This window comes from Duganella sp. sic0402 (assembly GCF_019219065.1).
Classification (GTDB): domain Bacteria; phylum Pseudomonadota; class Gammaproteobacteria; order Burkholderiales; family Burkholderiaceae_D; genus Rugamonas.
The window spans coordinates 115,343-228,527 of record NZ_JAHUWK010000009.1 but is presented as its reverse complement, the minus strand read 5'-3'; the positions used below and the strand labels follow the sequence as shown (position 1 = coordinate 228,527).

Here is a 113,185-nt window from a genome sequence, read left to right as displayed (position 1 = left end):
CAGGCTTTTGGCCAGGCCGCGCGAGATCGCCAGGTTGCCGGTCTTGGTGAAGCCGTAATGAATCATGTCGGCCGGAATATTCAGCCCGGACTCCGAGGAAATGAACACGATGCGGCCCCAGTTTTTCTGCTGCATGCCGGGCAGATAGGCGCGGCTGGCGCGCACGCCGGACATGATGTTGATTTCAAAGAAGCGGGTCCACTCTTCGTCCGGAATCTCGGCAAACGGCTGAAGGTTGAAAATGCCGAGATTGTTGACCAGGATGTCCGCCACCGGCTCCGCCTGTTGCAGCTGGGTGAAGCCTTCCGCATTGGCGAGATCCACCGCCACGCCGCGTGCTTGCGCGCCCGGCACGCTGTCGCGCAGTTTGCTCAGTGCCTGGTCGACGTCGGCCTGTTTGCGGCCGGTGATGACAACGGTGGCGCCGGCGCCAGCCAGGCCCGCCGCAATGGCGTAGCCGATGCCGCGTGTGGAGCCGGTGATGATGGCGGTTTTACCTTGCAGATCGATCTTCATGACGTTTCCTTTCGGGGGGATGGTTGATGGTTACATCCTAGCCCAAAAGCGCCATCGGATAATCCTCCTTACGGGCTATACACCTTTCGACGCAGCGCAAAGCCGGGCCGGGTTTTCCTCGGGGCGCAGCGTCAGCACTTGCACGCCGTCGCGGGTCACCGCCACCGTGTGTTCGAACTGCGCCGACAGCTGGCCGTCGCTGGTGACCACGGTCCAGCCGTCGTCCTCGGTATGCACCATGTGGCGGCCCTGGTTGAGCATAGGTTCGATGGTGAACACCATGCCTTCGCGCAGGATCAGCCCGGTTTTCGGCCGGCCCCAGTGCAGCACCTGCGGCGGTTCGTGCATCTCGCGGCCGATACCGTGGCCGCAGTATTCGCGCACCACCGAATAACCATGCCGCTGAGCATGACGCTGGATGGCATAGCCGACATCGCCCAGCTGGGCGCCCGGACGCACCGCGCTGATGCCTTTCCACATCGCTTCATAAGTCACTTGCACCAGCCGCGCCGCTTCCGGTGACACGGCGCCGACCAGATAGGTTTTGCTGGAATCGGCCAGGTAGCCGTTTTTTTCCAGCGTGATGTCGAAGTTGACGATGTCGCCGTCGCGCAGCAGTTCGTCCTCGGCCGGTACGCCGTGGCAGACCACGTTGTTGCGCGAGGAATTTAATGCGTAGCCGTAGCCGTATTGGCCCTTGCTGGCCGGCCGCGCGCGCAGTTCGTCGACGATGAAACTGTCGACCAGGTCATTGACCTGCATGGTCGACATGCCGACCAGATTCAACTGGTCCAGGCGGCCGAATACGCTGGCCAGCAAGCGGCCGGATTCCGCCATCAGCGCGATTTCCGCCGGCTTCTTGGTCATGCCGCAACCGCCTTCAAATTCCGCGCATCGACGCCGGCCTCCTTCAGCTGCTGCGCAACGATCTCATTGAAGCTCAGCGTCGGGTTGGTTTCGGCCAGCATGCCGATCTTCACCCAGAACGCCGCCTGCGCGTTGATTGACCGGCACGATACCGCGCTGGCTTTGCGGATCTGGTCATGCAGATCCTCGTCGATGTTCACAATACCCATGCTGACCTCTATATACGAAACGTATACGAAGTATATATTCAGCGCGAGTATGCAAGCAAGTTATTCCGGTATCGGCTTGGTCACCAGGAATAGGTAGGACATTGCACCCAGGAAGGCGATGCCGGCGCCGGCCAGCAACGCCGGCACGAACGACCAGCTCTGGGCGATATAGCCGGTCAGGATGGGCGCCAGCGCGCCGCCCAGGAAGCCGCCAAAGTTTTGCAGCGCGCCCAGCGAGGCCACGCGGCTGGGGGGCGCCGCCACTGTCGCCAGCGACCAGGCGCAGGCCGACGAGGCGTTGGCCAGGAAGATGACGATCGAGATACAGGCCACTGCCACCAGGTTGCTGTCCACCAGCGCTGCCGGAATGGTGAACGCCACCATGCCCAGCGTCGCCACCACCACCGCATTGCGGCGGCCGGTCACTGGCGAGGCGGCTGCGCGCGCAACCCGGTCGGAGGCCCAGCCGGCGATCAGTGCACCGGCAAAGCCGCACATGAACGGCACCGAGGCGGCGATGCCAGCGTAGGCCAGGTCCATATGCCGCTCGGTGCGCAGATAGCCTGGCAGCCAGGTCAGGTAGACCCAGTTCAGATACACCGAGCCAAAGAAGCCGAGCATCATGCCCCAGGTGACGCGGTAGCGGAACAGCGCCAGCCACGAGGCAAAGCTGGTCTTCGGCGGGTTGGCGGTGGTGGCGTCCAGTTCCAGATAGGCGCGCTCCTCTGCGGTCAGTTCGGCACGCACCGGATCGCGGTACAGGCTGACCCACACCAGCGCCGCCACGATACCCATCGCACCGGTGACGAAGAAGGCCCAGTGCCAGCTGGTCGCAGCGATCAATGGCGCCAGCAGCAGCGGCGCCAGTGCGACGCCCAGCGGCGATGCCGAGTTGTAGACGCCGGTTGGCGTGCCGCGCGCGCGTGCAGGGAACCAGTTGCTGACCACGCGCGCCGCCGCCGGGAACTGCGGCGCCTCGCCGATGCCCAGCGCGATGCGGGCGATCACGAAATAGCCAAAGGTGGCGGCAAAGCCGCCGGCCGCCTGCGCCAGCGACCACAGTACCAGGCCGATGCCGAGCAGCCAGCGCGGACCGATCTTGTCGACCAGCGCACCCACCGGCAGCTGGCACAGGGCGTAGCTCCAGGAAAAGGCCGACAGCAGCAGCCCCATCTGCCCCAGCGTCAGGCCGAGGTCGGCGCGGATGTATTCATTGGCCACCGCCAGCGTGGCGCGGTCCAGGTAGTTGATGACGCCGCAGACCACCAGCAGTACCAGCGCCAGGGTCTGGTTGCGGCGGATGCGGGAAGGAATCGTGTTGTGCTTATTTTTCATGGTGAGCGAGTATAGCCGCACTGCTCAGCCATACCGCAATTGCCGGCTATTTCATGGGCTGATGGCGCGCGCCACGCCCGACAGCCGCACTGCCCGGCGCGGCTTGCCATCAAACTCCACCTGGCCCATAAACGCCACCCGGCGCTGCACGCCATCAGCGCCATTGACACGGACTTCGTCGCGGAAGGCGCCGTTGCCAGCGGGATCGAGCGCCTGCCGCAACAAGGTGTCGTAGCGTTCGCGGTCGTCGCAATGGAGCATGGCATTCATCGCGCTGGCGTCGGCCAGTTGCGCGCCGGCGGGCAGACCGAACAGCGCCAGCAGCCGCGTGTCGGCATCGATGCGGCCGCTAGCCGCATACCATGCATAGGACCCCATGCCGGCCGCGTCCAGCGTCAGCCGCAGCCGGCTTTCGCTGGCGCGCAGCGCGTCGAGGGTATGCCGGCGTTCGGTGATGGCGTTGAACAGCACGCCAGCCTGGCATAGCTGCGGTGCACCCACCGGGAACGCGTAGACATCGTAGACGCGGCCCAGTGCGCGTGCCTCATGCTCAAAGCGCACCGGCTCGCGGGTCTGCACCACGCGGCCATAGATGTTGAACCAGGTATCTTCGTGCTGCGGGGCGATTTCGCGCATCCAGCGTCCCACCGCCTCCTTGATGCCGGTCAGCTGCTCGAACGGCTGATTGACTTGCAGGAAGCGATAATCCAGCGCCGCGCCAAGCTCGCCGAACCGCACTTCGATCACGCAGAAGCCTTCGTCGATGGAGTTGAACAGGGTGCGGTAGTGTGCTTCCGACTCGTGCAGGCTGACCTCGTAGCGCTTTCTTTCGGTGATATCGCTGGCAGCGCCAAACCATTTGCTGATGGCGCCCTTCTCGTCCAGCAGCGGAATCGCGCGCGAGAACACCCAGCCGGTACTGCTGTCCATCCGCACCACCCGGTGTTCCAGCTCAAAGTGGCTGCGGGTGCGGATGGCCTGCTGTATCGTCTCCCACACGCGTGGCTTGTCCACTTCCGGAATGTATTCCTCGCTCCAGTCGACGCGCGGAATCTCGGTGTTGCTGAGGAAGTTCTTGCCGGCCAGCGAGCGCATCTCCAGCCAGTCGGCGCTCATCTCGTAGACGATTTCTGAAGTGGCGCTGATGAAGGTGCGCAGCTTTTCTTCCGAGGCCTTCAGCGCCGCTTCCGACTGGCGCCGCTCGGTAATGTCGAAGAAGGTCAGCACCACGCCGCCGATCTGGTTTTGCAGCGCGTAATACGGCAGCACGCGGGCGAAAAACCATTTGCCGGACTGCTCGCGCACCTCGCGCTCGATGGTGTCCGCGCCACCCAGCACGCGCAGCGCGTCATCCATCAGTTCCGGATAGGCGAGGTTGTTGCGCAGGTCGCTGAGCTGGCGGCCCAGGTCGGACGGAATCAGCCGGAACAGGTCCAGCGCGCGCGGCGTGTAGCGCATGATGCGCAGCTCGCGGTTGAGGAAGACCATCGGGATCGCGGCCGCGTTCATCAGGTTGTTGAGGTCGCTATTGGTCTGCTCCAGCTCATCGAGCTTGCCGCTCAGTTGCAAGTTGACCGCCGACAGCTCGGCGTTCATCGAACGCAGTTCCTGGCGGTTGATTTCCAGCTCTTCCAGCGTTGCATGCAATTCCTGGGTGATCATGGGCAGCAGCTGCTGGTGCCCGGCGCCTGTGCCGTCCTTGCTGGCGCTGCCCTGCAGCCGCTGTTGCAGCAGCGCCAGCTGATGCTGTAACTGGTTCACGCTGGGGCCGGCGCGCAGCCGCGAGGCTTCGCCGTAAGTGGTCTGCTCCATCGCCAGCGAGCGCAGGATGGTGTCGACGCCGGGCTGCTGCTGGATGGCGTCGCTGTCGCGGCGGTACAGGTGATATTTGCGCTCCACCGATACGAAGCAGGTGTGGAGTCCCAGCAAGCCTTCCGCCATGCCGAGCAAGAGCAGGCCATGCGGCGCCAGCGCAAAATCGAAGGCCTTGATCATGCGCCGCTGGCCATCGCGGTTGAGGTAGATGAACAGGTTGCGGCAGCTGACCAGGTCGATGCGGGTAAACGCGGGATCGTGCACCACATCGTGTTCGGCAAACAGCACGATCTGGCGCAGCTCGCGGCATACGCGGTAGCCGTCCTGTTCCTGGTGGAAGAAGCGCGCCAGCCGCATCGGCCCCACGGCTTCCGCCGTTGCGGCGCGGTACAGGCCGGCGCGCGCGCGTTCGATGGCGGTCTTGTCGAGATCGCTGCCAAACACCTGGATGCCGGGTGGATTGGGCAGCGTGTGCGCATGTTCCAGCAGCAGCATGGCGATCGAATACGCCTCCTCGCCGCTGGCGCAGGCCGGCACCCAGACGCGCACAAAATCCGACGCATCCTTGTCCTTGAACAGCTGCGGCAGCTGGCGCGCCAGCGCGCCGAAGGCGTCCGGGTCGCGGAAGAAGCTGGTGACCGACACCAGCAATTCGCGGATCAGCGCTTCCGGCTCGGCGGGATCGGACGCCAGCCGCGCCAGGTAGTCGGTCAGCTGGTCCATGCCGGCCAGGTCCATGCGGCGGCGCAGATGGCGCAGCACCACGTTCTGGCGAAAACAGGAAAAGTCGTGGCCGGTACGGCGCCGCAGCGATAGCACGGCGCTACTTACCAGCTCGGCCTCGTGATGGGTCAGCTTGTGCGCCAGCTTGGGTTCCGGCGACTGCGGCGGCGGCTGGCGCAGGACGGCGTCGATACCGAAGCAGCCCAGCAGCCAGGCCGGCATCTGCGCCACGCACAGCACGTCATCGGCGCAACCGCTGGCCATGGCCGCGCGCGGCATGGTTTCATGTGGCGCTTCGGCCGGGTCCTGTACCAGCACCAGTCCGCCGGCCTGGCTGATCCGCAGCAGGCCGGCCGTGCCATCGCTATCGGCGCCTGACAGCAGAATGCCGGCGCAGCCACCGCCAAGGTCGTCCGCTACCGAGCTGAACAGTACATCGATCACCGCCACCCGGCCTAGCAATGGGTCCGGCATGGTGATACTCAGCCGCCGCTGCTGCTGGCGCAGCACGCGGCCAGGCGGTATCACATACACATGGTTGGGCTGGATGGCTTGCGCATCATGCGCATGCAGTACGGTCAGCGCGCAGCGCCGCTGCAGCAATTCCGGCAGCAGGCTTTCCTCGTTGGCTGCCAGGTGCACCACCACGATAAAGGCCATGCCGCAATCGTCCGGCCAGACCTCAAAGAATTGAATCAGCGCCTCCAGGCTGCCGGCGGAGCCACCGATTGCTACCAGCGGGCACTGTTGCGTAGGGCCAGGCATCCGGACTCATCCTTTGTTGACAAGGCAATGAATCCGGCCATCATAGCACGCGTCAGACCTCGCTCCATTGACGTAGCAGATTGTGATAGTGGCCGGTGATGCCGACCATTTCCGGGCAGTCACCCAGGCGCGCGCGCAGGCTCTGGATATTCTGGTCCAGCTCCAGCAGCATGCCGCGCCGCATATCGTCGCGCACCATGCTTTGCGACCAGAAGAACGAGCAGACACGGGCGCCGCGCGTCACCGGTTCCACCCGGTGAATGCTGGTCGACGGGTAGATGATGGCATCGCCGGCCGGCAGCTTGACCTCGTGTTCGCCATAGGCGTCGGTGACGATCAGCTCGCCGCCGTCGTATTCTTCCGGATCGCACAAAAACACGGTGGTGGAGACATCGGTGCGCACCCACTGGCCATTGCCGGGAATGCGGCGCATCGAGCCATCGACGTGGGCGCCGTAGTGCTCGCCGCCGGCGTAGCTGTTGAACAGCGGCGGAATGGTGCGCAGCGGCAGCACCGCCGAGAAGTACAGCGGATGGTTGTTCAGCGCGGTGAGAATGGTCTGGCCCAGCTCCAGCGCCAGCGGCGAGGTTTCCGGTAGCTGGCGGTTCTGCTTGACCTTGGCGCCCTGGTCGCCGACGGTGGCGCGGCCGTCAATCCATTGCGACTCGTCCAGGCGGCGGCGCATCTCGGCGACCTGGTCACGCGTCAGCACGCCGGGAATATGCAGCATCATGATGAAAACTCCTTGGTATAAATAAAAAACCCCGCCGTTACACGTAACGGCGGGGCCAGCAACACGGAATCGGGTACCGGTGCTTAGAACTTGAAGTTCGCGGTCAGGCTGGCCGAACGTGGCGTGCCTGGGGTGTAACGGTAGCCCGACTTGTTGATCGCCTGCACGTACTCTTTGTCGCCCAGATTGTACACATTCAGGCGCAGGTCGATGTGCTTGTTGATCGAGTAAGCGGCCATGGCGTCGAACACCCAGTACGAATCAGCGTACTGCGGGGTGCCGACGGCGCCGTCGGTGCCGCGCGCCAGCTTGTCGCTGAAGCGTGCGCCGCCGCCGATTTGCAGGCCGAACGGCAGCGTGTACGAGGTCCACGCGCTGAAGGCTTGCTTAGGCGTGTAGGTCAGCTGGTTCTCGCCGCTGGCGGTCACGGTGCGGCCGGTTTCCACGCTGGTCGATTGACGGGTGTAGCCTGCGCTCACCAGCCAGCCACGCGCCACTTCGCCGGTCACGCCCAGTTCTATACCCTGCACGCGCTTTTCGCCGTTCTGGTAGACCAGCGCAGCGTTGGTCGGATCGGTTTCCACTTCGTTCTTGACCACGGTGCGGAAGGCGGCGGCGGTCAGCGACAGTTTGCTGTCCAGCAGATCCCACTTGGTGCCCAGCTCGTAGTTGGTGGTTTCCTGTGGATCAAACTTCGGATTGGCGGCGCTGGTGGCGCTGGTGCTCAGGGTGAAGTTGTTGCCGCCAGGAGGGGCTTTCGAGTTGCCCACCAGGCCGTACACGCTGCTGTACGAGGTTGGCTTGTACAGGGCCGACAGCTTGCCGGTCCACAGATTGTCGCTGGCGGTCAGCGCGGTCGCCACATTGGTGGTGGCGGCGATGGCGTTGAAGTCCAGGTTGTAGTGGTCCAGACGCACGCCACCGTTGATGATCCACTGGTCGCCGATCTTGATGGTGTCGAACACGTACGCGCTCTGCGTGCTGACTTCACCCTGGTTGCGCGCGCCGGTGCGGGCATAGGCGATGTTGGTCACGTCGTTGACGTTCGGGTTGTAGAAGTTAGCCGCTGGCAGCACCGGGCTGGTGGCGGTACGGGCGATGGTGTAGTTGGTCTGCTTCTCGTTGGTCAGCTCCAGGCCGCCCACCACGGTGTGCTTGACGGCGCCGGTGTCGAAGCTGGCGGTCAGCGTGGTCTGGTTGGTCAGGATTTCGTTCAGCTGATCCTTGAAGGTTGGCGAGCTGCGGGCCAGGGTCCAGGTGTTGCGGTCCGGATTGGTGATGTTGGCCAGGTTGGCGGCGGTCATCATGAACGAGGTCAGCAGGTAATCCTGCTTGGTGCGGCCGTAGCGGCTGATGTTCGACAGCTTGGCGCCGCCGGCGAAATCGTGCTCGACCTTGACGGTGGCCATGTCGGCTTTCACATCATCGTGGTCCAGCTTGGTGCCGTAGAAGTTTTTCGGATCAACCATCGGTGCGCTGCCGATGGCAGCCACGTTGTTGGCGGCGGTGCTCGGTGGCGCGGTGTAGCCAGGCAGGCCGGTGGTCGGCACGCCGCCGTCTGGCACATTGTTCTGGTCAACGTGCAGGTAGTTCAGGTAGACGCGGGTCGGGCCGTTCAGACCGAAGCCCAGCGATGGCGCGACGCCCCAGCGCTTGTTCTTGACTTCGTCACGGGCGGCGCTGCCGCTGTCCTGCTCCAGCAGGTTCAGGCGGAAGGCGGTGCCGGATTCGGCGTTGATGACGGTGTTGATGTCGGCGGTGGCGCGGCGCTGTTTGCCGCTGCCCACGGTGGCCGACGCCTGGTAGGCGTTTTCCAGCGATGGCTGTTTGCTGACCAGGTTGATCGAACCGGTAGGCGACGAGCGGCCGTTGTCGGTGCCGGCCGGGCCTTTCAGCACGTCGATCTGCTCGATGTTGAACACGTCGCGCGAGATCGAGCCGACGTCGCGTGCGCCGTCGACGTAGATGCTGGACGAGGCGTCGAAGCCGCGCATGTAGATGGTGTCGCCGGTGTTGGTGGTACCGTTTTCACCCAGGAAGAAGGCGCCAACGCCAGGGGTGTTGCGCAGCGCTTCGGTCAGCGTGGTTGCGCCTTGCTGTTCGATCAGCTCTTTCTTGATAACAGTCAGGGTCTGGGCGGTATCGACCAGTTTTTCGGTGTATTTAGCCGAAGAAGCACGCTCGGCCTTGAAGTCGTTTTCGCGGTTGGCGTTGACTTGCACTTCTTTCAGTGTCTGCGGCTTGGCCTGGTCGGCTTCCGGCGCGGCCGCTTCGGCGGCGTGGGCGGCCACTGGCAGCAGCATCGCAGCCAGCGCTGCGCTCATATGTTGGTTAAAGCGCGTTTGCGCGTGTTTGCGACTCTTGATCATTGCCTTGTCTTCTTTCTGGATTGGAATGGAGATGTGAAGTACATAAGATTGTAGCAATTTCGCGCCTTAGCGTAAATGCGAATTATTATCAATACTATTCAAGAGCATGTTTTAGGCGTGAAAGTGTTGCAAAAACACAGCAAATCTCAGTGGGAAGCAAGGGAAAGCGGAATCAGGAGGGATGGCTGTCCAGCCAGGCGCGAGCCTGCGCCAGCGCCTGTTCCAGCTCGCTGCGCACGTTCTGGTAATGCTGGCCGAGTTCCGCAGTGCGATCGTCGTGGATGGCTTCCTCGGCCGCCAGCGTGGCCTGGATCAGCCGCTTGGCGCCAAGAATGCCGACTGCGCCGCGCAGGGCGTGGAACTGCTTGGCCGCGTCGCGCAGCCGGCCTTCCTGTAGCGCCACGCCGGCCAGGTCGGCAGGTCCCATGCCGGTGTCGAGCACGCCGCGCACCATCTTGACCATGGCAGCCCGGCCCTTGGCATCCTTGCCCATGACCCGCATCAGGCCCTCCATATTGAATACCGTGGCAGCGCCTGCTGGCGCTACCGGGCTGACCAGCTTCGGCGCTGGCACAGGCGCCGGCGGATTGTCGATGGGCGCCGCCAGTGGCACGGCAAATACCGGTGCCGGGGCCGCCGCCATCATGGCGGCCAGCAGATCGTCTTGCGACAGCGAGGCTGCCGCGCCAGCTGGCGCCGGGGCCGCTACCGCTGGCGGCGGCGATGCCGGGGCTGGCGGCGGTGGCAGTGGAGGCGGCGGCGCAGGTGGCGCAGGCTGTGGCAGGTGGCGCCGCAGCACATCCAGCATCTCCTCGACCTCGATCGGCTTGGGAATGAAATCGCTGATGCCGGCTGCGCGGCTGCGCTCGCGTTCGGACTCCAGCACGCCGGCCGTCATCGCGATGATCGGCAGGCTCAGCTTGAGTTCCTGGCGCAGGATGTGAGTGGCGGTAAAGCCGTCCATCACCGGCATCTGCATGTCCATCAGCACGATGTCGTATTCGGCCGCGCGGGTGCGCATGACATCGACCGCCTGGCGGCCGTCGCCGACGATGTCCAGCGTCGCGCCGGCGTGCTCCAGAATGCCGCGCGCCACCGCCTGGTTCAGCAGATTGTCTTCCACCAGCAGGAAATGGCAGTCGGCCAGACTGCCGACGATGTGGGTGTCGGCTGCGGCTTGCTGGTCGGCCTCGCCCTGCCGGGCCAGCGCCTGGTGCAGTGCGTCGAACAGATTGGAACTGGTGATCGGCTTGACCAGCACCACATCCGCTTCCGGCGCATGCGAGATTTCCTCGATGCGGTCGCGCGCAAACGCGTTCAGCATCACCACGATCGGTTGCGGCTTGCCGTTGGCCGCTGCACGGATGCCCTTGGCCGTGGCCAGCCCGTCCATGCCCGGCATATGCCAGTCGGCCAGTACCACGTCGTAGGGCTGCTGGTGATCGATGCTCTGGCGGTAGCGGCGCAGCGCGGCTTCGCCGGAATCGACCTCGTCTGCTTGCCAGCCCCAGGCGCGTATCAGCCGCGCCACCAGTTCGCGGCTGGTGCGGTTGTCGTCCGCCACCAGCAGCCGCAGCTGGCCCAGCGCCGGCTTGCGCCGTTCATCGCTCTGGTCGGCCTGGATCTCGAACGGCAGGCTGAACCAGAAGGTCGAGCCCTGCCCCGGCCGGCTGTTGACGGCGATCTGCCCGCCCATCAGCTCGATCAGGCGGCGGGTGATGGCCAGCCCCAGACCGGTGCCGCCGAAGCGCCGGGTGATGCTTTGGTCGCCCTGCGAGAAGGCGTTGAACAGCTGGCTCATCTGCGGCTCGGTCATGCCCATGCCGGTGTCGCGCACCTCGAAGCGCAGCAAGGCGCTGCCGCTGTCGCGTGCGGTCAGGTGGATGCTGACCACCACCTCGCCCTGTTCGGTGAACTTGATCGCATTGCTGGCCAGGTTGACCAGGATTTGCTGCAAGCGCATCGAATCGCCGCGCAAGCGGTTGGGGATGTTGCCATCCACGCTGATGGCCAGCTCCAGCTCCTTGTCGCTGGCGTTCATGGTCATCATGGTGGCCAGCGAATCCATCACTTCGTTGAGCGCGAAATCGACCGGCGACAGTTCCAGCTTGCGCGCCTCAATCTTGGAGAAGTCCAGTACGTCGTTGAGGATGCCCAGCAGCGACTGGCCGGAGACGCGCACCATGTTCAGGTATTTGCGCTGCTGCGAGGTCAGCTGAGTATTGCCGAGCAAATACACCATGCCCAGCACCGCGTTCATCGGCGTGCGGATTTCGTGGCTCATATTCGCCACGAAATCGCTCTTGGCGCGGTTGGCGGCCTGGGCACGGTCGCGTTCGCGTTCCAGCTCCAGCGCGCGCGTTTCGACCTCCTGTTGCAGGCGCTGGCGCTCGGTGATGTCGGAAATCACCGCCAGCACCTTGGTGCCCTGGTCGGTGCGCACCGCGCTCAGGTTGACTTCGACCGGGAACTCGCTGCCGTCGCGGCGGCGGCCATAGGTGGCCATGCCATTGCCCATGCGTACCGGCTCGGCGCTCAGGCCATCCGCAAAAAAGCGGTTGCGGTGGCCCACGTGCTGCTGGCGCAGCCGTTCCGGCACCAGGATTTCCAGCGGCTGGCCCAGCACCTCGTCGCGCTCGTAGCCGAAGCAGCGCTCGCCTTCGCGGTTAAAGGTTTCGATGCGCCCTTCAACGCCGACCACAACGATGGTGTTGGGGGCGAACTCGACCAGGCTTTGCAGGCGCGCGTCGGCAGCCAGCCGCTCATGCATCAGATCGTTGAAGGCCGAAGTCAGCTGGCCGACCTCGTCGCCGACGTGCACCGGCAGCGGCGTGAAACGGCTGGGATCGGCGCGCAGGGCCACGATGGCGTTGCGCAGCCGGATCAGCGGCGCCATCAGCCTTAAGGTCATCACACTGATCAGCAGCGCGGTCAGCAGCGCCGCCACGCCACTCCAGATCAGCACGCGCCGCAGCACGCCGTCGAACGGCTCGAAGGCTTCGTCGGTCGGCAGCGAGGTAGCCAGCAGCCAGTCGACTGATTTCAGCATCTTGTAGCTGTTCAGCGTTTGCTGGCCGTCGCTATTGGTGCCCAGCACCGTGCCTTCAAAACCTTCTTCCAGCGCGCGGGTGGTGTTGGCGTTGGCGTTGGCGGCGCGCGGCTTGAGCAGGCGGCCGATATCCGGATGCAGCACATACACCGGGTTGTCGCTGCGGGTGAGCGCGAAGTAGTAGCCGGTGCGGCCGACCTTGGCGGTGCGCAAGTGGCCCAGCAGATTGTCCTTGTACAGCCGCAGCACGCCGATCAGCACGCACACCACCTCGCCTTTTTCATTCAGCACCGGCGCTACCATCTGCGCCACCGGCTGCTTGTTGGTGCGGCCGATGACCGGTTCGGTGATCATCGGCTTGCGGGTGCGCATCACGGTCTTGAAATAGGCGCGGTCGGAGACGTCGATACCGGCCCGGCCCGGCACCAGCGGCAGGTCGGAAATCACCTTGCCGGCGGCATCCAGCACCAGCAGGTCGTCGAACAAGGCCAGCACGGCGCGGTTCTGATAGTAGTCGCGCAGCTTGTCGGCGGAGTTGGCCAGCGCTGGCGGCTGATTGCGCGCCGACAGGGCGATGATGTCCAGCAGCATGGTCAGCTTGTCGTCCAGCTCCTGCGCGGTGCGGTTGACCAGCGTGGTCTGCTGCGTGAACAGCACCCGCGTGTAGTCTTCCTGCATGCGCTGGGTTTGCACCAGTGTCACCAGGCCGATCATCAGGACCGAGGTGATGCTGGTGGCAAGCGCGACTTTGGCTTTTATGCCGAGTGGCTTCATCTCATCCTTGATATCAAGAGGGCTGGGACGATTTTCCTATCAAAACTGTAAGTTGGCAAGAAACAAAAAGCCGGTGCGTACACCGGCTTCATGTGGTTTAACAACAGCTGTAACGGCAACTTAGCGCTGTGCGGCGGCGATGATCACTTCCGCCACTTTGGCTGGCTGCGACACCATTGGTACGTGGCCGGTTGGCAAGGTGGTGGTGACGGCGTTGATTTTCTTCGCGAACGCCTGTTCCAGTTCCGGCGCAATCATGCGGTCCTTGCTGGCCACGATGTAGTAGTTGGCCTTGTTTTTCCAGGCTGCTACGGTGGTGGTGTCGCTGAAGGCCTTGGCGGCGATCGGGCCCTGGGTGGCGGCGATCAGGCGCGCGGTGGCGGCCGGCACGTCCTGGGCGAAGTTTTTGGCGACCGAGTCAGCTGGCAGCCACAGGTAGCCGCCGGCGTCAGCCTGCAGCGTGGCGATGCCTGGCGGCACGGCGTAGTCCTTGCCCAGATTGCCGGTGGCTTCGCCTTCCGACGGCGCGAAGGCGGCCACATAGACCAGCGCCTTGATCTTGTCGCTGGTGCCGGCTTCGGTAATCACGGTGCCGCCCCACGAGTGGCCAACCAGCACCACTTTGCCGGTTTGCGCATCGACCACGCGCTGGGTCGCGGCGACGTCGTCGGCCAGCGAGCTCAACGGGTTCTGCACGGCCACCACCTTGTAGCCCTTGGCTTGCAGGATAGGAATCACTTTGTCCCAGCTGGAGCCGTCGGCAAAGGCGCCGTGGACCAGCACGATGGTGGTGTCATTGGCCGGTGCTGCCTGGGCGAAAGCGGTGGCGGCGAACAGGGCGGAGGCGATCAGCGTGCGTTTCATGATGTGTATCCTTTGTGTTGGTTTGTGAGCTATTAAGTCGTGCTCGATGTATGAATAATAGTGCACAAACAAATAGCGCGCAAGATTAATTTGAAAAATTATTGCGTACTTGAATACCTGATTGGATGACTGCGGAATAGGCGCCTAAATTGATGCCGATGGGCTACACTAGCCGCATGATACGAGAACTTCCCTCGCTGGTTATCCCCGGCGCAACGATTGAGGTCCTGAAGGCGAGCTGCGCATCGTGCAGCATGCACCAACTGTGCCTGCCGATGGGGCTGGATAATAACGATATGGACCGTCTGGACCAGATCATCGGCCGTCGCCGCAAGGTGGCGCGCGGCGCGACGCTGTTCCGCATTGGCGATCCATTCCAGAATTTGTACGCGATCCGCCTGGGTCACTTCAAGACCTACCAGGTCAACCGTGAAGGCGCGGAACAGATCACCGGTTTTCAGATGGCTGGCGAGCTGTTGGGCATGGACGCGATCAGCGCCGACCAGCACCATTGCACCGCCATCGCGCTGGAAGATAGCGAGGTTTGCGAAATTCCGTTTGGCACGCTGCAATCGCTGCTGGCGGAAATGCCGACGCTGCTGCGCCATTTCCATCGCATGATGAGCCAGGAAATCACGCGCGAGCAGAGCGTGATGCTATTGCTGGGCAATATGCAGGCGACCCAGCGCTTTGCCGCATTCCTGGTGAATTTGTCTTCGCGCTATGAGGCGCGCGGTTATTCGCCGAATACCTTCCAGCTGCGCATGTCGCGCGAGGAGATTGGCAATTACCTGGGACTGACGATCGAGAGCATCTCGCGCTTGCTGTCCAAGTTCAAGAAAGAAGGCCTGCTGCGTGTTAGCAACCGGGAAATCGAGTTGCTCGATCCGCGCATGCTGAAAGCCATTACCGCAGGTACGGAAACCTGCGGCTGATCCGTCGTTCCCGCGTGGGCGGGAACCCATGGATCAGTCTGGCAGCAGCGCGATTTCGCGCTGCTTCGGCCAGATCCAGGCGCCGGCCAGGCGCCATTCGCGTTTTTCCCCTTCCACCAGCACCACCCAGCGGCTGCGCTCCAGCATCGGCAGGCGCGCGTGGAAACTGCCATCCGCTTCCGGCACCACGATCAGCTTGATGTCTTTATCCGGCTGGGTCGCATGCGACAGGCTCAGCATCAGCGGGCCGCTGTCGTGGCGGTTGATTTTCCCGGTCAACATGCCGTCAGCCGCGTCATAGCCCAGGTTCACCGTCAGGCCCATTTGCGCCGCCACATGGTCGCGCCGCAAGTCCTGGTTGATCGCCTTGCCCTGCTTGTAGTAGTCGCCGACCACCACCGCGTCCGGCGTCTGCACCGCCAGATAGGTGGCGTAGCCGGTGGCCGCCATGATGATGGCCGGGCCGGCCATCAGGAACCAGGGCCAGCGGTGTTTCCACCAGGGGGCGACAGGGGCGGCAAGTGTGCTCATGATTTCTCCTTAGCGCGGCACGATGAAGACCGCGGTTTCCTTCACATGCAGCGACGGATCGTCGACTGCGGTCAGTGTCACTTCTATCTTGTTCGAGCCCGGCTGGCCGGCGCCGTGTTCAGCGCGCAGACGGATCGGATGGGCGCGGGTCTCGGTGGCCTCCACCCGCACCAGGTCGGCGGCAGCCACGGCCAGCGTTGGAATGCCGCTGACGGTAATTTTGTACACGTGCTCCTGCTCGGAGGTATTCATGATTTGCAGGCGGTAGACGTTCTCGATTTTGCCGTCCTCGACTTCGCGGCCCATCGAGCCACGGTCGCGGATCACGTCCAGCTTCAGCGGCGTGCGCAGGTATAGCGAGGTACAGGCGGCGATGATGATCAGGCCCAGCACGGCGGTATAGATGCGCACGCGCGGCCGCATGGCGCGGCGGCGGATCTCGGTCGGCGTCAGATGCTCGTCCATGGCGCGTTCGGTGCTGTAGCGGATCAGGCCACGTGGCTGGGCGGTCTTGTCCATCACGATGTTGCAGGCGTCGATACATGCGGCACAGCCGATGCACTCGTATTGCAGGCCGTTGCGGATGTCGATGCCGGTCGGGCAGACTTGCACGCACAGCGAGCAGTCGATGCACGAGCCGCCGTTGCCGTTCTTGTTTTTCGACAGCGGACCGCGCGGTTCGCCGCGTTCGGTGTCGTAGGTGATGATCAGGGTGTCGCGGTCAAACATCGAGCTCTGGAAGCGGGCATACGGGCACATGTATTTGCATACTTGCTCGCGCAGCCAGCCGGCGTTGCCGTAGGTGGCGAAACTGTAGAACAGCACCCAGAACCATTCCCATGGACCGAAGTTGAAGGTCCACACTTCGCTCATCAGGTGTTTGATCGGCGTGAAGTAGCCGACGAAGGTGAAGCCGGTCCACAAGGCCACGGCCAGCCAGGCGAGGTGCTTGGCGGTTTTCTTGCCGGCCTTTTTGGCCGTCAAGGGCTGGCGGTCGAGCGCGATACGCGCGCTGCGCGAGCCTTCAATCTTGCGTTCGATCCACAGGAAAATTTCAGTGTAGACCGTTTGCGGGCAGGTGAAGCCACACCACACCCGCCCTGCTATCGCTGTCGCCAGGAATAGCAGGTAGGCGCTGATGATCAGCAGAACTGCCAGGTAAATGAAATCTTGCGGCCACAGGACCAGGCCAAAGATGTAGAACTTGCGCGTGCCCAGGTCAAACAGCAGGGCCTGGCGGTCGTTCCATTGCAACCACGGCGTACAGTAGAAGGCGATCTGCGTCAGCCAGACAAACAACCAGCGCAGACGGGCGTATTTACCGTCAACCTCGCGAGGATAAATCTCCTCGCGCTTTGCATACATCTTGATGACTTGTTCCTGTGGGGTGTTCATTTTGTTTCTGCTATCGGTGGATCAGTAGGAGTAGCAGCGGTGGCTGCAGGCGTAACTTCTGGAACCGCCTTTGTATCATTCGACAAACTCCATACATATGCAGCCAGCACATGCACCTTGGCGTCACCGAGGAAATCAGCAAACGCCGGCATGGTGGCGGTACGGCCTTTGTTGATGGTTTCCTTGATGGTGTCGATACTGCCGCCGAACAGCCAGATCTTGTCGGTCAGGTTGGGTGCGCCCAGCATCTGGTTGCCCTTGGCATCCGCGCCGTGGCAGGCCATGCAGGCGGCAAACTTCTCTTTGCCGAACACCGCCTTGATCGGGTCGTGGGTCGATTTCGACAGGCTCAGCACATAGTGCGCCACCGCTTCCACTTCCTTGTCGCCACCGACTGCGGCGCCCATCGGCGGCATCATGCCGGCACGGCCGTGCAAGATGGTTTCCTTGATGGTTTCCGGTGCGCCGCCAAACAGCCAGTCCTTGTCGGTCAGGTTGGGGAAGCCCTTGTTGCCGCGTGCGTCAGAGCCGTGGCACTGTGCGCAGTAGGTCAGGAACAGGCGTTCGCCGATGGCGTGCGCCTGTGGATCGGCCGCCACCGCTTTCAGGTCCTGCTTCTGGAACTGGGCGAACAGCGGGCCGTATTCGGCGTCGGCTTTTTTCAGCTCTTCCTCGTACTGGCCGCTGGATTTCCAGCCGAACTTGCCGGCGTAGGAACCCAGGCCCGGATACAGGACCAGATAGGCCAGCGAGAACACGATGGTGATGTAGAACAGCCACATCCACCAGCGCGGCATCGGCGTATTCAGCTCGGTCAGGTCTTCGTCCCAGACGTGGCCGGTGGTGTCGGTGTTGCCTTCGGCGGTCTTGGCGACTTTGACCTTGGACTGCGAATACAGCAGGATGCCGCAGCCGATGATGCCCAGCAGGGTCAGCGCGGCGATGTAGATGTCCCAGAAGCCATTGGTGAAATCAGCCATGGTGGATCTCCTCGTCGTCGGCGAACGGCAGCTCGGCTGCCGTGGCGAAGTCGGCTTCCTTGTGGTGGCCGTAGGCCCACCACAGGATGCCGGCGAAAGTGATGAACGAAACCACCGTCATCACACTGCTGGCGTTGTCAAACAGGGTATCGATAACCATGCTAGTTCCTCGTTTTGATCAGGGTGCCCATGCCTTGCAGGTAGGCGATCAGGGCGTCTTCTTCAGTCTTGTCCTTGAGCTCTTCCGGTGCGGCGGCGATCTCGGCGTCGGTGTACGGCACGCCGATGCGGCGCAGCGCGCGCATCTTCGGCTGTACCTCTGCCGGGACCAGCGCGGTCTTGGCCAGCCACGGGTAGTTCGGCATATTCGATTCCGGCACCACGTCACGCGGATTGTTCAGGTGGGTGCGGTGCCATTCGTCGGAGTAGCGGCCGCCCACGCGCGCCAGGTCGGGACCGGTACGCTTGGAACCCCACTGGAACGGGTGGTCGTAGACGAACTCGCCGGCCACCGAGTAGTGGCCATAGCGCTCGGTCTCGGCGCGCAGCGGACGCACCATCTGCGAGTGGCAGTTGTAGCAGCCCTCACGGATGTAGATGTCGCGGCCGGTCAGGCGCAGCGGCGAGTAAGGCTTCAGGCCCGCCACCGGTTCCGTGGTCGACTTCTGGAAGAACAGCGGCACGATCTCGACGGCGCCGCCGACGCTGACCACCAGCGTCACCAGCGCGATCAGCAGCCAGGGATTTTTCTCGATCCATTCATGTGAAAATTTCATACTGTGCTCCGATTTCAGGCGTGGGCCGGGTTGACAGCCGGGATAGGCGCTACCGCGGTCTTGGTGTTACGCAAGGTCATCCAGGTGTTGTAAGCCATTACGCACATGCCGGTCAGGTACAGCGCGCCGCCGGCGACCCGTACCACGTAGTACGGATAGGTGGCTTTGACGCTTTCCGCGAAGGTGAAGGTCAGCGTGCCGTCCGGATTCACTGCGCGCCACATCAGGCCCTGCATCACGCCGGCTATCCACATCGCGGCTATGTACAGCACCACGCCGATGGTGGCGACCCAGAAGTGCAGGTCGATCAGCTTGGTCGAATGCATTTTTTGCTGGCCAGCCAGGCGCGGGATGATGTAGTAGATCGAACCCATGGTGATGAAGCCCACCCAGCCCAGTGCGCCGCCGTGAACGTGTGCCACGGTCCAGTCGGTGTAGTGCGACAGCGAGTTGATGGTTTTGATCGACATCATCGGACCTTCGAAGGTGGCGATGCCGTAGAACGACAGCGAAACGATCATGAATTTCAGGATCGGGTCGGTGCGCAGCTTGTGCCATGCGCCCGACAGGGTCATCATGCCGTTGATCATGCCGCCCCAGCTTGGCGCCAGCAGCACCAGCGAGAACACCATGCCGACCGATTGCGTCCAGTCTGGCAGTGCGGTGTAGTGCAGATGGTGCGGACCGGCCCACATATAGGTGAAGATCAGCGCCCAGAAGTGCACGATCGACAGGCGATACGAGTACACCGGACGTTCGGCCTGCTTAGGAATGAAGTAGTAGACCATGCCCAGGTAGCCGGCGGTCAGGATGAAGCCCACCGCATTGTGGCCATACCACCACTGGATCATCGCATCCTGTACGCCCGAGTAGAACGAGTAGGATTTGAACAGCGAAGCCGGCATCGACATGCCCTGCACCACGTGCAGGATGGTGACGGCGATGATGTAGGCGCCGAAGAACCAGTTAGCCACGTAGATGTGCTTGACCTTGCGCTTGATCAGCGTGCCGAAGAACACCACCGCGTAGGACACCCACACCAGCGCGATCAGGATGGCGATTGGCCATTCCAGCTCGGCATACTCCTTGCCGCGGGTGAAGCCCATCGGCAGCGTGATGACAGCACTCAGTATCACTGCTTGCCAGCCCCAGAAGGTGAAGGCGGCCAGCTTGTCGGAAAACAGCCGCACCTGGCAGGTGCGTTGCACAACGTAGTAAGAAGTTGCAAACAAACCGCAGATACCGAACGCAAAAATCACCGCGTTGGTATGTAGAGGACGCAAACGGCCATAAGTCAGCCATGGAATGTCCAGATTAAGCGCCGGCCAGGCTAGCTGAGCAGCAATGATGACGCCGACCAGCATGCCGATGACGCCCCAGACTACGGTCGCAATCGTGAACTGCTTAACGACCTTGTAGTTGTAGTGTTGATCCAATTTTGTTCTCCCCAGAACACTTTGATGATGTACGTCAAAGGTTACTTAGGAGAAGCTTAAAAATCCTTGATATAAGTCAAAATCTGCCGAATGACGGCGCTTAGTTTGCCGGTGGCGGCGGACGGTCGTCGTCTTGCAGAATGCGCAGCGCCGGGCCGACCAGGTCGTCGAACTGGCCGGCGTCGGAGGCGCGGAAGAACAGCCACAGCGCGGCAAACACCAGCCCGACGCTGAGCGGAATGAGCAGATACAGGGCTTCCATCAAGGTTTCCTGCGCAGCCGCAGTGCGTTCAGCACCACCACCGCAGAACTGGCTGCCATGCCGATGCCGGACAACCATGGATTAAGCAGGCCGATCGCGGCTGCCGGAATCGCTGTCACGTTGTACAGCATCGCCCAGCCCAGATTCTGGCGGATGATGCGCATGCCGCGTTCGGCGGTGCGCGCGCTGTCCGCCACCGCGCCCAGGCGGCCGTTGAGCAGCACCGCGTCGGCATGGGCCTGCGCCAGCGCGGCGCCGCCGCCCATGGCGAACGAGACATCGGCCGCACCCAGCACGGCGGCGTCGTTGATGCCGTCGCCGATCATCGCCACCACGCAGCCACGGCGCTGCAATTGCTGGACGAAATTCAGCTTGTCGGCCGGCAGATAGCCGCCGACGGTGGTTTCGATGCCAAGCTGGTCGCCCACGCGGCGTGCCAGCACATCGTCGTCGCCGCTGACCAGCACCACGGTCTTGCCGGCCTTGCGGAAATAATCGACCGTGTCCTGTGCATCCGGGCGCAGGCCGTCGTGCAGCTGGAAGCAGGCCAGCCACTGGCCTTCCACGCCGAGGTAGACCGGGGTTACGCCATCGCTCACTTCGCGTGCCGGCGCCAGTCCGGCGATACCGGCGACAAACTGCGCACTGCCCAGGCGGTAGCGGCGGTTATGCACCGCCCCTTCCAGACCGCAGCCGGCGGTTTCACTCAGCGCGGTGGCGTTCCATTGTTCGCGCCCCGCGTCATTGGCGGCGTTGACGATGGCGCGCGCCAGCGGGTGGGCACTCCCGGCTTCCAGCGCGGCCGCCACCTGCAGGCAGAAATCGGTGCGCATCGCACCGAGCTGCTGTATGCCTTGCAGCACTGGCCGGCCCCAGGTCAGCGTGCCGGTTTTATCCAGCACGATGTGGGTGGTGCGGTGCAGGGTTTCCAATGTTTGCGGGCCGGTCACCAGCACGCCCTGGCGCAGCAGCTGGTCGGTGGCGGCGGCCAGCGCGGTGGGCGTCGCCAGCGACAGCGCGCATGGGCAAGACACCACCAGCACAGCAATCGCGATCGGCCAGGCGCGCGCCGCGTTCCCATCCAGCCAGAACCAGAAGCAGAAGGCCGACAATGCAAACACCAGCAGTCCGGCGACAAAGCAAGCGGCCACGCGGTCGGCCCACAGCGAGATGCGCGGCTTTTCGCCGCCGGCGCGGTTGATCAGTTTGATCAGGTCGGACAAGGTGCTGTCTTGTGCCTTGCGGGTGACGCGCGCCAGGATCACGCTGCCGGCGTTGATGGCGCCGCCCTGGACGGCGTCGCCGACATTCCTCGGCACCGGCGCGCTTTCGCCGCTCAGCAGCGACAGGTCGAGCGAGGTGCGGCCTTCGATGATGACGCTGTCGGCGGCCACCGCTTCGCCGGGCTTGATAACGATGATGTTATCCACAGCCAGCGCCGCTGCGCGCACCACGGTGGCGGCGCGGCTGGCTGGATAGTTTTCCAGCAGCGAAGCCGATGCCGGCAGCGCGTGCTGCAAGCGTTCCAGCGCGGCCCCGGCTTTGCGGCGCGCGCGCAGCTCCAGGTAGCGGCTGCACAGCAGCAGGAAGATGAACATGGTCACCGAGTCGAACCACACTTCGCCCTTGCCGGTGAAGGTGGCGATCACGCTGGCGCCGAAGGCGGCGGCGATGCCCAGCGCCACCGGCACGTCCATGCCCAGCGTGCGCGCGCGCAGGCCGGCCCAGGCGCCGCGCCAGAATGGCAGTGCCGAATACAGAATCGCCGGCAGTGTCAGCAGCAGGCTGGCCCAGCGCAGCAGCGAGGCCATGTCGCCGTCCAGCGTGCCGTCGCCGGCGGACATATAAGATGGGGCGACATACATCATCACCTGCATCATCGACAGCCCGGCGACAAACAGCTGGCGGCCCAGGGTTTTCGCGGCGCGGTGCTGCTGCTCGGCGTGGCGGTCGGTATCGTAGGGATAGGCGGTGTAGCCAATGGTGTGCAGCGCGCCGAGAATGTCGCCGGGCTGGCAGCGGTCTTTTTGCCAGCGCACGTACAGCCGTTCGGTGGCGACGTTCAACTGGGCGCTGTCGACACCGGGCAGGCGCGCCAGCCGCTGTTCGATCAGCCATACGCAGGCGGCGCAGCGGATGCCTTCCACCGTGAAGGTGGATTCGCGGCTGTCTTCGTCGAGCGCGAAACGTGGATCGGCGTTGTCGTACAGTTGCAGTTCCGGCGGCAGCTGCTGCGCGCCTTCGGCACTGGCGGCGTAGGCGGTGCGGTCGCGGTAATAGCTTTCCTGGCCCAGATCGACGATGGTTTGCGCGACGGCCGCACAGCCGGGGCAGCACATGGTGTGCGCGGCGCCCGCGATGTTGACGGTCCACGCGGCGTGGTCGACCACGGCCGGCAGCGGCTGGCCGCAGTGGTAGCACGGCGCGGCTTGCGCGACGTTGTCGGCGTGGTTCAGTGGTTTGGTGTGAGGCATAGCATGTCCATCCATTCGGGCGTGACGCCACCCGCTGCGCGGGCAAGCCCGATCACGCCGAACGCCAGCACCAGCAGGCCGCAGACGATGCGCACGGAGCGGCGCTGCATGGCCTGCTGCATGCGCGCGCCCAGCAGGCCAAGGCTGGTCAGCATCGGCAGTGTGCCCAGGCCGAAGGCCAGCATCACGGCGGCGCCGCTGGCGGCCGAGCTGCTCAGCATGGCGGTGGTCAGCGCGCTGTAGACCATGCCGCAAGGGAGCCAGCCCCACAGCGCGCCGAGGGCGAAGGATTTGGGGGCGGTGTCGGCTGGCATCAGGTTTTTCATGGCGGGGCCGATGACGGGCTGGGCGCGTTGCCATAGCACGCGGCCGCCCTGCTCCAGCACGGCCAGGCCGCGCCAGGCGTTCATCAGGTACAGGCCGAGGGCGACCAGCATCAGGTTGGCCAGCCAGTAGAAGCCGATTTGCACGCCAGCCACGGTGGCCATATTGCGGGCGCCGCCAGCCAGGCCGCCAGCCAAAGCGCCGGCCATCATGTAGCTAGAGATGCGGCCGGCGTTATACGCCAGCACGTGTGGCAGCGCGCTGGCTTGCGTGCGCGCCGCAGCGATGGGAATGACCGCACGCGGCGGCTCGGGACGCGGGCGCGCAGCGGTCGACATCGCCGTCACAATCCCGCCGCACATGCCGGCGCAGTGGATGCTGCCGGCCAGGCCGACCACAAACACTGGCAGTAGTTGTGCGGCGTTCATCGCATCCTCAGATCGTCTTCGAGTAGCGCAGCGGCTGCGGCGCGATATCGTGGGTCATGCCGAGATAGCGGTCGAACACCATGCAGATATTGCGGATCAGCAGGCGGCCTTTCGGCGTCACCGAAATCCATTCATCATCAATGGTCAGCAGGCCGTCGTCCTCAAAGATTTTCAGCTTGCCCAGCTCCGCCTCAAAATACTGGCGGAACTTGATCGGAAAGCCTTGCTCGATCGACGACATCGACAATTCGAAATTGCACATCAGCTTGGAAATCACGATACGCCGCAGCAGGTCATCGTTATCCAGCTTGATGCCGCGCGTGATCGGCAGCACGCCGCCGTCGAGCTTTTCGTAATACGCGTCCAGTGTCTTTTCGTTCTGGCTGTAGGTCGCGCCCACCGCGCTGATGGCCGACACGCCGCAGGAGATCAGCTCCGATTCCGCGCGCGTCGAATAGCCCTGGAAGTTGCGCTGCAAGCGGCCCTGGCGCTGCGCCACCGCCAGCTCGTCGTCCGGCTTGGCGAAATGGTCCATGCCGATGTAGATGTAGCCGGCGTCGCACAAACGCTTGATGCTCATCGCCAGCAGCTCCAGCTTGACCGCCGGCGACGGCATGTCGGCGTCGGCGATGCGGCGCTGCGGCTTGAAGATGTGAGGGAGGTGCGCATAGTTGTACAGCGCGATGCGGTCCGGCGAAGCGTCGATCACCTTGTCCAGCGTGCGCGTCATGCTCTCGATGGTCTGCTTGGGCAGGCCGTAAATCAGGTCGATGCTGATCGAGCGGTAGCCGGCGCTGCGCGCGGCGTCCATCACGGCGCGGGTTTCGGCTTCCGGCTGGATGCGGTTGACCGCCTTCTGCACGTCCGGATCGAAGTCCTGCACGCCCAGGCTGATGCGGTTGAAGCCCTGCTTGCGCAAGCTGTGTACGCGCTCCACGCTGACCGTGCGCGGATCGATCTCGATCGAATACTCGCCATGCGCGTCGTCGGCGAAATCGAAGTTGGCGTGCAGGTGGGCCATCAGATCGCCCATCTGCTTGTCGCTCAGGTAGGTCGGCGTGCCGCCGCCAAAGTGCAGCTGCTCGATCTGTCCCATGCCGTCGAACAAACGCCCCTGCATATCGATTTCCTGCTTCAGGTAGCCGAGGTAGACGGCCGCCTTGCTGTGATCCTTGGTGACGATCTTGTTGCAGCCGCAGTAGTAGCAGACCGTGTCGCAGAACGGTATATGGATGTACAGCGACAAGGGCCGGCGGCTGCGGCGCATGCGCAGGCCGGCCACCGCTTCCAGGAACTGGCCGTAGCCAAAGTCGTTCTGGAAGCGGTCCGCAGTCGGATACGAGGTGTAGCGTGGTCCCGATTGACTGAGCTTGCCGATGATCTCGGCGTCGAATTCAACGGGTGGGAAAGGCGTAATCATAGTTATGCTGCGAGGCGTTTCACTGAGGTTGAAGACTGCTGGGACGCGGCCGCGCGGGATGCGCGCGAGCTGCGGGCCGGGCCAAATTTAAACAGGCTGACTGCTTGCGTCAGGCCGCCTGCTTCCAGCGCCAGGCTGGCGGTTGCTGCTGCTGCTTCTTCGACCAGCTGCGCGTTCTGCTGCGTCACCTGGTCCATATGGGCGATGGCCGAGTTGACCTGGTCAACGCCGATGCTTTGCTCATGCGAGGCCACCGAGATTTCGCGCATGATGGCGGTCACCTGCTGCACCGAGGCCACCACTTCCTTCATGGTGGCGCCGGCGCGATCGACCTGCACCATGCCGGCGCTGACCTTGCCGACCGAAACGTCGATCAGGTTCTTGATGTCCTTGGCGGCGGTGGCGCTGCGTTGCGCCAGGTTGCGCACCTCGCCGGCCACCACCGCGAAGCCGCGGCCCTGTTCACCGGCGCGCGCCGCTTCCACGGCGGCGTTCAGCGCCAGGATGTTGGTCTGGAAGGCGATGCCTTCGATCAGGCCGATGATGTCGACGATCTTGCGCGAGGAGTTGTTGATCTCGTCCATGGTGGCGATCACGTCGGCGACGATCTCGCCGCCCTGCACCGCCACGTCGGAGGCGTTCTGCGCCAGCTTGTTGGCTTGCTCGGAGTTGTCGGCGTTCTGCTTGACGGTGGACGAGAACTGTTCGACGCTGGACGCGGTTTCTTCCAGGCTGGCCGCCTGTGCTTCGGTGCGGCCGGACAGGTCGGCGTTGCCGGCGGCGATCTGGCGGGTGGCCACGGCCATGGTTTCCACGTTGACGCGCACGTCGCGGATGGTGGCGATCAGGTTGCTGTTCATTTGTTCCAGCGCGCGCAGCAGCTGGCCGACTTCGTCGGTGGCTTCGGTTTCAAATTTGCCGGACAGGTCGCCGGCGGCGATCGCGCGGGCCCCATGCAGCGCGCGGTCCAGCGGTTGCAGCACCGAGACGCGCAGCGTGTACCACAGGAACACGTTGATGATCAGGCCCAGGAAGGTGGCGGCGAAGATGCCGTAGTTGTTGGCGCTGGTGCCGTTCAGCAGCGCGGCGGCGCAGACGATCACCTGCAGCACGTTGACCAGGCTGGTGGCGGCCCAGATGCGGAAGCCCAGCGAGGTATGGCTCAGGCGCGACAGCAGCGTGCCGACGCCCGGCTCGATTACCTGGCCGTTCTTGATGCGGATGCCGTGGTTGCTTTCGGTGCGGATGGTGCGGTATACCTGTTCGGCTTTGGCGATCTGGTGGCGGTCAGCCTTGACCCGCACCGACATATAGCCGATGGTCTGGCCGTGTTCGCGGATCGGCGTGATGTTGGCGCGCACCCAGTAGAAATCGCCGTTCTTGCAGCGGTTCTTGACGATGCCGGTCCATGGCGTGCCGCCCTTGATCGAGGTCCACAGGTCGGCAAAGGCTTCGGCTGGCATGTCCGGATGGCGGACGATGTTTTGCGGGGCGCCCAGCAGTTCTTCTTCGCTGAAGCCGCTGACCTGGGTGAAGTACGGGTTCACATAGGTGATGTTGCCGTTCAGGTCAGTCTTCGACACGATCGCCTGGTCGTCCTGGACTTCCACTTCGCGATTGGTGACTGGTTGATTGTTGCGCATTATCGTCTCTCTCCCGGAGGTTTATTGCTTTACCGCAATAGATATGGTCAGTTTACGTAGTCCACCTGCCGAATTTATTGATTTAGATCAAATTTCACCGGAATGGAGGGTGTAGGCCCCCATTCCGGCCAGGACGACAGGTCAGACGTTTTGGTCGGAACGCCGGGCGGGTTTGGTGGCAGTCAGGTCGCGCACATTTTTCTGCACGGTGACGGCCGCGAACAAGCTGAGCAGGAAGGCCATGCCATAAAAACCTTTCTCGCTCAGCGCTAGCTGGGCGTTCCATAGCCCGATTAATAACAGCAAAATTGCTACGAGTACAGACATCCAGCATAGACCGTAGTAGAGAGATGAAACTGGTATATCTTCGCTGCGGTCGCGCACGGATTTCTGTAGCGAAATAGCGGCAAACAGCCCGTACATCAGAATGGTGAAGTAGTAGCCTTTTTCATTGAGCGCCATGCTGGCGTTCCACAGGCCGATGATGAAGGTGAGGGAGCCGGCCAGCAGGGCCAGCCAGGAAGCGCCGACGAAGGCGTTGGAGGGAGTGCTCATTCAGTGCTCCTTGTCTAAATGGAAAGCGAGCGCCGGGATGGCGCTCGTTTTCGTATCAGAACAGAAGACTCAGGCTTGCTTTTTGACCAGGCTCAGCAGTTTGCTGCCAGCGGTGACCACAGCCAGCGCCAGGGCGCCGGCGATCACGCCAGCGACCGCGTCCAGCAGGCTCGGGACGATCACGCCCAGCGCCGGGCCGACCGCTGGCGTGGCGGCCACCGCCTCGGTGGCGTGGTGGATCAGGTCGTGGGCGAACGGCAGGCCGTGGGTCAGGATGCCGCCGCCGACCATGAACATGGCCAGCGTGCCGACCACGCCCAGCAACTTCATCAGCACCGGCGCCGCCGACAGCAGCACCCGGCCCAGCGCCTTGACCGCCGCGCCGCCGCGCTGGCTCAGGTACAGGCCGGCGTCGTCCATCTTGACGATGGCGGCCACCAGGCCGTACACGCCGACCGTCATCACCAGCGCAATCCCGGCCACCACCGTCACCTGCTGCGCAAACGGTGCCGCCGCCACCGTGCCCAGCGCGATTACGATGATCTCGGCCGACAGGATGAAGTCGGTGCGTACCGCGCCCTTGATCTTGTCCTTTTCCAGCGCCACCAGGTCCACCTCGGGATTGGCCAGCGCCGCGTGCAGCTGCTGCTTGTGGCCGTCGTCTTCCTTGGAATGGAACAGGCTGTGGGCAATCTTCTCGAAGCCCTCGAAGCACAGGTACAGGCCGCCGATCATTAGCAGCGGCGTGATCGCCCACGGCGCGAAGGCGCTGATCGCCAGTGCCGCCGGCACCAGGATGGCCTTGTTCTTCAGCGAACCGACCGCCACCGCCCACACCACTGGCAGCTCGCGCTCGGCGCGCACGCCGGACACCTGTTCCGCATTCAGCGCCAGGTCGTCGCCCAGCACGCCGGCGGTCTTCTTGGCGGCGACCTTGCTCATCGCGGCGACGTCGTCGAGGATGGTGGCGATATCGTCGATCAGCATTAACAGGCTGGAACCGGCCATCTTGGTGCACTCCTTGTGTGGTTTGATCAGCAATATTAACCCAAGCGGCGCAGGGCACGATACCGCTACAATGGTGATTGCCTCAAATCAAATGGAATCGTCATGACCTTCGCCACCTGGATCACTTTTTTTGTTGCTGCCTGCATTATTGCCGTCTCGCCGGGGTCGGGCGCGGTGTTGTCGATGTCACATGGGTTGTCGTACGGTGTGCGCCGCGCCAGCGCCACGATTTTCGGCCTGCAAACCGGCTTGCTGCTGGTGTTTTTCATCGCCGGCGCGGGCGTGGGCTCGCTGCTGATGGCGTCCGAGGTGGCGTTCAATATTGTTAAGACGGTGGGCGCGCTGTACCTGATTTATCTGGGCCTGAGCCAGTGGCGCGCCAAGGTCACCATCGGTGCGCAGCAGCAGGCTGCGGTGCAGGTGCCAACCGCGAAGAAACGCTTCCTGACCGGTTTCCTGACCAACGCCACCAATCCCAAGGGCATTATCTTCATGGTGGCGGTGCTGCCGCAGTTTATTACCCACGGCTCGCCGCTGCTGCCGCAGCTGCTGATCCTGGCGGTGACCATGTGCTGCATCGACCTGGTGGTGATGCACAGCTACGCCTTCCTGGCCTCGTCGATGCAGCGCTTCTTCCGCGACGCCGGCGCGGTCAAGAAGCAGAACCGGGTGTTTGGCGGCCTGTTGATGGCGGTCGGCGCGGCGCTGTTCTTCGTCAAGCGCGGTAGTGCCGCTGCGTAAGCGCAACACTTTTTGTAACCCGGTGTAACCGCTGTAGTCGAACGCCAGTGCGCAGCGTTAAATCAGTGATCACCACAGGAGACGCAGCCATGAGCCGCCACATTATTCCCACCGTCGTGCTGGCCGCTCTGGCCAGCTATAGTGCTTGGGCCTATGCCGAAGATCCGCCCGCCATGGTGGGCCGGATTTCCAGTGTCCAGGGCCAGGTGAAATTGGCAGGGGATGGCGAGCCGCTGGGCGCGTCGCTGAACTGGCCGGTGACCGCCAACAACCACATCAGCACCGCTTCCGGCGCGCGCACCGAGTTCCGCGTTGGCTCGACCGCCGTGCGGCTGGATGGCGATTCCGACCTGGAAATCATCGGCATGGACGACGACCTGCTGCGTCTGCGTCTGAACTACGGCAGCGTCAGCATCCGCGTGCGCAGTCCCGAACTGCTGCGCGACTTTGAGCTGAGCACGCCGCAAGCCCGTATCACGCTGCTGGAGCCGGGCATTTTGCGGGTCGATGTGGACCGCCAGCCGGACACCAGCCAGGTCAGCGTGCTGGCCGGTTCGGCGCGGGTGGAAGGCGCTGGTTCGTCGGTGGTGGTCAGCAATGGCCGCCATGTCGATATCAGCGCCGAGGATGTGCGCACCAGCGCGGCGCGGCGCGATGGCTTCGATGTCTGGGCCGAGGAGCGCGACCGCTACGACAGCAGCAGCGCCACCCGCTTCGTCTCCACTGGCATCACGGGCTACGAGGAACTGGACCGCAACGGCAGCTGGACCGAGAGCGTCGATTACGGCCCGCTGTGGACGCCGCGTAATGTGGCGCTCGATTGGGCGCCGTATCGTGATGGCCGCTGGGTGTGGCTGGCGCCTTGGGGCTGGACCTGGGTCGATAATGCGCCGTGGGGTTACGCGCCATCGCACTACGGCCGCTGGGTATTGGTTGAACGCCGCTGGCGCTGGGCGCCTGGCCGTCCCGCAGGACGGCCGGTGTGGGCGCCGGCGCTGGTCGGCTGGGTCGGTGGCAATGGCGGCCCGCATCATCCAGGGCCGGGCTTGGGCTGGTATCCGCTGTCGCCGCGCGACCGGTTTGTGCCGGGCTACCGCGTGTCTGCCGAGTACGAGCGCCGCGTGACCTGGACGCATAATGGCAAGCCGTTTACGCCGCGTCCGGACTTCAACGGCCGCCGTGATGGCTTGACCGTGCTGCCGCGCGATCAGTTTGAAGGCCGTCGCAATGTCAACGTGGGACGTGGCTCGCAGGTGCTGCCGCCAGCCAATTTCGTCAAGAATGTTACACCGGTCGCCCCGCCGCAGCCGCAGGTGCCGTATCGTCCGCTGAGCACCGACCGTGGTGGCCGGGGCGACCGTGACCATGACGGCATTCCGGACCGGTTTGACCGCGATGGCGGGCGCAATCGCAATGAGCGTCCGACGCCGGGACGCACGATTACCGCGCCATCGCAGCCGCAGCAGGTGCCGGCGCAGCAGCCGCCAGGACGCATCAGCACGCTGGCGCCGAATCAGTTCGGGCAGCCGGATGCGCCGGCGCAGACCATCAATCCGAACGATATGCGGATAGAGTTGCGGCCGCGTTTCAATCCGGGGCAGCAGGGGCAGCCGCGTCCGCAGACGCCAGCGCCGGTGATGCCGCAGCCGGTACTGCAGGTGTCACCGCAGCAGCCACAAGCGCAGCCGCAGCGCGAACGCTTTGACCGTGGCGGCGACGACAGCCGCCGCTTGCGTCAGCGCGACGAGCAGCGCGAACAGCATCAACAACAGCGCGAGCAACGTGAACAACCGCGTGAACAGCGCCCTCAGCCGCAGCCTCAGCAGCAACCGCAGCAGGCGCCACGCCAGTTCACGCCGCCGCCTCAGCAGCAGCAGCCGGCCCAGCGCGAGCAACGCGAGCAGCGGGAAAATCGCGACAACAACCGCAACGAGCACCGCCGCAACGAAAATCAGCGCCCGAACGAGCGCTAAACCCTAAACCGGGGTCAGTTCCGCCAAACGTACACGAGCTCGTGTACGTTTGGCGGACTGACCCCGGTTTAGAACGCCGCTTACTGCTGCGCCTTGAGCCGCAACCGCGCGCGCCACTCCCCCAGCGCCGACAGCGCACCCTGGAATTCCTTCTCGATCAAATCTGCTTCCGCAGTGGTGACCTTGCCGTCCATCAGCGCGCTGGAAACGGCTTCCGCTACCGCACCCACCTGACTCATCACCTTGCAGACGGTCTGTGACAGATCGTCTTCGCTGACGCCGTCCGGCGTCGGCACCACGAAGGCGGCCATGCCGTGCCGCACCAGCAGCGCGTGCAGCGGCAGATGCGCTTCCGCCACGCCCGCCTTGTGGCACAGGTCCACCACCGTGGACACCTCTTCAAACGATGGATAGTGCGAGGCGATGGTCGGCGCCAGCTTGTTGCGCAGAACGTTGACGGAAATCCCCATCGCCTGCGCCAGCGCGTCGATGCCGCCAGGGTAGCCGCGCGCCACCGTGTACAGCGCGTCGTGCTGGTTCATGTCCAGGTATTTACGAGTCATGGTGAAGCGAGCCTTTTATTACCGATGCAAGCGCGAACCCTCGGCGCTATGCTGTTTTTCATTCAACTTCTTTGTGAAAAGACATCATGAAGTCATTCAGTTCCGCGTTGCTGTTGATGGTTTGCCTGGCCGTGGCAGGCAATGTGCCGGCGCAAGCGCGTCCGGCTTCACATTCTGGCACATCGTCGTCGTTTAAAAGTGGATTTTCTTCACAAAAGAGCAACGCGGCCCGGCACAGCAAACCGGCCGCGCCGCCCGCCAACCGCCAGAGCGGCCCCGGCGCGTTTGGCAAGCAGGCCGGCTCGCCGGCCCAGCCGCAACGGAATACCTCGGCGATGTCGCGCGATGTCGATCGCAGCGCCGCCCAGGCCAATGCGCTGAAGACGCTGGACCAGCGCCGCAACGCCGCCAACAACCAGCCGCTGCCGCCGCTGAACGATACCCTGCGCCAGCCGCAAGCGCCGGCGCAGCAACCATCCCCCGTGTACCGTGCGCCGGCTTATCCGGCGCCGGGGCCGGGTTATCAACAGCAGGCGTCCGGCAATGGCAATGGGCTGATGGCCGGCGTGCTGGGCTTCATGCTGGGCCGCGCGATGAGCCAGAGTAACCAGCCTGTGTCCTATCCGACCAGCAATGGCAGCCAGCCGGCCGCGCCGTCCACTGATAGCAGCGCTGTGGTCGGCGGCATGCCGGGCCTGAGCGAACCGGCCCTCGCCAAGGCGCCAGCCGCCATGCCCGCACCGCAGGAGTCGTTCATGACCAGCGTGCTGCGCCTGTTCGCCTGGCTGTCGGTGGTGAGTTTGCTGATGTGGGCGGTGGTGTATTCGGTACGCAAGTTCCGCCGCCTGCGCGCCGCGCCGAATTATTCGTTTGAAAGGAATTGAAGATGGGCTGGAGCGATGCATACAACTACCTGCGCAATGGCGCGGCCAAGCTGATGAATGATGACGCGCCGCGCACCGATACCGGCCTGCCGCTGGGCGCGCGCATCGGCAGCGTGGTCGTCATCCAGCAGTCGCCGCTGTTGCGGGCGGTCGGCGAAGGCGCGCTGATTACGCTGCCGGATGCTGACGACACGCGCATCGTCGCCGTCTCGCAGATCCAGCTGAAGCAATCGGGCGGCCTGTACCGCTATTACCTGGAAACCGGCGACCGCGACGACAAGGAGAAATTCTTGCAGGTTTACCAGAACGCCAGCGGCGACGTCAGCGAAATCATGTACTGCACCCAGCTGGCGCGCGTGATTCCGGAATCAGCAGAGGACCAGGACGCCTACACCGGCCGCGCCGGCGCCGGCCTGGGCGACCGCAGCTACACGCTATGGCGCGAGCAGCTGGGCGATATGGGCCTGGACCTGGAGTTGATCTTTGGCGCCAACGATGGCATCGACTACTGGCGCGACGCCGGCGACCCGGAGGTGGCCTACATGCCGCCGTTCACCGGCAGCGAAGTACGGCTGGACGACGCCAGCGGCGGCACCGGCCTGCGCCAGGAAATGTACTTCATGCCGTATGTGCGCGAACTGCGCAGCGGCACACACGAATATCTGCTGATCACCACGGAAATCATCCACAGCGTGAACGGCGATACCAGCAAACGCGGAATCCATGTCGACTTCGTCATCGGCATTCCGGTGGAGCAGCAACGCATCGTTATCCAATGATGCGCAACCTTTGTAAACCTTGAGGAAACTGAAATGAGCAACTTGAATGGCTGGGGTTTGACCGCGCGACTGATTTCCAAGCACTTTGGCACGCTCGGCAATCGCGTTTCCGAAGCGATCGCCAACTTTGATCCGGAAACCGCCACCGAGGCCGACCGCGACCGCCTGGCCGACAATCTGCGCAGCGCCGCGCAAAAGCTGGCCGCCGCCCGCGCCGCCTTTGACAAGGAAGCGAACGACGTGGTCAAGCTGCGCCAGCTGATCGCCACCGACGAGCAAGCCGCCGGCACGTTGGCTGAGCGCCTGGCCTCCGGCAAAATTTTGGAGTCCACCATCACGCTGTTCTGCGACGAGCTGGAAGGCAACAAGGCGCGCCTGCCGCAGGAATTGCAGGAGGAAGCCGACGCCAGACAGTACATGGACGAGCTGCAAACCATCGTCGATGCGCTGTCCAAGCAGCTGTCCGAGTTCGACGCGCAGGCGAAGAAGGCGATGCAGGCCTTGTCCTCGGCGCGCGCCCAGCAGGACTTGCAGCAATTGCGAGCCGAGCGCCAGGCGCAGCTGGCCGGGCTGCAAGGCATGCGCGGCCAGTCGAGCGCGCTGAGCGCCCTGACCCGCCGCGCCGAAACCATCCGCAACGATGCCGAAGGCTTGCGCATTGTCACGGATATCGGCCAGAAACCGCTGGACCAGGCGGCTGAGCTGGAGGAGATCCGCAAGTCGGTCAGCCAGCCTGCGCTGGGTGGCAACGAGTCGGCGCTGGCGCGTTTGCAGCGCCTGTCCGGCAAGCCGGCGGAGGAGCCGCTGGCGCTTGCAAAGTCCTGATCGGGCTACAATATAGGGTAGTGCTTCCATGTTGGAGGCACTACCTTATTAGATTGGAAAGAATATGCAAGCGATCCCGCCATCAGAGTCCCTCATCGAATACCCGAGCGACTTCCCGATCAAGGTCATGGGGCCGACTCATATCGATTTCGCCCCGACCATCATCGTGGTGGTGCAAAAGCACGACCAGGAATTCCATGAAGGCAGAATGGAAGTCCGCCCATCGGCCAAGGGCAATTACACCGGCCTGACCTGCACCGTGCGCGCCACCAGCCGCGAGCAGCTGGATGCGCTGTACACCGAGCTGTCGGCCCATCCGATGGTCAAGATCGTCATGTAATCAGGCTTGCTGGCGCTGGAAGGCGTTGATTTCTTCCAGCAGCCAGTCACGGAACGCCAGCACTTGCGGCTTGCTTGCCGCATTGGGCGGCGTGACGAAGTAGTACTCATCCGGGCTGGGCGTGGCGATATCGAACAGCCGCAGCAGCTGCCCGGAAGCGATCTCCTGCATCGCCACCACATGCCGCACCAGTGCCACGCCGTTGCCGTCGGCAGCGGAGCGGATCAGCATCGACAAATCCTCGAACATCAAGCCGCCTGACGGTTCCGCCAGGTCGAGTCCGGCCGCGTGCAGCCAGGGCGACCAGCGCTCGGTCGAGCGCAGCAGCGTGTGCCTGGCCAGATCGGCTGGTACGCCAGGCAGCTGCCCGTCGCGATAGTGTGGACTCACTACCGGGTAGTACACATCGCCCATCAAGCGCAACACCACCATGCCCGGATAGTTGCCGCGACCGAAGCGGATGCCAACATCCACCCCTTCCCGCGCCAGATCCTGCATGTGGCCGCTGGATTGCAACACCACCTCGATATCCGGATGCAGCTCGATGAAACGCCCCAGGCGTGGCGCCAGCCAGCGCGCCGCGAACGATGGGATGGAGGTAATCGTCAGCCGCTGGTTGATGCTGGTGGCGCGCATGCCGTCGGTGGCGGCGGCGATATCGGCAAAGGCTTTGCCGAGGAACTGGGCGAACTTCAGCCCGTCGTTAGTTATTTTCACCTGGCGGCCATGGCGCACGAACAGCGGCCGGCCCAACTCCTGTTCCAGTCCCCGCACCTGATGGCTGATCGCGCCGTGGGTCAGGTGCAACTCTTCCGCCGCGCGCGAGAAATTCTCGTGGCGGGCCGCCGCCTCAAAGGCGCGCAAAGCGGAAAAATTGGGCAGGCGACGCGCCATCCTGTGGATAACTATGTGAGTAAAACTAACAAGAATTGCGAAAATATACCGTTATACAGGCACTTACACAAGGTTTACCATGTGAATAAATCTACCTAAGCCGGAGCCGCCATGCCGTTACAACTGTACGTCGATGCCTTGCACACCAGCCCTTATGCGCTTTCCGCCTTCGTGGCGCTGACCGAAAAGCGCCTGCCTTTCGTGGTGAAGACGGTGGACTTGTACAGCGGCGAGCAGAAGCTGGCGGCCTATGCCGGACGTGCCTTGACGGCCCGCGTGCCGGCGCTGGTGGATGGCGATTTCGTGCTGACCGAGTCTTCCGCCATTACCGAATACCTGGACGAGACGTTCCCGCCGCCGGAATACATCGCGCTGTATCCGCAAGAGCGCCGCCAGCGCGCCCAGGCACGCCAGCTTCAGGCCTGGCTGCGCAGCGACCTGGTGCCGGTACGGATCGAGCGCGATACCGAAACCGTGTTCTTCGGCAAGGCCTGCGCGCCGCTGAGCGAGAGCGCGCAAGCCGCCGCCGCCAAGCTGGTGCAGGTGGCCAGCCACTTCGTGCAGGGTCCGCAACACCTGTTTGGCGATTGGTCGATTGCCGATACCGACCTGGCCATGATGCTGAGCCGGCTGGCCTGCAATGGCGATCCGATCCCGGCCAAGGTCAAGGAATACGTGGAATTCCAGTGGCAGCGCCCGTCGGTGCAGCAGTGGCTGGAGCGCCAGCAGCCGGGCTGAAAGCGTCGCCCGGGGGTATAATGCAGGGATGACGTTCCCAACCTTCCCTGAGATCAAGCATCTCGGCAAAGCCGATTACGACAGCACGTTCGCCGCCATGCGGGCCTTTACTGACGCCCGCACGCCGGACACGCGCGACGAACTGTGGATCGTCGAGCATCCGCCGGTCTACACGCTGGGCCTCGGTGCGGATCGCGGCCACCTGCTGGCCGGGGCGTCGGAGATTCCCGTGGTGCAGACCGACCGCGGCGGCGAAGTCACTTACCACGGCCCAGGCCAGGTAGTGATTTACCTGCTGATGGACCTGCGCCGCAACAAGCCGGGCGGCAAGCTGTATGCGCGCCAGTTCGTGCATAAAATCGAGCAGGCGATCATCAATGTCTTGCAGGCGTATAATCTCGTCGGTGAGCGCGTTGAAGGCGCGCCGGGCATCTATATGGCCGGCGGTGACCACAAAGGCGCCAAAATCGCCGCGCTGGGCTTGAAGGTACGCGGCAATGGCTGCACCTACCACGGGCTGTCGCTGAATGTGGCGATGGACCTGGCCCCGTTTTCCTGGATTAACCCATGCGGCTATGCCGGGCTGGAAACAGTCGATATGCGTACTGTCGGTGCGCAGGCAATGCTGTCGGATGTGCAACAGCAGCTGGCCGAGGAATTAGTCCGCGTCCTGGCGGCAAACGAATGAACTGATTATGACCACTGAAACTCCTGTAGCTTACAACCCGAGCGAAAAGCAAAAAGGCGCCAGCAAGACTTCGCGCATCCCGATCAAGATCGTGCCGATCGAACAGGTCGAGCGCCTGAAGAAGCCGGACTGGATACGCGTCAAGGCCGGTTCGCCGAACACCCGTTTCTACGAAATCAAGGAAACGCTGCGCGAGAACAAGCTGGTCACGGTATGCGAAGAAGCCAGCTGCCCGAACATCGGCGAATGCTTCGGCAAGGGCACGGCCACCTTCATGATCATGGGCGACAAGTGCACCCGCCGCTGCCCGTTCTGCGACGTCGGCCACGGCCGTCCTGACCCGCTGGACAAGGATGAGCCGACCAATCTGTCGCACACCATCGCCAAGCTGCGCCTGAGCTATGTGGTGATTACCTCGGTCGACCGCGATGACCTGCGCGACGGTGGCGCTGCCCACTTCGTTGAGTGCATCTCCAACACCCGCGCGCTGTCGCCGAAAACGCAGATCGAAGTGCTGGTGCCGGACTTCCGCGGCCGCCTGGAAAAAGCGCTGGCGATCTTCGCCGACGGCCTGCCGGACGTGATGAACCACAATCTGGAAACCGCGCCGCGCCTGTACAAGGAAGCGCGTCCTGGTTCGGACTATATGCACTCGCTGAAGCTGCTGAAGGACTTCAAGGCGCTGTATCCGCAGGTGAAAACCAAGTCGGGCATCATGGTTGGCCTGGGCGAGACCGACGAGGAAATTCTGCAAGTGATGCGCGACATGCGCGAGCACGACATCGACATGCTGACCATCGGCCAATACCTGGCGCCGTCCAACAGCCACCTGCCGGTGCGCCGCTACGTGCATCCGGACGTGTTCAAGATGTTCGAGGAAGAAGCCTACAAGATGGGCTTCAAGCACGCCGCCGTGGGCGCCATGGTGCGCAGCTCGTACCACGCGGACGAGCAAGCGCACAACGTGCTGGCAGCAGGTTAATTAAAGGGCTCCTTCGGGAGCCCTTTGACTTTTAGCCGTAAAACTATTGACCGACGGTTGCGTTTCATCGGACTATTTCGGTTTATGGAAATAAGCCGGGAACGCAGATGAGTGTACGCATAGAGGAGTCGTGGAAGCAGCGTTTGCAGGGGGAGTTTGAACAGCCCTATTGGGAATCGCTGACCGCCTTTGTGCGTGCCGAATACGCTGCCACGCAATGCTGCCCGGCCGGTAAAAATATCTTCCGCGCTTTTGATCTGACGCCGTTTGATCAGGTGAAGGTCGTCATCCTCGGCCAGGACCCGTATCACACGCCCGGCGCCGCCATGGGTTTCTGCTTCTCGGTCCCGGAAGGAAATCGTCCGCAACCAAGCTTGCAGAACATCTTCCAGGAATTGCATAACGATCTGGGTGTCGACCGCCGCCACACCGACTTGAGCGACTGGGCGCAGCAGGGCGTGTTCCTGCTGAACAGCGTGCTGACCGTACGCGCGCGGGAAGCCGGTTCGCACGCCAACAAGGGCTGGGAGACGTTCACCGACAGCGCCATCAAACTGCTGTCGCAGCAGCGTGAAAACATCGTGTTTATTTTGTGGGGAAGCTATGCGATTGCCAAGCGCGCACTGATCGACAGCCGCAAGCATCTGGTGATTACCTCGCCCCACCCTTCGCCGTTCTCCGCGCACAAAGGCTTCTTCGGCAGCAAACCGTTCTCGCGCGCGAACGATTACTTAACCTCCAACGGCCAAGCGCCGATACAGTGGGCTTAAATGGACGCCAGCAAATTCACTCCGGAATACTTCAACACCTTCGGCAAGGGCACGCTGCCGGATCATCTGGGTATCGTCATCGCCTCGGTCAAGGAAGGTGAGATCGTCGCGGAATTCGATGTCAGCAAAAACCATCTGGCGCCGAATGGCTTTCTGCACGCCGGCAGCGTGGTGACGCTGGCCGATACCGCCTGTGGCTACGCGTGCTTCTCGCACCTGCCGGAAGGCGCGCAGAATTTCACCACCATCGAGCTGAAATCCAACCATCTCGGCACCGCGCGCGAAGGCACGGTGGTGGCGACTGCCAAGGCGGTGCATCTGGGCCGCACCACGCAGGTGTGGGACGCTACGGTGATCGATAAGGCCACTGGCAAAACAATAGCGTTGTTCCGATGCACACAAATGGTTTTGTATCCCAAATAGCTGATAAATTTGCGGGTAGGCATGACCACTCATGAGGATACCCGATGATCAAATTCTCCCGCATGGCCGCCATTGGCCTGCTGCTGGCCTCCTCGCTGGCGATGGCGCAAACGCCGTACACCGACGATGCCACTTATCAGGGACTGGGCGGCAAGGAAGGTATCAAGAAGATCGTCGATACCTTCATTACGCTGGTGCTGGCCGACCCGCGCATCAAGGATAACTTCAACGATTTCGATATTCCGCAGCTGAACGTGCGTCTTCAGGAGCAGTTCTGCGAGTTCGCCGGCGGCCCGTGCAAGTACACCGGCAAATACCGCGACAAGACCATGGACGGCGTCGGTACCGTGCGCGATATGCAGACCGTGCACCAGGATCTGAAAATCACCAACGCCATGTTCAATGCGCTGACCGAGGATTTGCAGATCGCGATGGAACAGCACAATGTGCCAAGCAGCGTTGCGCTCAAGCTGGTCGCCAAGCTGGCGCCGATGCAGCGCGACATTGTGACCAAATAACCGCCAGGAGCCGAGCATGAAAAAACTCATCCCAGCTTTGTTGGTGTGTGCTTGCACCAGCGTGAGCGCGCAGGACATGGGCAAATTGCTTGCCACCGGCGGCGTCTCGCAAGTGGAAGGCGCGGGCGGCGGCGGTATCACGCCGTGGGCGCTGATCACCGGCTATGGCACGCGTGATTCGTGGGGTGCCAACGCGCACTACACCTACATCAAAACGCAGGACTACAAGTTGAACAGCTACGGCGTGGCGATTGGCGTATCCGACCGTCTGGAAGTATCGTTCGCCAATCAGGAATTTCAGGGCAGCCTGGCGCCGCTGGATAAGCTGAACATCAAGCAGGATATCTTCGGCCTTAAGCTGAAGGTAGTGGGCGATGCGGTGTACGAGCAGGATAGCTGGGTGCCGCAAGTCGCCATCGGCATCATGTACAAGAAGAACAAGGGCATCGATGGACTGGGCGCGCTGGGCGTCACCAACGTCAAGCAGCTTGGGGCGAAGGACGATAGCGGCTACGACTACTATGTCTCCGCCACCAAGATCTATCTGGAACAAAGCCTGCTGCTGAACGCCACGCTGCGCGCTACGCGCGCCAACCAGATGGGCATCCTCGGTTTCGGCGGCGACAAGAACGACGATACGCGCCTGATGCCGGAGTTCTCGGCTGCCTACCTGATCAACCGCAAGCTGGCGCTGGGCGCCGAATACCGCCGCAAGCCGCACAATCTCGGCGTGGATAACGAGAAGGCGTATTACGACGCCTTCATCGCCTGGTTCCCGACGCGGAATTTTTCGGTGACGGCGGCGTATGCCAATCTCGGCGACATCACCATCTTCAATCCGAAAAAGCAGAAGGGCCTTTACCTGTCGGTGCAGGCGGGCTTTTAGTAGGATTTATAAGGCAGGAATTTGCCGCTCAGGACTACCTGAACGCGGTCGCCTTTCGGATCGGCTTCGCGCTGGATATCCATCGAGAAGTCGATCGCGCTCATGATGCCGTCGCCGAATTCCTCGTGGATCAATTCCTTGATGGTGGTGCCGTACACGCTGACGATTTCGTACCAGCGGTAGATCAGCGGATCGGTCGGCACGGCGCTTTGCAGCGAACCTTTGTAGGGCACGATCTGCAGCCATGCGGCTTCTTCGTCGGTGAGGCCGAACAATTCCTGTGCCTTGTCGGCTTGCTCGCGGTTGAAGGTCATCTGGCCCAGCAGCGCGGCGGTGGTCCATTCCTTACTTTGGCCGAATTGCTTGGCCAGGTCGCCCCAGCGCAGGCCTTGGGCTACTTTGGCAGAGATGATTTTTTGCGTGACTTGATTGCGGTCCATGAGGTTTCTCCTTTAGTTGGAACGGTGGACCAGGAAGTCCACCAGGTGATTGCGCAAGGGGTAGAACTGAGGATGGTGGTGCATGCCGGCGCGCGTGCGGTCCTTGGGCAGCGGATTGCTGACCACTTCGGCAATGCGCGCGCGCGGGCCGTTCGACATCAGCATGATCTTGTCCGATAGAAGAATCGCTTCGTCCACATCGTGGGTAATCATGAATACGGTTTGATGGGTGGCAGCGCAGATTTTCAGCAGCTCGTCCTGAATCACGCCGCGCGTCAGCGCGTCCAGCGCGCCAAACGGTTCGTCCAGCAGCAGCATCTTCGGCTCGATGGCAAACGCACGGGCGATGCCGACGCGCTGCTTCATGCCGCCCGACAGCTCGGACGGCTTCTTATTCTCTGCATGGGACAGGCCGACCATGGCGATGAAGCGCCTGGCGTGTCCGCTCATCTCCGCCTTGCTCCACGCCGGATAGCGCGACTGCACGGCAAACAGCACGTTTTCCAGTACCGTCAGCCACGGCATCAGCGCGTGGCCCTGGAATACCACGCCGCGTTCCAGACCGGGTCCGCTGATCTCGCGGTTGTTCATAAAGGCGTGGCCCTCGCTGGCCGTCTCCAGTCCCGCCAGCACATTCAGGATGGTTGACTTGCCGCAGCCGGAGTGGCCGATCACGCAGACGAATTCGCCCTGCTCGATATCGAAGGCGACGTTTTCAAATACCGGCGGCGCCGATGCCGCGTAGCGCTTGGCCAGGCCCTGTACGCGCAGGAAAGGGATGTTATTCGACATAGGTCACCATTTTTTGCAGTCGTCCCAACGCCAGGTCCAGCAGCATGCCCACCACGCCGATCAGGACGATGGCGAACAGCACGCTGGTCAGCGACAGGTTGTTCCATTCATTCCACACGAAGTAGCCGATGCCGGTGCCGCCCACCAGCATTTCGGCCGCGACGATCACCAGCCAGGCGATGCCCATCGAGATGCGCATGCCGGTCAGGATGGTGGGCGCGGCGGCCGGCAGGATCACGCGGCGCGCGGTGCGCAGCGGCCCTACTTCCAGCGTGCGCGCGACGTTGAGCCAGTCGCGCCGCACCGAGGCGACGCCGAAGGCGGTGTTCATCAGCATCGGCCACAGTGCGCAGATGAAGATGACGAACATGCCGGACAGCGAAGAATCCTTGATGGTGTACAGCGCCAGCGGCATCCATGCCAGCGGCGAGATGGGCTTGAGGATCTGTACATAGGGATTCAGCGCACGCTGCATCAGCGGCGACATGCCGAGCACAAAGCCGACCGGGATCGCCACCAGCGCGGCCAGCAGGAAGCCGACGCCGACCCGCGCCAGCGAGTAGCCGAGCTGGATGCCAATGCCCTTGTCGTTCGGGCCGTTATCGTAGAACGGGTGGGCGAGATGGCCGGCGGCTGCGCGGGCGAATTCCAGCGGCGTGGGGAAGCCGCCACTGCTTTTCGGCGCCTCGACACTCTTGCCCATCAGCGCAGCGTATTCCGCATCGGCTGCGGAGACAGCACTGGCGGGCGCCGTGGTCGGCAAGGTGGCGAGGTGCCACGCGCCGACCACCAGCAGCAACAGCAGCAGCGACACCAGCGCCGCGCGCAGATTCAGCGAAGCGCGCATCAGCGGCTGCTCCGCTTGATGGCGAAGCTGTCGGCATACGCCGCCGGCTTGGCCGGATCGAATACCTTGCCCATCACGGTAATCGGCTTGTTGACGCCTTGCGGCACTGGCTGGCCCAGCTCCTTCATATGCTTCTTGGCGTCGGTCAGCAGCAGCACTTTTTCGGTGATGGCCTTGTAATCGATATCCTCCTTGATATAGCCCCAGCGCTTCATCTGCGTCAGTATCCACACGCCCATCGAGTGCCATGGCACCGGATCGAAGCCGGCGCGGGTCGGTACGTTGCGCACATTGCCCAGGCCATCAGCGAACTTGCCGGTCAGGACTTGCGTAACCACCGTCTCCGGCTGGTTCAGGTAAGCAGCCGGTGAAATCACCTTGGCCACCAGTGCGCGGTGCTGCGGATCGTTGGCCATGGCGGCGGCGGTCAGCACGGCGCGGAACAGCGCGGCGAAGGTGTTTGGATTCTGGCGCACGAAGTCGTCCGGTGCGCCGAAAGCGCAGCACGGATGGCCGTCCCAGATTTCCTTCGACAGGAGATGGATGAAGCCCACCTCGTCGTACACGGCGCGCTGGTTGAACGGATCGGGGCCGAGGAAGCCGTCGATATTCCCAGCGCGCAGATTGGCCACCATCTCCGGCGGCGGCGTGACGCGTAGCTGCACGTCGCGGTCCGGATCAAGGCCGTGTTCCGCCAGGTAGTAGCGCAGCAGGTAGTTGTGCATCGAGTACTCAAACGGAATGGCCAGCTTGAAGCCCTTCCACTGCTTCGGATCGCGCTTGTCCTTGTGCTTGAGGTGCAGCGTGATGGCCTGGCCGTTGACGTTCTGGATGGTGGCAATGCGCGTTGGCTGCGGCGCAGCGCCGCCCAGTCCCAGCGACATCGCCAGCGGCATCGGCGACAGGAAGTGCGACGCGTCGTGTTCCTTGTTGATGATCTTGTCGCGTATCAGCGCCCAGCCGGCGGTTTTGTTGAGCGTGACGTTGAGGCCCTGCTTGCGGTAGAAACCCAGCGGATCGGCCATGATCAGCGGCGCCGCGCAGGTGATGGCGATGAAGCCGACCTTCAGATCCTTTTTCTCCAGCGCGCCATTGGCGCCGCTGGTTTCCTGGGCCATCGCCTGCATCGCGCTCATCGGCAGCAGGCTGGCGATGGCGGCGCGCGCGGTGTTGGCGCCGACCGCGCGCAGGAAATCACGGCGTTGCTGCGCTTTGGGGAACATGGCGCGCAGCAGCGATTCTTCAACCACGTCGTTACTCAGTTGTTCGACGGAGGCGGTTGCGTCTGCCGCGTGTTCGGCGGCGCTGGCGTGGCGTCCGCAGCCGCAAGCCAGGGCCGGACGGTCGGCGTCATAGGGACGGAAGATCGACATGGACTACTCCTTGAGTGGTGATGTCGATCATGCTCGCAAGCGCCGGGCCACCCGCCTGCGCGCTGTAGTGCTGGCCCTACATCACAACTGAATCAGCTGGTGCTGCACGGCGTACAGGGCGATGCCGACGTCGTTGCTGGCGCCGGTCTTTTCCAGGATGCGCGCACGATAAGTGCTCACTGTGTTGGAGCTGACGCCCAATTCCAGTGCAATCTGCCCCACGCTGCGGCCGGCGGCGATGGCCTCAAAGACTTGATATTCGCGCTGCGACAGCGTTTCGTGCGGCAGCTTGGGCGCGTTGCCCGGCGCGAGCGAACCGCCGTTGGCGATCAGGCGGATGGCCGCCAGCAGCTCGTCGGCATCGACGCTTTTATTCAGGTAGCCGGCCGCACCCAGCTTGTAGCAGCGCAGCGCGTACTGTTTTTCCGGATAGGTGGACAGCATCAGCACCGGCAGGCGCGGTGCGCGGCGCTTCAGTTCCGCCAATACCTCCAGCCCGTCCTGCAAGGGCAGCGCAATATCCAGCAGCACCATGTCGATGGCCTGGATGCCGGCCTGGCGCAGCGCCTCCGGGCCGTCGGCGCACTCGCCGGCCACCTCGATATCGCCGGCATCGGCCAGGATCTGCTTCAGGCCTTCGCGTACCACGCGGTGGTCGTCGCACAGCAGCACGCGGATCATGCGGTGCTCCTCAGCGGCATGGTCAGGCGCACGCGCGTACCCACCCCGTCGTCGCCCCGCGCGATGTCCAGCGCACCGCCGAAATGCAGCGCGCGTTCGCGCATGCCCATCACGCCGTAAGAGTCCTGGTCGCTGAGGCGTGCGGCAGGCGCGCTCGCGTCTACACCAACCCCATTGTCGGCCACCTCCATCTGCAATTCATGCGGCAGCAGGTGGATGCGGATGCGCACCGCCGTCGCCCCGGCATGGCGCGCCACATTGCTCAGCATCTCCTGGAAGATGCGGAACACGGCGGTGGCCTGCTGCGCTTCCGGGGCCGGCGCATCGGGCGCGGCGGCGATGTCGGTGTCGCAGTCGATTTCGGTGGCGTCGGCAAACTCCTGCAACTGCCATTCCAGCGCCGCCAACAGTCCCTGGTGATCGAGGATGCTGGGCCGCAGGTCGGTGATGATGCGGCCGACATCCTCCACCGCGCGTTCGATCAGGCGGTTCATGGTCTGGCACTTGTCAGCCACCGGTTCGCGGTCGGTGACGCGGCGGGCGATCCAGTTGACGTCGAATTTCAGCGCCACCAGCAGGCTGCCCAGTTCATCGTGGATTTCGCGCGCGATGCGCTTGCGTTCCTGCTCGCGCACCGCTTCGGTGTGTGCCGACAGCTGCCGTAGTTGCAGCAGCGCCTGCGACAGCTCGGCGGTGCGCTCGGCCACGCGCTGTTCCAGCTCCAGCCGCGCGCGCGCCAGCGCTTCCTCGGTCTGCTTGCGCTGCGTAATGTCGGTGAAGGTGATGACGGCGCCGCGCACCTCGCCCTGGTCGATCACCGGGTGCGACGAGTATTCGGCGTTGAAGCGGCTGCCGTTGGCACGCCAGAACACTTCCTGGTCGTTGCGGCACGGACGGCCAGTGCGGAAGGCCAGGAAGATCGGACATTGCTGCTCTTCGTAATGGCTGCCGTCGGGATGGGAATGGTGGATCAGGTCATGCATGTTCTGGCCCAGCACCTGCGCGGTGCTGTAGCCGAGAATCTCGGCGCCGGCGCGGTTGATGAAGGTGCAGCGGCCGTCGAGATCGACGCCGAACATGCCGTCGCCGGTGGATTCCAGCAGCAGCGTCAGCTTGTCATGCCATGCCGCCTGCATGGACGCTCAGCCTTTCAGCGATGCGTCCAGCAGTTTGTGCAGCGCCGGGAAGTCCGGCTCGCCCAGGTAGCGCTTGAGGATTTTGCCGTCCTTGCCGATGACGAAGGTGGTCGGCGTCATCGACACATTGCCGTAGGCCTTGGCGGCCGAGCCGTCGACGTCCAGCGCCACTTTAAATGGCAGCTGGCGCGTTTCGGTATAGTTGATCACGTAGTCAGGGCGGTCGTGGCGCATCGCCACGGCAACGAATTCCAGGCCCTGTGGCTTGAACTTGTTGTAGGTGGCGACCATGTCCGGCATCTCCTTGATGCAGGTGGCGCAATCGGTAGCCCAGAAGTTCACCATCACCACCTTGCCCTGCAGGCTCTCCGGCGTGATCTTGTCGCCCTTGATGCTGAGGAAGGTGAGCTGCGGCGCCACCTCGCGCTTGGATACCGTGGCGTAAGCGCCGACGCCGATGGCGGCAACCGCCACAGCGGCGATCACCGGTTTGATCCAGCCGCGCGAGGAGGTACTCATGGATTGCTCGTGCTATTGCCGGTGTTGCCAGCGCCAGCGCCGGCAGGCTGCGGCTGGTACGACTTCCACTCGTCTTCCGAGATGTACTCGAATACCTTGACCACTTTCATCACGCCGCTGACGCCGCGTGCGATGTCGGCGCCGATCTGGCCTTCGCGCTGCGTCACGCGGCCCTGCAGGTAGACCACGCCGCGTTCCGTTACCACCTGGTAGGAGTTGGCCGAAATGTCCTTGGCGTCGACCAGGCTGGCCTTCACTTTGGTGGTGATGATGGTGTCGCTGGAGCGCGAGGTGTAGCTTGCCGGACCGGCGATTTCCAGCTCGTTGATGACGTCGATCACGCCTTCGATGCCGCGGACTTCGCGTTCGATCTGCGCTTTCATGGCTTCATCGCGGACTTCGCCGGTCAGCAGCGCGCGGCGGTTGAAGCTGTTGATGTTGACGTGCGCGGCGTTGCCGCCGACGTTGTTGATCTTGATGCCACCCTTGACTTCAATCGCACGGTCTTCCGTCTGCGCACCAAAGGTGCGGCGGTCGGAGGCCGCCAGCGTACCGGAAATCGCACCGCCCGCGACCAGCGCGACACAGCCCGACAGGGACGCCAGCATGGCGCCGCACAGCACGCTCAGGGCCAGCGGACGTTGTACTTTTTTCCAGATAGCGCTGGATTTACTCATTCACATCTCCTCCGAACAGGGCGACGTCGATGCCGTCGCAAATAGCATGGATGGTGACCAGGTGGACTTCCTGGATACGGGCAGTACGGTCGGCCGGTACGCAGATGTGTACATCGGCGTCGGTCAGCATCTTGCCGATGGCGCCGCCGCCTTTGCCGGTCAGGGCTACCACGCGCATTTCGCGTTCCAGCGCCGCTTCAATTGCCGCCATCACGTTGGCCGAATTGCCCGAGGTCGAAAACGCCATCAGGATGTCGCCGGCCTGGCCGAAAGCCTGCACCTGCTTCGAGAAAATCTCGCGGTAGCTATAGTCGTTGGCCACTGCCGTCAGGATCGACGTGTCAGTGGTCAGCGCCATGGCCGGCAGCGGGAAACGCTCGCGTTCAAAGCGCCCCACCAGCTCGGCAGCAAAGTGCTGCGAGTCGGCGGCCGAACCACCGTTGCCGCAGACCAGAATCTTGTTGCCGTTGGACAAAGCCGCAAACATCATCTCAATCGCTTGCGCAATATGCGGTGCGAGGACGGTGGCGGACTGGATTTTAGTTTCGGCACTTTCGTGGAAGTGCGCCAGGATGCGTTGATTAGTCATAGTGTGATGATTATAGTGCAGTCGTCCGCCAGACCGGACAAGCGCTGTTAAAAATGCTTACATCTCCAGTGCGTTTTGTATCCATGATAACTTTTCCTCGTCGATGGCCACCAGATCGAAGCGGCACGGCGGGGGAATTTTGTGGCGTAAAAGATAATATTGCGCCGCGCGGAACAGGCGCTGCTGCTTGGCCGGGGTGACGCTATACACCGCGCCGCCGAATTTCATGCTGGCGCGGCGGCGCACTTCGACAAACACCAGCACCGGCCCATCTTGCATGATGAGGTCGATTTCTCCCGATTTACACAGGAAATTGCGCTCCAGCAGCGTCAGGCCGTGGGCGAGGAGATGGGCCAGCGCGCGCTCCTCGCCCTGACGGCCCAGCCGCTGCTGTGGGGTGCGCGGCATGGCGTCCTCATTGGGCCAGCGCTTCCGGTGCGCCGTTTTTGTAGACCGCCGACGGCTCCACCCGCTCGAAGCGGGCCGGACCCTGGCCGAAATCGATGCTCAGCTTGCCGGTCACGCCATCCAGCTGGAAGCGGCCGACCGGGTGGCGGCCGATTTCACGCGCCACGCGGAAGGCGTCGATGCCCAGCGCGTACAGGCGCGACATGTCGGCGCCACCGACCCCGGCTTGCAGCGGACGCGGGTAGACCATCACCGCCGGATGGTCGCGCTGCACCTGCCATGGCAGGTCGAGCAGGCGCACGCCTTCCAGGTCCTGGGTCGGAAAACCGGCGCCGGCGCCCGGATTCAGCGCCGAGGTGCCGTACAGCGGCAGGCTGCTGAATTGCTCGCTGGGCGCGGCTGGCGGTGGCGGCGGCATGGCGTCGGCGGTGCTGAAGATCGGATTGGTCGGCTCGGCGCTGACGGCGCTGCCGAGCGCAATGCGCAGCTGGCGCGTCTGGTCGGCGCCCATGGCCGAGAACAGCAGGCCGGGCAGGTTCTGGCGCAGATTGGCGCGCAGCTGTACCAGGTCCGGATCGCTGAGATAGCTGTCCGGCGCGTTCAGTTCGACCACGCGCACCGGCCGGCCCAGCCGTTGCCATTCGGCGGCGAAGGCGCTGGCCACCCGGCGCTGCCAGGACGAATTGGTGGTGAGTACCACCGCGCCGCCGTCCGGCTGCTCGCCCGCTGCCCATTGCGCCACCTGGCGCGCCTCTTCCTCGATCGACAGGCCGATTGCCAGCATGGATGGCGGCAGTGGCGCTGCGCCCGGCTGGCCGTGGCCTTCCGGATAATTCAGCGCGATGGTCGGCTTGCTGAGCAGCGGACTGGCGGCGATGGTGGCCACGGCCGAGCGCGACAGCGGGCCGACCACGATGTCTTGCTCCTGCAAGGCGCGGGCGTAGGCGGACAGAATATCCTGCGGCACGTCGCCGGTTTCCAGCACGGTGACGCTGATGTTGGCGCGGTCGCGTTCCCATGCGGCCATGAAGCCGGCGCGCACCGAATCGGCAGCGGCGCCCAGGGTTTCCGAACGCAGCGGCAGCAGCAGGCCGATGCGCACCGGCGCCGTGGACGGCTGGCTGTCCTGGCCGGCCTGGTCAGCTGAACGGATGATGGCCGGCGGCTCGGCGCGTGGCGGCAGCTGGCTACGGTCTTCCTCGGCTGCGCTCGGCAAGCTGATGGCGAAGGTTTCCGCCGCCGGCTGCGGCGGCTCAGGTGGTGGCTTGGGCAATGGCGGTGGCGGCGGCAGCAGCTTGACCTGCGGCGGCGGACTTGTGTTTGCCGCCTGGGGCGAGCACAATCCCCCCGGCGCGTTGCAAAACGGCGTGCTGCACGCACTCAAAACTGCGGCGCCCATGCACAGCAGCGTCAACCTCACACTTTTCATCCTACCCCCAATGAGCGACCTCGATTCCAGTTCCATAGCCAATTTGCCCGTCATGGGCGAAATGGCGCATCAGACCTATCCTAGCGCAACCTTGTACGTCGTGGCGACCCCCATCGGCAATGTCACTGATATTAGCCTGCGCGCGCTGCATGTTTTGAGCCTGGTCAATGCTGTGGCATGTGAAGACACGCGCAATACGGCGACGCTGATGGGCCGCTTCGGCCTGCACAAGCCCTTGATCGCGGCGCATCAGCACAATGAACGGGAAGCGGCGCAGATGTTGATTTCCCGTCTACAGGCCGGTGAGCGGATCGCGCTGGTGTCGGATGCGGGCACGCCGGCGGTGTCCGATCCGGGCGCGCGCATTGTCGACGCGGTGCGGGCGGCTGGCTTGCGTGTGCTGCCGCTGCCGGGGGCGTCGGCGGCGGTGACGGCGCTGTCGGCCAGCGGGCTGGTGAATGATCAGTTTTATTTTGTCGGCTTCCTGCCGGCCAAGGCCAAGCAGCGCGAGAATTTCCTTGGCACGCTGCGCTCGGTGACGGCGACCATGGTGTTTTACGAAGCGCCGCACCGGATTCTGGACTGCGCCAGCGCCTTGGCGGCGGCGTTCGGGCCGACCCGGCAGGTGGTGTTTGCGCGCGAACTGACCAAGATGTTCGAGGAAATCCACCGCTGCCCGCTGTCCGAGGCAGAAGCGTGGATCAAGGCTGACGGCCATCGCGAGAAAGGCGAATTTGTCGTGCTGCTGGAGGGCGCCGTCCCTGCGGATGATGAAAACGACGCCGAGGCGGACCGTATCCTGCAGATTTTGCTGGCGGAGCTGCCGCTTAAACAGGCAGCCGGCCTGGCCGCGCAAATCACCGGCCGCAAGAAGAATGCGCTGTACGACCGCGCGCTGGTCCTCAAAGGCTGATATTCAGAACTTGCAGCCGCTGTCTTTTTTGTCGATCAGCCAGATCAGCGGTGCGAACAGGCCGCCGCGGCCCTTCAGGCAACTGGGGCGCCGGGCGCCTTCCAGCTTCTGCGCCAGTTCATTGGTGGACTGTTCCGGATACAGCGGATGTTCCTCCAGCTGGGCGGTCAGCGTGCCGGCCTTGGCGGGATCTTTTTCCCTGGTGACTTTGCGGGCGGCTTTTTTGGCGGCCTCGATATCGAAAGTTTTCGGCTGCTGGCCGGCGTACAGCGGATCTTGCTCGCGCGGCGCGGTGATGGGCTGCATTTCGGCTGGCGGCTCCCGCACCGGCTCGACGCCAGGCTGAGGCGCTGCTGCCATCGCTGCCGGCTTGGGCGCTTGCGGGCACGGCCTCGGGCGGGCTGGACAGCCGATAGCCAAACAGCAGCAGCGCGTGCAGCGCCAGCGAGATGGCAATCCCGGCAAGCACACCTGGCCGCTGGCGCTGGACGGGCGCATCGAATGAAATCGTGGCGTTCATGAATGAAGATATTAGCATCGAAGTGTAGGAGGCACTTGACGGTTTCCTGGCCAGCCTGTATTATCTTGCTTCTTCGGAGTGTAGCGCAGCCCGGTAGCGCACCTGGTTTGGGACCAGGGGGTCCAAGGTTCGAATCCTTGTACTCCGACCAAAATCTAAAAACCCTGTTTGATGGCAACGTCAAACAGGGTTTTTTCCTTTTCGCTCCCGATTTCGCCCCTTTCGTCGCACACGCCGTTGCCGCGCTGCGCTGCCGTTAGAATGGCTGTTATGAATACGACACCTTTCTACCGCAAGTCCGCGCCGGTCGAGCACGACCGGCGGCTGATGTGGCGCTACGCCGGGCAATCGCTGCTGCGCCTGTGGTCGGGCATGGCGATCCTGATCCTCTGCTTTATCGTGGTGCTGCTGTCGATGCAGTCCTCGATTGGATTATTTATCGGCATGCACCCCAACCTGGGCGCGACGGTGGCGTTCAACATCCTCTGGTTTGCGCTGATACCCACGGCGGTGGTGGTCAGCAGCGTGCGCCGCCGCCTGATGGAGTTGACCGACGCCGGCACGCCGCTCAGTGCCGAGATGCTGAGCTCACGCCCGCGCCGGGTGCTGCTGTCGCCGCTCGATCCACTGACCACCTACAACGTCTGTGCCGAAACGCTGTCCGGGCTGGCGGTCGGGCAGGCGCTCGGTTATGGCGGGCCGGCGGTGTTCCGGCATTCGCCATTCACCGGCAAGATCGTGCTGGGGCCGTGGCGGCCGCTGTGGCTGGGCCGCAGTACCGAAGTGGTGGTGGAAGGCGAATCTGGCGGGCCGGTGGAGGTGCGCATCCGCCGCCGCTTCGGCATCAACTTCTTTTGCGTGCAGCGCGGTGAGGCGCTGACTGCGGTGCAAACCATCGCCAGCCATTTGCAGGCGCAGTTTGAACAGCGCGACCGCGCGCTGCGGGCCATCAAGCGGGAACAGGAGCTGGAACGCGCGGCCTTGCAGTCGCGGTTGACGGCCTTGCAGGCGCAGGTCGAGCCGCATTTTTTGTTCAACACGCTGGCCAACCTCAAATACCTGATCCGCACCGATGCCGACACCGCGCAGCAAATGCTCGACCACCTGGTCGGCTACCTGCAAAACGCCCTGCCCGACATGCGCTCAGTATCGTCCACGCTGCAACGCGAGCTGGCGCTGGTGCGCGATTATTTGTCCATCATGCAGATCCGCATGGGGCAGCGGCTGCACTTCCGTATCGAGGCTGAAGAGGCGGCGCTTGCCCACGCCTTTCCGCCGGCCATGCTGATCTCGCTGGTGGAAAACGCCATCAAGCATGGCCTGGAGCGCGCCAGCCGGCCGGGCGAGATCGTCATCACCGCCACACTGCGCAATGGCGAATTGCGCGTGCAGGTGTGCGATGATGGCGCCGGCCTCACCGAACACATGGGCCAGGGCTTCGGCCTGGCCAACATCCACCAGCGCTTGCAGCTGCTGTACGGCGAACGTGCAGCGCTGTCGGTGTCGGCGGCGCAAACGGGCGGCGTGCAGGCCATGCTCACCATCAAGGAGTAACGATGCCGATCGCATTGATCGTCGAAGACGAGCCGCTGCTGGCGGCGGAACTGCGCGACCAGCTGGCCGCGCTGTGGCCGGAACTGGAGATTGCTGGCCATGCCGAAAACGGCGTCGAAGCTGTCTCGCTACTGGAATCGCTGAAGCCGGAGGTGGTCTTCCTTGACATTCAGATCCCCGGTCTGACCGGCATGGAAGTCGCGCGGCATGTCGGCGAGCAGACGCAGATCGTTTTTGTCACCGCGTATGCCGAGCATGCGGTGCAGGCTTTCGAGGCCGGTGCGCTGGACTATATCGTCAAGCCGGTGACGGCGGCGCGGCTGCTGCAAACCGTGAAGCGGCTGAAGACGCGTGGCGTGGCGCCGGTGCCGGAGAATGTGTGGCGGCAGCTGGCGCCACCGCCGGTGCAGCATCTGAAGTGGATCAAGGCGTCAGCCGGCAATACGGTGCGGCTGGTGATGGTGCGCGATGTGCAGTTCTTCCAGTCGGACGGCAAGTACACGCGCGTGGTGACGCTGGATGGCGAGGCGCTGATACGCCTGCCGCTGAAAAGTCTGGTCGAGCAGCTGGACCCTGCGCAGTTCACGCAAATCCATCGCGGCGCCATTGTCAACCTGGAAGCGATAGACCGCATCGAGCGCGATGGCACGGCGATGGACATCCGCATCAAAGGACGCGCCGACAAACTCGCCGTCAGCGACGCCTACACACGCCAGTTCCGCCAGATGTGATCAGCCCGCGCGCTTGGCGGCGATGGCGTTGCCGGCACGGCTGGCGCCTTTGCGGTTGAGGAACTGCGAAATAAACTGGCCCGCATCCACCACGATATCGAGATCAATGCCGGTGTCGATGCCCAGCCCCTGCATCATGTACAGCACGTCCTCGGTGGCGACATTGCCGGTCGCACCTTTCGCATACGGGCAGCCGCCCAGCCCCGATACCGACGAATGATAAATCGCGATACCCAGTTCCAGACTGGCATAAATATTGGCCAGCGCCTGGCCGTAAGTATCGTGGAAGTGTCCCGACAGGCCGTCAACGCGGAATGCGCTGATGGCGCGCTCCATCACCGCCTGCGTCTTGCGCGGCGTGGCCACGCCGATGGTGTCGGCGATGTCGATTTCATCGCAACCCAGGTCGCGCATGCGGCCCACCACGTCGGCCACCGCGTCCAGCGGCACCTCGCCCTGATAGGGACAGCCAAAGGCGCAGCTGATGCTGCCGCGCAGACGGATGCCATGCTGCTTGGCTGCCTTGGCCACACCCTCGAAGCGGGCGATCGATTCGGCGATGGAGCAGTTGATATTCTTTTGCGAGAACGCCTCCGAGGCCGAGCCGAAAATCACCACCTCATCCGCGCGCGCAGCCAGCGCCGCCTCAAAGCCCTGCATATTCGGCGTCAGCGCCGAGTAGACCACGCCCGGCTTGCGCGCGATGGCGGCCATCACCTCGGCGCTGGTGGCCATCTGCGGCACCCACTTGGGCGAGACGAATGCCGCCGCCTCGATATTCTGGAAGCCTGCAGCAGTCAGGCGGTTGACCAGTTCGATCTTGATCCCGGCCGGGACGTTTTCCTTCTCGTTCTGCAGGCCGTCACGCGGGCCGACTTCGACGATTTTGACTTGTTTCGGTAAGCTGCTCATTTCAATATCCCAGTGTACGGTCGACCACGCCGGCGATGGCGACGCCTGCTTCGGCCTTGCGGATGTTGGCGGCAATCTGCTGCACGCTCTCGCGGCGCAAGGTCAGCGCGGAGATGTGCGGCGTAATGGTGATGCGCGGCTCCTGCCAGAACGGATGCTGCGCCGGTAAAGGTTCGTTGCGGAACACGTCCAGCGTGGCGGCGGCGATGTGGCCGGACTTGATCAGCGCCACCAGGTCCGGCTCGGCGATGTGCGCGCCGCGCGCCACGTTGATGATGAAAGCGCCCTGCGGCAGCTTGCACATATTGCTGCGGTCCATGATGTTGCCAGTGTCCGGCGTCAGCGGCAGCATGCACACCAGCACGCGGCTGCCGCGCAGGAAGGTGTCCAGGCCGTCGGCGCCAAGGAAGGTCTGCACGCCGGACACGCTTTTCTCGGTACGGCTCCAGGCGCGCAGCGGGAAGCCGAACGGCGCCAGCGCTTCCAGCACACGGCTGCCCAGCACGCCCATGCCCAATACACCGACCGCGAAATCTTCGCGGTGGTATTGCGGCAGCGGCGCCCATTTTCCGGCGCGCGCCTGCGCCTCGTATTCGTCAAAGCGGCGGAAATAGCGCAGCACCGAGTGAGTCACGTACTCCGCCATCTGCAAGCCCATGCCGGCGTCTTCCAGGCGCACGATGGGGATGTCGCGCGGTAGCGCGTCGCCGAACTTGAGCAGCGCGTCCACGCCGGCGCCGGTGACGAAGATGGCTTTGACGGTCGCCAGCTCGGCCAGCATCGCTTCTGGCGGCGACCAGACCACGGCGTAGTCGCAAGCCTGGCACTTCTCGCCGGCATGCCAGATTTCGATCTCGGCTTCCGGCAGGAATTTGGCGAAGTCCTTGATCCACGGCTCGGTCTTGCCGTCGGCGCGGTGTAACAGGATGCGCATGGTGATTCTCCTTACGCCGTCTTGAAGGCCAGTAGTGGCGCGCCATCCGCGACCTGGTCTCCCACGCCGTACAGGATGTCGTCGACCACGCCGTCATGCGGCGCAGCGATGGTGTGCTCCATCTTCATCGCTTCCATGATCACCAGCGCCTCGCCTTTGCGGACTTCCTGGCCTTTGCTGGCGAGGACGGCGACGACCTTGCCCGGCATGGGTGCAGTCAGGCGGCCGCCTTCGGCTTCGGTTTCGCCGGCGTGGGCCATCGGATCGCTCCAGGTGAGCTGGTAGTGCGCGCCGTTGCTGAAGACGTGGAATACGTCGCCATCGCGCAGCACCGTACCGCGCGCGGACTGGCCGCCGAGCTGGATGCTGTAAGCGCTGCCGTCGCGCGCCGTCACGCTGAGCGCTTGCGGTGCTTCGTTGCTGGCACTGAATAGCCAGCCTTCGCGGCGATAGCTGACATAGCTGTCGTAGCTGGCGTGTTCATCGCTGAACGCCAGATGGCGCGCGTAGGACTGGTTCATGCGCCAGCCGCTGGTCTGGCCCCACGGATCAGCCGCGCCACTGTTCTCGCTGCCGAGCAGTGCGGCGGCGGCCAGTGCGAGCGCCGTTGCCGGCGCTGGCTGTGCAGCAGGGAACAGGGTGTCGTGATTGCGTTCGATCAGGCCGGTGTCCAGGTCGGCGCCAGCAAAAGCCTGGCCTTCAATCAGCCGCTTGAGGAAGGCGATGTTGGTGTTCAGGCCGACCACATGGTACTGCTCCAGCGCCTGCGCCATGCGGACCAGCGCCTGCTTGCGGTCCGCGCCGTGGACGATCAGCTTGGCGATCATCGGATCATAAAACGGTGAGATGGCATCGCCTTCGCGCACACCGGAGTCGATGCGCACATCGCCCAGCTCGAACGAGACGGCGGCAGGCGTGCCCAGATGGCGCAGCGTGCCGATCGACGGCAGGAAGCCCTTCTCCGGATTCTCCGCGTAGATGCGTGCTTCGATGGCGTGGCCGTGAATAGCCAGTTGGTGCTGCTGCTTCGGCAGCGGCTCGCCTGCGGCAACGCGCAACTGCCATTCGACCAGGTCGGTCCCGGTAATCATTTCTGTCACTGGATGTTCGACTTGCAGGCGGGTGTTCATCTCCATGAAGTAGAAGCTGCCGTCCTGGTTGGCGATGAATTCCACCGTGCCGGCGCCGACGTAGCCGACAGCGCGCGCGGCGGCCACTGCGGCCTCGCCCATGGCTGCGCGGCGCTCGGCCGGCATGCCTGGCGCTGGCGCTTCTTCCAGCACTTTCTGGTGACGCCGCTGCACCGAGCAGTCGCGCTCAAACAGATAGATGCAATTGCCCAGCGTATCGGCAAACACCTGGATTTCAATGTGACGCGGACGCTGGAGGTATTTCTCCGCCAGTACCTTGTCATCGCCAAAAGAACTGATCGCCTCGCGCTTGCAGGACGCCAGCGCATCCTTGAACTGCGTCGAGCTCTCCACCACGCGCATGCCCTTGCCGCCGCCGCCGGCGGATGCCTTCAGCAGCACCGGGTAGCCGATGCGGTCTGCCTCGCCGTTGAGGAAGTCCGCATCCTGCTGCTCACCGTGATAGCCAGGCACCAGCGGCACATTGGCCTTTTCCATCAACTGCTTGGCTGCCGACTTGGAGCCCATGGCGCGCATTGCGGATGCAGGCGGGCCAATGAATACCAGGCCCGCTTCGGCGCAGGCGTCGGCAAACTCGGCATTCTCCGAGAGGAAGCCGTAGCCGGGATGGATGGCTTGTGCGCCTGTGGCCTTGGCCGCAGCAATGATCTTGTCGCCGCGCAGATAGCTTTCCTTGGCGGCGGCAGGACCGATCAGCACTGCTTCGTCGCACACGGCGACGTGTTTGGCGTTGGCGTCGGCTTCGGAATAGACAGCCACAGTTTTAATGCCCAGGCGGCGCGCGGTAGCGGCCACACGGCAGGCAATTTCACCACGATTGGCGATCAGAATTTTGGTAAACATCGTCTCTCTCTTTGCAGCTTAATTTTGTAAATTCGCTGGAAGTTTTTTTATGGTGATGCTTGAAGTGCAGCTGTCAGGTTAGCAGCCGCACTTCTCTTTTGGTGCCGATTCCAGAACGGCGCCACGGGTTTTCAGGCCCAGTTTCGCCAGCAGCGCACGGTCGTCGTTGGCTTCCGGGTTATCGGTGGTCAGCAGCTTGTCGCCGTAGAAGATCGAATTGGCGCCGGCCAGGAAGCACATTGCCTGCACCGCTTCGCCCAGCTGGCGGCGGCCTGCCGACAGACGCACGCGTGCTTTCGGCATGGTGATGCGCGCGATGGCGATGGTGCGCACGAACTCCAGCGGGTCCAGCGGGTCGATGCCATACAGCGGCGTGCCTTCCACCTGCACCAGGTGGTTGATCGGCACCGATTCCGGGTAAGGATTCAGGTTGGCCAGCTGCGCGATCAGGCCGGCACGCTGCTCGCGCGATTCGCCCATGCCGACGATGCCGCCGCAGCACACCTTCAGGCCCGCTTCGCGTACATGGCCCAGGGTGTCCAGGCGGTCCTGGTATTCGCGGGTGGAGATCACGTTGTCGTAGAACTCCGGCGCGGTGTCCAGATTGTGGTTGTAGTAATCCAGGCCGGCGTCCTTCAGGCGCTGCGCCTGGTGCTCTTCCAGCATGCCCAGCGTGGCGCAGGTTTCCAGGCCCAGCGCTTTCACCGAGCGCACCATCTCTTCGACCTTGTCCATATCGCGCTCTTTCGGGCTGCGCCATGCAGCGCCCATGCAGAAGCGGGTGGCGCCGTTGTCCTTGGCTTGCCTGGCCGCGTCCAGCACGGTGTCGATGTCGAGGATTTTCTTGGCTTCGACGCCGGTGTCGTAGCGCGCGGCCTGCGGGCAGTAGCCGCAGTCCTCTTCGCAGCCGCCGGTTTTAATCGACAGCAGCGTCGCCAGTTCGACGTCGCCGTCCGGGAAGTTAGCGCGATGGACTTGCTGCGCCTTGAACAGCAGGTCATTGAACGGCAGGTCAAACAATGCCAGCACTTCTTCGCGCGGCCAGGTAGCCGCTGGCGGCAGCGTGATCGCAGCCGTCGGGCGGTGCAGGGAAACGACCTTTGGTTCTTGCAGGGTGTTCTGGGACATCGTGATTCCTTCTTCGTTCAAATTGCGTTTTGCAGCGGCCAGTTGGGCAGCTGCGTAAAATCGATATATTCTGCCGCCGCAGCGGCGCTCGGCTGTTCCAGGCGCGGCACGCGGCCAAGGAAAGGCGCGGGTATGCGTTGTTCCAGCGCCGCCACGTTTTCATCGGCGAAGGCCATGTCGGCCTGGGTTTCATTGGCGACCCAGCCGGCCAGCTTCAGGCCGCGCGACAGGATCGCTTCCACCGTCAGTAGCGCATGGCTGATGCAGCCCAGCCGCAGGCCTACCACCAGCACCACCGGCAGCGACAGCTGCTCGGCCAGATCGGCGGTGTCGAATTCGTCGTTCAGCGGCACGATAAAGCCACCCACGCCCTCCACCACCACCGCATCCGATGCAGCGTTGATTTCCACGTAGGCAGCCAGGATCGGCACCGGCGAAATGATGATGCCTTCCAGCGCGGCGGCAATATGCGGCGCGGCCGGTTCCTTCAGCAGGAACGGCGTGGTGATCGACTGCAGCAGGTTGACATTGCCGGCGGCGGCCAGCTGGTCGCAGTCGTCGTTATGCCATTTGCCGTCGTCGCCCAGTTCGGCGCCGGCGGCCACCGGCTTCATGCCGCAGGCGCGCACGCCGTTTTCCACCAGCGCATGCAGCATGGCGGAGGACACCAGCGTCTTGCCGATTTCGGTGTCGGTGCCGGTGACGAAGCAGTTGAAGCGCGGCGGCATGCCGCCGCCCGCCGTCGTCGGCTGGGTTTGTGGTGCGATTGCTAACACGGGATCGTCCAAGCTCATTTCAGCTCCCTTTCCAAGGCATTGATCGCAGTGATCAGTTGTGCGACTTCCTGGCCGTTGTGTCCTGCGGACAGCGTCACGCGCAGGCGCGCGGTGCCGGCGGCCACGGTCGGCGGTCGGATGGCGCCTACCCACAGCCCTTGTTCGTACAGGGCGGCGCCGGCGCGCATGGTGACGCCATTATCGCCGATCAGGATGGGCTGGATAGCGGTTTGCGACGGCAGGCGCTGCCAGCGCTCCAGGCGCAGGCCATCGTCCAATTGTGCCACCAAAGCCTGTAACTGTGCGCGCCGTGTGGCGCCTTCGTCGCCTTCCAGCAGGTCGAGGCTGGTCAGCAGGGCGTGCGCCAGCGCCGGTGGTGTGGCGGTGGTGAAAATGTAGGGGCGGGCTTTCTGGATCAGCGTTTCGATCACCGTCTCGTGGGCGGCGACAAAAGCGCCACCGACGCCGGCCGCCTTGCCCAGCGTTCCCATGTACACCAGGTAGGGCGAGCGCAGCTTGAAGTGTTCCAGCGCGCCATGGCCTCGTTCACCCAGCGTGCCGAAGCCGTGGGCATCGTCTACCACCAGCCAGGCCTTGTACTGTTCGCACAGTGCCAGCAGTTGCGGCAGCGGCGCCAGGTTGCCGTCCATGCTGAACACGCTGTCCGTGACTACGACCTTGGTAGCGGCCTTGCTGGCCTTGAGCAGCGTTTCCAGCGCTTGCAGGTCAGCGTGTGGATAGACGTGGGCTTTGGCCCGCGACAGGCGCACGCCGTCGATCAGCGAAGCGTGGTTGAGTTCTTCCGAGAAGATTTCAGCGTCGCGGTCATGTGCGGTCAAGCCGGTGATGACGGCCAGGTTGGCCATGTAGCCGGTGCAGAAGCTGATCGCACGCGGTGCTTCCAGATGCTCGCCGACGAATTGCGCCAGCCGTTCTTCCAGCATCGCGTGCGCGCGGCCATGGCCGCTGATCAGGTGCGAGGCGCCGCTGCCGACGCCGTAGATCGCCGCGCCCTCTTGCAGCGCCAGCTTGATCTTGCGGTGATTAGCCAGGCCGAGATAATCGTTGCTGCAGAAGGCCAGCAGCTCGCGGCCATCCACGCTGACGCGCGGGCCGCATGGCGTATCGACGGTGCGGCGCTTGCGGATCAGCTGCTGGTCGTCCAGCGCATGCAGCTGCTGGCTGAGTTGGTTCAGCAGTTCCATCGTCAGCCCGCCATGACCTTGTCGAACACGGCCAGCGTGTTGGCGGCCAGACCGTCGATTTCCTCGTTGCTGAGGATGTACGGCGGCATCATGTAGACGGTGGAGCCGATCGGACGCATCAGCAGTTCATGTTCGGTCGCGGTGGCGAAGAAACGGCGCGAGAAGTCTTTCGGCGCATCGATGGCGTCGAAGGCCCAGATCATGCCGCGCTGGCGGAAGTTGTGTACCTGCGCATGCTGCGCCAGTGGTTGCAGGGCCTTGGTCAGGCGCTCCGCCTTGACGCGGTTGCTGTTGAGGACATCGTCTTCTTCGAAGATTTGCAGTGTCGCCAGCGCGGCGCGGCAGGCCAGCGGGTTGCCGGTGTAGGAGTGCGAGTGCAGGAAGCCGCGCGTGACGTCGTTGCTATAGAAGGCTTGATAGATCTCATCGCGCGTCATCACCAGCGACAGCGGCAGATAGCCGCCACTGATGCCTTTCGACAGGCACAGGAAGTCCGGCCAGATCCCTGCCTGTTCACACGCGAAGAAGGTGCCGGTGCGGCCGCAGCCGACGGCGATTTCATCGAGGATCAGGTGAACGTTATGCTGGTCGCACAGTGCGCGCACCAGTTGCAGGTAGAGCGGGTCGTGCATCGCCATGCCGGTGGCGCATTGCACCAGCGGCTCGATGATGATGGCGGCGATCTTGTCGCCGCGTTCGTTGAACAGGCGCTCGACATCGGCGGCGGCGCGGCGGGCGACGTCCTGCGCAGTTTCGCCTTCTGCGGCGGTGCGTGCGTCTGGCGACATCACGGTTTGCGAGGCGCGCAGCAGCGGGCCGTAGGCGTCCTTGAACAGCGCGACGTCGGTCACGGCCAGCGCGCCGATGGTTTCGCCGTGGTAGCTGCCTTTGAGGCAGACGAATTCCTGCTTGTCGGCGTGGCCGTTGTTGCGCCACGAGTGGAAGCTCATCTTGAGCGCGATTTCAACGGCGGAGGCGCCATCGCTGGCGTAGAAGCTGTGGCCCAGTACGTGGCCGGTCAGTGCGGATAATTTCTCAGACAGTTCGATCACCGGTTCGTGGGTGAAGCCGGCGAGCATGGCGTGTTCCAGTGTGTCCAGCTGGTCTTTCAACGCGGCGTTGATGCGCGGGTTGGCGTGGCCGAACAGGTTTACCCACCAGGAGCTGATCGCGTCCAGGTAGCGGCGGCCTTCATGGTCGTACAGCCATGCGCCCTTGCCCCGGCTGACCGGGATCAGCGGGATGGTTTCGTGGTGCTGCATCTGGGTGCACGGATGCCATACACTGCGCAAGCTGCGTGCGACCCAGTCGCTTTGTTTATTTGAATTCAAACTAACTCCAATTTCTTTGTTGCCCCCGCTCCGCTGGGGCAACGCTTATGTAAGCCAGGCGGGCTTGCGCTTCTCAAGGAAGGAAGCCACGCCTTCGCGCCCCTGGTCGGAGGCGCGGATTTGCGCGATGCGTTCGGCGGTATCGGCCAGCAGCGCATCGCTCACTGCTTGCCCGCTCACGTCGCGTACCAGCACTTTGGCTTGCCGCACGGCGTTTGGGCTGTTGTTGACCAGCGCCTTGACGATCTCCGCCACTTTGGCGTCCAGCGCATCGGCACTCACCACTTCATGCGCGAAGCCGATCCGCAGCGCCTCCTGCGCGCCAAAACGCTCGGCGGTCAGGAAATAGCGGCGCGAGGCCTGCTCGCCCATGGCCTTGATGACATACGGCGAAATCGTCGCCGGGATCAGGCCGAGCTTGACTTCGCTGAGGCAGAAGTTGACCTCTTCCGCCGCGACGATGATGTCGCACGCTGCCACCAGTCCCATGCCGCCGGCGTAGCAATCACCCTGCACCTTGGCTATCACTGGCTTCGGGCACAGGTAAATGGTACGCAGCATTTCTGCCAGTTGCAGCGCGTCTGCATGGTTCTCGGCGTGCGTGTAGCCCGCCATTTTTTTCATCCAGTTCAGATCCGCGCCAGCGCAGAAGGCCGGGCCGTTCGCCGCCAGCACAATCGCACGCAGGCCGGCATCATCGCCGAGTTCACTGAAGGCCTGCTTAATCTCGGCGATGGTGGTTTCATTGAAGGCGTTGCGCACGTCGGGACGGTTCAGCGTGACGGTGGCGGTGTGGCTTTCGCGCGTGATGGTCAAAGTCGTATAGCTCATCATCGCCCCTTACATGCGGAACACGCCAAACTTGGTGTCTTCGATCTCCGCGTTCAGCGCGGCGGACAGGCCAAGGCCCAGCACCATGCGCGTATCGGCCGGATCGATGACGCCGTCATCCCACAGGCGCGCGGTGGCGTAGTAGGGGTGGCCCTGCTGCTCGTACTGCTCCTTGATCGGCTGCTTGAACGCAGCTTCCTCTTCCGCCGACCATGCGCCGCCCCTGCCCTCGATACCGTCACGCTTGACGGTGGCCAGCACCGACGCCGCCTGGTCGCCGCCCATCACCGAGATGCGCGCATTGGGCCACATCCACATGAAACGCGGCGAGAAGGCGCGGCCGCACATGCCGTAGTTACCGGCGCCGAAGCTGCCGCCGATGATGACTGTGAACTTGGGCACGGCGGCCGTTGCCACGGCGGTGACCATCTTGGCGCCATTACGGGCGATGCCTTCGTTTTCGTACTTGCGGCCGACCATGAAGCCGGTGATATTTTGCAGGAACACCAGCGGGATCTTGCGCTGCGCGCACAGTTCGATGAAGTGCGCGCCTTTCAGTGCAGACTCGGAGAACAGGATGCCGTTGTTGGCGATGATGCCGACTTTCATGCCGAAGATGTGGGCGAAGCCGCACACCAGCGTGGTGCCGTATCGGGCCTTGAACTCGTCGAACTCGCTGCCATCGACGATGCGGGCGATCACTTCGCGCACATCGAAAGGCTTGCGGGTGTCGGTAGGAATCACGCCATACAGCTCGGAGGCTGCGTAAGCTGGCTCCACGGCCGCGCGCAACGCGCCCCGCTGCGGCTTGGTGCGGTTCAGGTTTGAGACGATGGTGCGGGCCAGCGACAATGCGTGCAAATCGTTCTGCGCCAGATGGTCGGCCACGCCGGACAGGCGCGTATGCACATCGCCGCCGCCCAGGTCTTCGGCCGTCACCACCTCGCCGGTGGCCGCCTTCACCAGCGGCGGGCCGCCGAGGAAAATCGTGCCTTGCTCTTTGACGATGATGGATTCATCGCTCATCGCCGGCACGTACGCGCCGCCGGCGGTGCAAGAACCCATCACCACCGCGATCTGCGGGATGCCCTTGGCCGACAGATTGGCCTGGTTGTAGAAGATGCGGCCGAAGTGGTCGCGGTCCGGGAATACGTCGTCCTGGTTGGGCAGGTTGGCGCCGCCGGAGTCCACCAGATAGATGCACGGCAGATTATTCTGGTCGGCGATTTCCTGCGCGCGCAGGTGCTTCTTCACCGTCATCGGATAGTAGGTGCCGCCCTTGACGGTGGCGTCATTACAGACGATCACGCACTCCTGCCCGGCCACGCGGCCGATGCCGGTGATGATGCCGGCGGCCGGAGCCGCATCGTCATACATGGCGTAGGCGGCCATTTGCGACAGTTCCAGGAACGGCGTGCCGGGATCGAGCAGCATCTGCACGCGGTCGCGCGGCAGCAGTTTGCCGCGCGCCACATGCTTGGCCGAGGCCGCTTCGCCGCCGCCCTCGGCAATTTTCGCGATCTTCTCGCGCAAATCGTCGACGACGGCCTGCATGGCGGCGGCGTTGGCCTTGAAATCCTCGCTACGAGGGTTGAGCTTGCTTTCGATTTGCGGCATTGCTTTTCCTTTTTGTCTGTCTATTCTGGAAAACTACCGTCAACGTAAAACCAGCGCAGGTCTCCTGCTTCCGCTGGTTCGCGTACAAAATTGCTCATCTCGTGCAGACGTTGTGCCCGGCCATTGATCTTGAACCGGGCGACAAACTCGACCGTATCCTTGGTAAGATCGGCATCATCTGCTTTACGTTGACGTAAACGTAAAGCAGATTTTACCTCAAGTCCCAGCCATTGCACCTTTTCCTCGTCGCTCATGATGGGTTCGTCCGGGCGGGTGCTGGCGTGCCAGGTGGCCAGCAGATAGGGCTCGTTGCGCTGGCCATAGGCGGTATAGCGCGAGCGCATCAATGCCTCGGCGGTGGGCGCGATGGCGTCGCCGGCGATATACGGGCCGCAGCAGCTGGCAAGCGAGGGGCCGCCGCAAGGGCAAGCGGCGGGCGCGGTGGACTTCTTGGACATGGTCGGGAACAGTCTGGGCTGGTGGTGCAAACCCCGCATTATCCGCCAAATAGGCGCATTCCGCCGCGTTCGGACTTATGCTACTTGTAGAAATATTGTGGCTTCACACCCCAACAGGCGCACACCGTTTACCGCATCGCTATTACACTAGAGGCGTGAGGAGAAATGAATGAGCCAGACCAGTTTTGAATTCAAGGCGGATGCCAACGACAGTTCGCCGTTGTACATGCAAATTGCCCGCAAATTGAGCGATGATGTGCTCAATGGCCGCTATCAAGTGGATCAGGCGCTGCCGTCCGAACGGACCTTGTCGGAGCTGTTAAACGTTTCACGGGTGACTGCGCGCAAGGCCATCGACCAGCTGGTGGACCAGGGACTGGTGGTTCGCCGCCGTGGTTCCGGCAATTATATTGCGCCGCGCATCGAGCAGCCGCTGTCCAACCTCACCAGTTTTTCGGAGCAATTGCAGCAGCGCGGCCATATTCCGGGTTCGCGCTGGCTGAAGCGGGCCATCGTCACGCCGACGCCGGAAGAGCAGCTGAGCCTGGGCCTGTCGCCGTATTCCAAGGTGGCGCGGCTGGAGCGCTTGCGCCTGGCGGATGATGTGGTGATGGCGTACGAGGTGTCGGTGCTGCCGCAGACGGTGCTGAACGACCCTAACGCGGTAGGCAACTCGCTGTATCAATACCTGGAAAGCATCAACAAGGCGCCGGCGCGCGCCTTGCAGCACATCCGCGCGATGAATGCCTCGGCAGAGCTGGCCAAGCAGCTGGGCGTGCCGGAAGGACAGGCGCTGCTGTACATCACGCGGATAGCCTATCTGGATACCGGCGAGGCGATGGAGCTGACCCATTCGTATTGCCATAGTGACCATTACGACTTCGTCGCGGAGATGCGCCGCGCCACCTGACCCATGCTCAATACCGAGACGCCGAGTACGCAGCATCCCCAGCTGGACCTCTACCCGGTAGCGGACCTGGTCGCCGCCCTGGTGGATGATCAGGCGCAGGCATTGCAGGCTGTGAAGGCGGCCTCGGCTAGCATCAGCGCGGCAGTGGAAGCGATGACGCCGCGCATCGCGGCTGGCGGGCGGCTGGTCTATGTCGGCGCCGGCACCTCGGGACGGCTGGGCATACTGGACAGCGTCGAACTCTACCCCACCTTTTCCTGGCCGCACGAACGTGCCGTGGCCTTGCTGGCGGGCGGCCTGGGCGCGATGTTCGAGGCGGTCGAAGGCGCGGAAGATGACCGCAACAAGGGCGCCACCGACCTGCGGCTGCTCTATCCCAGCTACAACGACGTGGTCTTGCTGGTGGCGGCGTCCGGCACCACGCCGTACGTGCTGGGCGCGTTACAGGCAGCGCGCGCGGTGGGAGCGCTGACGATCGGTATCGCCAACAACGCCGGCACACCGCTGCTGGCTGGCGCCGATATCGCCATCTGCCTCGACACCGGCGCGGAAGTGATCTCCGGCAGCACCCGCCTGAAAGCGGGCACGGCGCAAAAAGTCGTGCTGAACACACTCTCCAGCGCACTGATGGTGCGCCTGCACAAAGTCTACGGCAACCTGATGGTCGACCTGCATCCGACCAACGCCAAGCTGACCGAACGCGCAATCAGCCTGGCCATGCGCGTCACTGGCGCCGATGCCGACGCTGCGCGCAACGCCCTGGACGCCTGCCAATATCAGATCAAAACCGCCATCGTCATGCTGCTCAAAAAACAGTCAGCCCCGGACGCCCAGGCGCTACTTGACCACCACACCGGCAACCTCCGCGCCGCCTTGCAATAACCTGGAGTTTCATATGCAACAACGTAGTGCCTGGGCGTGGGTGCCCAGTGTTTCCTTCAGCCAGGGTGTGCCTTATGTGGCGGTGATGATGCTGTCCACCGTGATGTATAAGAACCTTGGCATTTCGAATGCCGATCTGGCGTTTTATACGGCGTGGCTGTATCTGCCGTGGGTGGTGAAGCCTTTGTGGGCGCCGATTGTCGAGATGTTCGGCACCAAGCGGCGCTGGACGGTGCTGATGCAGCTGGTCAGCGGTGCGGGCCTGGCGGCGGTGGCGCTGACCTTGCATGCGCCGGACTTCTTCCGCTGGACCCTGGTGATTTTCTGGCTGATGGCGTTCAGCTCGGCCACCCATGATATCGCCTCCGACGGGTTCTACATGCTGGGCCTGCCGACGCAGCGCCAGCAGGCCGCCTTCGTCGGCGTGCGCAGCGCGTTTTACAAGCTGGCGATGATCGGCGGACAGGGCGGGCTGGTGTATATCGCCGGTGAGTTGATGAAAGCGACCGGCAATCCCGTGCACGCCTGGTCGGTGGTGTTTGTGCTGATGGCGGTATTGTTCCTGCTGCTGTGCGGCTGGCACCAGTTGATGCTGCCGCGCCCGCAGGAGGATCATGCACATGCCGCCGGCGGCGCGCTGTGGCAGGACTTTGTGCAGACCTTTGCCAGTTTTTTCCGCAAGCCGGAGATTCTGACGACGCTGGCCTTCCTGCTGTTGTACCGTCTCGGCGAGGCGCAGTTGCTGAAGATGGCCGCCCCCTTTCTGCTGGACCCGCGTGACAAGGGCGGCCTCGGCCTCAGCACCTCGGAGTTCGGCCTGGTCTACGGCACCATCGGCGTGTGCGCGCTGGTGATTGGCGGCATTGCCGGCGGGGTAGTGGTGTCGCGCTTCGGCCTGAAGCGGGCGCTGCTGCCGATGGTGTCCATCATGCACGTGCCGGACCTGGTGTTTGTCTACCTGGCCACGGCGCTGCCAGACAATCTGACGCTGGTCGCCATCTGCCTGGCGGTGGAGCAGTTCGGCTACGGTTTCGGCTTTGCCGCCTTCCTGCTGTACATGGTGCTGGTGGCCGATGGCGAGCATAAAACCGCCCATTACGCGATCTGCACCGGCTTCATGGCGCTGGGCATGATGTTGCCGGGAATGGTGAGCGGCTGGATACAGCAGCAGCTCGGTTATCAGCAATTTTTCATCTGGGCATGCATTTCCACGCTGCCAGCGTTCGTCATGGCGCTGAAGGTGCGGATTCCTGCTGAATTCGGCCAGAAATAGCCATTACAATACGGTCTCTACTGATTCGGAGATGGTTTTGGTTCTTAATGCGAAGAAGCGGCTGACCCTGTCGGCCGGCATGGCGGCTGGTCTGGCGGCGCTGCTTGAAGGATGTTCCAGTACGCCGACCGCACCTGTGCCGGAATCTGGCACGGTGCCGCCATCGCCGCAACCATCGGCCCGCCCACAGCCGGGCGGCCAGGCCATGGCGCCGGCAATGGCCGACCCGCGCATGCCACCCCCTGCACCGCGCGAATTCCGCGCCGCCTGGGTATCGACCGTGGCCAATATCGACTGGCCCAGCCGCAGCAACCTGAGCACGGCCAAGCAGCAGACCGAAGCCCTCGCCATCCTCGACCGCGCCAAGGCACTGAACCTGAACGCCATCGTGCTGCAAGTGCGCCCGAGCGCGGATGCGATTTATCCATCCGAGCTGGAGCCGTGGTCAGAATTCCTCACCGGCCAGCAGGGCCGTCCGCCGGCGCAGCCGTGGGACCCGTTGCAGTTCTGGATCGAACAGGCGCACGCGCGCGGGCTGGAGCTGCATGCGTGGTTCAATCCCTACCGCGCGCGCCACGCCACCGCCAAGACGCCGCTGGCCACCAGCCATATCGGCCGCAAGCAACCGGAAGTCGTCAAATCCTATGGCCGCTATCTGTGGATGGACCCGGGCGAAGCCGCCGCCTCGCAGCACACGCTGGACGTGGTGCTGGATGTGGTGCGCCGCTATGACATCGACGGCGTGCACATCGACGATTATTTCTATCCCTATCCGATCGATACGCCGAATGCGGCCGGGCCGGAAGGCGTGGCGCTGGATGGCGGCGTCGGTGGCGCGCGGCAGGAGCTGGAATTCCCGGACCAGCCGTCGTGGCAGCGCTATCTGCTGGAAGGCGGTACGCTGGACCGCCCGCACTGGCGCCGGCAGAACGTCAATTCGCTGATCGAAGCGATGTATATGGGTATCCGCAAGCAGAAGTCGTGGGTGCGCTTCGGCATCAGCCCCTTCGGCATCGGCCGTCCGGACCGCCGCCCGGCCGGCATCATCGGTTTCAGCCAGTACGACAAGCTGTATGCGGACGCCGAACTGTGGCTGCAAAACGGCTGGCTCGATTACCTGGCGCCGCAGCTGTACTGGCCGGTGGCGCAGGCCCCGCAAGCCTTCGACGTGCTGCTGGATTACTGGCTGGCGCAGAACACCCGCGCGCGCCATGTGTGGCCAGGCTTGTACACCAGCCGTATCGACAACAGCATCAAGTCCTTTGCGCCGGAAGAAATCGTCAAGCAGATCGGCGTGACGCGCAGCCGCAGCGGCGCGCGCGGCCACCTGCACTTCTCGATCGCGCCGCTGATGGAAAACCGCAAGGGCATTACCGACCAGCTGAAAACGCAGGCCTATCAAACCGCCGCGCTGACGCCGGCCACGCCGTGGCTGGGTTCCGATGCACCAGCCGCGCCGCAGGCATCGACACGGCGCGACAGCAATGGCGTGGCGCTGAAGCTGTCCGCCGGCACCGGCAAACCGGTGACGCATTATGCGATCTGGTCGCGCTATGGCAGCGAGTGGCGCTTCGCGGTGGCGCCGGCTTCGCGTCCGGTGCTGCTGCTGGCGGATGACGCCGCAGGTGGCGCAGCACAGGCGGTGGTGGTCAGTGCGGTTGACCGGCTCGGCAATGAAAGTGAACGCATCCAGGTGTATACACGGAGCTGACGATGAGCGATCTCGGTCTGGGCATAGATGCAGGCGGCACGCAAACCCGCTGGGCGCTGGCGGATGCATCAGGCGCCATTGTGGCCGAGGGCAGTGTGGGCGGCATGTCGGCCACGCAGATGAACAGTGCCGCCGGCCGCGACGCGGTGCGCGGCATCTTCGCCATGCTGGCGTCGCAGGTACTGGCGGCGGGCCAGCCGGCGCGCGCCTGCGCCGGCCTGACCGGCTTTGACGGTGCCAGTACGCAGGCCACGCAATTGCTGGCCGACGTGCTGAAGATCGCGCCAACCGCGATCAGCATGCGCAACGATGTGGAAATCGCGTATCTGGACAGCTTTGCGCCGGGCCAAGGTTATCTGGTGTATGCCGGCACAGGCTCCATCGCCGCGTGGATAGACGCCGACGGCCAGTTCCATCGCGCCGGTGGACGCGGCGTGACGCTGGATGACGGCGGCGGCGGATTCTGGATCGCGCGCCAAGCCATGCGGCATATCTGGCGGCTGGAGGATGAGCAGCCGGGCGTGTGGCAGCAGTCGGCCATGGCGCGCGCGGTGTTTGCGCAGATCGGCGGCAGCGATTGGTCGCTGTCGCGCCAATTCATTTATGGCCAGGAGCGCGGCGCGATCGGCAGCCTGGCGCTGGCGGTGGCTTCCAGCGCGGATGCCGATCCGGTGGCACGCAATATTCTGGAACGGGCCGGCGCCGAGCTGGCGCGGATTGCGCTGGCGCTGGTGGGCCGCTACGGCGAACGTCCGATCATACTGGGCGGACGTGCAGCGCAGCTGCATCCGCTGATCGCGCAAAGCATGCGCGCGGCGCTGCCCGCCGAGTTATCGCTGACGCAGCGGGACACGCTGGCGCATCACGCGGCGGCGCGCCTTGCCCTACACTCTCATTATTGAACCGAGGCTGACACGCTTATGAAAATTGTTCCGCTACTCGCTTTGACCGCCCTGCTGGCCGGCTGCGCCACCGCACCGCCGGAGGGGCCACGTTTCGATCACTCGCTGACTGCGCGCGCGCAGAGTGACCGCATCAAGTATGTGATCCTGCATTACACGGTGAGCGACCTGCCGCGCTCCATCAACGCGCTGGCGCATGGTACGCAGGTCAGCGCGCATTACCTGCTGACGGATACCAATCCGCCGTTCTTCTACACGCTGGTGGACGAGTCGCGCCAGTCGAATCACGCGGGCCTGAGCAGCTGGAAGATTTACAACCAGCTCAACGCCGCGTCGATCGGTATCGAGATTGTGAATCCGGGCTTCAAGGAGACGGCGCAGGGACGGGTGTACGCACCGTTCCAGCAGGCGCAGGTCGATCAGCTGATTTTGCTGTTGAAGGATATCGTCAAGCGCTACAACATCGCGCCGGGGAATATTCTTGGCCACAACGACATCGCGCCGCAGCGCAAGCAGGATCCCGGCCCGGCCTTCCCGTGGAAGCAGCTGGCGGACGCCGGCCTGATTCCATGGCCGGAGCCCAGCCGCGTGGTGGCGCGCATGCCCGGCTATCAGGAACAGCTGCCGGAAGTGATCTGGTTCCAGCGCAAGCTGGCGGAGATTGGCTATGCGGTGCCGCAAACGGGCGAACTGGATCAGGCAACGCGCAATGTGATCTCGGTGTTCCAGACCAAGTACCGCCCGTCGCTGTTTGATGGTACGCCGGATGCGGAAACGGCAGCGATGATCGATGTGCTGACCACCCCGCTGCCGGTTATTGCGCCTGCAACCCAGCCAGAATCGAATACGCAGCCTTGATACGTTCAGCGATAGGATAGTTGCGGTTGGCCAGAATCACGATGCCGATTTTCTTCTCCGGCACAAACGCCACATAGGAGCTGAAGCCACCGGTGGCGCCGGTCTTGTTGTACCAGGTGCTGTCCGACGCGGGCTGCGGCGGCGACAGGCGCGTGGTCGGGTTGACCTCGCGGCTCATCTTGCTGGAATTACCTTCCTGTAGATGCGCCAGCGACACCGGGTAAGGATATTGTTCCCAGCCCAGGCCCTGCGTATTTACGCCGGTCTTGAAATAGCCGATGTGCGTGCCTTCAATCGCGCGGCGCACGGTCGGTTCCAGCTGGCTCGGATCGATATTGGCCTGCACGTAGCGGATCAGGTCCGCGCTGCTGGAGCGCACGCCGTAAGCCTCCACCGAGAACAGATCGTCGCGCATGCGCACGGCTTTGTTCTCCGCGTTATAGCCCCAGGCGTAATTGGGCAGCGCACTTTTCGGCATGAGCAGGTAGGTATTGCGCATGCCCAGTTTCGGCAGGATCTGCTTTTCCAGTATATCCACCTGGCTGGTTTTCATCGCCAGGCTGGCGACATGGCCAAACAAGCCCAGGCTGGGATTCGAATACACGCGTACCTTGTCCGGCGCCGCGATCGGCTTGAAGTTGCGCAGATAAGCCAGCATGCTTTGCTCGGTGTTCTGCACGCCATCAGGCACTTGCAGCGGCAGGCCGCCGGCGGTGTAGGTGCCGAAGTTGAGCACTGTGGCCTGGTCGATGGCGCTGCCCTTCAGCTGCGGCATGTAGCGGCTTGGATGATCGTCCAGCGACAGCTTGCCTTGCGCCACACCGTAGCTGACCATGGTGGCGGTGAAGGTCTTGCTGACCGAGCCCAGTTCAAACAGCGTGTTCTCGGTGACCGGTGCACCGCTCTCCTTCGACGCGACGCCGTAGCTGAAATAGGACAGCTTGCCGTTGGCAGTGACAGCGACGGCGATGCCCGGTACGTCGTACTCCTTCATGATCGGCTTGATGGCCTGATCGACCCTGGTTTGCAGGTCGGCGGCGCCGGCGATAGACGTGCAGCAGCACGCTGCGATGGCAAATGCCATGCGGCTCAGTGTGGACAAGGTAGCTCCTTTGGTTGGGGGTTAAAGCGTATCGAGTTGCGTGGCGACTTCGCTCAGGAATGCCTGTCTGGCGCGCGCGCCGCCGTAGGTTTCCTGTCGCTGGTCGAGCATCATGCGGGCGAACACAATGGTGCGATCGCCCTTGGTGGCCCAGCCGACATACCAGCCATATTGGTGCTGCTTGTCGTCGCGGCCATCCGGCAGCACTGCTGCGGAGGTCCCGGTCTTGCCGCGCATGGTCCAGCCGTTGGCCAGCGTGCGCGGTTGCATGATGCGGGCGGTCATATCGTAAGCCTTGGCGGACACCGGCAGCTCGCGGTTGACCAGCTTGCGCAGGAAGTCCAGCTGCTCGTCCGGTGAAATCTTCAGCGACGAGGCGATCCACGACATGGTCAGGCCGTTCTGCTTGCCCTGGTCGCCGGAGACATCGCGGTTGCCGTAGCCGAAGCCGTCAATGTAGCGCTGGAAGCGCGCCTCGCCCAGTTGCCGGGTGACGTTCTGCGCGAACCAGACGTTGGAATTGATGATCCAGCTGGTGGGATCGGTATCGGTGCGCCAGCTGTCGTTCCAGTCGGCGTAGCCCGGTTTGTACTGCATGACCGGCGTGTGCTCGTCGACCAGGATGCCGCTGTCGTAGCCCATCAGGCTGACCACGATGTTGAAGGTGGACGCCGGCGTGGCGCGCGCGTCGCACTGGCCGTCATGGCGCAGGCGCTGGCCGGTGGCGGCATCCATCAGCGTGGTGCAGGACAGCGGCTGAAGGTTTTGCGACGCCAGCGATGGTTGCAGCGCCAGGCTGATGGCCAGCACGCCGGTCAGTCCGGCGACGGCGGCGATGCGCGCCCAGCGGCTGTGCAGCGCGCCGCGCGGATCGCGGATCAGTGCGATGCGGCTGGCCAGCGTGTCCGGCGTGGCGTTACCGAAGGCGAGTGCGGTGGTAATCGGCGCCTGCTGTAACTTGAGCTGCGCCAGCAGCGCGGCGGCGTAGGCTTTGCGCTGCGCTTGCGGACGGCCTTGCAGCACATCGCGGTCGCATCCCAGTTCCTGCGCCCACGCCAACTGCTTGCGCAGCAGGTGCATAAAGGGATTAAACCAGAGCAGGGTTTGCAGCAGGATACCGGCGCTGGCCCATTGCAGATCGCGGCGGCGCCAGTGTGTCAGTTCGTGTTCGAGGATCAGCTGGCGCTGGCCGGCGTCGAAGCCGCGCAGATGCAGGGGCAACAGCAGCCGTGGACGGAACAGGCCAAACAACATCGGCGAGATGGGCGCGTCGACTTCGATGGTATCCATCGGCTGCGCACGGGTTATGCTGCCTGCGGTGGCCAGCGCATTCAGCATGCGGCGCGTATGCAGCAGGTGCAGCAGCGTATAACCCAGTCCCAGCATGTAAATGGCAAGCCAGCCCAGGGCGGCGTAGTTCAGTAAATCGCGCGGACTAGCGGCGGCTTCGGACTCCGGGACAACAATGTTTGCTGCGGCGGGGACGCTAGCCGCAGCCTGCGCGCGCTGTGGCGCCAAATCCTCGATATCAATCGGTGGCAGCAGACGCAGGCGCTCACTTTGCGGCGCCAGCACCAGCAGGAAAGTGGCGATCACAGTGCACTGGCCCAGCAGCCATACCGAACGCTGCGCGGCGACACCCGGCAGCCAGCGGCGGCACAAACGCATCACCCCCCACACGCCCAAGCCAGCGACTACGCAGCCGCCGCTGGCCAGCAGAAACTGGAAAGCCAGCAGATCGATGCCGGTAAAGATGTTGGATAGGGCCATGGAAAACTCCGCGTGCGACTGTTGCCACCATTATGCGACACTTGTCGCAATAAGGTCAACCCCGGATTTTAGCGGTCGACGGTGGCCATGCGTTCGGCGTTGTAGCGGGGGCCGGCGATTTGTTTGAGCGCGTTTTCCAGCGTCGCGATTTCCTGTGGGCTGAGGGTGATGCCGGCGGCGGCGGCATTCTGTTCGAGGTTGGCGCGGCGGCGGGTGCCGGGGATGGGGACGATGTCGTCGCCCTGCTGCATTACCCACGCCAGTGCGACCTGCCCGGCTGCGAGGCCGCGCGCGGCGGCCAGGTCGCGCACGGTTTGTGCCGCCGCCATATTGGCGTCGAAGTTGGCGCCCTGCATGCGCGGGTCCTGGTGGCGGAAGTCGGTCGGCGGGTATTCTTCGGCGCGCTTGGCGGTGCCGGCCAGGAAGCCGCGTCCCAATGGGCTGAATGGCACCAGGCCGATGCCCAGTTCGCGCAGCAGCGGGATGATCTCTTCTTCCAGATTGCGCTCCCACAGCGAGTATTCGCTTTGCAGCGCGCTGATCGGATGGACGGCGTGCGCGCGGCGGATATTGGCCACGCCCGCTTCGGACAAGCCCAGGTAGCGCACCTTGCCCTCCTTGACCAGCTCCCCCATGACGCCGACCACATCCTCAATCGGCACTTTCGGATCGATGCGGTGCTGGTACAGCAGGTCGATGTAGTCGGTGCCGAGCCGGCGCAGCGAACCTTCGACCGCTACGCGGATGTGCGCCGGATCGCTGGTGACGGCGTTGCGCACGCCGTCGCGGATGTCGAAGCCAAATTTGGTCGCCAGGATCACTTCGCTGCGGCGGCCATTAAAGGCGCGGCCCAGCAGTTCCTCGTTGTGATACGGGCCGTAGACTTCGGCGGTGTCGAAGAAGTTGACGCCAAGTTCGATCGCGCGGTGCAGGGTGGCAATCGATTCGCTTTCGTCGGCACTGCCGTAGACATTGCTCATGCCCATGCAGCCCAGGCCCTGGGCTGAAACGGTTAATCCTTGTTTGCCTAATGCGCGTTGTTTCATGTGGACTCCTGTTAGTTCCGCGCCACCCAGTCGACCAGCTCGTCCAGCACCGCGCGGCCGGCGCCGTTGGCGACGTGTTCGTCGTTGAGGATGGCCACCACGATACACGGCTGGCGGTTGGTGTCCATCACATAGCCGGCGATGGCGATGACGCCTGTCAGGCTACCAGTTTTCAGCCGCGCGCGCTGGGCGGCCGGACTTTCCTTCAGCCGGCGGCGCATGGTGCCGTCGGTGGCGGCGATCGGCAGGCTGGCCAGGAACTCAGGCATCCACAGGCTTTTCAGGCCCGCCTGCAGCACGCCCGCCAGTTGCGCCGGCGTGGCGCGCTCGCTGCGCGACAGGCCGGAACCGTTGTCCAGCACCAGGCCGTTGCCGTCGATGTTGTGCTGTTGCAGCCAGGCGCGGATGGCGGTTTCGGCGCGCATCGGGGTGCTGGCGCCGCCGGGATCGGCCGGCAGTGGTTTGCTGCCCAGCATGGGATCGGCTTCCAGGCTGCCGAGGCTGAGGAAGATGGTGCGTGCCAGGGTGTTGTCGGATTGCTTGTTGGTGTCGCGCAGCACTTCCGGCAGCGAGCGGGAGACGTGCTCGGCCAGCAGACGTGGAACCGGTGCGGCCGCAGCGCCTGGCTCGGCAGCGACGGCTTCGCGCACTGCGCCGCTCAGGCTGCCGCCCAGTTCCCGCCATTTGGCCAGCAGCAGGCGCGACAGATAGTCCTGGCTGTCCAGCACATTGATGCTGATGGACTTGCTGCAGTTTTTCGGGAAGGCGCCATGCAGTACTACGTCGATCTGCTCGCCCTTGCGGGTGAAGTCGGGTGTGCGCCAGCCGTTTTCCCACGTCGCGCAGGCGGCGTCGGTCAGCTTCATCTCTGAGCGGATGGTGACTTTTTCCATCTCCGGCATCATCACCAGCGCGACCTTGTCGCCGCTGGAGCGCATTTCCACCTTGAGCAGATTGGTGTTGATCAGCGCAGCATTGGGGATGACGTTGTAGTAGGCCCATGGATATTCGTCAAACGGTGGCTGACCCACTTCCGGCCGCGATGGCGCGAACAGCAGCCGGTCCACCACGATATCGCCCTTGATCTTGCGGATGCCCTGGTTGCGTAGCGCTTGCAGCATATGTGTCAGCGCGTCTTCGTTGAGGTCGGTGTCGGCGCCGCCCAGCAGGATCAGGTCGCCTTGCAGCACGCCGTTGATGACTTCCGCGTTGCTGCGGAATTCGGTACGGCCACGGAACGCCGGTCCCAGCTGCTCCAGCGCCGCCAGGGTGGTAAACAGCTTCATCGTCGACGCCGGCTGCATGCTCAGCTGCGGATTATGCGACACCAGCACCGTGTCGCCGCGCAGCACGATCACCCCGGCCGCTTCCTGCGGAATGCGCGAGGACTGCATCAGTTGCGCCACCGGTTCCGGCAGCGTGGCGTTGGCGACGCCGCCCGCTGCGATCAGCGTGGCGGCAACAAGGCGGCGTAACAGCTTAGTAGAAGAAGACATAAGAAATCGCAATCGCGGCAATCACGCCGGCCAGGTCGGCGATCAGCCCGCAGGAGATCGCATAGCGCGTCTTGCGGATGCCGACCGAGCCGAAGTACAGCGCGACAATGTAGAAGGTGGTATCGGCCGAGCCCTGGAACACACAGGCCAGGCGGCCGACGAAGGAATCGACGCCATAGGTTTGCATGGTGTCGATCATCATGGCTTTGGCGGCGCTGCCGCTCAGCGGCTTCATCAGCGCGGTCGGCAGGGCCGCCACGAAATCGGTATTAAAGCCGAGCATGCTGAACAGCCAGCTGAAGCCCTGCACGATGAAGCCGAGCAGGCCTGCATTGCGGATCACGCTGATCGCCACCAGCATGCCGACCAAATAGGGGATGACGGTGATCGAAGTCTGGATGCCGCCCTTGGCGCCTTCGATGAAGGCCTCGTAGACGTTCACCTTCTTGCGCAGCGCACCGATGATGAAGCCGCCAATCACCGCAATCAGCACGAAGTTGCTGAACACCTTGGAAACGACTTCGATTTCCGGCTTGGTCAGGAAGTTGGTGAAGTACCAGACGATGCCGACGATGAAGGCGGTGATGCCGCCCAGCCAGCCCACCACCACCCGGTTGAACAGGTTGATGCGCTGGCGGATGGACACCGCAATGATGCCGGTCATGGTCGCCACATAGGTCGCCACCATGCAGGGGATGAAGATGTCGGATGGATCGGCCGCGCCAAGTATCGAGCGCTGCGCCATGATGGCCAGCGGGATCAGCGTCAGGCCCGAGGTGTGCAGCACCAGGAACATGATTTGCGCGTCGGTCGGCTCGTCCTTGTTGGGATTGAGCGTTTGCAGGCTTTCCATGGCCTTCAGGCCGAACGGCGTGGCGGCGTTGTCCAGGCCCAGCAGGTTGGCCGAGAAGTTCATCACCATGTGGCCGGTGGCCGGATGGTTGGACGGTACGCCGGGGAAGATGCGCGAGAAGAACGGCGCGATCAGCTTGGCCAGCAGGTCGATGGCGCCGGCCTTCTCGCCGATGTTCATGATGCCCAGCCACAGCGTCATTACACCGGCCAGCGGCAGGGCAATGTCCATCACGCCGGTGCGCGCCGAGTCGAAGGTGCCGTCGATGATGCGCTTGAAGATTTCGGTGTCGCCCAGGAAGAGGAATTGTGCCAATGCGGCCAAAAAGCCCACCAGGAAGAATCCAGACCAGATGTAATTGAGCGACATTTTTTGTAAGTGCAGTAGGTGATCCGCAAAGTATAGCGGGTAAGCAAGGCAAAAAAGTTATAAGCTGCCGCTTTACTGTGCGAGGACTGATGGGACGACTGCTGAAAAAATGTGCAGCGATAGTGCTGCTTGTGGCCGCCACCTGCTCTGCTGCCGCCGAGCCCAAAGTCCTGCACGCCTTCCTCAGCACCGGCGAAACCGCGCTCGACCCGGCCGTTGCCTCGGACGTGGCCAGCCTCAGCCTGCTGGAAAACCTGTTCGACCCGTTGCTGCGCTACGATTACCTGGCCCGCCCGGTCAAACTGATCCCCAATACGACCACCGCCATGCCGGACATCAGCGATGGCGGCCTGAGCTACACCTTCCACCTGCGGCAGGACATCTACTTCACGCCGGACGCCGCCTTCAAGGGCCAGCGCCGCCAGGTTACCGCTGATGATTATGTCTACAGCTTCAAGCGCCTGTACGAGCCGGGGCTGAAATCGCCGTGGCTCTACCTGTTTGACGGTGTGGCCGACATACAGGCGCTGGACAGGTTCACCCTGCGCATCCGCCTGAAAGCCGCAGATCCCAACTTCCTGTACTACCTGGCGATGCCGGCCACTGCCGTGGTCGCGCGCGAAGTGGTAGACGCCTATGGTGCACAGGTCGGCAACCACCCGGTTGGCACCGGCCCGTTCAAGATCGGCACATGGAAGCGCAGCGACCAGATCATCCTGCTGGCCAACCGCGATTTCCGCCCTACCGCATTCCAGGGCCGGCGCTTGCCGCTGCTGGACCGCATCGACATCAAAATCGTCGAGGAATACCAGTCGCGCGTGCTGGGCTTCCTGAATGGCGAGTTCGATTTCCTGGAGCAGCTGCCGGAATCGATGAAGGAGTTGGTACTGACGCCAGACGCCAGGCTCAGGCCGGAACTGGCCGCCCAAGGCATCGTGCTGGCGCCCTTCCCGGTGCTGCAAACCTACTATATGTGGATGAACATGGACGATCCGCTGATCGGCGGCTACAGCAAGGAAAAACTGGCGCTGCGCCGCGCGATCGCCCTCGGCTACAACAGCGCCGAGGACGTGGCCATGATGAAGAAAGGCCTGGCGATTCCGGCCGTGACGCCGCTGCCGCCGAATGTGCTGGGCAACGATCCCCGCTATCGCAGCCCGGTCGCCTACGATCCGGCGCTGGCCAACGCGCTGCTGGAGCGCTACGGCTTCCGCAAAGGCCGGGACGGCTTCCGCACCCAGCCGGACGGCAAGCCGCTGCAACTGGTGATGCACAGCGAAGCCTCCACCGTTGGCCGCCTGCGTGACGAGCTATGGCGCAAGAACCTGAACGCCATCGGCTTGAATGTCACCTTCAAAAGCGATAAGAAGACTGAAATCATCAAGGCTTCCCGCTTGGGCAAGGTGATGATGTTTGAAACCAACTGGGTGGCCGACTTCCCCGATGGCGATAATTTTTATCAATTGCTGTATGGCCCCAATGCAGGCCGCGCCAATTATGCCCGCTTCAACCTGCCTGCCTACAATCAGCGCTACGAGCAGGCCCGCGCACTGGGCGAATCGCCGCAACGCACGGCCTTGTACGATGAATTGGCGAACATCATCCACGCCTACACGCCCTGGGTGCTGCTGACGCATCCGATCTCGGCCGACCTGCAACAGCCGTGGCTCAAGCATTACCGCCGCCATCCGGTGGAATTCACCAACTGGCGCTATCTGGACGTCGACGCACATACCAGCCGCTGAACGGTGCCTAGAATGGCACGATGAACCTACTTAACCGCCGGGCGCTGGCCTATGTGGCCGGTCATCCCATGGATTTTGCTGTGCAATGCCTGAAGGGCTTTCGCGCCAATCAAGGCCTGCTGCTGGCGGGCGCGGTGGCGTATTACTCGCTGCTTTCCATCCTGCCGCTGCTGATGCTGGTGGTGGTGGCCCTGTCGCATGTGATCGATCAGGCGGAGCTGCTGTCGGCCGTGGGACGCTATCTGAACTGGCTGGTGCCAGGGCAGTCCAAGCCGATTGTGGCGGAAGTGGCGCATTTTCTTGAGCATCGCGACCTGGTGGGGGGCGTGCTGGTCATCACCATGCTGTTTTTCAGTTCGCTGGCGTTTACCGTGCTGGAAAACGCCATGTGCGTGATTTTTAAGCATCGCGTGGCGATACGGCGCCGGCATTTCATGATTTCGGCGGTGATGCCCTACTGCTACATCCTGTCGCTGGGTGTGGGCATGCTGCTGGTGACACTGGTTGCCGGCGGCCTGCAGGTGATGGGTGAGGAAAGCGTCCGGCTGTTCGGCTATAGCTGGTCGCTGAATGGCGTGTCGGGCGTGCTGCTGTACCTGCTGGGACTGGCGGGCGAGGTACTGGTGCTGACCTCGATTTACCTGGTGATGCCGGTCGGGCGGCTGTCGCTGTCGCATGCGCTGATCGGCGGCGTGACGGCGGCGCTGCTGTGGGAGGTCGCGCGCCGCATACTGGTGTGGTACCTCACCACCCTGTCGCAGGTGAATGTGGTGTACGGCTCGATGACGACCGCCATCATCGTCATGTTCAGCCTGGAAATTGGCGCCACGCTGCTGCTGTTCGGGGCGCAGGTGATTTCCGAATTCGAGCGTGCCGGGCGCGAAGGGCAGCCGAGTGCACCGCAGCCGCTGACCACGCGCACATCGGCGGCCGTAAAATAATTTGTGCGCCGCACAAAAAACTGTGGTACACTACGTTCGTGGTTGAGGTTTGCATGCAAACAGTCCCACGTTCGGCGGATGCGCCGCACCCGGAGTTGTGTAAGTTCGCGGGTGCAGGTGACGCAAATGCCGGAGTTGTAATTCCGAATACGTTGGTCGATTTACACGTCGGGGGCACCACGCAGATAGCATGGGCGCCTGAGACGCCGCCTCACTTGGCAGATAGCCCTGGAGACCGGTACGATTGAAGAATAGGTGATACATTGGAACAAAGCTCGCAGCGATGCGGGCTTTTTTTTCGTCCGCAGCTTGCGTTCCGCCAAACGGCGCCTGCCGTGTCGGCCTATTCTGGGCTGACGGAGGTGCATGATGGAATTCGCTTTTACGCTCAGATACCGGCTGGGGATGCCGTGCCGCGACTACAACGCGCTGGCCGAGCAACTGGCCGCCAGCGGTTGCGACGACGTGTGGGTCAGCGTCAATCGCGCCGGCTATCTGGTACTGGCCTTCCTGCGTCCCGCCGAGACGCCTTCGGTTGCGCTATCGCATGCGATCGCCGATGTGCAGCGCGCCCTCCCTTCGGCAGAGCTGATCGATATTCGTTCCGACTTCATGGCCAACTGATTTCATCATTATTTCAATAATATTTGAATTATCGAAATGTATGCGGTAGCATGCCTGCATGAATACCAAGCAAACCCTGGCTGCACTGGCGGCCCTGGCGCAAGAGAGCCGACTGGCTGTGTTTCGCTTGCTGGTGCAAACCGGACCGGAAGGCCTGGCAGCCAGCAAGATCGGCGAGCGGCTCGATATCGCGCCATCTTCGTTATCCTTCCACCTGAAGGAGTTGACGCGCGGCGGCCTGGTCGTATCGCGCCAGGAGGGGCGTTTCGTCATCTATTCGGCGGATACCAGGGCGATGAAGGGCTTGATCGGCTTTTTAACTGAAAACTGCTGCGGTGGCGTCTCATGCTAACGATGAACATTCTTTTTCTGTGTACCGGCAACTCATGCCGTTCCATCCTGAGCGAGGCAACCTTCAATCATCTGGCGCCGCCAGCGTGGCGCGCCATCAGTGCCGGCAGCAAGCCAGCCGGCCAGCTGCATCCGCGCGCGCTGGCCCTGTTGCAGAGCAAAGGCATTTCCACTGAAGGCTACTACAGCAAGTCATGGGACAGTTTGCCGGTAACGCCGGATATCGTGATTACCGTCTGCGGCAGCGCGGCCGGCGAGACTTGCCCGGCTTATCTGGGCCCGGTGCTGCGCGCGCATTGGGGCGTGGACGATCCGAGTCATGTGGTGGGCAGCGAAGCGGAAATCGAGGCAGCGTTTGAAGAGGCTTACCGCATTATTCGCCTTCGCATCGAGGCGTTCCTGGCGCGGCCTACGTTGTCCGCGCCGGAGCTGAGCCGCATCGGCACGCTGGGTGGCGCATGCTGAGTGCGGTGCTGATCTTTGTCGCCACGCTGGCGCTGGTGATCTGGCAGCCGCGCGGCCTGGGCATCGGCTGGAGCGCGTCGCTGGGCGCGGCGGTGGCGCTGCTGGCGGGCGTGATTCATCTTGGCGATATTCCGGTGGTGTGGCACATCATCTGGAATGCGACGGCGACGTTTGTGGCCATCATCATCACCAGCCTGCTGCTGGACAAAGCGGGCTTCTTCGAATGGGCTGCGCTGCATGTGGCGCGCTGGGGCGGCGGCAGCGGCAAGCGGTTGTTTGTGCTGCTGGTGCTGCTGGGCGCTGCGGTGTCCGGGCTGTTTGCCAATGATGGCGCGGCGCTGATCCTGACGCCGATCGTCATCGCCATCCTGCACGAATTGCGCTTCTCTGCGCGCGCCACGCTGGCGTTTGTGATGGCGGCCGGCTTTATCGCGGATACGGCCAGTTTGCCGCTGGTGGTGTCGAATCTGGTGAACATCGTCTCGGCGGACTATTTCGGCATCAGCTTCGCGCGCTACGCGGCGGTGATGGCGCCGGTGAATGTGGTCGCGGTGGCCGCCACGCTGGCGGTGCTGATGTGGTTCTTCCGCCGCGATATCCCGGCGGACTATGATGTCAGCCAGATCAAAGATCCGGCGCTGGCTATTCATGACCGTGCCACCTTCATCGCCGGCTGGTGGGTGCTGGCGCTGCTGCTGGTGGGCTTCTTCGTGATCGAGCCGATGGGCGTGCCGATTTGCGTGGTGGCGGCGGTGGGGTCGCTGGTGCTGCTGGCGGTGGCGTCGCGCGGACACCGTATCTCCACACGTGAGGTGCTGCTGAACGCGCCGTGGCAGATCGTGATTTTCTCGCTGGGCATGTACCTTGTCGTTTACGGCTTGCGCAATGCCGGGCTGACGGCCTATCTTACCTCGGCGCTGGACTGGTGCGCGCAGCATGGCGTGTGGGGCGCGGCCATGGGCACCGGCTTCCTGACGGCGATTCTGTCGTCGATCATGAACAATCTGCCGACGGTGCTGATTGGTGCGCTGTCGGTGGACGCCAGCACGGCGCAAGGCGCGGTGCGCGAAGCGATGATTTATGCGAACGTGATCGGCAGCGACCTTGGTCCGAAGATCACACCGATCGGCAGCCTGGCCACGCTGCTATGGCTGCATGTGCTGGCGAACAAGGGCACGCGCATTTCGTGGGGCTATTACTTCCGGGTCGGCCTGTGCCTGACCTTGCCGGTGTTGTTTGTCACCTTGGCCGCATTGGCCGTTCGTCTGGAGATGTTTTGAAACCGAAGAAATGGATAGCGATTGTCCTGGCGATTTTTTCCGCGCCGCTGGCGTTCTTGTATGTAGGTTCGCTGCGCTGGGCCGCGCTCAGTTTTGTGGTGACTGCGGCGATAGCCATCGCCGGCTTCCTCGCGCCGGGACACGACAGCGGCATCGCTGCCGGCCTGGCGTCGCTGGCGCTGATGCTGCTGTGGATCTGGCGTGCCTATCGATTTGCTGCTGACGCGACAGAGCGTACTGTGCGTCCATGGTATGTACGCTGGCATGGCTTGCTGGCGCTGGTAGGCGTTTTCACGCTGACGATTCTGGTGTTGCGGGTGTTTCTGTATGAGCCGTTCCGCATACCGTCGTCGGCTATGCTGCCGACACTGCCGCTTGGCTCTAATGTGGTCGTGCAGAAGTGGGGCTATGGCCATTACAGCACCATGGGCTTCCAGCTGGGCGGCAGCACGATCACGGTGCCGGTGCTGCGCGGCGATATTATCGTCTTTGATTATCCGGTTGATCCGAAACAGAGCTACATCAAGCGTGTGATCGGCGTGCCGGGCGACCGTATCGTGTATCGCGACAAGCGTGTTCTAGTCAACGGCGTTGATATACGAGGCAAAGAGCTGCCGGCGTATCTTGATGCGGAGCGGCTGGTATACCGCAAGCGGTTTAGCGAAACGCTGGATGCGGGCACGCACGACATCCTGTTCCTGGATGCCGCGCCAGCGCGCGTGCCAGGCGGCGGCTTCCCTTTGCCGAAGGAATGCACGGACGATGGCGAGACCTTGGCCTGCACGGTGCCGCCAGCAAGCTATTTCGTCATGGGCGATAATCGGGACAACACGCTGGACAGCCGCTTCTGGGGCTTTGTGCCTGCCAGGGCGGTGATCGGCAAGGTGGTGTACATCGCCATGGCGCGTAATTAAGGAGCAGGAATTGGATCAGCATATCAAGCCGGTGGAGCTGGCAAAGGCGTATCGTTTACTGAATCATGGACCGACAGTGCTGGTATCGGCCAGCCATGCGGGCGTGGAGAATGTGATGTCGGCCGCATGGTCGTGCGCGCTGGACTTCGCGCCGCCGAAGGTGACGCTGGTACTGGACAAGGCCACTGCCACGCGCCCGCTGGTGGAGAAGAGCGGATATTTTGTGCTGCAGGTGCCGAATATGGCGCAGCTGCAGCTGACCTACGAGGTAGGCCACATCAGCGCGAACGATGCGCCGGACAAGCTGGCCAAGGCCGGCGTGCAGCTGTTCCGTGTGGATGGCTACGACGCGCCGCTGGTGGCCGGCTCATCGGCCTGGCTGATCTGCAAGGTGCTGCCGGAGCCGCGCAACGAACAGGTTTACGATCTGTTCATCGGCGAAGTGGTGGCGGCGTACGCGGACGAACGCGTATTCCAGAACGGCCACTGGGCATTCGAAAAAGCCGACCCGCAATGGCGCAGCCTACACTACATCGCCGGCGGCAATTTCTACGCCATCGGCGAGGCGGTCGTCGCTAAAACTTAGAGGGCGCGGGCGATCAGGATTTTCTGGATGTCGCTGGTGCCTTCGTAGATTTGGCATACGCGGGCGTCGCGGTAGATGCGTTCTACCGGGAAGTCGCTGACGTAGCCGTAGCCGCCGTGGATCTGGATCGCGTCGGAGCAGACTTTTTCGGCCATCTCGGAGGCGAACAGCTTGGCCATCGCGGCTTCTTTCAGGCAGGGCTGGCCGGCGTCTTTCATGGCGGCGGCGTGCAGGATCAGCTGGCGCGCGGCTTCGATTTGCATCGCCATTTCCGCCAGCTTGAATTGTACGGATTGGTGTTCGAAAATCGGCTTGCCGAAGCTTTCGCGTTCCTTCGCATAGCTCAGCGCCGCCTCATATGCGGAGCGCGCCATGCCGACCGATTGCGAAGCGATGCCGATGCGGCCGCCCTCCAGTCCGGACAAGGCAATCTTGTAGCCCTGGCCTTCCTCACCGATCAGGTTTTCCGCCGGGACGCGGCAGTTCTCAAACACGATCTGTGCGGTGTCGGAAGAGTGCTGGCCCATTTTCTGCTCGATGCCGGCGACGATGTAGCCAGGCGTGGAGGTGGGCACCCAGAAGGCGCTGATGCCCTTTTTGCCAGCGGCCTTGTCGGTGACGGCCATGACGATGGCCACATCCGCATGCTTGCCGCTGGTGATGAACTGTTTGACGCCGTTCAGCACATAGTGAGCGCCGTCGCGGGTGGCGGTGGTGCGCAGCGCGGCGGCGTCGCTACCGGTGTGCGGTTCGGTCAGGCAAAAGGCGCCCAGCATGTCGCCTTGCGCCAGTGGCCGCAGCCATTGTTCTTTTTGCTGCGGATTGGCGTACATCATGGCGATGCTGCACACCGGGCAGTTGTTGACGGAGATGATGGTGGATGTGCCGCCGTCGCCTGCTGCGATTTCTTCCAATACCAAAGCCAGCGAAACGTAATCCATGCCGGCGCCGCCCAGTTCCTCGGGCACGGCGACGCCGAAGGCGCCGAGTGCCGCCAGTTCCTTCAGCTCCGCCTGCGGGAAGTGGTGTTCCTTGTCCCAGCGGGCGGCGTTGGGGGCGAGACGCTCTTGCGCGAAAGTGCGCAAGGCGTCGCGGATCATTTCATGTTCCTGGCTCAGTAGCATTGTTTGTCTCGTTGTATCGTTTTACCAGCCGATTTCCGTGCCGTCGTAGTTGCGGTAGACAGCGGTTTCGGATGCCGACAAGCCGGCCAGCGTGGCGCGGATGCCGCTGGCGCTTTGTTCTACCGTGATGTCGGCGCCCTCGCCGCCCATGTCGGTCTTGACCCAGCCTGGATGGAAAGCCACGCAGGTGACGCCCTGCTTGCCGTGCGCCAGCGCAGTATCCAGCAGCACCGAATTCAGCGCCGCCTTGCTGGCGCGGTACAGCGAACCATGTGGCGCGCTGCGTTCGCTCAACGATCCCATGCGCGATGACAGCACCGCCAGCTTGCCCTTCGCCTCGCCGACCAGCGGCGCGATGACCGGCAGCAGCCGCATCGCCGCCAGCACATTGGTGTGCATGACCGCGTTGAATTCGATCTCGGTCGGGAAGCCGTCGTGACGCGGTCCGTACACGCCGGCGTTGAGGATGGCCACATCCAGCTCTTCGCCATCCAGCTTCCAGCCGATGCCGGCCACCGCTTCCACGTTGTTCACGTCCAGCTTGTGCGGTTCGGCGCCCAGCGCCGCCAGCGCGTCGCAGTCTTCCTGCTTGCGTGCCGTGGCGATCACGCGCCAGCCATCCTGGCGATACTGCTTGACCAGTTCCAGGCCGATGCCGCGCGATGCGCCGATGATCAATGCTGTCGCCATTACACCAGCTCCACTGCCATCGCGGTCGCTTCGCCGCCGCCGATGCACAGCGCCGCCACGCCCTTCTTGCCGCCGGTGCGTTTCAGAGCACCCAGCAGCGTGACGATGATGCGCGCGCCGGATGCGCCGATAGGATGGCCCAGCGCGCAAGCGCCGCCGTGGATGTTGACCTTGCTGTGCGGGATGTCGAGGTCGCGCATGGCTGCCATCGGCACGGCCGCAAAGGCTTCGTTGATCTCGAACAGGTCAACGTCCTTGCTGCCCCAGCCGGTTTTCTTGTACAGCTTTTCGATGGCGCCGATTGGTGCGGTGGTGAACAGGTTGGGTTCCTGCGCAAAGGTGGCATGGCCGTGGATGCGCGCAATCGGCGTCAGGCCCAGCGCTTTCGCTTTCGATTCGCGCATCATCACCAGCGCGGCTGCACCGTCATTGATCGACGACGACGAGGCGGCGGTGATGGTGCCGTCTTTCTTGAACGCCGCGCGCAGCGTCGGGATTTTTTCCACTTTGGCTTTCAGCGGGCCTTCATCCTTGTCGATGACGCTGTCGCCGGCGCGCGAGGTCACGGTGACCGGCGCGATCTCCCACTTGAAGTAGCCTTCGTTGGTGGCAAGCTGCGCGCGCTTCACCGATTCGATGGCGAAGTTGTCCTGCGCTTCGCGGGTGAACTCGTACTTGGCCGAGCACTCTTCGGCAAAGGTGCCCATCGAGCGGCCTTCGCCGGTTTTCTCGTTACGCGAGTAGGCGTCTTCCAGTCCGTCGTACATCATGTGGTCGAACATCATGCCGTGGCCGATGCGGTAGCCGCCGCGCGCTTTCGGAATCAGGTAAGGCGCGTTGGTCATCGACTCCATGCCGCCCGCAATCACCACGTCGGCGCTGCCGGCCACCAGTTGGTCGTGCGCGAAGATCGCCGCCTGCATCGCCGAGCCGCACATCTTGGACAGCGTGACCGCGCCGGTGGACGCCGGCAAGCCGGCTTTCAGCAGTGCCTGGCGGGCCGGCGCCTGGCCCTGGCCCGCCATCAGGCAGTTGCCGAAGTAGACGTGTTCGACCAGCTTGCCGTCGATGCCGGAGCGCTCGACGGCGGCCTGGATCGCCACTGCGCCCAGGTCGTGTGCGGCCTTGCCGGAAAAGTCGCCCTGGAAGGCGCCCATGGGGGTGCGGGCCGCGCCCACGATGACGATAGGATCGTTCATACTCAAATCTCCAAATTAAAGCGTTTCCGCGAACAGTTCACGGCCGATCAGCATGCGACGGATTTCGCTGGTACCGGCGCCAATCTCATACAGCTTGGCGTCGCGCCACAAACGGCCGACCGGGTATTCATTGATGTAGCCGTTGCCGCCCAGCGTCTGGATCGCTTCGCCGGCCATCCAGGTGGCTTTCTCGGCACTGTAGAGGATGGCGCCGGCAGCGTCCTTGCGCAGGTTGCGCACCTGCTCGGGCGTGGCGGCGCGGTCGCAGGCCTGGCCGACGGCATACACATAGGCCTTGGAGGCCATCATGGTCGAGTACATATCGGCGATTTTGCCCTGCATCAGCTGGAACTCGCCGATGGCCTGGCCGAACTGCTTGCGGTCGTGGATGTAAGGCACCACCACGTCCATGCACGCCTGCATGATGCCCAGTGGTCCGCCGGACAGCACGGTGCGTTCGAAGTCCAGGCCGGACATCAGCACATTGACGCCCTTGCCGACGCCGCCCAGCACGTTTTCCAGCGGTACCTCGCAATCTTCAAACACCAGCTCGCCGGTGTGCGAGCCGCGCATGCCCAGCTTGTCCAGTTTTTGCGCGATCGAAAAGCCCTTGTAGCCTTTCTCGATCAGGAAGGCGGTCATGCCGCGCGGCCCGGCTTCCAGGTCGGTCTTGGCGTAGACCACCAGCGTGTCGGCGTCCGGACCGTTGGTGATCCACATCTTGGTGCCGTTGAGGACGTAGCGGTCGCCCTTCAGGTCGGCGCGCAGCTTCATGCTGACCACGTCGGAGCCGGCGTTCGGCTCGGACATCGCCAGTGCGCCGATATGTTCGCCGGAAATCAGCTTGGGCAGGTATTTTTTCTTTTGTTCTTCGCTGCCGTTGCGCTTGATCTGGTTGACGCACAGATTGGAGTGGGCACCATAGGACAAGCCGACCGAGGCCGAGGCGCGCGAGATTTCCTCCATCGCCACGATGTGGGCCAGGTAGCCCATATTGGCGCCGCCGTATTCTTCCGGCGCGGTGATGCCGAGCACGCCCAGCTCGCCCATCTTCCGCCACAGGTCCATCGGGAACTGGTCGCTGCGGTCGATTTCGGCTGCGCGCGGGGCGATCTCGGCGGCGGCGAACTGCTGCACGGCTTCGCGCAGCGCGGCGATATCCTCGCCATGGTCAAAGGTCAGGCCTGGGAGATGGAGCATGTCTTCCTCTATTTTGTATTGGAGCTGGAGCGGCCATGATACGCCGATGTGACGTTAACGTAAACGTCAAGTGACGCGTCAGGCAGCCGGCTGTGCTTCCAGCAGGCGTTTGCAGTCATCTTCATGTGCCTGGATTTCGGCCAGCGACATTTCGATGTCTTCGCGCTGTTGTTCCAGCGTCTCGCGGTGCTGCGACAGCACGTTCAGGAAGCGGTGCATCTGCGCCACCGAATCCTTGGGTGTTTCGTACATATCGACCAGGCTTTTGATTTCGGCCAGCGACAGGCCCAGGCGCTTGCCGCGCAGGGTCAGTTTGAGGCGGGTGCGGTCGCGCGGCGTGTAGACGCGGTTGCGGCCGCCAGCGCCTTCGCGCGACGGGCTGAGCAAGCCTTGGTCTTCATAAAAACGGATGGCGCGGGCGGTGATGTCGAATTCACGCGCCAGTTCGGTAATAGTGTAGGTGGACATGGTTTTTAAATGGTTTCCGTTTACGTCAACGTCAATGCATTGTAGCGCGAAAAACACCGAACTAACGCAGAGTTATTGGCAATTGGTGACCGGATCGATGCGGAATGGTATCGTGCGACTAGGTGAGCCACCGAGCAGGATCATTGCCACGAACGGGGTGGTTGACCAAATAAAATTTGCCCGAATATTTCTCTGACCTTGTTGCCTGTAACAGATAGAATGTCAATTAATGCATATCTTGATGTTACGGTTGCGGCAAACTCTGCAGAGACTGACTTTCATGACGCAACGTGAAATAGTGCAATTATGAATTCTTCTAATGAACGCGAAAGCTTTAGCCAGCGACTCCAACAGGCTCTAAAAAATGCCCACTATTCGCCCGACAGCCCGACCCGGCTGGCGCGTGAATTCAACATCCGTTTCGACGGACGGCCGATTACCGTGCATGCGGCCCGTAAATGGCTGGTGGGAGAGGCAATTCCGACCCAGGAGAAGCTGCGCATGATCGCGCAATGGCTGGGCGTGCCTGCGGAGTGGCTGCGCTTTGGCGGCCCGGAGGAAGGCGCGCCGGCGGGGGACAACAGTGGCGCGCTGTCGCGCTTCGAATCGGCCGACGTCAAGCTGATCGCGGATTTGCAGCGCCTGGACGAGCATCACCGCCAGATTGCGCGGGAATTTATCCGCATGCTGGTGCGGGTAAATTACCAAAAGTAGTCATTTTTAAGTAGTACTACCGAAAGATGTTAACCGGTCTGAATGGGGATCGTCCTTTAGTGATATGAAACAGGTTTCATCTTCCGCCGGTTTTTCTTCGGCATTGGGCGCGCGCTGGCGGCGCCCTTTTTATTTTCGCCACCTTTGCGAATTGTCATAGTTTCGACACGGATTTCAGGCACAATAGGTAGAGCCTACTTTTCGGGGAGTCACGCTTTGAGCCGTTTAATGAAAAGCAATTACAGCAATGCCGCCCAGCTGAAAGATTTGATGACCGCCCCTCCCATGAGCGCCGCCCAGCATGCCGAAGTGATGCGCAAACGTATCGCCCAACGTCGTATGGTGGAAGAAGCAAGGGAATTGAAGCGCGCCAGCAGTTCTTACTACGACAAGCGCTAAGCTCAGGCTTTAGCCTTCATTGCTGTTGAGGCCCGCCCAGCGCGGCGCCAGTGCGTGTTCGATGCCGAACAAGTCGATCACGCGCGCAACGGTGTGATCCACCATCTCATCAATACTCGCTGGCTTGTGATAAAAGCTCGGCAGCGGCGGGAACACGATCCCGCCCATTTCCGTTACCGCCGTCATATTGCGCAGATGCGCCAGGTTGAACGGCGTTTCCCTCACCATCAGCACCAGCCGGCGGCGCTCCTTGAGCACCACGTCGGCGGCGCGCGCGATCAGGTTATCGGACAAGCCGTGGGCGATTGAAGCCAGGGTTTTCATCGAGCAGGGAGCGATCACCATGCCGTCGCTCTGGAATGAGCCACTGGCGATCGAGGCGCCGACGTCGCGCACCTTGTGCACCACATGGGCCAGTGCTTCCACTGCGCGCCGCTGCAAGCCAGTTTCCTGGTGCAAGGTCAGCACGGCCGCGTCGGAAACCAGCAAATGGGTTTCGACGCCGGGGATGTTGCGTAAATGATGCAGCAGACGCACGCCATACACCGCGCCGGTGGCGCCGGTGATGGCGATAATAATCCGCCGCGGGCGATCAGCCATTGTTGTCCAGCAGGGCTTTCAGTTCGCCCGACTCATACATCTCGGTCATGATGTCCGAGCCGCCGACGAATTCACCGCGCACGTACAGCTGCGGAATGGTTGGCCATTGCGAGTAGTCCTTGATGCCCTGGCGAACTTCCGGATCTTCCAGCACGTTGACGGTAGCGATGTTCTCGACGCCGCACGCTTTCAGGATCTGGATGGCACGGCCGGAGAAGCCGCATTGTGGGAACTGGGCGGTGCCCTTCATGAACAGCACCACAGGGGTATTGGTCACGGTGTCTTTGATCCAGGTTTGTACGTCGCTCATAGCTGCCTCGTTGTATGGAAATATCAGATGGCGACATTTTATAAGAAATGTGCCCCCGGCGTATTTGACAGCGGAAAAAATCCCTGTATTATGTATATCGAGACTCGATATAGCGAAAGGCGATATATGAATCAGTTTGCGAAATATCTGCCGCTGTCCGAAGCCACTTTCTACGTGATGCTGGCGTTGACCCAGCCCATGCATGGCTACGCCATCATGCAGAAGGTGGAAGCGATGAGCGGCGGCAGCGTCACCCTGGGGCCAGGCACCTTGTACGGCGTGTTCGGCACGCTGGAAAAACAGGCGCTGATCGTCAAGGTGGCGGAGGAGGAGCGGCGCAAGGTGTACGCGCTGACGGAGCTGGGCAAGGAAGTGTTGGCGGAGCAGGTGCGCCGCTTAGAAATCATGCTGGGCAATGCGCGGGCGTTGCAGCACGCAGCTTAACAAGGAGCGGTCATGAGCAAGCTGGTACGAAAATTCAAGGTGTGGCATGTGTGGCAGGATGAGGAGCATCAGCAGTGGCTACAGGAAATGGCGGCGCAAGGCTTGCATCTGCGTAGCACCAATGTCTTCTGTATCCACACCTTCGAGCGTGGTGCGCCGGCGGATGTGGCCTATCGCTGGGATGTGCGCTATTTCGGTCCGGCGGCGGAATACCAGCAATTGTTCCGCGACGCAGGCTGGGAACTGGTGACCTCGACCGTAGGCTGGCATTGCTGGCGCAAGCCGCGCACGGCCGGCGCCAGCGCCGAGATCTTCACCCAGCGCAGCGACAACGCCGCCAAGTATCTGCGCGTGATCCGGCTGCTGGCGCTGGTCGTATCAGCCGAGGCGCTGGCCTATTGGCTGATTCCAGCCAAACACGCTTACGCTGAAGGCCTGGCTTGGGGCATGTTCATCGGCACCGCCGTGGTTGGCCTGTATGCGCTGGCCAAGCTCTCGCAGCGCATGAAGGACGTGCATGGCGCCTGACGCAAGCTAGCCGCGCAGCTTGGCGAAGGCGGCGGCCATGCTGCCGCCGATCGCCGGCTCGCGCGCGGTCTGCCGCTGTTGCTCTTTCTGCTGCTGGCCCATGGCGCGGCGGTCGTTGCGGTCGCCGCGCTGCTGTGGCTGCGAACCGGCTTGCGGCGCGCTGTCGGACAGGCGCATGGTCAGGGCGATGCGCTTGCGCTTCTCGTCCACTTCCAGCACCTTGACCTTGACCACCTGGCCGGCTTTGACCACCGTGTGCGGGTCTTTGACGAAGGTGTTGGACAGTGCCGAGATATGCACCAGGCCGTCCTGGTGCACGCCGATGTCGACAAACGCGCCAAAGGCAGCCACGTTGGTGACCACGCCTTCCAGTATCATGTCCGGACGCAGGTCCCTGATTTCCTCCACGCCTTCTTTGAAGGTGGCGGTGGTGAATTCCGGACGCGGGTCGCGGCCCGGCTTTTCCAGCTCTTTCAGGATGTCGGTGATGGTCGGCACGCCGAATTTCTCGTCGGCGTACTTGGCCGGCTGCAAGTGCTTGATCAGTGCGCTGTCGCCAATCACACCCTTGATGTCCTTCTGGATGTCGCCGAGGATTTTTTCCACCAGCGGATAGGATTCCGGATGCACCGCCGACGCGTCCAGCGGATTCTCGCCGCCGATCACGCGCAGGAAGCCGGCTGCCTGTTCAAAGGTCTTGTCGCCCAGGCGCGGCACCGACTTCAGCGCGGCGCGCGAGGTGAACGCGCCTTTGACGTCGCGGTAGGACACAATCGCTGTCGCCACCGACGACGACAGGCCGGACACGCGCGCCAGCAGCGGTGCCGACGCGGTATTCACGTCGACGCCGACCGCGTTGACGCAATCCTCAACCACCGCATCCAGCGTGCGCGCCAGCTGGGTCTGCGAGACATCGTGCTGGTACTGGCCGACGCCGATCGATTTCGGATCAATCTTGACCAGTTCGGCCAGCGGGTCTTGCAGGCGGCGCGCGATCGACACCGCGCCGCGCAGCGACACGTCCATGTCCGGCAGCTCTTTCGACGCGTATTCGGAAGCCGAATACACCGACGCGCCTGCCTCGGACACAACGATCTTGTTCATTTTCTGCTCAGGGAAGCGCTTCAGCAGATCCTGCGCCAGCTTGTCGGTTTCGCGCGAAGCGGTGCCGTTGCCGATCGAGATCAGCGATACATTGTGCTTGGCGGCCAGCTTGCCCAGCGTGTGCAGCGAGCCTTCCCAGTCGTTTTTCGGCTGGTGCGGATAGATCACGGCGGTATCCATCACCTTGCCGGTGGCGTCCACTACCGCCACCTTGACGCCGGTGCGCAGGCCAGGGTCCAGGCCCATGGTGGCGCGCTGGCCAGCCGGGGCGGCCAGCAGCAAGGCTTTCAGATTGGTAGCGAAGACGGTGATGGCGTCCGACTCGGATTTCTCGCGCAGCGCGCCCATCAGTTCGGTTTCCAGGTGCATAAAGCTCTTCACGCGCCAGGTCCAGCGGGCGGTGTCGGACAGCCATTTGTCGGCCGGGCGGCCAGCGCTTTTGATGCCGAAACGGGCGGCGATGCGGCTCTCGCACGGATTGTGCGGCGCATCCCACTTTGGTTTTTCCGGCTCACTATCAAGACGCAAAGCAACATCCAGCACGCCTTCGCGGCGGCCGCGCATCAGCGCCAGGGCGCGGTGCGAGGGCACGCTGGCCAGGGTTTCCGAATAGTCGAAATAGTCGGCGAACTTTTCGCCCTCTTCTTGCTTACCTTCAATAACTTTCGACTCAACAATGCCATGCTCTTGCACATATTCACGCAAGGATTGCAGCAAGGTAGCATCTTCGGCAAAGCGCTCCATCAGGATCTGGCGGGCGCCGTCCAGCGCTGCCTTGGTGTCGGCCACGCCCGGATTATTGCCGTCGGCGGTGGTGAACGCTACGCGCAGATAGGCGCTGGCTTCGGTTTCCGGATTCAGCTCCGGATTGGCCAGCAAGCCGTCGGCAAGTGGCGCCAGGCCGGCTTCGATGGCGATCTGGGCCTTGGTGCGGCGTTTTTGTTTGTATGGAAGATACAAGTCTTCCAGCCGGGTCTTGTCTTCCGCGTGCATGACAGCATCTAACAGCTCTGGTGTCATTTTGTTTTGCTCGGTGATCGAGGCGATGATGCTGGCGCGGCGGTCTTCCAGCTCGCGCAGATAGCGCAGGCGCTCTTCGAGCAGGCGCAGCTGGGTATCATCCAGGCCTCCGGTCGCCTCTTTACGGTAACGGGCGATGAAGGGAACGGTGGCGCCTTCGTCCAGCAGGGCGATGGCGGCGGCAACCTGGACCGGCTTGGCGGACAATTCCAGGGCGAGGCGTTGTTCGATGGAAGGCAACATGGTGATGATTCCTAGACAGACAAGCCCGGAATAATACGGCATCGTAGCCAAGTTGCCAGTCTTGACAGCCCAAAAGGACTGTGAACGTGGGCAAGCCCACTTTTATGGTCATGTTTTTAAAGAATACGTAAACACGAACGCTTCAATGGCGGATAATATTGCCTGTTGCCGTTTTTGAACCATCTTTGCCTAACAATGCGACCTATGGATTTTACCCGCGACGACGCCACTGATGCTCCAGCTGCTCCAGCACCGGCTGCTCCAACACGCCCCGCGCCGCCCGCGAATCAATTGTCCTATGCTGTGGCCACCTGGCTGCAGCGGGTGGATGCCGCAGCGCATCCCAAGGCCAAGCTGACCCCGCCGCCGGTCGACAACGATCCCAAACAAACCCAGTACAAGCTGATCTACGTGCTGGCGCCCACCAGCGGTGGCCGCCATGTGGCGCTGTGCCTGTACAAAGCCCGCTTGCGCCCGAATGGCGATGTGGCGGCGGCCAGTCCGGTCAGCGAAGTGTTTTCGCTGCTGTCGACGCCGCCGAGCTTCATGACGCCCAACGACGAGGACCTGATCCGCTTCTTCGTCGCCATGCGCAGCGGCCAGAATTCCCAGACCGGTTCGGCCACCGAGCCGCGCGGCAAGATCGGCGCGGCGCTGCTCGATATGCTGGCCCAGCAGGACAAGCTGCTGTGGGCAAACTCCTGGGCCGACGTCGGCAACGGCCTGGTCTATCCGCTCAAGGGCGGCGTGCTGCGCGAGGCCAACCTGGCCTGGCGCGAGGAGGGCAAGGGCCTGCGTCTCGGCTGGCAGGTGGCGCCGCCGCCGGGCGCCAAGCATGTCGGCGCCGATCAGGTCGACTACATGCTGCCGACCGATCCGCCGTGGTATATCGACAACCTGTCCTGCGGCGTGCTGCAACTGAACCAGGGCGGCACAGAAATTCCGCTGGCTGACCTGCAGGCGCTGGTCGCGCAGGCGCCGCTGCTGACCAATAACGACAAGATGCGGGTTTCCCAGCTGCTGCTGGCGCACGGCCTGCAAGGCCTGATGCCGCTGCCGCAGGCGCTGCCGCAGCGCATGCGCGATGACGTCAAGCCGCGTCCGGTACTGACGCTGGACTCGGCCATGCTGGCCGATGGCTCGGTCCAGCGCTGGAGCGATTTTGCCGTGCTGTCGTTTGATTATGACGGCGAGCGCGTGTCCTTCGACCCATCGCAGCGGGTGGTACGCCAGAAAGGCGACGTGACCGAGATCATCCAGCGCGACGCCGACGCTGAAGCGGATGCGCTGGCGCTGCTGAGCGGACGCCATTTCGTGGCGCCGACCACGCTGCCGCTAAGCAGCGTCAAGGGTGGCCTGCTGCTGCCGAGCCAGGCGGAATGGATACGCTTCGCCCGCGACGGCATCGCCGCGCTGAAGGAGGCAGGCTGGAAAATCGAAAAAACCGTCAAATACCGCTACGACACGGTGGCAGTCGGCGACTGGTACGCCGAGGTGGTGGAAGACGAGGCCGATGGCGGCCGTGCCTGGTTCGATCTGGAACTGGGCATCATGGTCAACCAGGAGCGTGTGCCGCTGCTGCCTTTGCTGGTGCAGCTGATCCGCAACGCACCCAACGATTTCAATCCGAAAGCCATCGCCAACCACAGCGAGGAAGACCAGATGCTGGCCACGCTGGCCGACGGCACCCGCGTCGCGCTGCCGTGGGGCCGGGTGCGGCCTATCCTGGCCACGCTGGGCGAGTTGTATTTCAGCGACAAGATCAAGCATTCGCTGCACATGGCCACGCTGGACGCCGCCCGCCTTGACGAGCTGGCGCGCAATGTGGAAATGAGCTGGACCGGCGGTGAGGAATTGCGCGATATGGGCGCCCGCCTGAATCAGTTTGGCGCGGTGAAACGGGTGGCCACGCCGGCCGGCCTGCAAGCCACGCTGCGCGACTATCAGACCGACGGCTTGTCGTGGATGCAGTTCCTGCGCGAATACGGCTTTGCCGGCATCCTGGCCGACGATATGGGCCTGGGTAAAACCGTGCAGACGCTGGCCCACATCCTGGTCGAGAAGGAAGCCGGCCGCCTGACCGCGCCGGCGCTGGTGATCGCGCCAACCAGCCTGATGGGCAACTGGCAGGAAGAAGCCGCGCGCTTTGCGCCGGGCCTGAAAGTGCTGCTGTTGCAGGGCAAGGACCGCATGGGCCAGTTCGACCAGATCGACGAGGCCGACCTGGTGCTGACTACCTACGCGCTGCTGCCGCGCGACGAGGAAAAACTGCGCGAGCACGATTTCCATCTGGTCATCCTCGATGAATCGCATTACATCAAGAACACCCGCTCGAAGGCTGCCCAGAGCGCCGGCCTGCTGCGTGCCCGCCATCGCCTGTGCCTGTCCGGTACGCCGCTGGAGAACCACCTGGGCGAGCTGTGGTCGCAATTCCACTTCCTGCTGCCCGGCCTGCTGGGCGACGAGAAGGGCTTCAACACCGTGTTCCGCCATCCGATCGAACGCCAGGATGATCCGCTGCGCCGGGCGCTGCTGAACCGCCGCATCAAACCCTTCCTGCTGCGCCGGACCAAGGACAGTGTAGCGAAAGAGCTGCCGCCGAAAACCGAGATGGTGCGCAAGGTCGAGCTGACCGGCGCCCAGCGCGACCTGTACGAAACCGTGCGCCTGGCGATGGACCAGAAAGTGCGTGAGGAAATCGACCGCAAGGGCGTGGCGCGCAGCCAGATCGTCATCCTGGAAGCGCTGCTCAAGCTGCGCCAGGTGTGCTGCGATCCGCGCCTGGTCAAGTCGACCACCAAGAAACAGCAGCAGGCCGGCTCGGCCAAGCTGGCCGACCTGATGCAGATGGTCGAGGACTTGCTGGAAGAGAAGCGCAAGATTCTGGTGTTCTCGCAGTTCACCAGCATGCTGGAGCTGATCGAGGAGGAACTGGAAGCGCGCGACATCCCGTACGCGCTGCTGACCGGCGACACCAAGGACCGCAGCGCCCAAGTGGCCGCCTTCCAGCAGGGCGCAGTGCCTATCTTCCTGATATCGTTGAAAGCCGGTGGCGTGGGCCTCAACCTGACCGCCGCCGATACCGTTATCCACTATGATCCGTGGTGGAATCCGGCCGCTGAAAATCAGGCCACCGACCGCGCCTGGCGGATTGGACAGGACAAGCCGGTGTTTGTGTATAAACTGATCGCCAAGGGCACGCTGGAAGAAAAGATCCAGGTCTTGCAGCAGAAAAAGTCCGATCTGGCGCAGTCCATCCTGGCCGAAGGCGAATCGCAGAAAATGGCGCTCACCCAGGAAGACTTGCAGCAAATCTTCGCACCTTTGGTGGAGTAATCAATGAGCGAGACGATAGCGGAACTCAAGGCGGCCTTACAGCAATCACTAGCCAACGAAGCCCGCTATCGGCTGCTGTTGGATCACAGCAGCGAAATCAGCTGGATGGCCGACTGCGCCACGCTGCGGCTAAGCTGGCTCAGCCCGGCGGCCGAACGGCAGTTCGGCTACACGCTGGACAGCGCGCAAGCACTGGCGTCCGGCCTGTTGCAAGACTTGCAGGCGCGGCTGGCGCGCTATGCCGACGGCGATCTGAGCCGTCGCCGGCTGTTGCGCGAAACCGAACTGGTGCACGCCGACGGCCGGACGGTGCCGGTGGAAATCGAATCCACGCTGATCCTGGACGAGCAGGGTGTGCCGGCCAGCGTGGTCGGTGTGGTGCGCGACCTGAGCGCGCGGCGCGAACTGGCCGCGCAGCAGAAAAAATTTGCCTCGATGCTGTCGCATGAATTCCGCACGCCACTGTCGACCATCGACGGCGCGGTGCAGCGGCTGGAAATGACCGGCGCCCATCACGACGAAGGCACGCGCAAGCGCTACCGCAAAATCCAGACCGCCGTCGACCGCATGCTGGCCATGCTGGACGAATACCTGTCGCCGGAGCGTATGGCCAGCATCGGCCGCGAGCGCCAACCCAATGAAATCAATCCGGCCAAGCTGCTGGAGGATGCCGCCGGGCAGGCGCGGGCGCGGCGCCAGTCCATCACGGTGCAAGTCGATGGCCTGCCGCCATGGATGCGCTGCGACCCTGCTGGCATGCGCTTGTGCCTGGAAATGTTGCTGGATAATGCAATAAAATACACAAGCGATAATATTCCGATAGAATTACTGGGCCGAATTGCAACAGAAGGTGGCGTCGAACTCCTGGTGCGCGATCATGGCGCCGGGATCGCGGCGGCGGAATTGCCGCATGTGTTCGATAAAGCCTTCCGTGGCAGCAATGCCGCAGGGGTGGCTGGATCGGGCTTGGGCCTGTATATGGCGCGTTCCATTGTCGATGTGCACGGCGGTACTGTTACGGCGAGAAATGTTTCTGAAAGCGGCATGGAATTTCGGATTTGGCTGCCGGTCGCAGCCAATGCCGGGAAAAAACTTGCGCGTGCAGAGGCCAGCAGTGATAATTCCCTAGACGCAAGTTAAGTGTTCCAGGTCTGGGCACAGCTGCTCAACAATTGAACGAATGGCGCATCAATGACGCAAATACTGATCGTGGAAGACAATCTGGACTATGCCGAGGAAATGGCAGAGTTTCTGACTGAACTTGAACACGAGGTGCATATCACCAATAACGCCAGCGACATGTGGTCGGCTCTGAGCCAGGGCAATGTCGGCGTGGTGGTGCTGGATCTGGGCCTCCCGGATGAAGATGGCTTCAACGTCATCCCGCGCATGCGTCAGCTGTATCCGCAAATCGGCCTGCTGGTGCTGACCGGCCGGGTCGCTTTCGACAACCGCATTCTGGGTCTGCGCCTGGGCGCGGACCACTATCTGACCAAGCCGATCAAATTCCCCGAGCTGGCAGCGCACATTGAGGCGCTGGACCGCCGTGTCGGCCCGCAGGAAACCGTGCCGCTGCCGAGCAAGTGGACACTGAAAGTGAGCGCTCGCCAACTGGAGCTGCAAGGGATGGCGATCACGCTGACCGAGAAGGAATGCAATTTCCTGCACCTGTTGACGATCAACACCCGTCCGGTGCCGCGCCAGGTGATTGTGGCCGGCATCGGTGGCGATGATCCGGACGCCGGCCGCCGCGTCGACATGCTGGTGTACCGCCTGCGCAAGAAGGCGCGTACCGGCCTGGGCCAGGATTTGCCGCTGCGCAGCGCTTACGGCGAGGGCTATAGCCTGTCCGCCAGCTTCAATCTGTCTTAACGGGGACAGAGTCGAGCCACAAATCTGTTGCGGGGATTTAATCGGGGACAGAGTAAGTCAACAAGGGTAGAATCGGGCTTCCGATCTGCCCTTTTTTATTTACGCATGGCCCGCCTACCCCGTTTAATCGTCCCGCACCAGCCGCACCACGTCATCCAGACCGGCGCCAACAACCAGGACGTATTCCTCGACACCGACGACTACCAAACCTTCCTCGGCTGGCTGCGCAGCGCCGCCAAAACCTATAAAGTCGCCATCCACGCCTATTGTCTGATGCCCAATCACCTGCATTTGCTGGTGACACCCTCCGACGACACCGGCCTGGGCCAGATGATGCAGTGGATAGGCCGCTACTACGTGCCCTATTTCAATCAAAAGTATGTCCGTAGTGGAACTTTGTGGAACGGACGCTACAAAACCTCGCTGATCGATGCCGATCAGTACTTCATGTTGTGCAGCCGTTACATCGAATTCAACCCGGTACGCAACGGCCTGGTCAGCCGCGCTGAGGATTATCCGTGGTCCAGCTACTGCCATCACGCCGGCATCCGCCCGGATGGCCTGGTCACTGACCACGCCAAGGTCTGGGAGTTGGGCAACACGCCATTCCAGCGGGAGGCCGCCTACAGCGCGCTGTCCGAGCCGGCGCTGACCGCCGAGGAAATCACATTAATCGGTAAATCCCTGCTGAAAGGCTGGCCGCTGGGCTCGCAGCAGTTCCAGACTGCGCTGCAGAACCGCGTCAAACGCCAGGTATTGCCGGCCAAACGCGGCCGGCCGTTCAAAATAAAGCCTGTCAGAGAATAGGGCATCACTCTGTCCCCAATTAAAAAAATAAGCTTCTGAGGAAAATTTAATTCGACTCCGACCCTAATTGTTATGCTTGAGGTTTACGCTGCGTTGCACTAACCTTGTTTTTCAAGCCAATCAGTTTTGGAGTTTAGCCATGGAAGCACAAGGTCTGTACGATCCGTCCAATGAACACGACGCCTGCGGCGTTGGTTTCGTCGCCCACATCAAGGGCAATAAGAGTCACTCGATTGTGGAACAGGGTCTGCTGATCTTGAAGAACCTCGATCACCGGGGCGCAGTCGGTGCGGACCCGCTGATGGGCGACGGCGCCGGCATCCTGATCCAGATCCCGGACCAGTACTACCGCGACGAAATGGCCAAGCAAGGCGTGGAACTGCCGCCGCCAGGCGAATACGGCGTCGGCATGGTGTTCCTGCCGAAAGAAAACGCTTCCCGCATCGCTTGCGAACAGGAAATCGAACGCGCCGTGCGCGCCGAAGGCCAGGTGGTGCTCGGCTGGCGTAATGTACCGGTCGACTGTGACATGCCGATGTCGCCGACCGTGCGCGCCAAGGAACCGGTGATACGCCAGATCTTCATCGGCCGTGGCGCCGACATCATGGTGACCGACGCGCTGGAGCGCAAGCTGTATGTGATCCGCAAATCGTCGGGCCACGCCATCCAGGCACTGAACCTGATACACGGCAAAGAATTCTTCGTGGCCTCGCTGTCGGCCCGCACCATCGTCTACAAAGGCCTGCTGCTGGCCGACCAGGTGGGCGTCTACTACCGCGACCTGCAAGATGCGCGCTGCGTGTCGGCGCTGGCGCTGGTGCACCAGCGTTTCTCGACCAACACCTTCCCTGAATGGCCGCTGGCCCACCCATACCGCCTGATCGCCCACAACGGCGAGATCAACACCGTCAAAGGCAACTTCAACTGGATGCGCGCCCGCGAAGGCGTGATGAAGTCGGCTGTGCTGGGCGACGACCTGAAAAAACTCTTCCCGCTGATCTACGAAGGCCAGTCGGACACCGCCTGCTTCGACAACGCGCTGGAACTGCTGCTGATGGCAGGCTACCCGCTGGCCCAGGCAATGATGATGATGATTCCTGAAGCCTGGGAAAATCACGGCACGATGGACGACAATCGCCGCGCGTTCTACGAATATCACGCCGCCATGATGGAACCATGGGACGGCCCGGCCGCCATGGCCTTCACCGACGGCCGCTACATCGGCGGCACGCTGGACCGCAACGGCTTGCGCCCAGCGCGCTACATCGTCACTGACGACGACCTGGTGGTGATGGCCTCGGAATCCGGCGTGCTGCCGATTCCAGAGTCGAAAATCATCCAGAAATGGCGTCTGCAGCCAGGCAAGATGTTCCTGATCGACCTGGAAGCTGGCCGCATCATCGACGACAAAGAGCTGAAAGACACCTACGCCAACGCCAAGCCATACAAGGCATGGATTAACGCGGTGCGTATCAAGCTCAACGAAATCAAGCTGAGCGAAAGCCAGCTGGCGCACAACCGCGCCAAGGACAAGCCGGCCGCCGGCGAAAAAGCCGTGCCGTCGCTGCTGGACCGCCAGCAAGCCTTTGGCTACACCCAGGAAGACATCAAGTTCCTGATGGCGCCGATGGCCGCCGCCGGCGAGGAGGCCACCGGCTCGATGGGCAATGACTCGCCGCTGGCCGTCATGTCCAACAAGCTGAAGCCGCTGTATTCCTACTTCAAGCAGCTGTTCGCCCAGGTGACCAACCCGCCGATCGACCCGATCCGCGAAGCGATGGTGATGTCGCTGGTGTCGTTCATCGGCCCGAAACCGAACCTGCTGGACACCAACAACGTCAACCCGCCGATGCGCCTGGAAGTGTCGCAGCCTATCCTGGGCTTCGACGATATGGAGCGCCTGCGCAACATCAGCCTGCACACCGGCGGCAAGTTCAAGTCGTATGAGCTGAGCATCTGCTATCCGCTGGCCTGGGGCAAGGAAGGCGTCGAAGCCTGCCTGGCCTCGCTGTGCGCGGAAGCCGTGGATGCGGTGAAATCCGGCCATAACATCCTGATCGTGTCGGACCGCAGCGTCGGCCCGGACCGTGTGGCGATCCCGGCACTGCTGGCCACCTCGACCGTTCACCAGCACCTGGTCAGCAAAGGCCTGCGCGCCTCGACCGGCCTGGTGGTGGAAACCGGCTCGGCCCGCGAGACCCATCACTTCGCCCTGCTGGCCGGCTATGGCGCGGAAGCGATCCACCCCTACCTGGCAATGGAAACCCTGGCTGACATGGCTGCTGGCCTGCCAGGCGATATGTCGGCCGAAAAAGCCATCTACAACTTCACCAAGGCGGTCGGCAAAGGCCTGATGAAGGTAATGTCGAAGATGGGCATCTCGACCTATATGTCGTACTGCGGCGCGCAGATCTTTGAAGCGGTCGGCCTGAACAAGTCGCTGGTCAATAAATACTTCCGTGGCACCGCCTCCAACGTGGAAGGCATCGGTGTGTTTGAAGTGGCGGAAGAAGCGTTGCGCCTGCACAACCTGGCCTTCGGCGACGATCCGGTGCTGGCCAAGCACCTGGACGCAGGCGGCGAGTACGCCTTCCGCGTGCGCGGCGAAGACCACCTGTGGACCCCGGACGCGATCGCCAAGCTGCAACACTCGACCCGCGCCAACAATTTCTCCAGCTATAAAGAGTATGCGCAGATCATCAACGACCAGAGCAAGCGCCATCTGACGCTGCGCGGCCTGTTCGAGTTCAAGATCGATCCGACCAAGGCAATTCCGCTGGATGAAGTCGAGCCAGCCAAAGAAATCGTCAAGCGTTTCGCCACCGGCGCAATGTCGATGGGTTCGATTTCGACCGAAGCCCACGCCACGCTGGCCGTCGCCATGAACCGCATCGGCGGCAAGTCCAACACCGGTGAAGGTGGCGAAGATCCATCGCGCTACACCATGGAGCTGAAAGGCATCAAGATCAAGCAGGGCGAGACCATGGGTTCCATCATGGGCAAAGACCAGATGGTGGTGGATATTCCGCTGCTGGAAGGCGACTCGCTGCGCTCGCGCATCAAGCAGGTGGCGTCCGGCCGTTTCGGCGTGACCGCTGCTTACCTGAGCTCGGCCGACCAGATCCAGATCAAGATGGCGCAGGGCGCCAAGCCAGGCGAAGGCGGCCAGCTGCCAGGCCACAAGGTGTCGGAATACATCGCTACGCTGCGCTTCTCGGTGCCGGGCGTGGGCCTGATTTCGCCGCCGCCGCACCACGATATTTATTCGATTGAAGATCTGGCGCAGCTGATCCACGATCTGAAGAACGCCAATCCGCGCGCTTCGATCTCGGTCAAGCTGGTGTCGGAAGTGGGTATCGGCACGGTTGCCGCAGGTGTCACCAAGGCCAAGGCCGACCACGTGGTGGTCGCAGGCCATGACGGCGGCACCGGCGCTTCGCCGCTGTCTTCGGTCAAGCACGCCGGCACCCCATGGGAGCTGGGCCTGGCTGAAACCCAGCAGACGCTGGTGCTGAACGGCCTGCGCAGCCGGATTCGGGTACAAGCAGATGGCCAGATGCGTACCGGCCGCGACGTAGTCATCGCCGCCATGCTGGGCGCCGACGAAATCGGCTTCGCCACCGCACCGCTGGTGGTGGAAGGCTGCATCATGATGCGCAAATGCCACCTGAACACCTGCCCGGTCGGCGTTGCGACGCAAGATCCGGTACTGCGCGCCAAGTTCTCCGGCAAGCCTGAGTATGTGGTCAACTACTTCTTCTTCGTTGCCGAAGAAGCGCGCCAGCTGATGGCCCAGCTGGGCATCCGCAGCTATGACGAGCTGATCGGCCGTGTCGACTTGCTGGACAAGTCGAAAGCCATCTCGCACTGGAAAGCCAAGGGCCTGGACTTCAGCAATATCTTCTACCAGCCGGAAGTGCAGGAAGGCCATTCGATCTACCACACCATGGAGCAGGATCACGGCCTCGACAAGGCACTCGACCACAAGCTGATCGCCCAGGCCAAAGCGGCGCTGGAAAAAGGCGAGCGCGTATCCTTCATCTCGCCGGTGAAAAACCTGAACCGCACCGTGGGCACCATGCTGTCGGGCGAAGTGGCCAAGCGCTACGGCCACGCCGGCTTGCCGGACGACACCATCCACATCCAGCTGCAAGGCACGGCTGGCCAGTCGGCCTGCGCCTTCCTGGCACACGGCATCACCATCGATCTGGTGGGCGAGGGTAACGACTATGTGGGCAAGGGCTTGTCGGGCGGCCGCATCATCGTGCGTCCGAATACCGAGTTCCGTGGCTGGGCGGTCAACAACATCATCATCGGTAATACCGTGCTGTATGGCGCGATTGCCGGTGAAGCTTTCTTCAACGGCGTGGCCGGCGAGCGCTTCGCGGTGCGTAACTCGGGCGCCACCGCCATTGTCGAAGGCACTGGCGATCACGGTTGCGAATACATGACCGGCGGCACCGTCGTCGTGCTGGGCAATACTGGCCGTAACTTCGCTGCAGGCATGTCGGGCGGTATCGCTTATGTCTACGATCCGGACGGCGATTTCGAAACGCGCTGCAACACCGCGATGGTGACGCTGGAGCGCGTGCTGAGCGCCAAGGAGCAGTCGGTGGACAGCGCCACCTTCCACGTACAGCACAAAGACCATGGCCGCGAGGCCGATGAAGTGATCCTGAAGCGTTTGATCGAGCGTCACTTCAAGCACACCGGCAGCACGCGCGCGCGCCTGTTGCTGGATAACTGGGCCGAAGGCCGCAGCAAGTTCGTCAAGGTATTCCCAAGCGAATACAAACGCGCTCTGGCTGAAATGGCCGAAGACGTGGCGAACGAAGCCGCATCCGCTCAACCAGTTGCTGCTTAAGCCAGCGTTACAAGATTACGAAGGAAAAATATCGTGGGTAAAATCACCGGCTTCATGGAATTCCAGCGTCAGGAAGAAAGCTATCTGCCGCCAGCGACGCGCCTGAAAAACTACGCGGAATTCGTCATTCCGCTGACTAACGAGCAAGCCAAAGTCCAGGGCGCGCGCTGCATGGATTGCGGCATCCCGTTCTGCAACAACGGCTGCCCGGTCAACAACATCATCCCGGACTGGAACGATCTGGTCTATCGCGGCAATTACCGCGAAGCGCTGGACACGCTGCACTCGACCAACAACTTCCCGGAATTCACCGGCCGCATCTGCCCGGCGCCGTGTGAGGCAGCCTGTACCCTGGGCATCAGTGAAGATCCGGTCGGCATCAAGTCGATCGAACACAAGATCATCGACGAAGGCTGGGAACACGGCTGGGTCGTGCCACAGCCGCCAAGCAAGCAGACCGGCAAGAAAGTCGCCGTGGTCGGCTCGGGTCCTGCCGGCCTGGCCGCCGCCCAGCAGCTGGCGCGCGCTGGCCACGCGGTCACCGTGTTTGAAAAATCCGACCGCGTCGGTGGCCTGCTGCGCTACGGCATTCCCGACTTCAAGATGGAAAAGTCGCACATCGACCGCCGCGTCAAGCAGATGGAAGCCGAAGGCGTGACCTTCCGCACCAGCGTGCTGATCGGCAAAGACTTCCCGGCCAACGTCAACAACTGGGCCAAGGAAACCATTTTCCCTGAAGACCTGCAAAAAGATTTCGACGCAGTCGTGCTGGCCGGCGGTGCGGAAGCTCCGCGCGATCTGCCGGTACCGGGCCGCGAGCTGAAAGGCGTGCACTTCGCCATGGACTTCCTGCCGCAGCAAAACAAGGTCAACGCCGGCGACAAGCTGAAAGACCAGATCAAGGCTACTGGCAAGCATGTGATCGTCATCGGCGGCGGCGATACCGGTTCCGACTGCGTCGGCACCTCGAATCGCCACGGCGCCGCTTCGGTCACCCAGTTCGAACTGATGCCGATGCCGCCGGAGCAAGAGAACAAGCCGCTGGTCTGGCCTTACTGGCCAACCAAGCTGCGCACCTCCTCGTCGCACGAGGAAGGCTGCGAGCGCGACTGGGCGGTTGCCACCAAGCGCCTGGAAGGCAAGGGCGGCAAGCTGGAAAAACTGGTGGCCTGCCGCGTCGAATGGAAAGACGGCAAAATGACCGAAGTGCCGAACTCGGAATTCGAAATGAAGGCCGATCTGGTATTCCTGGCCATGGGCTTCGTGTCGCCGGTCGCCAATATCCTGGACGCTTTCTCGGTCGATAAAGATGCACGCGGCAACGCCAAAGCCAGCACCGATGGCGAAGGCTGCTACCAGACTTCCGTGAAAAAAGTATTTGCCGCCGGCGACATGCGCCGTGGCCAATCGCTGGTGGTATGGGCGATCCGCGAAGGCCGCCAGTGCGCGCGCGCGGTCGATGAGTTCCTGATGGGCAGTTCCGAGTTGCCACGCTAAGCTCAAGCGTGGCGTCAGGCTCGGCCTGATTCCTGCCGGATACGGATGGGTGATCCCCGACTGTATCCGGTTTTTTTATTTGCAGCGCGGTGAATGTAACAATTAGTGCTTGATGTAAATTGCTGACTTTGGGTTCAGTAGTGTTGTATTATCTGCTACCCACTGTCGGCTCTTCATGGGCCCTTCAGCAGAGATTGACCTTTCTGCACTACAATACGGCATTCCAAAAAATGAGTTCAGTCGTGCCTAATCTAGTCGAAATTCGTGACCTACACTTCTCCTATGGCAAGCGGGCGATCCTGTCCGGCTTGAATATGGACTTCCCGCGCGGGAAAGTGATCGCGGTCATGGGCGGCTCGGGCAGCGGCAAGACCACGGTGCTGCGTCTGATCGGCGGCCAGCTGCGTCCGCAGAAGGGCCATGTCAAGGTGCAGGGCCAGGTGGTGCACAAGCTGAATACCTCCGGCCTGTATCTGCTGCGCCGCAAGATGGGCATGCTGTTCCAGCACGGCGCCTTGTTTACCGATCTGAGCGTATTCGAGAACGTCGCCTTTCCGTTGCGCGAGCATACCGATCTGCCGGAAGAACTGATCCGCAACCTGGTGCTGATGAAGCTGCAAGCCGTGGGCCTGCGCAATGCCGCCAAGCTGAAGCCGGGTGAAATCTCTGGCGGCATGGCGCGCCGCGTGGCGCTGGCGCGTTCGATCGCGCTGGACCCGGAACTGATTATGTATGACGAGCCGTTCGCCGGCCTCGATCCGATCTCGATGGGCGTGACCGCCAACCTGATCCGCAACCTGAATACGGCGCTGGGCTCGACCACGATTCTGGTGTCGCACGACGTCAAGGAGAGCTTTGCCATCGCCGACTATGTTTATTTCCTGTCGCAAGGCAAGATCGTTGCGCACGGCACGCCGGCCGACATGCTGGTCTCGACCGACCCGTATGTAAAGCAGTTTGTCCACGCGGAAGCGGACGGTCCGGTGCCGTTCCATTATCCAGGCAAGTCCCTGGCCGACGATCTGGGCCTGGGAGTGCAAGTATGAGTGTTAAAACCTGGTTATCCAATCTGGGCGCGCCGCTGCGCGACTATATTGAGAGCATAGGCTATGGCGCGCGCGCCTTCGCCAATCTGCTGAGCGTTTCGCCCGGACTGCTGAAGCGGCCGCGCCTGGTGGTCGAGCAGCTGCATTTCATCGGTAATTACTCGATGCTCATCATCACCCTGTCCGGCCTGTTCGTCGGCATGGTGCTGGGTCTGCAGGGTTACACCACGCTCAATAAATATGGCGCCGAGCAGTCGCTGGGCGTGCTGGTGGCGCTGGGCCTGACCCGCGAACTGGGCCCGGTGATCACCGCGCTGCTGTTTGCCGGCCGCGCCGGTACCTCGCTGACGGCGGAAATCGGCCTGATGAAGGCTGGCGAGCAGCTGTCGGCGATGGAAATGATGGCGGTCAACCCGATCCAGCGCGTGCTGGCGCCGCGCTTCTGGGCCGGCGCGCTGGCGGTGCCGCTGCTGGCGTCCGTGTTTAGCGCGGTCGGCGTGCTGGGCGGCTGGCTGGTCGGCGTGCAGCTGATCGGCGTCGATGACGGCGCGTTCTGGTCGCAAATGCAGGCCAGTGTCGACATCTGGAACGATATTTACAACGGCTTCATCAAGAGCGTGGTGTTTGGCATCGCGATTACCTTCATCGCCCTGTACCAGGGCTATGAAGCGCAGCCGACGCCGGAAGACGTGGCGCGCGCCACCACCCGCACCGTCGTGATCTCATCGCTGACGATCTGGTGGCTGGACTTCATGATGACGGCGCTGATGTTCAGCAAGTAATCAGCAAGCAATACAAGATAAGAAACTGAGGAAGAATAATATGCAACGCAAATCTCTGGATATCTGGGTCGGCCTGTTCATTGTCATCGGCGTATGCGCGCTGATGTTCCTGGCGCTCAAGGTCGGCAGCATGAACTCGCTGTCGTTCGGCAAGTCCTACGCGATCACCGCCAAGTTCGACAATATCGGCAGCCTGCGCCCGCAAGCGGCGGTCAAGGCTTCCGGCGTGGTGGTCGGCCGTGTGGGAGAGATCAAGTTTGATGACAAGAGCTACCAGGCGCTGGTAACCTTGAATATGGAAGAAAATTACAAATTCCCTAAGGACAGCTCGGCCAAGATTCTGACCGCCGGCCTGCTGGGCGAACAGTACGTCGGCATTGAAGCCGGCGGCGACACCAACAATCTGGCGTCCGGCGACAAGATCGCCCGCACCCAGTCGGCTGCCGTGCTGGAAGACCTGATCAATCAGTTCATCTATAGCAAGGCCGCAGAAGGAAAGGACGATAAATGATCCGCACTACCAAGGCATTCCGCCAGGCCGCGCTGGCGCTGGGCGTCACCGTGATGCTGGCCGGCTGCGCCGGTCCGAACCCGCGCGACCCGTACGAAAGCTACAACCGCGCCATGTTCAACTTCAACGATACGGTCGATACCTATGCGCTGAAACCAGTGGCCACCGGCTACAAGAACGTCACGCCGCAGTTTGTGCAGACTGGCGTCAGTAACTTCTTCGGTAATCTGGGCGACGCCTGGACCGCGATCAATCAATTGCTGCAAGGCAATGGCGAAGCCGGCATGTCGGATGTCAGCCGTTTCGCGCTGAACTCGACGCTGGGCGTGCTGGGCCTGTTCGATATCGCTTCGGAAGCCGGTTTGCCGAAACACAAGGAAGACTTCGGCCAGACGCTGGGCGTGTGGGGCGTGCAGTCCGGCCCGTACCTGGTGCTGCCGCTGCTGGGGCCGTCCACCGTGCGTGACACGGTGGCGCTGCCGGCCGACATCGCCGGCGACATCTGGCGCTACAAGGATCCGGTCAATGTGCGCAACATCGGCACCGTGGTGCGCGTGGTCGATACCCGCGCCAGCCTGCTGGACGCTTCCTCGCTGCTGGAAGACGCGGCGCTGGACCGCTACGAGTTCCTGCGCGACGGTTATATGCAGCGCCGCGAGAGCCAGGTGCACCCGGATGGCGACGATGCGCCACGTAAATCGAAAAAAGATGATACTGGTGAAACTTCTGCACCGGTGTCATCCGAACCGGCCGCAAAAGAGTTAAACTCCGGCACACCGGCTGCGAACTGAACGCCAGCCTGTGACCCGAAGAACCACTCATAAGGCATAAAAAAATGAAATTTATTAAACAATTGATTGCTTTGGCAACTGTTTCGCTGGCCTTCAACGCCCACGCTGCGGCGCCCGCCAATGAAGCTCCTGATGCGCTGGTCAAGCGCATCAGCCAGGACGTGATCGAAACCGCCAAGGCGGACAAGGCGATCCAGGCTGGCGACACCAAGAAGGTCATTGACCTGGTCGAAACCAAGATCCTGCCGTACGTCGATTTCCAGCGCATGACCGCGCTGGCGGCCGGCCGTTTCTGGCGCGACGCTACCCCTGACCAGCAAAAAGCGCTGACCGAACAGTTCCGCGCGCTGCTGGTGTTTACCTACTCGGGCGCGCTGTCGCAAGTGAAAGACCAGACCATCGACTTCAAGCCGCTGCGCGCTGATCCTACCGACACCGAAGTGGAAGTCCGCTCGCAGGTCAATATGCCGCGCGGCGAACCAATCCCGCTGAACTACCGCGTCGCCAAGGGCCCGACCGGCTGGAAGATCTACGACATCAACGTGCTGGGCGCGTGGCTGGTCGAGACCTACAAAGGCACGTTCGCTTCCGAAATCAGCAAAGGCGGCATGGACGGCCTGATCAAGGCGCTGACCGAGAAAAACAAAAAGCTCGCCAGCAAGCCACTGAACACCAACGCACCTAAGAAGTAATTCGACATCATGTCCAACGTTGTTACCGAAGCTACCGACAACCTGCAGTCGCTCACATCCCTGACCGTGCTCAACGCCACAGCGGCGCTGGAGCGTGGCTATGCCGCCCTCAAGGCCGGCCAGACCGTGTTCGACCTGCGCCATGTGTTGACGGTGGATTCGGTGGCAGTGTCGGTGATGCTGTCGTGGCAGCGCGCCGCGCAGGACGCCGGCATTCAGCTGCAGCTGAAAAACCTGCCGCCGGCGCTGCAAAGCCTGACCAAGCTGTATGGCGTGTGCTCGCTGCTGTTCCCGACCGAGGTCAAGCTTGACTCGGACTGCGGCGCCGCCAGCAACCCGGCGCACGACGAGTTTGCCCCGGTGCGCGCGCCGGAATCGGTCTTCACCGAGAAGACCGCCGTGGCCGGCGACTCCGCCGCCCACCATCACCATTGACCCCCGCCCCACCCCGCCGCCCGCAGTAATAACTGCGTAAATCCCCGGTCCGGCTCGGACCGATTGAAATTCCAATATAATTGAACGTTGCCGCAACCGCAGTGTTGTGGCGTCCGCGATACCTTCCCGCGCGCCGGCCCGGCCGCCGCAACCTTATAGATAAGTCAAGCATGACAGCAATCCAAATTAGCAATGTCGAAAAGCGCTACAAGTCGTTGCAGGCGCTGGGCGGCGTGTCCCTGAATATTGAAGAGGGCGAGTTTTTCGGCCTGCTCGGCCCGAACGGCGCCGGCAAGACCACGCTGATCTCCATCATCGCCGGCCTGATCCGGCCGGACGACGGCACGGTCAAGATTCATGGTCATGACGTGGTCAGCGATTTCCGCCAGGCGCGCCGCAACCTGGGCGTGGTGCCGCAGGAACTGGTATTCGACCCGTTCTTCACCGTGCGCGAAACGCTGCGCCTGCAATCCGGCTACTTCGGCCTGAAAAACAACGACGCCTGGATCGACGAGGTGATGCACAACCTCGACCTGACCAACAAGGCCGACACCAATATGCGCGCGCTGTCGGGCGGCATGAAGCGGCGGGTGCTGGTGGCACAGGCGCTGGTGCACAAGCCGCCGGTGATCGTGCTGGATGAACCGACCGCCGGCGTCGACGTCGAGCTGCGCCAGACGCTGTGGAAATTCATCTCGCGCCTCAACCGCGAAGGCCACACCGTGGTGCTGACCACCCACTACCTGGAAGAAGCGCAGGCGATGTGCAAGCGCGTCGCCATGCTCAAGCTGGGCAAGGTGGTGGCACTGGACTCGATGGCCTCGCTGATCCGCCGCATCTCCGGCTCGCAGCTGATCGTCAACATGACCCACGGCGAGCTGCCGGAAGAACTGCGTCATCTGATCACGCATCCGGAAATCTCCGAGCACGGCAAGAAGTACAGCCTGCGCATCAACGAATACGCTGAAGTCGAGCAAATCCTGAAACGCCTGCGCGAATCGGGCGCCATCATCGACGAAATGCAACTGCAACAAGCGGATCTGGAAGACATCTTCTTGCAGATCATGGACAAGGGTACTGTATGAACTTCATCTCCGCCGGCTTCCGCACGCTGGTTTACAAGGAATCGCTGCGCTTCTGGAAAGTCGCCACGCAGACCATCGCCGCGCCCATCCTGACCGCGATGCTGTATCTGCTGATCTTCGGCCATGTGCTGGAAGGCCGTGTCACCGTCTACGATGGCGTCAGCTATACCGCCTTCCTGATACCGGGCCTGGTGATGATGAGCGTGTTGCAGAACGCCTTCGCCAACTCCTCGTCTTCGCTGATCCAGTCCAAAATCACCGGCAACCTGGTGTTTGTGCTGCTGACGCCTTTGTCGCACTGGGAAATCTTCTCGGCCTATGTGATCGCCGCCATGGTGCGCGGCCTGGCCGTGGGCCTGGGCGTGTTCATCGTGACGTCGTGGTTTGCGCACCTGTCGTTCAGCGCGCCGCTGTGGATACTGGTGTTCGCGCTGCTGGGCGCCGCCATCCTCGGCACCATGGGCCTGATCGCCGGCATCTGGGCCGAGAAATTCGACCAGCTGGCCGCCTTCCAGAACTTCCTGATCATGCCGCTGACGTTCCTGTCCGGCGTGTTCTACTCGATCCATTCGCTGCCATCGTTCTGGCTGACGGTGTCGCACCTGAATCCGTTCTTCTACATGATCGACGGTTTCCGTTACGGCTTCTTCGGCCAGTCCGATGTCAATCCGCTGGTGAGTGTGGCCATTGTTTCCGGCTTCCTCGTCGCGTTGTCGCTGCTGGCGATCCGCTTGCTGCGCAGCGGCTATCGTCTGCGTCACTAATTTAGGTAAGGAACTCCATCATGGTTACGACCCCAGAACTGATCCACGGCTACATCAAGGCCGGTCTCGAATGCACCCACCTCGAAGTCGATGGCGATGGCCAGCACTTCGAGGCGGTGATTGTTTCGCCGGCGTTTGCAGGCAAGCGTTTGATTCAGCGCCACCAGCTGGTGTACGCTGCATTGGGCGACCGCATGCGTGAGGAAATCCACGCGCTGTCGATGAAAACCCTCACCCCTGAAGAATACCAAGGATAAGCATGGACAAGCTTCTGATTCAAGGCGGCACCCGCCTGCAAGGCGACATCACCATTTCCGGCGCGAAGAACGCCGCCCTGCCTATCCTGTGCGCGGGCCTGCTGACCGCCGGCGATCTGGAGCTGTCCAATGTGCCGCACCTGCACGACGTGTCGACCATCCTCAAGCTGCTCGGCGAAACCGGCCTGAAAGTCACGCAGGACAACGACAAGGTCACGCTGAATGGCAGCGCCATCACCAAGCTGGAAGCGCCGTACGACCTGGTGAAAACCATGCGCGCCTCGATCCTGGTGCTGGGCCCATTGCTGGCGCGCTTCGGCGAAGCCAAGGTGTCGCTGCC

General features: G+C 62.8%; 110 protein-coding genes and 1 tRNA gene (2 of these 111 cut by a window edge). 52 read left to right on the top strand and 59 right to left on the bottom strand.

The genetic code is table 11. The features are described from left to right. From KW842_RS20895 to KW842_RS20855, 9 genes are all read right to left on the bottom strand, one after another. A protein-coding gene (locus KW842_RS20895) for an SDR family NAD(P)-dependent oxidoreductase (RefSeq protein WP_218306049.1) crosses the window boundary here: on the bottom strand, nt 1-516 show its 5' portion. Its footprint begins 273 nt before the window's first position; 516 of the gene's 789 nt are visible here — the first part of the coding sequence; it begins with the start codon at nt 514-516; the stop codon falls past the left edge of the window. A gap of 75 nt (nt 517-591) precedes the next feature. Further along, entirely contained in the window at nt 592-1,383 is a 792-nt protein-coding gene (gene map, locus KW842_RS20890) for a type I methionyl aminopeptidase (protein ID WP_218306048.1), read from the bottom strand. Further along, entirely contained in the window at nt 1,380-1,592 is a 213-nt protein-coding gene (locus KW842_RS20885) for a ParD-like family protein (protein ID WP_218306047.1), read from the bottom strand. Before KW842_RS20885 ends, map begins: the two co-directional genes overlap by 4 nt. Nucleotides 1,593-1,652: 60 nt before the next feature. Further along, a complete protein-coding gene (locus KW842_RS20880) occupies nt 1,653-2,927 on the bottom strand; it encodes an MFS transporter (RefSeq protein ID WP_218306046.1) in 1,275 nt (424 codons plus the stop codon). A 51-nt stretch (nt 2,928-2,978) separates the two neighbouring features. Next, nucleotides 2,979-6,230, bottom strand: coding sequence for a chemotaxis protein CheB (locus KW842_RS20875; RefSeq protein ID WP_218306045.1), 3,252 nt, complete (start codon nt 6,228-6,230; stop codon nt 2,979-2,981). A 52-nt stretch (nt 6,231-6,282) separates the two neighbouring features. Further along, nucleotides 6,283-6,963, bottom strand: a complete 681-nt coding sequence (locus tag KW842_RS20870) for a Fe2+-dependent dioxygenase (protein WP_218306044.1) — start codon at nt 6,961-6,963, stop codon at nt 6,283-6,285. 83 nt (nt 6,964-7,046) lie between these two features. Then, complete coding sequence (locus KW842_RS20865; RefSeq protein WP_218306043.1) at nt 7,047-9,332, bottom strand: catecholate siderophore receptor Fiu; 2,286 nt, start codon at nt 9,330-9,332, stop codon at nt 7,047-7,049. A gap of 172 nt (nt 9,333-9,504) precedes the next feature. After that, nucleotides 9,505-13,155, bottom strand: coding sequence for a response regulator (locus KW842_RS20860; RefSeq protein WP_218306042.1), 3,651 nt, complete (start codon nt 13,153-13,155; stop codon nt 9,505-9,507). Between the two features lie 120 nt (nt 13,156-13,275). Then, a complete protein-coding gene (locus tag KW842_RS20855) occupies nt 13,276-14,019 on the bottom strand; it encodes an alpha/beta fold hydrolase (protein ID WP_218306041.1) in 744 nt (247 codons plus the stop codon). A 176-nt stretch (nt 14,020-14,195) separates the two neighbouring features. Between KW842_RS20855 and fnr the strand changes: the two genes are divergently transcribed. Then, entirely contained in the window at nt 14,196-14,954 is a 759-nt protein-coding gene (fnr, locus tag KW842_RS20850; RefSeq protein WP_218306040.1) for a fumarate/nitrate reduction transcriptional regulator Fnr, read from the top strand. A gap of 33 nt (nt 14,955-14,987) precedes the next feature. Here fnr and KW842_RS20845 read toward each other — a convergent pair whose 3' ends face one another. The 13 genes from KW842_RS20845 to KW842_RS20785 form a co-directional block, all read right to left on the bottom strand. Further along, nucleotides 14,988-15,485: a FixH family protein gene (locus tag KW842_RS20845; RefSeq protein ID WP_218306039.1), complete on the bottom strand. Its 498-nt coding sequence runs from the start codon at nt 15,483-15,485 to the stop codon at nt 14,988-14,990. 9 nt (nt 15,486-15,494) lie between these two features. Further along, the gene (gene ccoG, locus KW842_RS20840) at nt 15,495-16,880 is read right to left on the bottom strand and encodes a cytochrome c oxidase accessory protein CcoG (RefSeq protein WP_218306038.1); all 1,386 of its coding nucleotides are present in this window, start codon (nt 16,878-16,880) and stop codon (nt 15,495-15,497) included. Continuing rightward, nucleotides 16,877-17,860, bottom strand: a complete 984-nt coding sequence (gene ccoP, locus KW842_RS20835) for a cytochrome-c oxidase, cbb3-type subunit III (RefSeq protein ID WP_218306037.1) — start codon at nt 17,858-17,860, stop codon at nt 16,877-16,879. Before ccoP ends, ccoG begins: the two co-directional genes overlap by 4 nt. Then, nucleotides 17,853-18,020 carry a cbb3-type cytochrome c oxidase subunit 3 gene (locus KW842_RS20830; protein ID WP_218306036.1) on the bottom strand — a complete coding sequence of 56 codons (168 nt, stop codon included), beginning with the start codon at nt 18,018-18,020 and terminating at the stop codon, nt 17,853-17,855. The genes ccoP and KW842_RS20830 overlap by 8 nt, the downstream gene beginning before the upstream one ends. 1 nt (nt 18,021) lies before the next feature. After that, nucleotides 18,022-18,636, bottom strand: a complete 615-nt coding sequence (gene ccoO / locus KW842_RS20825) for a cytochrome-c oxidase, cbb3-type subunit II (protein ID WP_218306035.1) — start codon at nt 18,634-18,636, stop codon at nt 18,022-18,024. A 14-nt stretch (nt 18,637-18,650) separates the two neighbouring features. Beyond that, entirely contained in the window at nt 18,651-20,072 is a 1,422-nt protein-coding gene (gene ccoN, locus KW842_RS20820) for a cytochrome-c oxidase, cbb3-type subunit I (RefSeq protein ID WP_218306034.1), read from the bottom strand. A gap of 100 nt (nt 20,073-20,172) precedes the next feature. Further along, nucleotides 20,173-20,334 (bottom strand): cbb3-type cytochrome oxidase assembly protein CcoS, encoded by a 162-nt coding sequence (gene ccoS, locus KW842_RS20815; RefSeq protein WP_218306033.1) that lies wholly within the window; start codon nt 20,332-20,334, stop codon nt 20,173-20,175. Then, a complete protein-coding gene (locus tag KW842_RS20810) occupies nt 20,334-22,808 on the bottom strand; it encodes a heavy metal translocating P-type ATPase (protein WP_218306032.1) in 2,475 nt (824 codons plus the stop codon). Before KW842_RS20810 ends, ccoS begins: the two co-directional genes overlap by 1 nt. Then, nucleotides 22,787-23,560, bottom strand: a complete 774-nt coding sequence (locus KW842_RS20805) for a sulfite exporter TauE/SafE family protein (RefSeq protein WP_218306031.1) — start codon at nt 23,558-23,560, stop codon at nt 22,787-22,789. The genes KW842_RS20810 and KW842_RS20805 overlap by 22 nt, the downstream gene beginning before the upstream one ends. Before the next feature lie 7 nt (nt 23,561-23,567). Continuing rightward, nucleotides 23,568-24,980, bottom strand: coding sequence for an oxygen-independent coproporphyrinogen III oxidase (hemN, locus tag KW842_RS20800; RefSeq protein ID WP_218306030.1), 1,413 nt, complete (start codon nt 24,978-24,980; stop codon nt 23,568-23,570). A 2-nt stretch (nt 24,981-24,982) separates the two neighbouring features. Then, complete coding sequence (locus tag KW842_RS20795) at nt 24,983-26,623, bottom strand: PAS domain-containing methyl-accepting chemotaxis protein (protein ID WP_218306029.1); 1,641 nt, start codon at nt 26,621-26,623, stop codon at nt 24,983-24,985. A 141-nt stretch (nt 26,624-26,764) separates the two neighbouring features. After that, complete coding sequence (gene yiaA / locus KW842_RS20790; RefSeq protein WP_218306028.1) at nt 26,765-27,178, bottom strand: inner membrane protein YiaA; 414 nt, start codon at nt 27,176-27,178, stop codon at nt 26,765-26,767. 69 nt (nt 27,179-27,247) lie between these two features. Beyond that, nucleotides 27,248-28,186: a DUF808 domain-containing protein gene (locus KW842_RS20785; RefSeq protein WP_218306090.1), complete on the bottom strand. Its 939-nt coding sequence runs from the start codon at nt 28,184-28,186 to the stop codon at nt 27,248-27,250. Between the two features lie 102 nt (nt 28,187-28,288). On the opposite strand from KW842_RS20785, the gene KW842_RS20780 reads away from it, so the two are divergent. Together KW842_RS20780 and KW842_RS20775 are read left to right on the top strand one after the other, a co-directional pair. After that, nucleotides 28,289-28,927, top strand: a complete 639-nt coding sequence (locus tag KW842_RS20780; protein ID WP_218306027.1) for a LysE family transporter — start codon at nt 28,289-28,291, stop codon at nt 28,925-28,927. A gap of 89 nt (nt 28,928-29,016) precedes the next feature. Continuing rightward, on the top strand, nt 29,017-30,900 hold the full coding sequence (locus KW842_RS20775) for a FecR family protein (protein ID WP_218306026.1): 1,884 nt from the start codon (nt 29,017-29,019) through the stop codon (nt 30,898-30,900). A gap of 80 nt (nt 30,901-30,980) precedes the next feature. Here the strand turns inward: KW842_RS20775 and KW842_RS20770 are convergent, their stop codons facing one another. Continuing rightward, the gene (locus tag KW842_RS20770) at nt 30,981-31,463 is read right to left on the bottom strand and encodes a phage regulatory CII family protein (RefSeq protein WP_218306025.1); all 483 of its coding nucleotides are present in this window, start codon (nt 31,461-31,463) and stop codon (nt 30,981-30,983) included. An 86-nt stretch (nt 31,464-31,549) separates the two neighbouring features. Between KW842_RS20770 and KW842_RS20765 the strand changes: the two genes are divergently transcribed. From KW842_RS20765 to KW842_RS20750, 4 genes are all read left to right on the top strand, one after another. Next, complete coding sequence (locus KW842_RS20765; protein ID WP_218306024.1) at nt 31,550-32,347, top strand: hypothetical protein; 798 nt, start codon at nt 31,550-31,552, stop codon at nt 32,345-32,347. Between the two features lie 2 nt (nt 32,348-32,349). Next, the gene (locus KW842_RS20760) at nt 32,350-33,126 is read left to right on the top strand and encodes a DUF2491 family protein (protein WP_218306023.1); all 777 of its coding nucleotides are present in this window, start codon (nt 32,350-32,352) and stop codon (nt 33,124-33,126) included. 33 nt (nt 33,127-33,159) lie between these two features. Then, complete coding sequence (locus KW842_RS20755; RefSeq protein ID WP_218306022.1) at nt 33,160-33,951, top strand: hypothetical protein; 792 nt, start codon at nt 33,160-33,162, stop codon at nt 33,949-33,951. Between the two features lie 64 nt (nt 33,952-34,015). Further along, nucleotides 34,016-34,291, top strand: a complete 276-nt coding sequence (locus KW842_RS20750) for a DUF493 family protein (RefSeq protein WP_218306021.1) — start codon at nt 34,016-34,018, stop codon at nt 34,289-34,291. On the opposite strand, the gene KW842_RS20745 is transcribed toward KW842_RS20750, so the two are convergent. Next, nucleotides 34,292-35,185: a transcriptional regulator GcvA gene (locus KW842_RS20745; protein ID WP_218306020.1), complete on the bottom strand. Its 894-nt coding sequence runs from the start codon at nt 35,183-35,185 to the stop codon at nt 34,292-34,294. A gap of 111 nt (nt 35,186-35,296) precedes the next feature. Between KW842_RS20745 and yfcF the strand changes: the two genes are divergently transcribed. From yfcF to KW842_RS20710, 7 genes are all read left to right on the top strand, one after another. Continuing rightward, nucleotides 35,297-35,923, top strand: coding sequence for a glutathione transferase (gene yfcF, locus KW842_RS20740; RefSeq protein ID WP_218306019.1), 627 nt, complete (start codon nt 35,297-35,299; stop codon nt 35,921-35,923). 28 nt (nt 35,924-35,951) lie between these two features. Further along, a complete protein-coding gene (gene lipB, locus KW842_RS20735; protein ID WP_218306018.1) occupies nt 35,952-36,611 on the top strand; it encodes a lipoyl(octanoyl) transferase LipB in 660 nt (219 codons plus the stop codon). Nucleotides 36,612-36,618: 7 nt separating this feature from the next. Then, nucleotides 36,619-37,593 carry a lipoyl synthase gene (gene lipA / locus KW842_RS20730; RefSeq protein ID WP_218306017.1) on the top strand — a complete coding sequence of 325 codons (975 nt, stop codon included), beginning with the start codon at nt 36,619-36,621 and terminating at the stop codon, nt 37,591-37,593. A 107-nt stretch (nt 37,594-37,700) separates the two neighbouring features. After that, a complete protein-coding gene (locus KW842_RS20725; RefSeq protein WP_218306016.1) occupies nt 37,701-38,363 on the top strand; it encodes a uracil-DNA glycosylase in 663 nt (220 codons plus the stop codon). Then, complete coding sequence (locus KW842_RS20720) at nt 38,364-38,786, top strand: PaaI family thioesterase (protein ID WP_218306015.1); 423 nt, start codon at nt 38,364-38,366, stop codon at nt 38,784-38,786. 44 nt (nt 38,787-38,830) lie between these two features. Then, a complete protein-coding gene (locus KW842_RS20715) occupies nt 38,831-39,304 on the top strand; it encodes a group 1 truncated hemoglobin (RefSeq protein ID WP_218306014.1) in 474 nt (157 codons plus the stop codon). A 16-nt stretch (nt 39,305-39,320) separates the two neighbouring features. After that, nucleotides 39,321-40,190 carry a DUF3034 family protein gene (locus KW842_RS20710; RefSeq protein WP_218306013.1) on the top strand — a complete coding sequence of 290 codons (870 nt, stop codon included), beginning with the start codon at nt 39,321-39,323 and terminating at the stop codon, nt 40,188-40,190. On the opposite strand, the gene cynS is transcribed toward KW842_RS20710, so the two are convergent. The 11 genes from cynS to KW842_RS20655 all read right to left on the bottom strand — a co-directional run bounded on the left by cynS (nt 40,187) and on the right by KW842_RS20655 (nt 48,925). Further along, nucleotides 40,187-40,630, bottom strand: a complete 444-nt coding sequence (gene cynS / locus KW842_RS20705) for a cyanase (RefSeq protein WP_218306012.1) — start codon at nt 40,628-40,630, stop codon at nt 40,187-40,189. The two genes, KW842_RS20710 and cynS, sit on opposite strands and share 4 nt — an antisense overlap. Before the next feature lie 12 nt (nt 40,631-40,642). After that, a complete protein-coding gene (locus KW842_RS20700) occupies nt 40,643-41,422 on the bottom strand; it encodes an ABC transporter ATP-binding protein (protein WP_218306011.1) in 780 nt (259 codons plus the stop codon). Next, nucleotides 41,412-42,269 (bottom strand): nitrate ABC transporter permease, encoded by an 858-nt coding sequence (ntrB, locus tag KW842_RS20695; protein WP_218306010.1) that lies wholly within the window; start codon nt 42,267-42,269, stop codon nt 41,412-41,414. The genes KW842_RS20700 and ntrB overlap by 11 nt, the downstream gene beginning before the upstream one ends. Continuing rightward, entirely contained in the window at nt 42,269-43,642 is a 1,374-nt protein-coding gene (locus tag KW842_RS20690; protein WP_218306009.1) for a CmpA/NrtA family ABC transporter substrate-binding protein, read from the bottom strand. The genes ntrB and KW842_RS20690 overlap by 1 nt, the downstream gene beginning before the upstream one ends. 81 nt (nt 43,643-43,723) lie before the next feature. Then, on the bottom strand, nt 43,724-44,323 hold the full coding sequence (locus KW842_RS20685) for a response regulator transcription factor (RefSeq protein WP_218306008.1): 600 nt from the start codon (nt 44,321-44,323) through the stop codon (nt 43,724-43,726). Further along, nucleotides 44,320-45,459, bottom strand: coding sequence for a PAS domain-containing sensor histidine kinase (locus tag KW842_RS20680; protein ID WP_218306007.1), 1,140 nt, complete (start codon nt 45,457-45,459; stop codon nt 44,320-44,322). The genes KW842_RS20685 and KW842_RS20680 overlap by 4 nt, the downstream gene beginning before the upstream one ends. Nucleotides 45,460-45,465: 6 nt before the next feature. After that, complete coding sequence (locus KW842_RS20675; RefSeq protein WP_218306006.1) at nt 45,466-45,978, bottom strand: peroxiredoxin; 513 nt, start codon at nt 45,976-45,978, stop codon at nt 45,466-45,468. Continuing rightward, nucleotides 45,975-46,655, bottom strand: a complete 681-nt coding sequence (locus tag KW842_RS20670; RefSeq protein ID WP_218306005.1) for a BON domain-containing protein — start codon at nt 46,653-46,655, stop codon at nt 45,975-45,977. Before KW842_RS20670 ends, KW842_RS20675 begins: the two co-directional genes overlap by 4 nt. After that, nucleotides 46,648-47,244 (bottom strand): phosphoheptose isomerase, encoded by a 597-nt coding sequence (locus KW842_RS20665; protein WP_218306004.1) that lies wholly within the window; start codon nt 47,242-47,244, stop codon nt 46,648-46,650. The genes KW842_RS20670 and KW842_RS20665 overlap by 8 nt, the downstream gene beginning before the upstream one ends. 57 nt (nt 47,245-47,301) lie before the next feature. Continuing rightward, nucleotides 47,302-47,652 carry a YraN family protein gene (locus KW842_RS20660; RefSeq protein ID WP_218306003.1) on the bottom strand — a complete coding sequence of 117 codons (351 nt, stop codon included), beginning with the start codon at nt 47,650-47,652 and terminating at the stop codon, nt 47,302-47,304. A gap of 7 nt (nt 47,653-47,659) precedes the next feature. Further along, entirely contained in the window at nt 47,660-48,925 is a 1,266-nt protein-coding gene (locus KW842_RS20655) for a penicillin-binding protein activator (RefSeq protein ID WP_229223819.1), read from the bottom strand. Nucleotides 48,926-49,091: 166 nt separating this feature from the next. On the opposite strand from KW842_RS20655, the gene rsmI reads away from it, so the two are divergent. Continuing rightward, nucleotides 49,092-49,994: a 16S rRNA (cytidine(1402)-2'-O)-methyltransferase gene (gene rsmI / locus KW842_RS20650; protein WP_218306001.1), complete on the top strand. Its 903-nt coding sequence runs from the start codon at nt 49,092-49,094 to the stop codon at nt 49,992-49,994. A 3-nt stretch (nt 49,995-49,997) separates the two neighbouring features. Here the strand turns inward: rsmI and KW842_RS20645 are convergent, their stop codons facing one another. Then, entirely contained in the window at nt 49,998-50,354 is a 357-nt protein-coding gene (locus tag KW842_RS20645; RefSeq protein ID WP_218306000.1) for a hypothetical protein, read from the bottom strand. Between the two features lie 234 nt (nt 50,355-50,588). Here KW842_RS20645 and KW842_RS20640 point away from each other — a divergent pair. The 3 genes from KW842_RS20640 to KW842_RS20630 all read left to right on the top strand — a co-directional run bounded on the left by KW842_RS20640 (nt 50,589) and on the right by KW842_RS20630 (nt 52,799). Beyond that, nucleotides 50,589-50,665: transfer RNA gene (locus KW842_RS20640), tRNA-Pro, on the top strand. Between the two features lie 119 nt (nt 50,666-50,784). After that, nucleotides 50,785-52,068: a sensor histidine kinase gene (locus tag KW842_RS20635; protein WP_218305999.1), complete on the top strand. Its 1,284-nt coding sequence runs from the start codon at nt 50,785-50,787 to the stop codon at nt 52,066-52,068. 2 nt (nt 52,069-52,070) lie between these two features. Next, nucleotides 52,071-52,799, top strand: a complete 729-nt coding sequence (locus KW842_RS20630; RefSeq protein WP_218305998.1) for a LytTR family DNA-binding domain-containing protein — start codon at nt 52,071-52,073, stop codon at nt 52,797-52,799. Here the strand turns inward: KW842_RS20630 and KW842_RS20625 are convergent, their stop codons facing one another. From KW842_RS20625 to KW842_RS20580, 10 genes are all read right to left on the bottom strand, one after another. After that, nucleotides 52,800-53,711 (bottom strand): hydroxymethylglutaryl-CoA lyase, encoded by a 912-nt coding sequence (locus tag KW842_RS20625; protein WP_218305997.1) that lies wholly within the window; start codon nt 53,709-53,711, stop codon nt 52,800-52,802. Nucleotide 53,712: 1 nt separating this feature from the next. Further along, a complete protein-coding gene (locus KW842_RS20620) occupies nt 53,713-54,645 on the bottom strand; it encodes a glyoxylate/hydroxypyruvate reductase A (RefSeq protein ID WP_218305996.1) in 933 nt (310 codons plus the stop codon). Nucleotides 54,646-54,656: 11 nt separating this feature from the next. Next, nucleotides 54,657-56,639 carry an acetyl/propionyl/methylcrotonyl-CoA carboxylase subunit alpha gene (locus KW842_RS20615; RefSeq protein ID WP_218305995.1) on the bottom strand — a complete coding sequence of 661 codons (1,983 nt, stop codon included), beginning with the start codon at nt 56,637-56,639 and terminating at the stop codon, nt 54,657-54,659. Between the two features lie 78 nt (nt 56,640-56,717). Further along, nucleotides 56,718-57,767, bottom strand: coding sequence for a biotin synthase BioB (gene bioB / locus KW842_RS20610; protein WP_218305994.1), 1,050 nt, complete (start codon nt 57,765-57,767; stop codon nt 56,718-56,720). Nucleotides 57,768-57,784: 17 nt separating this feature from the next. Next, a complete protein-coding gene (bioD, locus tag KW842_RS20605; RefSeq protein ID WP_218305993.1) occupies nt 57,785-58,561 on the bottom strand; it encodes a dethiobiotin synthase in 777 nt (258 codons plus the stop codon). Then, nucleotides 58,558-59,748, bottom strand: coding sequence for an 8-amino-7-oxononanoate synthase (gene bioF, locus KW842_RS20600; protein ID WP_218305992.1), 1,191 nt, complete (start codon nt 59,746-59,748; stop codon nt 58,558-58,560). The genes bioD and bioF overlap by 4 nt, the downstream gene beginning before the upstream one ends. Before the next feature lie 2 nt (nt 59,749-59,750). After that, entirely contained in the window at nt 59,751-61,079 is a 1,329-nt protein-coding gene (bioA, locus tag KW842_RS20595; protein ID WP_218305991.1) for an adenosylmethionine--8-amino-7-oxononanoate transaminase, read from the bottom strand. Nucleotides 61,080-61,124: 45 nt separating this feature from the next. Further along, nucleotides 61,125-61,910: an enoyl-CoA hydratase/isomerase family protein gene (locus tag KW842_RS20590; protein WP_218305990.1), complete on the bottom strand. Its 786-nt coding sequence runs from the start codon at nt 61,908-61,910 to the stop codon at nt 61,125-61,127. Between the two features lie 9 nt (nt 61,911-61,919). Beyond that, nucleotides 61,920-63,527: a carboxyl transferase domain-containing protein gene (locus KW842_RS20585; protein ID WP_218305989.1), complete on the bottom strand. Its 1,608-nt coding sequence runs from the start codon at nt 63,525-63,527 to the stop codon at nt 61,920-61,922. Between the two features lie 20 nt (nt 63,528-63,547). Next, on the bottom strand, nt 63,548-63,985 hold the full coding sequence (locus tag KW842_RS20580) for a YchJ family protein (RefSeq protein WP_218305988.1): 438 nt from the start codon (nt 63,983-63,985) through the stop codon (nt 63,548-63,550). Nucleotides 63,986-64,154: 169 nt separating this feature from the next. Here KW842_RS20580 and KW842_RS20575 point away from each other — a divergent pair, with 169 nt between their 5' ends. The 6 genes from KW842_RS20575 to KW842_RS20550 are packed head-to-tail and all read left to right on the top strand — an operon-like array spanning nt 64,155 to nt 70,521. Beyond that, the gene (locus KW842_RS20575) at nt 64,155-64,895 is read left to right on the top strand and encodes a GntR family transcriptional regulator (protein WP_218305987.1); all 741 of its coding nucleotides are present in this window, start codon (nt 64,155-64,157) and stop codon (nt 64,893-64,895) included. A 3-nt stretch (nt 64,896-64,898) separates the two neighbouring features. Then, the gene (gene murQ, locus KW842_RS20570; protein WP_218305986.1) at nt 64,899-65,777 is read left to right on the top strand and encodes an N-acetylmuramic acid 6-phosphate etherase; all 879 of its coding nucleotides are present in this window, start codon (nt 64,899-64,901) and stop codon (nt 65,775-65,777) included. Between the two features lie 13 nt (nt 65,778-65,790). Beyond that, nucleotides 65,791-67,050, top strand: a complete 1,260-nt coding sequence (locus KW842_RS20565) for an MFS transporter (RefSeq protein WP_218305985.1) — start codon at nt 65,791-65,793, stop codon at nt 67,048-67,050. A 31-nt stretch (nt 67,051-67,081) separates the two neighbouring features. After that, complete coding sequence (locus tag KW842_RS20560; RefSeq protein WP_218305984.1) at nt 67,082-68,761, top strand: glycoside hydrolase family 10 protein; 1,680 nt, start codon at nt 67,082-67,084, stop codon at nt 68,759-68,761. A 2-nt stretch (nt 68,762-68,763) separates the two neighbouring features. Further along, nucleotides 68,764-69,663 (top strand): N-acetylglucosamine kinase, encoded by a 900-nt coding sequence (locus KW842_RS20555; RefSeq protein WP_218305983.1) that lies wholly within the window; start codon nt 68,764-68,766, stop codon nt 69,661-69,663. A gap of 18 nt (nt 69,664-69,681) precedes the next feature. Further along, entirely contained in the window at nt 69,682-70,521 is an 840-nt protein-coding gene (locus tag KW842_RS20550; protein ID WP_218305982.1) for an N-acetylmuramoyl-L-alanine amidase, read from the top strand. On the opposite strand, the gene ampC is transcribed toward KW842_RS20550, so the two are convergent. The 5 genes from ampC to KW842_RS20525 form a co-directional block, all read right to left on the bottom strand. After that, on the bottom strand, nt 70,478-71,623 hold the full coding sequence (ampC, locus tag KW842_RS20545) for a class C beta-lactamase (protein ID WP_218305981.1): 1,146 nt from the start codon (nt 71,621-71,623) through the stop codon (nt 70,478-70,480). The two genes, KW842_RS20550 and ampC, sit on opposite strands and share 44 nt — an antisense overlap. A 21-nt stretch (nt 71,624-71,644) precedes the next feature. Beyond that, nucleotides 71,645-73,393, bottom strand: coding sequence for a class D beta-lactamase (blaOXA, locus tag KW842_RS20540; RefSeq protein ID WP_218305980.1), 1,749 nt, complete (start codon nt 73,391-73,393; stop codon nt 71,645-71,647). 68 nt (nt 73,394-73,461) lie between these two features. Then, the gene (locus KW842_RS20535; RefSeq protein ID WP_218305979.1) at nt 73,462-74,439 is read right to left on the bottom strand and encodes an aldo/keto reductase; all 978 of its coding nucleotides are present in this window, start codon (nt 74,437-74,439) and stop codon (nt 73,462-73,464) included. A gap of 11 nt (nt 74,440-74,450) precedes the next feature. Beyond that, nucleotides 74,451-75,935 (bottom strand): D-alanyl-D-alanine carboxypeptidase/D-alanyl-D-alanine-endopeptidase, encoded by a 1,485-nt coding sequence (dacB, locus tag KW842_RS20530; protein WP_229223818.1) that lies wholly within the window; start codon nt 75,933-75,935, stop codon nt 74,451-74,453. Continuing rightward, nucleotides 75,919-77,157: a nucleoside recognition domain-containing protein gene (locus KW842_RS20525; RefSeq protein ID WP_218305978.1), complete on the bottom strand. Its 1,239-nt coding sequence runs from the start codon at nt 77,155-77,157 to the stop codon at nt 75,919-75,921. Before KW842_RS20525 ends, dacB begins: the two co-directional genes overlap by 17 nt. Before the next feature lie 89 nt (nt 77,158-77,246). Here KW842_RS20525 and KW842_RS20520 point away from each other — a divergent pair, with 89 nt between their 5' ends. The 8 genes from KW842_RS20520 (at nt 77,247) to KW842_RS20485 (ending at nt 84,063) form a co-directional block, all read left to right on the top strand. Next, on the top strand, nt 77,247-78,902 hold the full coding sequence (locus KW842_RS20520; RefSeq protein ID WP_218305977.1) for an ABC transporter substrate-binding protein: 1,656 nt from the start codon (nt 77,247-77,249) through the stop codon (nt 78,900-78,902). Nucleotides 78,903-78,922: 20 nt separating this feature from the next. Beyond that, a complete protein-coding gene (locus KW842_RS20515; RefSeq protein ID WP_218305976.1) occupies nt 78,923-79,843 on the top strand; it encodes a YihY/virulence factor BrkB family protein in 921 nt (306 codons plus the stop codon). A gap of 366 nt (nt 79,844-80,209) precedes the next feature. After that, a complete protein-coding gene (locus KW842_RS20510; protein WP_218305975.1) occupies nt 80,210-80,467 on the top strand; it encodes a hypothetical protein in 258 nt (85 codons plus the stop codon). Nucleotides 80,468-80,525: 58 nt separating this feature from the next. Continuing rightward, the gene (locus tag KW842_RS20505; protein WP_218305974.1) at nt 80,526-80,819 is read left to right on the top strand and encodes a helix-turn-helix transcriptional regulator; all 294 of its coding nucleotides are present in this window, start codon (nt 80,526-80,528) and stop codon (nt 80,817-80,819) included. A gap of 2 nt (nt 80,820-80,821) precedes the next feature. Then, nucleotides 80,822-81,283, top strand: a complete 462-nt coding sequence (locus KW842_RS20500; RefSeq protein ID WP_218305973.1) for an arsenate reductase ArsC — start codon at nt 80,822-80,824, stop codon at nt 81,281-81,283. Then, complete coding sequence (locus KW842_RS20495) at nt 81,277-82,563, top strand: arsenic transporter (protein WP_218305972.1); 1,287 nt, start codon at nt 81,277-81,279, stop codon at nt 82,561-82,563. Before KW842_RS20500 ends, KW842_RS20495 begins: the two co-directional genes overlap by 7 nt. Continuing rightward, a complete protein-coding gene (gene lepB / locus KW842_RS20490) occupies nt 82,560-83,477 on the top strand; it encodes a signal peptidase I (RefSeq protein ID WP_218305971.1) in 918 nt (305 codons plus the stop codon). The genes KW842_RS20495 and lepB overlap by 4 nt, the downstream gene beginning before the upstream one ends. 10 nt (nt 83,478-83,487) lie before the next feature. After that, nucleotides 83,488-84,063 (top strand): flavin reductase family protein, encoded by a 576-nt coding sequence (locus KW842_RS20485; RefSeq protein WP_218305970.1) that lies wholly within the window; start codon nt 83,488-83,490, stop codon nt 84,061-84,063. On the opposite strand, the gene KW842_RS20480 is transcribed toward KW842_RS20485, so the two are convergent. The 5 genes from KW842_RS20480 to KW842_RS20460 all read right to left on the bottom strand — a co-directional run bounded on the left by KW842_RS20480 (nt 84,060) and on the right by KW842_RS20460 (nt 88,744). Beyond that, a complete protein-coding gene (locus KW842_RS20480; protein ID WP_218305969.1) occupies nt 84,060-85,187 on the bottom strand; it encodes an acyl-CoA dehydrogenase family protein in 1,128 nt (375 codons plus the stop codon). The two genes, KW842_RS20485 and KW842_RS20480, sit on opposite strands and share 4 nt — an antisense overlap. A gap of 21 nt (nt 85,188-85,208) precedes the next feature. Beyond that, a complete protein-coding gene (locus tag KW842_RS20475; RefSeq protein WP_218305968.1) occupies nt 85,209-85,877 on the bottom strand; it encodes an SDR family oxidoreductase in 669 nt (222 codons plus the stop codon). Continuing rightward, complete coding sequence (locus KW842_RS20470) at nt 85,877-87,076, bottom strand: acetyl-CoA C-acyltransferase (RefSeq protein WP_218305967.1); 1,200 nt, start codon at nt 87,074-87,076, stop codon at nt 85,877-85,879. Before KW842_RS20470 ends, KW842_RS20475 begins: the two co-directional genes overlap by 1 nt. Nucleotides 87,077-87,091: 15 nt before the next feature. Then, nucleotides 87,092-88,276 (bottom strand): isovaleryl-CoA dehydrogenase, encoded by a 1,185-nt coding sequence (locus tag KW842_RS20465; protein WP_218305966.1) that lies wholly within the window; start codon nt 88,274-88,276, stop codon nt 87,092-87,094. A 78-nt stretch (nt 88,277-88,354) separates the two neighbouring features. Next, nucleotides 88,355-88,744 carry a MerR family DNA-binding transcriptional regulator gene (locus KW842_RS20460; RefSeq protein ID WP_218305965.1) on the bottom strand — a complete coding sequence of 130 codons (390 nt, stop codon included), beginning with the start codon at nt 88,742-88,744 and terminating at the stop codon, nt 88,355-88,357. Nucleotides 88,745-89,050: 306 nt separating this feature from the next. On the opposite strand from KW842_RS20460, the gene KW842_RS20455 reads away from it, so the two are divergent. Continuing rightward, nucleotides 89,051-89,458: a hypothetical protein gene (locus KW842_RS20455; RefSeq protein ID WP_218305964.1), complete on the top strand. Its 408-nt coding sequence runs from the start codon at nt 89,051-89,053 to the stop codon at nt 89,456-89,458. A gap of 228 nt (nt 89,459-89,686) precedes the next feature. Continuing rightward, nucleotides 89,687-89,857: a hypothetical protein gene (locus tag KW842_RS20450; RefSeq protein WP_166454693.1), complete on the top strand. Its 171-nt coding sequence runs from the start codon at nt 89,687-89,689 to the stop codon at nt 89,855-89,857. A 9-nt stretch (nt 89,858-89,866) separates the two neighbouring features. Here the strand turns inward: KW842_RS20450 and KW842_RS20445 are convergent, their stop codons facing one another. Both KW842_RS20445 and grxD read right to left on the bottom strand, forming a co-directional pair. Beyond that, nucleotides 89,867-90,457, bottom strand: a complete 591-nt coding sequence (locus KW842_RS20445; RefSeq protein ID WP_218305963.1) for a UbiX family flavin prenyltransferase — start codon at nt 90,455-90,457, stop codon at nt 89,867-89,869. After that, on the bottom strand, nt 90,450-90,767 hold the full coding sequence (gene grxD, locus KW842_RS20440) for a Grx4 family monothiol glutaredoxin (RefSeq protein WP_218305962.1): 318 nt from the start codon (nt 90,765-90,767) through the stop codon (nt 90,450-90,452). The genes KW842_RS20445 and grxD overlap by 8 nt, the downstream gene beginning before the upstream one ends. A 126-nt stretch (nt 90,768-90,893) precedes the next feature. Here grxD and KW842_RS20435 point away from each other — a divergent pair, with 126 nt between their 5' ends. Further along, on the top strand, nt 90,894-91,211 hold the full coding sequence (locus tag KW842_RS20435; RefSeq protein WP_218305961.1) for a PadR family transcriptional regulator: 318 nt from the start codon (nt 90,894-90,896) through the stop codon (nt 91,209-91,211). A 12-nt stretch (nt 91,212-91,223) separates the two neighbouring features. Beyond that, on the top strand, nt 91,224-91,739 hold the full coding sequence (locus KW842_RS20430; RefSeq protein ID WP_218305960.1) for a DUF2812 domain-containing protein: 516 nt from the start codon (nt 91,224-91,226) through the stop codon (nt 91,737-91,739). A 6-nt stretch (nt 91,740-91,745) separates the two neighbouring features. Here the strand turns inward: KW842_RS20430 and KW842_RS20425 are convergent, their stop codons facing one another. Further along, the gene (locus KW842_RS20425; protein WP_218305959.1) at nt 91,746-94,106 is read right to left on the bottom strand and encodes a Tex family protein; all 2,361 of its coding nucleotides are present in this window, start codon (nt 94,104-94,106) and stop codon (nt 91,746-91,748) included. Nucleotides 94,107-94,310: 204 nt separating this feature from the next. Between KW842_RS20425 and KW842_RS20420 the strand changes: the two genes are divergently transcribed. The 16 genes from KW842_RS20420 to murA all read left to right on the top strand — a co-directional run. Next, nucleotides 94,311-97,442, top strand: coding sequence for a DEAD/DEAH box helicase (locus KW842_RS20420; protein ID WP_218305958.1), 3,132 nt, complete (start codon nt 94,311-94,313; stop codon nt 97,440-97,442). A gap of 3 nt (nt 97,443-97,445) precedes the next feature. Continuing rightward, the gene (locus KW842_RS20415) at nt 97,446-98,582 is read left to right on the top strand and encodes a PAS domain-containing sensor histidine kinase (RefSeq protein WP_218305957.1); all 1,137 of its coding nucleotides are present in this window, start codon (nt 97,446-97,448) and stop codon (nt 98,580-98,582) included. 51 nt (nt 98,583-98,633) lie between these two features. Further along, entirely contained in the window at nt 98,634-99,314 is a 681-nt protein-coding gene (locus KW842_RS20410; RefSeq protein WP_154357443.1) for a response regulator transcription factor, read from the top strand. 105 nt (nt 99,315-99,419) lie between these two features. Continuing rightward, a complete protein-coding gene (locus KW842_RS20405; protein WP_218305956.1) occupies nt 99,420-100,121 on the top strand; it encodes a transposase in 702 nt (233 codons plus the stop codon). A 139-nt stretch (nt 100,122-100,260) separates the two neighbouring features. Continuing rightward, complete coding sequence (locus KW842_RS20400) at nt 100,261-104,985, top strand: glutamate synthase-related protein (RefSeq protein WP_218305955.1); 4,725 nt, start codon at nt 100,261-100,263, stop codon at nt 104,983-104,985. Between the two features lie 33 nt (nt 104,986-105,018). Further along, the gene (locus KW842_RS20395) at nt 105,019-106,482 is read left to right on the top strand and encodes a glutamate synthase subunit beta (protein ID WP_218305954.1); all 1,464 of its coding nucleotides are present in this window, start codon (nt 105,019-105,021) and stop codon (nt 106,480-106,482) included. A gap of 242 nt (nt 106,483-106,724) precedes the next feature. Further along, complete coding sequence (locus tag KW842_RS20390) at nt 106,725-107,528, top strand: ABC transporter ATP-binding protein (protein ID WP_218305953.1); 804 nt, start codon at nt 106,725-106,727, stop codon at nt 107,526-107,528. After that, nucleotides 107,525-108,310: a lipid asymmetry maintenance ABC transporter permease subunit MlaE gene (gene mlaE / locus KW842_RS20385; protein ID WP_218305952.1), complete on the top strand. Its 786-nt coding sequence runs from the start codon at nt 107,525-107,527 to the stop codon at nt 108,308-108,310. The genes KW842_RS20390 and mlaE overlap by 4 nt, the downstream gene beginning before the upstream one ends. A 40-nt stretch (nt 108,311-108,350) precedes the next feature. Then, nucleotides 108,351-108,821, top strand: a complete 471-nt coding sequence (gene mlaD / locus KW842_RS20380; protein ID WP_218305951.1) for an outer membrane lipid asymmetry maintenance protein MlaD — start codon at nt 108,351-108,353, stop codon at nt 108,819-108,821. Continuing rightward, on the top strand, nt 108,818-109,612 hold the full coding sequence (locus KW842_RS20375) for a VacJ family lipoprotein (RefSeq protein ID WP_218305950.1): 795 nt from the start codon (nt 108,818-108,820) through the stop codon (nt 109,610-109,612). Before mlaD ends, KW842_RS20375 begins: the two co-directional genes overlap by 4 nt. Before the next feature lie 44 nt (nt 109,613-109,656). Beyond that, a complete protein-coding gene (locus KW842_RS20370) occupies nt 109,657-110,304 on the top strand; it encodes a phospholipid-binding protein MlaC (RefSeq protein ID WP_218305949.1) in 648 nt (215 codons plus the stop codon). 9 nt (nt 110,305-110,313) lie between these two features. Next, nucleotides 110,314-110,739, top strand: a complete 426-nt coding sequence (locus KW842_RS20365; protein ID WP_218305948.1) for a lipid asymmetry maintenance protein MlaB — start codon at nt 110,314-110,316, stop codon at nt 110,737-110,739. 170 nt (nt 110,740-110,909) lie between these two features. Continuing rightward, a complete protein-coding gene (locus tag KW842_RS20360) occupies nt 110,910-111,824 on the top strand; it encodes an ABC transporter ATP-binding protein (RefSeq protein WP_218305947.1) in 915 nt (304 codons plus the stop codon). After that, on the top strand, nt 111,821-112,588 hold the full coding sequence (locus KW842_RS20355; RefSeq protein ID WP_218305946.1) for an ABC transporter permease: 768 nt from the start codon (nt 111,821-111,823) through the stop codon (nt 112,586-112,588). The genes KW842_RS20360 and KW842_RS20355 overlap by 4 nt, the downstream gene beginning before the upstream one ends. Before the next feature lie 20 nt (nt 112,589-112,608). Then, complete coding sequence (locus tag KW842_RS20350; protein ID WP_218305945.1) at nt 112,609-112,845, top strand: BolA family protein; 237 nt, start codon at nt 112,609-112,611, stop codon at nt 112,843-112,845. A gap of 2 nt (nt 112,846-112,847) precedes the next feature. Next, nucleotides 112,848-113,185: the 5' portion of a UDP-N-acetylglucosamine 1-carboxyvinyltransferase gene (gene murA / locus KW842_RS20345; RefSeq protein WP_218305944.1), read on the top strand. Its footprint extends 913 nt past the window's final position; only the first 338 of its 1,251 coding nucleotides appear in the window; it begins with the start codon at nt 112,848-112,850; its stop codon lies beyond the right edge, outside the window.

Bases quoted from the DNA above. Each gene is read 5' to 3' on its own strand.
- map (WP_218306048.1), bottom strand. From the start codon at position 1,383: ATGACCAAGAAGCCGGCGGAAATCGCGCTGATGGCGGAATCCGGCCGC.
- KW842_RS20885 (WP_218306047.1), bottom strand. From the start codon at position 1,592: ATGGGTATTGTGAACATCGACGAGGATCTGCATGACCAGATCCGCAAA.
- KW842_RS20880 (WP_218306046.1), bottom strand. From the start codon at position 2,927: ATGAAAAATAAGCACAACACGATTCCTTCCCGCATCCGCCGCAACCAG.
- KW842_RS20875 (WP_218306045.1), bottom strand. From the start codon at position 6,230: ATGCCTGGCCCTACGCAACAGTGCCCGCTGGTAGCAATCGGTGGCTCC.
- KW842_RS20870 (WP_218306044.1), bottom strand. From the start codon at position 6,963: ATGATGCTGCATATTCCCGGCGTGCTGACGCGTGACCAGGTCGCCGAG.
- KW842_RS20865 (WP_218306043.1), bottom strand. From the start codon at position 9,332: ATGATCAAGAGTCGCAAACACGCGCAAACGCGCTTTAACCAACATATG.
- KW842_RS20860 (WP_218306042.1), bottom strand. From the start codon at position 13,155: ATGAAGCCACTCGGCATAAAAGCCAAAGTCGCGCTTGCCACCAGCATC.
- KW842_RS20855 (WP_218306041.1), bottom strand. From the start codon at position 14,019: ATGAAACGCACGCTGATCGCCTCCGCCCTGTTCGCCGCCACCGCTTTC.
- fnr (WP_218306040.1), top strand. From the start codon at position 14,196: ATGATACGAGAACTTCCCTCGCTGGTTATCCCCGGCGCAACGATTGAG.
- KW842_RS20845 (WP_218306039.1), bottom strand. From the start codon at position 15,485: ATGAGCACACTTGCCGCCCCTGTCGCCCCCTGGTGGAAACACCGCTGG.
- ccoG (WP_218306038.1), bottom strand. From the start codon at position 16,880: ATGAACACCCCACAGGAACAAGTCATCAAGATGTATGCAAAGCGCGAG.
- ccoP (WP_218306037.1), bottom strand. From the start codon at position 17,860: ATGGCTGATTTCACCAATGGCTTCTGGGACATCTACATCGCCGCGCTG.
- KW842_RS20830 (WP_218306036.1), bottom strand. From the start codon at position 18,020: ATGGTTATCGATACCCTGTTTGACAACGCCAGCAGTGTGATGACGGTG.
- ccoO (WP_218306035.1), bottom strand. From the start codon at position 18,636: ATGAAATTTTCACATGAATGGATCGAGAAAAATCCCTGGCTGCTGATC.
- ccoS (WP_218306033.1), bottom strand. From the start codon at position 20,334: ATGGAAGCCCTGTATCTGCTCATTCCGCTCAGCGTCGGGCTGGTGTTT.
- KW842_RS20810 (WP_218306032.1), bottom strand. From the start codon at position 22,808: ATGCCTCACACCAAACCACTGAACCACGCCGACAACGTCGCGCAAGCC.
- KW842_RS20805 (WP_218306031.1), bottom strand. From the start codon at position 23,560: ATGAACGCCGCACAACTACTGCCAGTGTTTGTGGTCGGCCTGGCCGGC.
- hemN (WP_218306030.1), bottom strand. From the start codon at position 24,980: ATGATTACGCCTTTCCCACCCGTTGAATTCGACGCCGAGATCATCGGC.
- KW842_RS20795 (WP_218306029.1), bottom strand. From the start codon at position 26,623: ATGCGCAACAATCAACCAGTCACCAATCGCGAAGTGGAAGTCCAGGAC.
- yiaA (WP_218306028.1), bottom strand. From the start codon at position 27,178: ATGAGCACTCCCTCCAACGCCTTCGTCGGCGCTTCCTGGCTGGCCCTG.
- KW842_RS20785 (WP_218306090.1), bottom strand. From the start codon at position 28,186: ATGGCCGGTTCCAGCCTGTTAATGCTGATCGACGATATCGCCACCATC.
- KW842_RS20780 (WP_218306027.1), top strand. From the start codon at position 28,289: ATGACCTTCGCCACCTGGATCACTTTTTTTGTTGCTGCCTGCATTATT.
- KW842_RS20775 (WP_218306026.1), top strand. From the start codon at position 29,017: ATGAGCCGCCACATTATTCCCACCGTCGTGCTGGCCGCTCTGGCCAGC.
- KW842_RS20770 (WP_218306025.1), bottom strand. From the start codon at position 31,463: ATGACTCGTAAATACCTGGACATGAACCAGCACGACGCGCTGTACACG.
- KW842_RS20765 (WP_218306024.1), top strand. From the start codon at position 31,550: ATGAAGTCATTCAGTTCCGCGTTGCTGTTGATGGTTTGCCTGGCCGTG.
- KW842_RS20760 (WP_218306023.1), top strand. From the start codon at position 32,350: ATGGGCTGGAGCGATGCATACAACTACCTGCGCAATGGCGCGGCCAAG.
- KW842_RS20755 (WP_218306022.1), top strand. From the start codon at position 33,160: ATGAGCAACTTGAATGGCTGGGGTTTGACCGCGCGACTGATTTCCAAG.
- KW842_RS20750 (WP_218306021.1), top strand. From the start codon at position 34,016: ATGCAAGCGATCCCGCCATCAGAGTCCCTCATCGAATACCCGAGCGAC.
- KW842_RS20745 (WP_218306020.1), bottom strand. From the start codon at position 35,185: ATGGCGCGTCGCCTGCCCAATTTTTCCGCTTTGCGCGCCTTTGAGGCG.
- yfcF (WP_218306019.1), top strand. From the start codon at position 35,297: ATGCCGTTACAACTGTACGTCGATGCCTTGCACACCAGCCCTTATGCG.
- lipB (WP_218306018.1), top strand. From the start codon at position 35,952: ATGACGTTCCCAACCTTCCCTGAGATCAAGCATCTCGGCAAAGCCGAT.
- lipA (WP_218306017.1), top strand. From the start codon at position 36,619: ATGACCACTGAAACTCCTGTAGCTTACAACCCGAGCGAAAAGCAAAAA.
- KW842_RS20725 (WP_218306016.1), top strand. From the start codon at position 37,701: ATGAGTGTACGCATAGAGGAGTCGTGGAAGCAGCGTTTGCAGGGGGAG.
- KW842_RS20720 (WP_218306015.1), top strand. From the start codon at position 38,364: ATGGACGCCAGCAAATTCACTCCGGAATACTTCAACACCTTCGGCAAG.
- KW842_RS20715 (WP_218306014.1), top strand. From the start codon at position 38,831: ATGATCAAATTCTCCCGCATGGCCGCCATTGGCCTGCTGCTGGCCTCC.
- KW842_RS20710 (WP_218306013.1), top strand. From the start codon at position 39,321: ATGAAAAAACTCATCCCAGCTTTGTTGGTGTGTGCTTGCACCAGCGTG.
- cynS (WP_218306012.1), bottom strand. From the start codon at position 40,630: ATGGACCGCAATCAAGTCACGCAAAAAATCATCTCTGCCAAAGTAGCC.
- KW842_RS20700 (WP_218306011.1), bottom strand. From the start codon at position 41,422: ATGTCGAATAACATCCCTTTCCTGCGCGTACAGGGCCTGGCCAAGCGC.
- ntrB (WP_218306010.1), bottom strand. From the start codon at position 42,269: ATGCGCGCTTCGCTGAATCTGCGCGCGGCGCTGGTGTCGCTGCTGCTG.
- KW842_RS20690 (WP_218306009.1), bottom strand. From the start codon at position 43,642: ATGTCGATCTTCCGTCCCTATGACGCCGACCGTCCGGCCCTGGCTTGC.
- KW842_RS20685 (WP_218306008.1), bottom strand. From the start codon at position 44,323: ATGATCCGCGTGCTGCTGTGCGACGACCACCGCGTGGTACGCGAAGGC.
- KW842_RS20680 (WP_218306007.1), bottom strand. From the start codon at position 45,459: ATGCAGGCGGCATGGCATGACAAGCTGACGCTGCTGCTGGAATCCACC.
- KW842_RS20675 (WP_218306006.1), bottom strand. From the start codon at position 45,978: ATGAGTACCTCCTCGCGCGGCTGGATCAAACCGGTGATCGCCGCTGTG.
- KW842_RS20670 (WP_218306005.1), bottom strand. From the start codon at position 46,655: ATGAGTAAATCCAGCGCTATCTGGAAAAAAGTACAACGTCCGCTGGCC.
- KW842_RS20665 (WP_218306004.1), bottom strand. From the start codon at position 47,244: ATGACTAATCAACGCATCCTGGCGCACTTCCACGAAAGTGCCGAAACT.
- KW842_RS20660 (WP_218306003.1), bottom strand. From the start codon at position 47,652: ATGCCGCGCACCCCACAGCAGCGGCTGGGCCGTCAGGGCGAGGAGCGC.
- rsmI (WP_218306001.1), top strand. From the start codon at position 49,092: ATGAGCGACCTCGATTCCAGTTCCATAGCCAATTTGCCCGTCATGGGC.
- KW842_RS20645 (WP_218306000.1), bottom strand. From the start codon at position 50,354: ATGGCAGCAGCGCCTCAGCCTGGCGTCGAGCCGGTGCGGGAGCCGCCA.
- KW842_RS20635 (WP_218305999.1), top strand. From the start codon at position 50,785: ATGAATACGACACCTTTCTACCGCAAGTCCGCGCCGGTCGAGCACGAC.
- KW842_RS20630 (WP_218305998.1), top strand. From the start codon at position 52,071: ATGCCGATCGCATTGATCGTCGAAGACGAGCCGCTGCTGGCGGCGGAA.
- KW842_RS20625 (WP_218305997.1), bottom strand. From the start codon at position 53,711: ATGAGCAGCTTACCGAAACAAGTCAAAATCGTCGAAGTCGGCCCGCGT.
- KW842_RS20620 (WP_218305996.1), bottom strand. From the start codon at position 54,645: ATGCGCATCCTGTTACACCGCGCCGACGGCAAGACCGAGCCGTGGATC.
- KW842_RS20615 (WP_218305995.1), bottom strand. From the start codon at position 56,639: ATGTTTACCAAAATTCTGATCGCCAATCGTGGTGAAATTGCCTGCCGT.
- bioB (WP_218305994.1), bottom strand. From the start codon at position 57,767: ATGTCCCAGAACACCCTGCAAGAACCAAAGGTCGTTTCCCTGCACCGC.
- bioD (WP_218305993.1), bottom strand. From the start codon at position 58,561: ATGAGCTTGGACGATCCCGTGTTAGCAATCGCACCACAAACCCAGCCG.
- bioF (WP_218305992.1), bottom strand. From the start codon at position 59,748: ATGGAACTGCTGAACCAACTCAGCCAGCAGCTGCATGCGCTGGACGAC.
- KW842_RS20590 (WP_218305990.1), bottom strand. From the start codon at position 61,910: ATGAGCTATACGACTTTGACCATCACGCGCGAAAGCCACACCGCCACC.
- KW842_RS20585 (WP_218305989.1), bottom strand. From the start codon at position 63,527: ATGCCGCAAATCGAAAGCAAGCTCAACCCTCGTAGCGAGGATTTCAAG.
- KW842_RS20580 (WP_218305988.1), bottom strand. From the start codon at position 63,985: ATGTCCAAGAAGTCCACCGCGCCCGCCGCTTGCCCTTGCGGCGGCCCC.
- KW842_RS20575 (WP_218305987.1), top strand. From the start codon at position 64,155: ATGAGCCAGACCAGTTTTGAATTCAAGGCGGATGCCAACGACAGTTCG.
- murQ (WP_218305986.1), top strand. From the start codon at position 64,899: ATGCTCAATACCGAGACGCCGAGTACGCAGCATCCCCAGCTGGACCTC.
- KW842_RS20565 (WP_218305985.1), top strand. From the start codon at position 65,791: ATGCAACAACGTAGTGCCTGGGCGTGGGTGCCCAGTGTTTCCTTCAGC.
- KW842_RS20560 (WP_218305984.1), top strand. From the start codon at position 67,082: ATGGTTTTGGTTCTTAATGCGAAGAAGCGGCTGACCCTGTCGGCCGGC.
- KW842_RS20555 (WP_218305983.1), top strand. From the start codon at position 68,764: ATGAGCGATCTCGGTCTGGGCATAGATGCAGGCGGCACGCAAACCCGC.
- KW842_RS20550 (WP_218305982.1), top strand. From the start codon at position 69,682: ATGAAAATTGTTCCGCTACTCGCTTTGACCGCCCTGCTGGCCGGCTGC.
- blaOXA (WP_218305980.1), bottom strand. From the start codon at position 73,393: ATGGCCCTATCCAACATCTTTACCGGCATCGATCTGCTGGCTTTCCAG.
- KW842_RS20535 (WP_218305979.1), bottom strand. From the start codon at position 74,439: ATGAAACAACGCGCATTAGGCAAACAAGGATTAACCGTTTCAGCCCAG.
- dacB (WP_229223818.1), bottom strand. From the start codon at position 75,935: ATGTCTTCTTCTACTAAGCTGTTACGCCGCCTTGTTGCCGCCACGCTG.
- KW842_RS20525 (WP_218305978.1), bottom strand. From the start codon at position 77,157: ATGTCGCTCAATTACATCTGGTCTGGATTCTTCCTGGTGGGCTTTTTG.
- KW842_RS20520 (WP_218305977.1), top strand. From the start codon at position 77,247: ATGGGACGACTGCTGAAAAAATGTGCAGCGATAGTGCTGCTTGTGGCC.
- KW842_RS20515 (WP_218305976.1), top strand. From the start codon at position 78,923: ATGAACCTACTTAACCGCCGGGCGCTGGCCTATGTGGCCGGTCATCCC.
- KW842_RS20510 (WP_218305975.1), top strand. From the start codon at position 80,210: ATGATGGAATTCGCTTTTACGCTCAGATACCGGCTGGGGATGCCGTGC.
- KW842_RS20505 (WP_218305974.1), top strand. From the start codon at position 80,526: ATGAATACCAAGCAAACCCTGGCTGCACTGGCGGCCCTGGCGCAAGAG.
- KW842_RS20500 (WP_218305973.1), top strand. From the start codon at position 80,822: ATGAACATTCTTTTTCTGTGTACCGGCAACTCATGCCGTTCCATCCTG.
- KW842_RS20495 (WP_218305972.1), top strand. From the start codon at position 81,277: ATGCTGAGTGCGGTGCTGATCTTTGTCGCCACGCTGGCGCTGGTGATC.
- KW842_RS20480 (WP_218305969.1), bottom strand. From the start codon at position 85,187: ATGCTACTGAGCCAGGAACATGAAATGATCCGCGACGCCTTGCGCACT.
- KW842_RS20475 (WP_218305968.1), bottom strand. From the start codon at position 85,877: ATGGCGACAGCATTGATCATCGGCGCATCGCGCGGCATCGGCCTGGAA.
- KW842_RS20470 (WP_218305967.1), bottom strand. From the start codon at position 87,076: ATGAACGATCCTATCGTCATCGTGGGCGCGGCCCGCACCCCCATGGGC.
- KW842_RS20465 (WP_218305966.1), bottom strand. From the start codon at position 88,276: ATGCTCCATCTCCCAGGCCTGACCTTTGACCATGGCGAGGATATCGCC.
- KW842_RS20460 (WP_218305965.1), bottom strand. From the start codon at position 88,744: ATGTCCACCTACACTATTACCGAACTGGCGCGTGAATTCGACATCACC.
- KW842_RS20455 (WP_218305964.1), top strand. From the start codon at position 89,051: ATGAATTCTTCTAATGAACGCGAAAGCTTTAGCCAGCGACTCCAACAG.
- KW842_RS20450 (WP_166454693.1), top strand. From the start codon at position 89,687: ATGAAAAGCAATTACAGCAATGCCGCCCAGCTGAAAGATTTGATGACC.
- KW842_RS20445 (WP_218305963.1), bottom strand. From the start codon at position 90,457: ATGGCTGATCGCCCGCGGCGGATTATTATCGCCATCACCGGCGCCACC.
- grxD (WP_218305962.1), bottom strand. From the start codon at position 90,767: ATGAGCGACGTACAAACCTGGATCAAAGACACCGTGACCAATACCCCT.
- KW842_RS20435 (WP_218305961.1), top strand. From the start codon at position 90,894: ATGAATCAGTTTGCGAAATATCTGCCGCTGTCCGAAGCCACTTTCTAC.
- KW842_RS20430 (WP_218305960.1), top strand. From the start codon at position 91,224: ATGAGCAAGCTGGTACGAAAATTCAAGGTGTGGCATGTGTGGCAGGAT.
- KW842_RS20425 (WP_218305959.1), bottom strand. From the start codon at position 94,106: ATGTTGCCTTCCATCGAACAACGCCTCGCCCTGGAATTGTCCGCCAAG.
- KW842_RS20420 (WP_218305958.1), top strand. From the start codon at position 94,311: ATGGATTTTACCCGCGACGACGCCACTGATGCTCCAGCTGCTCCAGCA.
- KW842_RS20415 (WP_218305957.1), top strand. From the start codon at position 97,446: ATGAGCGAGACGATAGCGGAACTCAAGGCGGCCTTACAGCAATCACTA.
- KW842_RS20410 (WP_154357443.1), top strand. From the start codon at position 98,634: ATGACGCAAATACTGATCGTGGAAGACAATCTGGACTATGCCGAGGAA.
- KW842_RS20405 (WP_218305956.1), top strand. From the start codon at position 99,420: ATGGCCCGCCTACCCCGTTTAATCGTCCCGCACCAGCCGCACCACGTC.
- KW842_RS20400 (WP_218305955.1), top strand. From the start codon at position 100,261: ATGGAAGCACAAGGTCTGTACGATCCGTCCAATGAACACGACGCCTGC.
- mlaE (WP_218305952.1), top strand. From the start codon at position 107,525: ATGAGTGTTAAAACCTGGTTATCCAATCTGGGCGCGCCGCTGCGCGAC.
- mlaD (WP_218305951.1), top strand. From the start codon at position 108,351: ATGCAACGCAAATCTCTGGATATCTGGGTCGGCCTGTTCATTGTCATC.
- KW842_RS20375 (WP_218305950.1), top strand. From the start codon at position 108,818: ATGATCCGCACTACCAAGGCATTCCGCCAGGCCGCGCTGGCGCTGGGC.
- KW842_RS20370 (WP_218305949.1), top strand. From the start codon at position 109,657: ATGAAATTTATTAAACAATTGATTGCTTTGGCAACTGTTTCGCTGGCC.
- KW842_RS20365 (WP_218305948.1), top strand. From the start codon at position 110,314: ATGTCCAACGTTGTTACCGAAGCTACCGACAACCTGCAGTCGCTCACA.
- KW842_RS20360 (WP_218305947.1), top strand. From the start codon at position 110,910: ATGACAGCAATCCAAATTAGCAATGTCGAAAAGCGCTACAAGTCGTTG.
- KW842_RS20355 (WP_218305946.1), top strand. From the start codon at position 111,821: ATGAACTTCATCTCCGCCGGCTTCCGCACGCTGGTTTACAAGGAATCG.
- KW842_RS20350 (WP_218305945.1), top strand. From the start codon at position 112,609: ATGGTTACGACCCCAGAACTGATCCACGGCTACATCAAGGCCGGTCTC.